The sequence below is a fragment of the Kribbella sp. NPDC049584 genome (assembly GCF_040675555.1).
Classification (GTDB): domain Bacteria; phylum Actinomycetota; class Actinomycetes; order Propionibacteriales; family Kribbellaceae; genus Kribbella.
Map to the genome: position 1 here is coordinate 56018 of NZ_JBFAPF010000001.1, position 110584 is coordinate 166601.

A 110584-nucleotide genomic window follows, 5' to 3' on the forward strand; every position below is an offset into this window, starting at 1 on the left:
CGGCATCGAACAGCTGCAACCACGCGTCCCCCGGCCGGAACCGCAGTCCGCTGATCTCCGACCAGGTCAGCATGTACGTCTTGAACACGTTCCGCACCCGGAGCCCGTCGGCGTACGCCGTCACGCGCAGCGTCGTCATCCGGTACAGGATCCAGAACACCGCGCCGAAGAACGCGATCAGCGTCAGCCGCTGGAACCAGCTGAACGAGTCCCTGGCGTCGGCCGGCAGCCGGATCCAGATCACCCCGAACACCGCCAGCAGCGACAGGCCCATCACCCCGGCCATCAGCGCGAGAATCCGCGGATGGAAGGTGAAGAGCCTGTCGGCGGACATGTCAGATCCGGCAGGCGTGGATGTCTGTGGTGAGGATGGCACGGGCGCCCACCTCCCACAGTTGGTCCATCAGGCGCTGTGCCTCGGCACGTTGCACCATCACGCGGACGGCGACCCAGCCCTGCCTGTGCAGCGGGGAGATCGTCGGCGACTCCAGGCCGGGCGCGACCGAGGTGGCCGCGTCGACGTCCTCGGCGCGGATGTCGTAGTCCATCATCACGTAGTTCCGGGCGATCAGGACGCCTTCGAGGCGGCGGATCAGCTGGTGCATCCCGTTCGGCGGGTTCTCGACGCCGTGCCGCTTGATCAGCACGGCCTCCGACTTCAGGATCGGCTCGCCGAACACCTCGAGTCCGGCCTGGCGCAGCGTCGTACCGGTCTCCACCACGTCGGCGATCACATCGGCGACACCGAGCTGGACGGCCGATTCGACCGCGCCGTCCAGGCGGACGACGGACGCGTCGACGCCGTTCTCGGCCAGGTGGTCCTGGAGCACCCCGGCGTACGACGTGGCGATGCGCTTCCCGGCCAGGTCCTTGATCGAGTCCGCGACCCCGGGCCGTCCGGCGAACCGGAACGTGGACGAGCCGAACCCGAGACCCATGATCACGTCGGCGTCGGCGTGTGAGTCGAGCACGAGGTCACGGCCGGAGATGCCGACGTCGAGGGTGCCCTCGCCGACATACACCGCGATGTCGCGCGGACGGAGGTAGTAGAACTCGACCTCGTTGGCCGAGTCGGTGAGCGTGAGGTCCTTGGTGCTCCGGCGCTGCTTGTAGCCGGCCTCGACGAGCATCTCGGTGGCGGCTTCGCTCAGCGAGCCCTTGTTCGGTACTGCGACGCGCAGCATGGCGACTGCCCTTTCTGGGGGTGTGAACCGGTGATCTGTGGGAGGCGACTCCTACAGATGTCGGTACACGTCCTCGAGGTCGAGGCCGAGGGCATGCATCATCACCTGAGCGTGGTAGAAGAGCTGTGACAGCTCCTCCGCGGCGCGCTCCTTGCCCTCGTACTCGGCTGCCATCCATGACTCGGCGGCCTCTTCGACCAGCTTCTTGCCGATCGCGTGCACGCCGGCATCCAGCGCCGCCACGGTCCCGGAACCCTCCGGCCGCGTCGCCGCCTTCTCACCCAGCTCGGCAAACAGCTCCTCAAAACTCTTCATCGCGCGCCCAGCCTACGGGGTCCGGCCGGCACCTACCGCCCCCAGGTCCGCCGATCGGACCGGCCCGGCCCTGGTGTGTGGGTTACTGGGCACATGGACGGAATGGACGGATTCGCACAGATCTCCGTGATGCTCGCCGTGGAAGACGCGCCGGCTGCCGCGTCCTGGTACGCCGAGGCGCTCGGCGCGGTCGAGCTCTGGAACCTCGGGAGCGTGATCGGGCTGAGCGTGAACGGCGCTCCGGTGTTCCTGGGTGAGCCGGGGAACAACATCTGGAAGACGCCTGCGGAGACCGGCGCTCCGACGGTGCGGGTCGAGATGTTCGTGGACGATCCGGACGGTTTCGTCCAGCGCGCCGTCGAGGCGGGGGCCGACGGGAGCTTCGACCCGGTCCGCAATCACGATGTTCCGTGGGGGACGCATCGGCAGGGCGCGTTCCTGGACCCGTTCGGCCACCTGTGGTTCGTCGGCGACAGGTCTCCGCTAGGACCCACCGACCGCGGCTGATCTGCTCCGCGGCGCCGGGTGCGCGTCCACTTACCAGTCGTACTGCTCGGACAGAACCCGCTCGCGTCGCCGAGAGATCCGGACCCGGCCGGCGAGGTGCTCGGGCCTGTGGCTGACGATAGCCGGGTGCAGAATCCCCGGAGAGTCCGCGAGCTCGGCGTCATCGTCGGCACCCTGCCCACCGGTCCGCTCAACGCGATCACTGACGTCCCCGGGGTCCGTGTCGGACAGACCACGCTCACCGGCGAGGGCCTGAACACCGGTGTCACCGCGATCGTCCCCGACGGGTACGCCGAGACTCTTCCGGCAGCTGTTGCTGTTGGCAACGGGTACGGCAAGCTCGTCGGCACGACCCAGGTCGACGAGCTCGGCGTCATCGAGACGCCTATCCTCCTCACCGGCACGCTGAGCACGTTCCGCGTCGCCGACGCCCTGATCACCTGGCTCCTCGACCGCAACCCTCGCGCCACGAGCTTGAACCCGATCGTCGGCGAAACCAACGACGGCTACCTCTCGGACATCCGCCGCCGCCCTATCAGTCCCGAGCATGTCCACGCCGCTCTGGACTCGGCCTCGTCATCCCTCCCCCTCGAAGGCTGCGTCGGCGCCGGCACGGGCACCACTGCCCTGGGTTTCAAAGCCGGCATAGGCACCGCGTCACGAACCCTCGCTCCGGCTGACGCCACTGCCGGGAACACGGTTGGAGTTCTGGTTCAGGCGAACTTCTCCGGCCTGCTGACTGTGCTCGGTCATCCGATCCCCGCAACGCCCATCGACGCGGACGGGAACAGCTGCATGATCGTGGTTGCGACCGATCTGCCGCTTGACGCCCGACAGTTGGGGCGGCTTGCACGGCGGGCGGTGTTCGCGATGGGGCGGGTCGGCTCGGACTTCGCGCCCGGGAGCGGCGACTACGCGATCGCCTTCACCACCAACCGCACGCCGGGTTACGCCGACGGCGACCTCCGCGGACCGTTCCAGGCCGTCACAGAATCAGTCGAGGAAGCGCTCCTCAACTCCCTCACGATGGCCCGAACCACCACAGGTCATCGCGACCGCACCGCCCACGCCGTACCCCACGAGCTCATCCGCGACCTGACATAGTCAGCTGCGAGATGCGTCGCGCGCGACCTTGCACAGTCGCGGTGACCTGACTTGCCACGATCAGCAGCCCGAAGGCGAGCACGGCGGCGACTGTGCGGATCGCGTGCGCGACCTGCCATCGATCGCGGACGCTCGCCCAGTCGGACGGCGGGCTCTGCACCGACCACGCGGACTGGTCGGAGTTGATCGGCAGGTTGATCGCGAACGTCGTCGCGAACACGATCACCAGCAACGCGACCGCCACCAGCACGACCCGCCGATCGTTGCCCCGAGCCCGGATCGCCAGCAGCACGGTGGTGATCATTGCCGGGATCAACGTTGCCGAGGCCAACTTGTCCAGCGAGTCCAGCTCCACCAACCGCGTCTGCGTGTAGACCGCCGCATCGAACCCGCGCAACGAATTCTCGAGCACCAGCACGCACACGAGAAATCCAGCGAACACGCCGCTGAACAGCAAGCTCGCTGACCGCACGAACCGCGTCATCAGTACGACACTCCGACCGGCTGGTCGATCGTCGCCGGGTCGTCGAGCACCGCAAGCATCAGATGCGCGACGTCGGCCCGCGAGACGGAGTACCCCCTGGTCACTGTGCCGCCGACGACCGTGCGGTAGTGACCGGTGAGCGGCTTGTTGGTGAGTTTCGGCGGGCGCACGATCGTCCAGTCCGTCGCACTGTTCATGATCGCCGCCTCCATCAGCCGCAGGTCGGCGTACACGTCGGCCGCGAACGCGTTGATCATCGGGTACACCACCCGGCGATTCAGAAAGCTCTCGTCATCGGGCACCGGTCCCAGCGGCGCAGCGCTGATCGCGACGAACCGCCGTACTCCGGAGGCCTCCATGGCCGTCAGGATCGACCGTGTGCTGTTCGACGCGACCGGCCCGTCCTTGCGTCCGCGGGCGCCCACTCCGGACACGACTGCCCCACTCCCGTCGAGCGCCTCGCGCAGCGGCTCGGCGGCGTCCAGGCCCGCCACCCGGACCACCTCGAGGGACGGATGCTCCACCTCGAACGCCGACGACTTCCGCACCACCGCGGTCACCTTGTGACCCGCATCGAGCGCCTGCCGTACGACGTGCCCGCCGATCGCACCCGTCGCACCGAACACCGTGATCCTCATCGCGCGTCTCCTTGCGCTATCGTGAATCTGATCTGTAACTCATATAGTACGGGAATCATAATATATGGAACAGACAGAACCGAGTGACGCACGCCACCACCGGCGTACCGGCAACGAGATCAAGGCCGCGCTCCGCGACCTGCGGATCCAGCTCGCCCTGCTCAACCACCAGGTCGGCGGCAAGCTGGCGCTGAAGGACGTCGACCTGGACTGCCTCGACGTGCTCGCCCGCAGCGGACCGCTGACGCCGAGTGCGCTGGCCCGGCAGGCAGGCCTGCATCCGGCCACGCTGACCGGCATCCTCGACCGGCTCGAGAAGGCCGGCTGGATCGCCCGGGACCGCGCGCGGGCGGACCGCCGCAGCGTCACGATCCGCGTGCTGCCGGATCGCGGGATGGAGGTGTTCCGGCTGTACCAGCCGATGATCGGCGCGATGGACGACGTACTGGCGGAGTACAACGAGCAGGAACTCGCACTGATCGCGGATTTCCTGCGTCGCAGCACCGAGGCCGGTCAGCGGGCCAACGGAGAGCTGGCTCAGGAGTAGAGGTCGTGGAGCGCACGTCCGAGGTCGGCGAGTTCGGCTCGCAGCTCCGCCGGCTCGAGCACCTCAACCGCGGCGCCGAACCGGCTCAGCGAGGCTGCCGCGTTTGCGACCGACTCGATCGGGATCGTCACCACGACGCTTCCGTCGGGCTCCGGTTCGGCGGCCGCCACCGCCTTGACCAGGCTCGGGAACGAGACGTCGTACATCCTTGCGGCCAGTCGCGCGGAGACGCGCACGACGGCCTCATCGGTGTACCGGACGCGGTCGAACCCTTGGAGGTGGTCCTGCCAGAACTGGGTCAGATTGAAGTCCGGGTCCCGCTCGAAGCTGTCCTCGGTCGACGTCAGCTCGAGGATGTTGGAGACCCGGTACGTCCGGAGGCCCCGAGACGTCGCGGCAACGACGTACCAACTGCCGTTCTTCAGGACGAGGCCGTGCGGCTCGAGGAGGCGCTCGACCTCGCGGGGTTCTTCCCAGCGGCGGTACAGGACCTTGACGCGGCGATCGTGGAGCACGGCGTCGGCGACGCCGGAGAGATGCGGTGAATCCTCGGCGTCCTGATACCAGGCGGGCAGGTCGAGGTAGAAGCGGTTCTTGAGCCGGCCGGCGCGGTCGCGTTGATCAGGTGCCAGGGCGGCGAGCAGTTTGAGCTCGGCCGCACTGGTCTCGGCGGTGAGCCCCAGCGCCGCGGCCGCGCCCGGCATACCCACCAGGAAGAGCGCGGCCGCTTCCTGCTCGGTCAGTCCGGTCAGCTTGGTGCGGTACCCGTCGACGAGTCGATAACCGCCGGCGCGCCCCTGATCGGCGTACACCGGAACCCCGGCCGCCGCGAGCGCCTCGACGTCGCGGTAGATCGTCCGCAGCGACACCTCGAGCTCATCGGCGAGCTCACGCGCCGTCAGCTGCCGGCGCGTCTGCAGCAACAGCAGGATCGACAACAGCCGGCTCGAACGCATGCTGTTCAGGTTAGCCGCGAACACTGCCATGGACTGTCAGGTATGCCCTGGAAGCTTGGGGCATGACGACATGGGACAAGGTCACCGGCGACTTCGACTTCCTCAACGGGTACTTCGACGTCCACCACCGCACGCTGAAACAGGCCTTCGCCGACTGCGACGAGTGGCTCGAGTACGACGGGACCACGACCGCCCGCACGTACTTCGACGGACAGATCAGCATCGACGAGATGCGCTTCCCGACGAAGGGGTCGTACGGGTTGTCGCTGCGCGTGTTCGACTCGGAGGCGCGTCAATGGAGCATCTGGTGGGTCGACAGCCGGACGATGAAGCTCTACCCGCCCGTGCACGGCGGCTGGTCGGAGGACGGTACGTCGTGCCGGCTCGTCGGTGAGGACTCGCTCGACGGGTTCCCGATCCTGTGCAGCTACGAATGGTCGGACATCACCGAGAAGACGGCGCACTGGGAGCAGGCATACTCCAGCGATGGCGGCAAGACCTGGGAAACCAACTGGATCATGGACTTCACCCGGCGCGCCGATCCCCCGCCCGCGCTCGACGTACCGAAGCTCACCGACGACTTCGACTTCCTGGTCGGCCGCTGGTCGTTCCACAACCTCCGCCGCCGCCCGGTGCTCGGCGAACCGTTCGAATGGCACGAGTTCGACGCCGAACTCGAAGCTACGACGTACTTCGACGGCGCAATCAGCGTCGACGAGGGCTGGTATCCCACCGAAGGCTTCCGAGGTGCGACGTTCCGTCTCTATGACCCCACGTCACGCACCTGGGCAATCCACTGGATCAACAGCCAACGCGGCCACCTCGAAACCCCCGTCATCGGCTCCTTCAAGGGCGACACCGGCACCTTCGAAGGCCCCGACGAGTGGAACGGCCAAGCGATAGACGTCCGCTTCCTGTGGACCCGAGGCGTCGACAAGGCGTCGTGGGAACAGTCGTTCTCCACCGACGGCGGTCAGACCTGGATCCCTAACTGGCATATGAACCACACGCGGATCGTGTGAGGAAAGCCCCGGCGTACTGCGGGTGAAGTGCACCCCCCGCGTGCTACGCGGGCGCTACCTTCGTCGCTCCGCTCCTCACCGCACCCGCTCCGCACGCACCCCGCCCAGCCCCCGGCTACCGCCGGTGCATCCTTTCCGGCTTAGCGCCGGGGGTGCCCGGCTACCGCCGGGTGCGCCCGGCTGCCGCCGGGGAGTGCCGGCTTAGCGCCGGGAGTTGCGGGCTGCCGCCCGCAGGTCGCTCGCTGGCGCTCGCGGGTGACTGCCACGTGGCGGCGAGTGCCTGCGGTCGAGGTGGATCGGCTGACGAGCTGGTCTGGGAGTCCAGGCTGGTCCGGGTGCACGTGGACGGATGAGGGACGTCGTAGCCACGGGCGAGTGACTTCCCGACGCTGCTGTCGATGGGACGGCGACGCGGCGCGTGGGTGATTGGCAGGTGGCGATCACGTGGCCCGCCTGCCGTATGCGCTGCTGTCACCGCCAGCGGCAGCTGGCAGATCTACCGGCGATAAGCCGGGGGGGCGGGTGGGAGCGGGCGTAGCCGTTGCGTCGGAGGAGCGCAGCGACGACAAAGCAACTGCGTAGCACGCGTGGGTCGAACCACCTCTCTCCGATCACCACCCCCCACTCACCCACGGGCGCCGACCAAGCAGTCACCCGCGGGCGCCGGCCCGCGCGTGGGGGCTTATCCCAGCTGCCTGACGGCGGCGAGAGTCGACAGGGCGGCTTGGGTTGCCTCGTAGCCCTTGTCTTCTCGGCTGTCGGGTAGCCCGGCTCGGTCGAGTGCCTGGGGGTCGTTGTCGCAGGTGAGGACGCCGAAGCCGACGGGGACGCCGGTGGTGACGCCGACCTGCATGAGGCCCTCGGTGGCTGCCTGGCAGACGTACTCGAAGTGGGGGGTGTCGCCGCGAATCACTACGCCGAGCGCGACCACTGCGTCGTACCCGGACTTTGCCGCATGCAACGAAGCCACAGGAAGTTCGAAGGAACCGGGCACGCGGATGACCGTGTAGTCACTCACCCCGGAGTCCTCCAATGCCCGCACTGCCCCGGCCAACAGACCGTCGGTGACCTTCGGGTGCCACTGGGCCGCGACGATGGCGACGCGGGCGCCGTCTACCCGCGGGGCTTCGATGGTTGGTGCTCCACTGCCCGACATCAGCCGGCTCCGTTCTCTTCCGTGAGTACGCCGCCCGGCAGGTGATGCCCCATCCGGTCGCGCTTGGTTCGCAGGTACCGCAGGTTGTGCTCGGTCGGGTCGATCGAGATGCCGCGACGCTCGACCACGTCGATGCCGTAGCCCTGGACCCCCGCGAGCTTGTCGGGATTGTTGGTGAGCAGCCGAACGGAGGTCACGCCCAGATCAGCCAGGATCTGCGCCCCGGTGCCGTAATCGCGAGCATCCGCGGGCAGCCCGAGGTCCAGGTTCGCGTCGACCGTGTCCCGGCCGGCGTCCTGCAGTTCGTACGCCTGCAGCTTGTGCAGGAGCCCGATCCCGCGCCCCTCATGACCGCGCAGGTACACCACCACACCGCCCTCGGCAGCGACCTGTCGCATCGCCTCGTCCAACTGCGGCCCGCAGTCACACCGCAGCGACCCGAAGACGTCCCCGGTCAGACACTCCGAGTGCAGCCGCACCAGAGTCGGACCATCACCGATCGGGCCGCGCACCAACGCCAGCTGCTCCGACCCGTCCACCGTGTTCCGGTAGCCGTGGGCAACGAAATCGCCGTACTGCGTGGGCAGCGTGGTCGTCGCCACCCGCTGGATCTGAGACTCCGTACGACGCCGGTACCGGATCAGGTCGTCGATCGAGACCAGCACCAGCCCGTGCTCGTCGGCGAACGCCCGCAGTTCCGCGCCGCGCTTCATCGTCCCGTCGTCGTTCACCATCTCCGAGATGACCGCAGCCGGCGTCAGCCCAGCCAGCCGCGCCAGGTCGATCGACGCCTCGGTGTGACCGGGCCGCACGAGTACGCCGCCCTCCCGGCCGCGCAACGGGAACACATGCCCCGGCTGGACCAGGTCGTACGACTCCGAGGCCGAATCCGTCAGTACCCGGATCGTCCGGGCCCGGTCAGCTGCCGAGATGCCGGTGCTGATCCCGTCCCGCGCGTCGACCGAGATCGTGTACGCCGTCCGCATCCGCTCGCGGTTGTGCGGCGTCATCAACGGGATCCCGAGCCGATCGAGCTCCGAGCCCTCCATCGGCACGCACACCACGCCGGAGCTGTAGCGGATCAGGAACGCCAGCAACTCCGGCGTCGCCTTGGACGCGGCGAAGATCAGGTCGCCCTCGTTCTCGCGATCCTCGTCGTCGACCACGATCACCGGTCGCCCGGCGCGGATCTCGTCGATCGCATGCTCGATCGTGTCGAGTTTCAAGACGTTACCCATCTCAGCCCACCACCACTGGTTCCGGCGGAGCTACCCGCTCCCGGTTCTGGATCTTCCACCACGACGCGAACCCGATCACGCAGAACAGTCCGTACACCACGTACATCGTTGCCGACGGGTAGAACTTCGCCTGCACCAGCAGCGGTACGCCGACCACGTCGACCGCGACCCAGATCAGCCAGAACTCGACGAACCCGCGGGCCATCCCGTACGTCGCCAGGATCGAACCGGTCAGGATCCACGCGTCCCACTGCGGGCCCCACGAGCCGAGCTCACGCAGTACGAAGTACGAGATCGCGTACAGCACGATCGCGAGCCCGAGCAGCTCGACCCGCTCGCGCGTGGTCGCCCAGCGCGGCTGCACGCCCTTCGCGGCACCCTGGTGACGGGTCTGGTACCAGCGGTACCACCCGTACAGACTGATCAGCGCGAAGAACACCTGCCGGCCTGCTTGCCCCCAGAGATCCTTGTCCTGCGGGGTGTCGAAGATCCCGCCGACGAAGACCGTGAACAGCAGCACATTGCCGACGATGCCGACCGGCCACGCCGCGACCAGCCGGCGCATGCCGAACAGCGCGCTGGCCAGACCGAACACGTTGCCGACGATCTCCCGGACGAGCACCGGCGAGCCGGCGATCGTCACCTGGGAGTGCAACAGCCAGTCGATCGGGTTCACTTGTTGCCTCCAGCAATTAGTCTCTCGACGTACTTCGCGATCACGTCGACCTCGAGGTTGACCGTGTCGCCGACCTTGTTCCGCCCGAGAACGGTCAGCTCGAGCGTGGTCGGGATCAGGCTGATCCCGAACGTCCCGGACGCGTCGTCGACATCGGTCACGGTCAGCGAGACCCCGTCGACCGCGATCGAACCCTTCTCGGCGATGTACTTGAGGATCTGCGGCGTCGTCGCGATCCGGACGTCCTCCCAGTGCTCCCCCGGCGTGCGGCTCGCGATGGTGCCGGTGCCGTCGACATGACCCTGGACGATGTGGCCGCCCAGCCGCGCGTGTGCGGTGACGGCACGCTCCAGGTTGACCGACGAGCCCTTCTCGAGGCCGCCGAGGCTGGTGCGCTGCAACGTCTCGCGCATCACGTCCGCGGTGAACACACCGTCGCCGTACTCGACCACCGTCAGGCAACAGCCGTTGACCGCGATCGAGTCGCCGTGGCCGGCGTCCTCGGTCACCTTCGGCCCGCGGATCGTCAGCCTGGCTGAGTTGAATTCCTTCCCCACCCCACCGCCCCGGTCGCCGCCGTCGAGCAGGTCCAGGGACTCGACCGTGCCGAGTTCTTCGATGATGCCGGTGAACATCTACTTTCCTCCCAGAGGAACCAGGGTCAGCCGGACGTCGTCACCCAGTCGGCTGACGTCCGCTAGCTTGAACCGCCGAAGGTGGTCGATCGATTCCGCGCCGAGATCGCCGACCGCGGCGAACCCGGAACCGAGCACGGCCGGAGCGACGTACGCGATGATCTGGTCGACCAGACCGGCGCGCACGAAGGCGGCGGCCAGCGTCGGGCCGCCCTCGAGCCACAGGTGCCGGATCTGCCGGTCGTCAAGCTGCCGGAGTACCTCGGCGGGATCATGCGTCGGCAGCAGCAACGTTTCCGCGCGGTCGTTGCGGACCCGCGCGGTCGGCGGGATCTCGCGGTCGCCGACAACGACACGCAGCGGTTGCCGCGCCGCCGGTACGTCGTTCTCGTCGCGGACCGTGAGTTCGGGGTCGTCGTCCAGCACGGTCTGGGTGCCGACGGCAATCGCGTCACACTCGGCCCGATGCCGGTGTACGTCGGCGCGCGCGATCGGGCCGGTGATCCACTTGCTCGTCCGGTCCGGGGCCGCGGAGCGTCCGTCGAGCGTGGTCGCGAACTTCCACGTAACGAACGGGCGACCCGTCCGGACGCTGTGCAGCCAGACGTAGTTGACCGCCTCGGCCTCGTCCCGCAGTACGCCTTCGACGACCTGGATGCTCTTGCTTGCCAGCTTGTCGGCGCCGCCGGCCGCAGTACGGTTCGGGTCCGGTACGGCGTACACGACGCGCGCGATCCCGGCCTCGATCAGGGCGTCCGCGCAGGGGCCGGTCCGGCCGGTGTGGTTGCAGGGCTCGAGCGTGACGTACGCCGTACCGCCACGGGCTCGCGCTCCAGCCATTCGGAGCGCCTCGACCTCGGCATGCGGGCCGCCGGCAACGGCGTGGAAGCCCTCGCCGACGGGATGTCCGTCGGGGCCGGTGACGACACAGCCGACCACCGGGTTCGGATGGGTGCTGCCGACACCTTTCGCGGCCAGTTCGACCGCACGCCGCATCCACGCGACATCCATCGGCGAAGCGTTGCTCACTGCTCTTCGGTCCCTCGTCGTCACGGACGCGCTACCGGGGTCTCGTGACGACCGGCGACCACGCTCCGCCACCCGGGCTTCGCCGTGCGCCGCCAAACTCGCGCACGTCCCGACCGGACGTCAGAGCACACCCGCCGACCGCGTGCGCCTCCCATCCGGACTTTCACCGTCGGTCCCGGAATTCCACCAGGTCAACCAACTGCCGAACTGCAGCAGCCGGGTCGCGGACTATCACCGCCGGCTCGGAATTACACCGACCCCGGAGCACGCGAGTGGGTTCACTCGTGGTTCAAGTATGCCCCTCCCCACAACCCACACCACGACCCAGGTCACATCGTGGTCCTGCTTGTACCGCCGGCCCGGCCCGATCCGCCGGCCAAGCACCAGGACGCTCACGGGAGCCGGCGCACCGGCAGTTGCGGGAGCGGGCGAGGAGGCAGGAGCTCCACCCACCACCGGCGCCGCGACCGACCGCCGCCCGTCAGTGACGCCGCTCGCTGGCTCCCCGCCTTGGAGTGGGTGGCGGCGACGGTCGGCGGGTTGCCGGGCTCGGGGACGTCCCGGCCGGGGCGCTGGGTGTCGGACGGTTGGTGGGCGAGCGAGCCGGCGGAGGCCCAGCTCGGAGTGCTGGGTGCGGGCGGCGAGTGGTGGGCGTCCCGGGCCGGCTGGGGTCCAGTTCGGGTGCTGGCGTAGGCGAGGGTTGGTGCAGTTCACTGCCGCAAACCCGATCCGTTTGCGATTGCAAATATCAAGGCGATTCGGGCTGGGCAATGCCGTTCGCGAGTGTGAAGATGTTTGCAATCGCGATGCGATATGGCCGGTGGAAGGGGCAGATCGATGGACCAGACGGCGCACAACATGCAGCAGCAGATCGAGCTGTATGGCGAGCCGCTCGGGGAGACTGTGCGGCGCGTGTTGGCTCCGCTCGGGCTGACTCAAGGCGGGCTCGCGCAGGTGATCGGGCTGTCAGCGCCGATGCTGTCCCAGTTGGTGAGCGCCCAGCGGGTCAAGATCGGCAACCCGGCGGTGATGTCACGGCTGCGCGCCGCCTCAGAGCTTGCCGACCTGGTGATCACGCATGAGATCCAGGAGTTTGACATTCCGGACGCGGTGGACCGGATCCGGGCGACGAACGGCGCGCTCACCACCTCCGGACCGACCACGCAGTTGCCGGCTCAAGGCGGCACACCGCCGTACGCGACACCGCCAGGGCTCGGAGCTCAGCCGCCAGGTGTCGCCGGCGCGAATGTTGCGTCCGGCACGCAATCCGCCTGGCCCACCGCGGCCGCGATGCCACCCAACGACGGCGCCGTCCCGGCCCGGACCATCGTGCGAGCGATCCAGGACCTACTGCGCGAGGTCGCGTCGACCGACGAGGTCCAGCGAGCAGCCGCCGCCATAGCTCCGGAGTCGCCGGCCCTGGCCGAGTTACTCCTGGCCTACGGCACCGGCAGGACCGCGGACGCCGTGGCCCACTACGAACAACACCACGGCTGAGCAGGTGGTGGTGGTCGAGTCCGGCGTACCGGAGCAGGTGTTCACAGACGCGGACTCGCCACGGCGCGACGTCACAGGTGCTGTAAAAGGCCGGCCCTGGCGCAAATGGTTGCCGAGGGCCACTATGGAGACGGGCCCGGCAGCCGGGTCGACCATGGCTGGGGGATGGTTATGGTGAGAGATCCTCGGTTGATGATCTCGACGGCGCTCACCGTCGGGCTGACAGCGATGCTGGGCCTGACGGTGAGCACCGAGCCACCACCCGCCGCGACCGCGGCCGCACAAGTCACAGCGACAAGGCAGCCGGCCACGCAGGTAGCGAAGCCGAAGTGGGTCTATCTGACCTTCGACGACGGACCGAGCGCGCGCTATATACCGCGCAGATCCTGAAGATCCTTCAGGCCTACCACGTGCGGGCGACGTTCTTCGAGCTCGGCCAGAACGTCAAGCGGTACCCGGCCGTCACCCGGCGGGCCGACCAGCTCGGCCACAGCGTGCAGAACCACTCCTGGTCGCACCCGAACCTCACCAAGGTCAACTGGGCCACGTTCAAATATCAGGTCCGCACGACCGACCGTTACCTCCGGGCACAGACCGGTTACACCCCGCGGTGCCTGCGACCGCCGTACGGCGCGACGAACCGGGTGGTCGCGCAACGAGCTGCGATGCTCGGCAAGAAACTCACGCTGTGGACCGTCGACCCGGCCGATTGGAGCCGACCCGGTACGTCGATGATCGTGCGTCGGGTCCTGACGAAAGTGCGGAGCGGATCCGTGGTCCTGATGCACGACGGCGGCGGCAATCGGAGTCAGACCGTCGCCGCGCTCCCGAAGATCCTGAAGGTGCTCAAAGCGCGGGGATACCTCTTCTACCCGTTGTGGTGTCACTGACAGGCGTCCGCTATTCGTTACTCGTTGACGCGGCAGCGGCGTGGGCGCTGGCTTTCGGCGGGATCCTGCCCAGGGTGGACGGGAGGAGTGAGCCACCCACCGCCCTGGGGGACGCATGGATGTCCGCTTGACGCGCGCCGGGAACCGAATGATCGGTCTGGCGATGATGATGCTGGTGAGCGCGGTGATCGGCACGGTCGTGGTCGCGGCCGCGAAGTCACCCGCCAAACCAGCCACGCCCGAACCGCCTGCCGCGGCGCCGGCCGCCGCCAGGGCCACGCCGACCACGACTCCGCTACCTACCAAGTACGTCGTCCTGACGTTCGACGACGGCCCCGACGTCGAGTACACCCCGAAGGTGCTCGAGATCCTCGCGAAGTACGACGCGAAGGCGACGTTCTTCGAGGTCGGGCAGAACGTCCAGAAGCATCCCGAGTTGACCAAGCTCGTCCACGCCGCCGGCCACAGCGTGGAGAACCACACCTGGACACACGCTGATCTGCGGAAACTGAGCGCGACCGCATTCCGGCAGCAGATCATGTCGACGGACCAGGCGATCCGCGCACAGATCGGAAGTACGCCGGGCTGCCTCCGACCGCCGTACGGCGCGGTGAACGCGGCCGTCCAGCAACGGGCAAAGGCGCTGGGCAAGGATCTCGTCGTGTGGACTGTCGACTCGCGCGACTGGACCAAGCCAGGCACGACGGCCATCGTCCAGCGGGTGATCAAGAACGTCCGCAGCGGCTCGGTGATCCTGATGCACGACGGCGGCGGTAACCGCAGTCAGACCATCGCCGCGCTGCCGATCATCCTCAAGACCCTCAAGGCGCAGGGGTACGGCTTCCGCACCCTGACCTGCTAGCCCGACTCAGGGCCCTAGGCCAGGGCGCTCACCAGCGGTACGACGTCGGCGATCGACTCGACGATGCGGGTCGGGCGGTACGGGAACCGCTCGACCTCGTGCTCGCCGGTCGAACCGGACAGCACGAGCACGCTGCGCAGGCCCGCCTCGAGACCGCTGATGATGTCGGTGTCCATTCTGTCGCCGATCATGACGCTGGTTTCGGAGTGCGCCTCGATCCGGTTCAGCGCGCTGCGCATCATCAGCGGGTTCGGCTTGCCGACGAAGTACGGCTCGACACCGGTCGCCCGGGTGATCAGCGCGGCCACGGAGCCGGTCGCGGGCAGCGGGCCCTCCTGCGACGGGCCGGTCGGGTCCGGGTTGGTCGCGAGGAATCGCGCGCCGCCGGTGATCAGCCGGATCGCCTTGGTGATGGCTTCGAACGAGTACGTCCGGGTCTCGCCGAGGACGACGTAGTCGGGGTCGCGGTCGGTCAGCACGTACCCGATCTCGTGCAGCGCGGTCGTCAGGCCCGCCTCGCCGATCACGTACGCCGTGCCGCCCGGACGCTGGTCGTCCAGGAACTGGGCGGTGGCGAGCGCGCTGGTCCAGATCGCCGTCTCCGGGATGTCGATGCCCGCGGCAAGCAGGCGGGCATGGAGGTCGCGCGGCGTGAAGATCGAGTTGTTGGTGAGGACGAGGAACTTCTTCCCGGACGTCTGCAGCGCGGCGATGAACTCACCGGCTCCGGGGATCGCGCGCTCCTCGTGCACCAGCACGCCGTCCATGTCCGTCAGCCAGCTCTCGACCGGTTTGTGCTCGCTCACCGGCTCATCGTAGTGGCCGGACGGAAACTGTCGGTGGAGGCGGCAAGAATGCGGGCATGGAGTTGTCCGGGTACCGAGAGTTGTGGCGAGCACACGGCGTGGTGTCGCTGCTGGTGGCTTCGCTGCTCGCGCGGCTGCCGATGCTCGCGACGATGGTGCCGATCGCCTTCCTCGCTAAGGACGCCAGTGGCTCGTTCCGCTGGGCCGGTGTGGTGGCTGGGGCGTACTCGATCGGCACGGCGGTCGCCGGGCCGGTCTGGTCGCGGGCCGCGGATCGGCGCGGGCCTCGGGGCGTGTTGTTGGTGACCGGGATCGCGTGGAGTGTCGCGCTGCTCGCGATCGCCTTGTTGCCGGCCGGGTTGCATCGATTGCTGCCTGCGTTGGCGGTGGTCGCGGGTGCGCTGGTGCCGCCGGTGATGCAGACGTTGCGGGCGGCCTGGCCTCGGGTCGTGCAAGGCCCGGCGCTGCGGACGGCGTACTCCGTGGATGCGACGGCGCAGGAGTTGCTGTTCATGGTCGGGCCGATGCTCGGCGCGACTGCTGTGAGCGTGGCCAGTCCACGACTCGGCGTGCTCCTCGCGGCGGCCATGTCAGCGGTCTTCATCTGGTGGTATGCGCTTCGACAACCCAAGCCGGTCCCGCACGATCACCACACCAAGGTGACTGCGCGGCAGTTGCTCTGGCATCGGCACAGGTTGCCGTTGATCCTCGCGTTCGGCCTCTGGGTGACCTCGTTCAACGGGATCTCGCTGGGGATCGTCGCGTTTGCGGACGAGCACGGTCAACGGCTGATCGCCGGGATCTTCGAGGCCGTCTGGGCGTTCGGCAGCCTGGTCGGCGGCGCTGTCGCGGGTGCATTGCCCGGTCGGCGTACGTCGTACCTGTGGCGGCGGGCTGCTCTGGTGGCGGCGGGGATGCTGCTGTGCGTGTTCGCGACCTGGTCGTCGGTGTCGTTGGGGATCGCGTTGTTTGTGTCGGGGCTGACGTTGGCGCCGGCGATCGGCGCGCTGTATGAGCGGCTTGGTGCGTTGACGCCGGATGTGGCGCGGACCGAGGTGTTCGGCTGGATGGGCAGCGCGGCGATGGGCGGCGCGGCGATCGGGGCCGCTGTGTCGGGTGCGGTGATCGACGGGTTCGGCGTGCTGTACGTGTGGCTGCTGGCCGCCGTACTTGCCGGCGCGTCGGTGGTGTTGCTGCTGCGAGTGCCGCCGGGGCAGGCGGAGGAGTTGGAGCCGGAATCGCCGGCGCGGCAACGCTCGGAGGCGGGGTCAGAGGCCGAGTCGACGGCGCTGGTAGGGCCGGAGCTACCGGCCGGTGGATTGCTCCGCGAGGGTGCGTAGGTTGTCGACCATCACGTTGGGGTCGTCCGCCGCGTAGACGGCCGAGCCGGCCACGAACACGTCGGCACCGGCTTCGGCGCACCGCTCGATGGTGTCGGCCGAGACACCGCCGTCGATCTCGATCCACAGGTCCAGGCCGTGCTTGTCCAGCAGCTGGCGGGTGCGGCGAATCTTGGGCAGGCAGATGTCCAGGAACTTCTGGCCACCGAAGCCGGGCTCGACGGTCATGATCAGGATCATGTCGAGCTCGGGCAGCAGGTCCTCGTAGGGCTCGATCGGTGTCGCCGGCCTGAGCGCCATCGCGGCCCGCGCTCCCTTGGACCGGATCTCCCGCGCCGTCCGGATCGGCGCCCGGCAGGCCTCGATGTGGAACGTGACGCTCGCAGCGCCCGCCTCGACGTACCCGGGCGCCCAGCGGTCCGGGTCCTCGATCATCAGGTGACAGTCGAGCGGCAGATCGGTCGCCTTCGCCAGCGACTCGACGATCGGCATCCCGAGCGTCAGATTCGGCACGAAGTGGTTGTCCATCACGTCGACATGCAGCCAGTCCGCGTTCGACACCGCAGCGGCCTCGTCGGCCAGGTGGGCAAAATCGGCGGTCAGGATGCTGGGCGCGATCTGAATCCCCATGGGCGTCAATCTACCGAGACTCGACCCGGCTGCCGCAAGGTGGGCCGCACGACCCCTTGAACGGCGGCTGCACGGCGCACCCAACCGCGCACCCAACGGCGCACCCAACGGCCCACTCAACGGCCCACTGAACGGCCCATTGAAACGGCCCACTGAACGGCCTGGTCGACGGACTCGACGGTCGTGAGGTCGGTGGGAAGCGGTGGGCGGCGGATCACGACGACCGGGAGATGGAGCTCACGGGCGGCGTCGAGTTTGGCCGAGGTAGCCGGGCCGCCGCTGTCCTTGGTGACCACGACGTCGATGCGGTGCTCGCGGAGGAGAGCCAGCTCGTCAGCGAGGGTGAACGGACCGCGCGCGAGGATCAGCGTGCACCAGGTCGGGCGGGGTTCGGGCGGGTCGACGCAGCGGGCGAGCGTCCACAGGCCGGTGGTCGCGAAGGCGTCGAGACCTTGCCGTCCGATCGTGAGAAAGACGCGCTTGATCCTGAGATCCGGAAGCAGCTCGGCCGCGGCGGCCGCGGAGTCGGCCCAGTGCCAGTTGTCGCCAGGAGCAGGAGTCCAGCCCGGACGGCGAAGAACGACCAGCGGTACGCCGGTCTCGCGGCTCGCGGCGTCTGCGTGCGCAGTCATCGTCGCGGCGAACGGATGCGTAGCGTCGATCATCGCGTCGACCCGATGCTCGCGAAGCCAGTCCGCAAGCCCGTCGGCCCCGCCGAACCCACCCGTCCGGACCTCACCGACAGGCAGCCGCGCTTCAGTCGTGCGTCCGGCCAGCGACGAGACGACATCGAGACCCTCGGCGGTTAGCAGCTCGGCAAGGGTCCGCGCTTCACCAGTCCCGCCGAGGAGCAGGACCTTCATCGCGCCCGGTCTGCCGAGTAGAGATGGCTGTCGCGGAAGGTCGTTGCTGAGAGCACCTTTCCGGCGATGATGACGGCAGTACGACGAATGTTCGCGGACTTCACCTGGCCGGCAATATCGGCGAGGGTTCCGCGGAGGACCAGTTCGTCATCGCGGGACGCGCGGGCGACGACGGCTACCGGGCATTCGGGGCCGTAGTTCGGGATGAGTTCGTCGACCACCCGGTCGATCTGTTGGACCGCGAGATGGACGACGAGGGTCGCCCGGCTGGCACCGAGGCTCGGAAGGTCTTCGCCGGCGGGCATGGCGCTCGCGCTGCCGCCGATACGCGTCAGGATGACGGTTTGGCCGACCTCGGGGACGGTCAGCTCACGGGCGAGGGTTGCTGCCGCGGCGGCGTAGGCCGGCACGCCGGGCGTGACGTCGTACGGGATGTCCAGGATGTCGAGGCGGCGCATCTGTTCGGCCATTGCGCTGAAGACCGAGGGGTCGCCGGAGTGGAGGCGGGCGACGTCCTGGCCGGCGGTGTGGGCGGTGGCGAGTTCGGCGATGATCTCGTCGAGGGTCAGGTTCGCGGTGTCGATCTTGCGGGCGCCGGGTGGGCAGTGGTCCAGGAGCTCGACGGGGACGAGCGCGCCGGCGTACAAGCAGACCGGCGACGCCGCGATCAGGTCGCGCCCGCGCACGGTGATGAGATCGGCAGCACCCGGACCGGCCCCGATGAAGTGAACGGTCACTTCACCACGCTCCAGATCGTAACCGGCATGGCCGGGCGCCAGCCGGTCATGGTTCCCACGGCGGAGGCGCGTTGCACGGTGAGGCGGACCAGGTCGCCGCCGTAGGTCTTGTACCAGTCGGCGATGAGGGACTCGGTTTCGAGCGTGACACCATTTGTCACCAGGCGGCCGCCGGGTTTGAGGGCACTCCAGCAGGCGTCGAACATGCCGGCCGCGGTCGCTCCCCCGCCGATGAAGATCGCATCCGGCGCCTCGAGCCCGTCGAGGGCCGCGGGTGCGGCGCCTTCGACGACGGTGACTGCCGCACCCAGTGCGGCGGCATTGCGTTCCAGTCGCTTGGCCCGATCGGGGTCGCGTTCGATGGCGATCGCCCGGCAGGACTGGTGATGACGGGACCATTCGATCGCGATGCTGCCGGCGCCGCCACCGATGTCCCAGAGAAGTTGCCCGGGTACGGGTGCGAGTCGTGACAGCGCGACCGCGCGTACTTCGCGCTTGGTGAGCTGACCGTCGTTCTCGTAGGCGTCGTCGGGCAGGCCGGGTGCGGTCGAGAGGACGGGGCCTTCGCAGTCGACGGCGATCACGTTGAGGGCGTCGACGTCCTCAGACCACTCGGAGGCGCGCGATCGGCGTACGCGCTCGGTCGGTCCGCCGAGCTGTTCGAGGACGGTGAACTCGCTGGAGCCGTAGCCGCGGGCAACCAAGAGTTGGGCGACCTCGGCCGGAGTCTGCGCGCCTCGGCTGAGGATGAGCAGCTGCCGTCCGGGCTGGAGGTGCGGGTGGACGCGCTCGACCGGCTGATTGACCAGGCTCACCACCTGCACCTGATCCTGCGGCCAGCCAAGTCGCGCGCAAGCCAGCGAGACGCTCGACGGATGCGGGATGACCCGTACGGCGTCCGCGCCGAGCAGCCGCACCAGCGTCGTGCCGATGCCGTGGAACGTCGGATCGCCGCTTGCCAGCACACAGATCCGTTGCCCGGCGTACTGCGAAAGCAACCCGGGAAGCGCCTCGGACAGGGGCGAAGGCCAGGCAACGTGCAAGCCCTCCGGGACGAGGGCCAGTTGGCGGGTGCTGCCCATGACGACGTCGGCTGACTCGACGGCGGCGCGGGCCGCGGGTGACAAGCCTTGCCAGCCATCGGCACCGATGCCTACGACCGTGATCGGGTCAGGCATTGCCGAGAACCTTGGTGATCGTGATCTCGATGACCACGCGTTGCGGGTTCACCCGCGGTTCCTTGTAGCGCTTGGCGTAGCGGCGCTCGGCATCACGTACACGCTCCGGGTCGTCGCTCACGACAGCCCGCCCCTCCAGCGTGCTCCAGCGCCGCCCGTCCACCTGCGTCACCGCAACCGCAGCCTCCCCCAGCCGCCGGATCGCGCGCGCCTTGTACGACGTACCCGAGCAGATAACCCGCACGAGCCCCGCCTCGACGTCCAGCGTCGCCCCCACAGGCGTCGCGTGCACGCTCCCGTCCGCGCGAACGGTACTCAGCACACACAGATGCCGCTCAGCCCAGAACTCAGCCAGTCGCTCACTCAACACCCAGCGATCGTAGACAAGACGGCCCGCCCGGTGAGGTGCCGGGCGGGCCGTGGTGCGCTGGACCCCTCAGACCAGCGCGCTCTGTGTCAGCTGACGTCAGGTGACGTCAGCCGATGTCGCGGCGGCGGAAGGTGGCGAAGCCGGCCAGGGTGAGGGCGGCGGCGATCGCGGTCAGCCAGATGATCGGGGTGACGGAGAAGTCGCCGCCGGGCAGGCGTGGGGTGTGGCCGTACGGGCTGAGGTTGATCAGCCATTGCGGCAGGTTGAAGATCTCGCCGAACTGGCCGATCAGCAGGAAGACGCCGTACAGCGCCCAGCCGCCGGTGACGAGCTTCGGGGCGAAGCCGAACAGTACGACGACCAGCGCGGTTACCAGCCAGATCGCCGGCAGTTGTACGGCGGCCGCGGCGAGCATTCGCGGCACCTGGCGACCCATGTTGCCGAGCGACGCACCACTCGAGATCCCCGAGCCGAGTCCGGCGACCAGGATCAGTACGCCGGTCCCGAGCAGTGCCATCAGCACGTGGCTGCCGAGCCAGCGCGATCGGGTGACGTCGGTGGCCAACAGCGGCTCGGCGCGCAGCGCAGTCTCCTCAGAGCGGAGCCGGAGCGCCGCCTGGATGCCGAACGCCGACGCGAGCAGACCCATGACGCCCATCTCCGTCGCCAGGAACGCGTCGGTGATGCCCTCCACACCGCCGAGCTTCTGCACCATCTCCTTCGCGCTGTCACTGGTGACGAACCCGTCGACGTTGCTGGCGATGTTGCCCACCAGCAGGCCCAACAACAGGAACGCGAATCCCCAGGCATACAAGGAGCCTCGGTGCAGCCGCCAGGCGAGTGCGAGCGGCGACCGAAGTGACGCGGCTGCCCGCGGCGGACCGGGACGTGGTCGAACCAGTCCGGCTCCGAGGTCGCGCCGCCGGATCAGTGCGGTCGCAGCAGCGATCAGCACGATCAGGAACACCAGCGGGATCAGCAGTACGACGAACCGGTCACCGGCGTACGCACGGACCTGCTGCGACCACCCGATCGGGGACAGCCACGACACCCACTGGGTACTACCGTCCGCCGACGAATCACCGATCGCCCGCAGCACGTACGCGACGCCGAGAACGACCGCAGTCAGACCGTTCGCGGCCCGGGCGCTCTCGGTGACCTGTGCGGTCACAGCGCCCACACCGGCGAACGCCAGCCCGGCACCGGCCCACATCAGCCCGAACGCGAACGAGCCCTTTGAGTCCAGCCCGCTCCCCATCAAAGCGAGTGCAGTGAGCAGACCGAGGACGATGACAGTGCCTGCGGAGACGATCAGCGCTGCGGTCAAAGCGGCGTACCGGCCGAGCACTCCGGCGCTGAGCAACTCCAGTCGGCCGCTCTCCTCCTCGGTGCGGGTGTGCCGTACGACGAGCATGCCGGCGAGCAGTCCGACCAGCAGCGCACCGAATGCGGTGAGCTTGAACAGCGAGACCTCCCCGAGAGAGGACTCGTCGAAGATCCGTCCGTACAGCGACACCAGCGCGGGCGACGCGTTCGACGTACGCGCGGCCTGGACCAGCGCGTTCTGGTCGGAGTACAGGTCGATCGACGCCTTGGCCGACCCGGCCGCCGAGATGACGAACACGACGATCCAGATCGGGATCAGCAGCCGGTCCCGGCGCAGCGCCAGCCGCACCAGCGTCCCGGTGCCGACGAAGTCGTTCATCGCACGGCCGCCTCAGGCTCGGCCGGCACGTCGTCCTCGTAGTGGCGCAGGAACAGCTCCTCCAGCGTCGGAGGTTGCGCGACGAGACTCTTGATCCCGCTCGCGGACAACTGCCTCATCACCGCGTCGAGCTGTGCGGTGTCGACCTCGCACCGCACACGGTTGCCCTCGACATCCAGGTCGTGGACGCCGGGCAACTGCGCGAGCCCGTTCGGCGATCCGGCCAGCTCGGCGTGGATCGACGTACGCGTGAGGTGGCGGAGGTCGGACAGCGTGCCGGTCTCGACCACCTTGCCGCGGCGGATGATGCTGACCCGGTCGCACAGGGCCTCGACCTCGGACAGGATGTGGCTCGACAGCAGCACGGTGCGGTCCTCGCGCTTGTCCTCCTCGATGACCTGCCGGAACACCTCCTCCATCAGCGGATCCAGGCCGGAGGTCGGCTCGTCCAGGATCAGCAGCTCGACATTCGACGCGAGCGCCGCGACCAGCGCGACCTTCTGCCGGTTGCCCTTGGAGTAGGTCCGGCCCTTCTTGGTCGGGTCGAGATCGAACCGGCGCAGCAGGTCGTCGCGCTTCTTCTCGTCCAGCCCGCCGCGGAGCCGGCCGAGCAGGTCGATCACCTCACCACCGGTCAGGTTCGGCCACAGGTTGACGTCGCCGGGGACATACGCGAGCCGCCGGTGCAGCGTGGCGGCGTCGTGCCAGGGGTCGCCACCGAGCAGCGAGACATCACCGGCGTCACCCCGCAACAGGCCGAGCAGGACGCGGATGGTGGTGGACTTCCCGGCGCCGTTCGGGCCGAGGAATCCGTGCACCTCACCGGTCGCGACCTCCAGGTCGAGACCATCGAGCGCGTGCGTACTTCCGTACGACTTGTGCAGTCCGGAGACCACGATGGCTGATGTCATGATTCATAACGTACACTGCGTTCAGAAGGTTGTGAATCTTCCTAACGGCTTCCTGACAGCTTCCTGACAGCTCAGAAGGGATGATGGGGCGGTGAGTGCAGATCGAGACGACGACGCCGTCAAGCGGTACACTGAGCAGTTCGGCAACCTGCTCGCCGAGACAGGCTGGCCGCGGATGGCGGCCCGGGTGTTCGCCGCCATCCTGTCCAGCGTGTCCGGCCGGATGACTGCCGCCGAGCTGTCGGACCAACTGCAGGCCAGTCCCGCCGCGGTCTCCGGCGCGGTCAACTACCTGCTGCAGCTGCGCCTGGCCACCCGCGAGCGTGAGCCCGGCACTCGCCGCGATGTGTACGTCGTCCAGGACGACGCCTGGTACCAGACGATGATGAGCGAGGACGCCTCCCTCGCACGCTGGTCGGAGTCGCTCCGCAAGGTCCTCGACGCCTCCGGCGAGGGCTCCGACGCCCACCGCCGCATCCGCATCTCACTCGGCTTCATCGACTTCATCGGCGAGGAAGTCAAGGGCCTCAGCGAACGCTGGATCAAACGCAAAGCCGAACTGGACGCGGAAATCGACGCCGAGCTCGCATAATCTCCGGCGCCCGCCGACTGAGACGCCGTGTCCTGAGCCCTGAAGGCGCAACCTGAGACCTGTTATTTCGGGTCTCAGGTTGCGCTCCGAGGTCCCAGGTTGCAGCGCGGGTTGTCCACAGGGCGCGAATAGGCGGTACGGCGGGTGGGACGGCGAGGGCATGTTGGTGATGTGAATCCGAGATTGGAAGTGGTGGTGGGGGCGCGGGGTGGGTGGTTCTCGCGGGCGGACGCGGCGGAGGCGGGGTACAGTGCGGGCGAATTGCGGCTGCGCGTGCGGCAGGGGCGTTGGCTGCGGCTCTCGCGAGACGTGTACGTCGACCCGAGCAGCTGGCCCGCGAGCGAAGCATCCTGGGATCGCGCACGGCGCATGCACGTCCTGGCGACGCGCGCCGTCGTCACGCGGATGGGTCCGGACGCCGTGGTCAGCCACCAGTCGGCCGCCGTGCTGCACGGTCTTCCGACCTGGGGGCTGGATCTGAGTCAGGTTCATGTCACTCGACCGGCCAAGCGGACGCGCTCCGACAGCAGGGTGCTGGTTCATCGCTCGCCGATCGACACGGACGAGATCACGGAGGTCGACGGCATCCGGATCACCACCCCCGCGAGGACGGTCGCCGAGACGACCTGTACTTCGTCGTACGACGTCGGCGTGGTGCTGGCCGATGCCGCTGTGCACCGGCGCCTGGTCACACCGGCCGAGCTGATCGCGGCCGCTGACCGGCACAAGCATTGGCCCGGTGTACCGCGGGCCCGGGCAGCTGCGCTGTTCGCGGACGGGCTCAGCGAGTCAGTCGGTGAGTCGCGGCTCCGGGTGCTGATGGCGGACGAGGGGCTCCCACACCCGAGGCTTCAGGTGGAGATTCGCGATCAGGACGGCCGGCTGATCGGCCGGGTGGACTTCCTGCTGTTCGACGAGCTCATCGTCGAGTTCGACGGAGTGGAGAAGTACGGCGACAACGGGCAGGCCGTGGTTGCCGAGAAGTGGCGGGAGGACCGACTCCGGGCGCGGGGATACCAGATGGTCCGGGTGAGCTGGCGCGACCTCGACCACCCGCGCACCACAGCCGACCGCATCCGCGAGCAACTCCCGCGCGCTGCATGATGCCAATGGTGACCTGAGGCCTGATCCGGCAACTGGAGACCTGTTATTTCAGGTCCCGGGTTGCCAGATCAGGTCTCAGGTCATCATCACTGCTGGTCGTAGATGGTGAAGATCGTGCAGTAGATGGGTGGGGATTCCAGGCCGGGGTAGTAGAGGCGGCCGGCCTCGTCCGTGATTTTGAAGTACGCCGTTGAGGCGCCGACCTGAGCCGGGGCCTGCAGGCGCATAGCGACGATCACAGTCTCGCCCGGTGCGGCGTCGGGGACTCGGGAGCGGGAGGGCGAGCGGAGCCAGCCGGGCGCGCCCGCGGCGCCCTGGCGGGTCAGCCAGCGGTCCTGCCATGGGCGTTCGCCGCTGTTGCGGATCTCCCAGGTCTTCTCGAAGGGCTGATCGCGGCAGACCCGCGTGCCGTCCGGAATCGTCTCCCCGACCAACTCGGCGCGGTCGTCGGGGTGGTGGTCGATCGGCACGGAGCCACCGAGCAGCACCGGCTGGACGTGGCGGCGCATGTCCCGCTGCGACATGTCGCGGCCCGCGCGTACGGCGGCGTCGAGCTCCATCAACTGGTTCACCAGGGACTGGCCGGCGCCGAACGAGGCGTCGTACCACTCGGTCAGCTCGCGGCTGGGCTTGGTGTGGCCGCGCTCGACGCGGGACAGATGCCCCTTGTCCCAGCCGGACTCCGCAGCGGTGCGACTCAAGGGCATACCGGCCGCTTCCCGGAGCTCGCGCATCCGGGAGCCGATCACAAAGCGAGCCTGTGCTGGCCTCACGGCGGACTCCCCGGTCCTGCAAGACGGTCGTTGCCCACTGCGACAACACGGTAACCCTCTGATTCTCTGTAAATCAGTGCCACTTCGCCAGTCGCCCAGCGAAAAGGACCAACATCATGCGTACCGCCCTCCTGCGCATCACCCTCACCACCGTGCTGGCCACTGCCGCCGCCCTCGGCACCGGCACCCTGACGGCCAGCGCCGCCACCGGAACCGTGGTCACCGACAGCGGCCAAGGCGTCGCCATCCGGTCCGGGAACGCGACCAGCTTCGGCTCGGTCGGCACCCAGCCCAACGGACCCGTCGAGATCGACTGCCAGATCTACGGCGAGCCCGTCACCGGCAAGTACGGCCGGAGCCTGGTCTGGGACCACATCCCCGGCAAGGGCTACATCACCGACTCCTACGTCAACACCGGCAGCAGCGGCCTGATCGCTCCGCTCTGCACCAGCAACCCGCGCGCCGACAACGCGATCGCCTGGTACGCCGCCCGCAGCGGCTCGACCGCCTACCAGGGGTACTGCGAGATGGCCGCCGAGAACTCGTACGGCAAAACCGCGATCTGGGCCTCCGCCAAGGCCGACTGGAACGACGCCGTGGCCCGCGGGGTCGCGCATCGCGGCGACCTGAACCCGCCGAAGGGCGCCCTGGTGTTCTGGGACCTCGCCGCGCCGTACGGCCACGTCGGAGTCGCGAAGGGAGACGGCACCTTCTGGGCGACCAGCGTCAGCGGCGCGATCGGCACGCGCGCACTGCCCTACTTCAACAGCTACCTCGGTTGGGCCTGGCCCAACTTCTGATCGCGAGCACCCGGACGCGCGTTCCGCCCCTCACGCGTCCGGGTGCTCGACCCTGTCCAGCCAGTCCGACACCAACGCGCGATACACCGCCAGACCAGGCCCAGGCAGCAGGTGATCCTCCTGGTCCAGTACGGCGAAGGTCGCGCGTGGATAGTCCTCGAGAATCGACCACGCGTCGGCGTACCCGGCCGTTGTGTCCTGGCGTCCGGTCACGATCAGAGTCGGACGCTCGAAGCGGGCCGCGGGATCTTCACGCAAGGCGTACGTCGTGACGTCGCCCTGGATGCGACCGAGGAACGCCAGGTCGGCGGCGGCCTCTGCTGCGTCGTAGTACTGGTGCTGACGTTGCCGATCAGGCGACGGGACGAGGTGTTCGTCGGTCGGAAGCGTCCGTCGGGCGCGATCGATGACAATGCCAGGTGCCCTCAGCAACAACCCGAGAACGCGGGTCGGGTCGCGGCGAACGATGCCGCGGGCATGCAGGCCGCCGGCCGACGTACCGGCCAACGCGAACGGCTCACCGCCCGACAGATCGTCGACCAGCGCGGCGATCGCGTCGAGCATCCCGTCCTGGTCGGTGATCGACGGAACCGCCGGCGACTTCCCGGTGCCGGGCGGATCGACATAGATCCGCCGCCAGCCCGCTCGGTCCGTGAAGACCGGCTCATGGACGTCGCGACCTTCACCGGCATCGCCGCCCCAGCTGGGCAGGAAGAAGATCGGACGGCCCGCACCGAAAGACTCGTAGTACACATGCCGACCCTAGCGAGCGCGTCCGCGGCTCATCGAGGCTTTCTCTTGGCAGCAGAATCCGGTGCGCGTTCGCCGGATCCGCGCTCGATCAGCCCGCACGGCAGCACGATCCGCTGCGGCGGACGGGTGTCGGCGCCGGACGCGCGATCGAGCAGCAACCGGGCCGCGCTGCGACCGAGCTCGGCGATGTCGGAGGCAACGACCGTGACCGGGGTCGGCAGCATGTCGGCCAGCCGGAAGTCGTCGAACCCGACCACGGCCGGCTCACTCCTGAGTTCGCTGCCGAGCTCGCCGAGCGCCCGCAGTACGCCCTCGGTGAGGAAGTTCGTCGAGGCGAAGATCGCGGTCGGCGGATCCGGCCGCAGCATCACCTCGTGGGTCGCCTTCTCCGCGGCCTCCGCGTTGCCCTCAGGTAGCTGGATGACCAGCGACTCGTCGACCTCGATCCCCGCCGCCCGGTGCGCCCGCCGGAACCCGCGCAGCCGGCGTCCGATCGTGTAGTACGACGGGGCGAGGATGATCGCGATCCGCTCGTGCCCCTGCGCCAGCAAGTGCTCGGTCGCGAGCCGCCCGCCGCCCTCGTTGTCGACCATCACGATGTCGGCGTCGATCCCGGTCGCCGGGCGGTCGACGAACACCACCGGCACGCCCGCGCCTTCCAGGAACGCGTGATCGCCCTGGTCGGGCACGATCATCAGGCCCGCGACCTGCCGGCTGACCAGCTCCTGGATGGCACGCTTCTCGCCCTCCGGGTCCTCGTCGACACTTCCCAGCACGACGGCGAACCCGGACTGTCCCGCGATCTCGAGCGACGCCTTCGCGATCGTCGCGTAGAACGGGTTCGTCAGGTCGCCCAGCACCAGGGCCAGACTCGTCGACTTCTTCCCCGGCCGGAGCGCCCGGGCGACCTCGTTGCGCTGGAACCCGAGCTCGTCGATCGCGGCCCGGACCCGCTGTGCGGTCTCGTCCCGGACGCCGTGCCCGCCGTTCACCACCCGCGACACCGTGCCGAGCCCGACACCGGCCCGCCGGGCGACGTCGATCATCGTCGGCCGGGGTACCTCCGGCTTGGTTGGAAACGTTTCGGGCACGGGGTTGACTTCCTTTTCGCGACACGGCATCGTCAGCCAACAGTAAAACTTGGAAACGTTACCGTCCAGGAGGCTGGGTGAATTCCTCCCGAGCAGTGCGAGGGGAGCATGAGTAGAGTTTCTGCGGCCAAGACTTCGGCCCGCCGGCGGTCCGCCCGCGGTGGCATGAGCCGGAACGCCGGGTCCGACGTGAAGGCGGCGTACCTGTTCATCGCACCGGCGATGATCGGGTTCTTCGTCTTCGTCGGATACCCGCTGGTCCGGTCGTTCTACCTCGCGCTGACGAAGTACAACGGGCTGACCGACCCGGTCTTCGTTGGCCTGGGCAACTTTCGGCGGCTGTTCACGACCGACCCGGCGTTCTGGCCGGCGCTGCGGGCAACCGGGTACCTGGTGGTCCTGTATGTCCCGCTGTCGCTGATCCTCGGCCTGGCGCTGGCGATGTTCTGCAACCAGCGGTTCGCCGGGGTGCGCGTGGTCCGGACGCTCGCCTACCTACCGGTCGTCCTGCCGGCGATCGCGACGATCACGTTGTGGAAGTTCATCCTCGACCCGCAGGTCGGCCTGCTGAACACCGTCCTCGACCGGCTCGGGCTGCCGACGAGCTTGTGGTTGCAGAGCCCGAACACGTCGATGCCTTCGGTCGTCCTGGTGATGTTGTGGGGCGTCGGCGCGACGATGATCATCTTCCTGGCCGCGCTGCAATCGGTGCCGACCGAGCTGTACGAGGCCGCGCGGGTGGACGGCGCCGGTCCGTGGTCGGTGTTCTTCCGGATCACGCTGCCGATGATCAGCCCGATCATGCTGCTGCAGGTGATCCTGCAGACGACGGCCGCGCTGCAGACGTTCAACCAGCCGAAGATCCTGACCAACGGCGGGCCGGGATTCAGCACCAACGTGCTGATGCTGTCGATCTACAACAACGGCTTCCCGACCCTGGGCCGGATCCCGCAGCTCGGGTACGCCTCGGCGCAGGTGTGGGTGCTGTTCGTGATCATCATCGCCGTGATCGCCCTGACCGCGAAGTTCTCATCGCTCTGGACGTACAGTGACACTTCCGACTGACGCCGCCGAGGCGACCGCGCTGACGGCCGGCACCGAGCCGGCGACGAGGGCGCCCGCTCGCAAGAAACCACGCCTGATCGGTACGACGTCGTGGTACGTCGTCGCGATCTTCATCTGCGCGGTGATGATCGTGCCGCTGTTGTGGATGATCACGATCGGCCTGAAGAGCCGGACCGCGGTGTTCGACATCCCGCCGAAGTTGCTGCCGCACGAGTGGACCTGGAGCAACTTCGTCAACGGTCCGAAGGCGATCCACTTCCCGCGGCTGTTCCTCAACTCGATGATCATCACCGCGCTCAGTGTGTTCGGTGGCGTGCTGACCGCGATGATGGCCGGCTACGCGCTGGCGCGGTTGCGGTTCCCGGGTCGCAAGCTCTGGTTCTACCTGTTCGTCGGGAGCATGTTGCTGCCGGGTGTGGTCGGGCTGATCCCGTTGTTCCAGCTGTACAAGAGCATCGGCTGGTACGACACCTGGCTGCCGCTGATCGTGCCGGCGTTCCTGGGCGGGAACCCGCTGTTCATCTTCCTGGCCCGCCAGTACTTTCTCGCGATCCCCTATTCCATCGATGAAGCGGCCAAGATCGACGGCGCCGGACACCTGCGGATCTTCGTCAGCGTAATGCTGCCGCTGACCCGGCCGGCCTGGCTGACGATGGCGATCCTCGCGTTCCAGGCGTCCTGGAACGACTACCTGAATCCGCTGGTCTACCTGTACTCGTCCGGCAAGTGGCCGCTGTCGGTCGGTATGGCGGCGTTCGTCTCACCGTTCGCGGGGAAGACGCCGGACTGGAGCTACTACATGGCCACCAACCTGCTGTACATGCTGCCGCCGCTGATCATCTTCTTCGCCGCGCAGCGCTACTTCATCCAGGGCCTCGGCGCTCTCGGCAGCACGAACCAGAAATAGAGGGGATTTCCTGTGAAACCGACATTGGGTGTGACCGCCCTGGTCTGTGCCGGGTTGCTGGCGGCAACCGCCTGCAGCGGCTCGGACTCCGGCGGCGGCTCCAGCAGCGGACCGGTCACCGTGACCGTGATGACGTGGGAGTCGGCCGAGACCAACGCCGCCATCAAGAAGGCGCTGGCCGATTTCAAGGACGACAACATCACCGTCCAGCTGCTCGACACACCGAGCGGCCAGTACGGCGACAAGCTCGCCTCGCTGACCCAGGCGAAGAAGCTGCCGGACCTGTTCTGGTGCGGTAACGACACCGAGCAGCAGTACACCTCGCAAGGCCTGCTGGTCGACTGGGCAGACAAGATCAAGGACGGCGACGGCGACTTCAAGTCGGACAACTTCGTGTCGTCCGCGATGGACAACTGGAAGACCGCCGACGGCCAGATGGGCGGGCTGCCGTCACTGATGAACACGTACGGCGTCTGGTACAACGCCGACGCGTTCACCGCGGCCGGCCTGCCGTTGCCGAAGGCCGGCTGGACGTGGGACGAGATGTACGCCGACGCCGCGAAGCTCGCGAACAAGAACGGGGCGAAGTACGGACTGGTCGCCGATCAGCTGACCTCCGCGGACGGACCGTTCACGATGAGCATGTATGCCGTGTCCGCCGGCGGTGCGCCGTTCACCGACAACGTGAACCACCCGACGAAGGCCGAGGCCGACGACAAGTACACGGAAGGCGTCGAGAAGCTGGTCGCCGCGATCAAGAACGGATCGGTCGCGCCGCCCGGATACGACGCCTCGAACGTGCAGTCGTTGTTCGCGGCCGGCAAGGTGCCGATGACGTTCGGCGGGCAGTGGCTGGCGGCCGGATTCCAGACCGACAAGCCGAAGGTCAAGTACGGGTTCGCGCCGTTCCCGCAGGTGCAGACGCCGACCACGCTGTACGACTCGGTCGGCATCTGCACGCCGCAGTACACGAAGGACCAGGACTCGACGTTCAAGGTGCTCTCATACATCAACACCAAGGTGTGGGACGCCGTCCTGCCGGCTTCCCCGGTGGCACCGCCGGCGTACAAGCCCGCCCAGGCGAGCTACTTCGACGCGCTCACCAAGGCCCAGCAGACCACCGTCGCCGACACCGTGAAGGCTGACCTGGGCGCCGAGAAGACGGTCGGCGTCCGCTTCACCACCCAGTGGGCCCAGCAGGTCGGCGACCTCACCACCGCCAACTACCAGCCGATCCTCAGCGGCAAGAAGCCGATCAGCGACCTCCCGGCGTACATCGACAAGATCAACGGATTGATCAAGCAGGGTGGCTAGACGCTCAAAGAAGAAGCACTCGGAGTGATGGCAAACCCCCGGTCACCGACCGGGGGTTTCCCACGCCAGAAGGCCATCGAAGAAGAAACAAAGGAAAGAACAGAAATTCAGAGAAGTGCCAGCCTCTTCTCTAATCTTTTCCTTGTTCTTTCCTTTGTTCTTCTATGCCTGCTTCGTCACACTGCTTGCCAGAGGGACAAGGCGAAGCGGGCTTCGCTGTCGGTCCACCATGCGGCCGGGGTGAAGCCCGCTTTGTCGAGTTCGGCCTCGACGCCGGAGCGGTGGAACTTGGCGGAGATCTCGGTGCTGAGCTCCTCGCCCTCCTCGAACGTGACCTCGAGATGGATCTCCGGGATCAGCACCTGCATCGCGCGGGTGGCGCGCAGGTGCATCTCGATCCACTCGTTGTCGGCGTCCCAGATCGCCACGTGCTCGAACGCGTCGACGTCGAAGTCCGCGCCGAGCTGCCGGTTGATGACCCGCAGTACGTTCTTGTTGAACTCCGCGGTGACGCCGGCCGAGTCGTCGTACGCCGCGACCAGGGTGGCCGGATCCTTGACGAGATCGGTGCCGAGGAGCAACCACTCGCCGGCCTCGAGGACGTCGCGGATCGAGGTGTAGAACGCCTCGCGCTCGGCCGGGATCAGGTTGCCGATCGTCCCGCCGAGGAAGGCGACGATCCGCGGCGGCTCGCCGGGCAGCTTGTCCAGGTGCGCGGTGAAGTCGCCGACGACACCGCGGACGTCGATCGTCGGGTAGTCGACGTTGATGGCGTCGGAGGCCTCCCGGAGCGCGGACTCGGACACGTCGAGCGGTACGAAGCTGGTCAGCGTGCCACGATCACGCAGCCCGTCCAGCAGCAGCCGGGTCTTCTCCGACGATCCGGATCCGAGCTCGACCAGCGTGTGCGCCTTGGTGATCGCCGCGATCTCGCCGGCCCGGGCGCGGAGGATCTCCCGCTCGGCCCGGGTCGGGTAGTACTCCGGCAGGCGGGTGATCTCCTCGAACAGCTCACTCCCCCGCGCGTCGTAGAACCACTTCGGCGGCAACCACTTCGGCGTCGCCGACAGCCCCGCCCGAACGTCCTCCCGCAGCGCACGCGCCACGTAGTCCGGGGTCAGATGTACGTCGATGAGAGTCACTCTTGTCCTTCCATCGGGGTGATGTGCAAGGTCGTGGCGGTAGCCACCAGCAATGAGCGATCGGGTACTTCGGTCCACTGGTGGGGACCGAACTGCTCGGAGCTGACGGTCACTGAATCGGCCGTCCGGTGGACGTGCAGGGAGTGGGTCCACGTCGTTGCGATGAGTTGCTCGCCGTCGGTCAGCAGGACATTCAGCCGGGCACCGGGGGCCGCCGCTTCGACTTCTTGTACGACGGTTGCCACCGCGTCCGCCGGCGGAACACCTTCGGTGAGGCGGTTGGTGATGAGGGCCCACAGCAACGCCGAGTCGACCGACGCGTCGAGCTGGAGCAGGTCGGCGACGGGGAGGCGCTCGGCCAGCTTCAGGGTCGAGTCCGGCCAGCCCGGGATCCGTCCGTTGTGGCTGAACAGCCAGTTGCCGTGCATGAACGGCGCAACCGCTGCCTGCCCGTACGGCATGTTGACGGTCCCGTTCCGGATGGCGGCGATGACGGCGCCGGAGCGGATCGATCCGGCCAGACCGGGGAGATTCTCGTCGGTCCAGATCGGCACGCTCCGCCGGTACCGGACCGGTCCGCCGGACACGGCGACGTCACCTTCGGGGTACCAGCCCAGGCCGAAGCCGTCGGCGTTGACCGAGCCCCCGCCGCGCATGTCGGCGGGAGCCCAGCTCTGTTCGTAGATCGAATGGTCGGGGTCGAGGACGAGCGACGCGAGGGTGACCGGTGGGCCGAGGTAGGCCAGATGGCGGCACATCAGTCCTGCAGCTCCCCGGTGTGCAATTCCTCGGTGTGCAATTCTTCGGGCCGCGGGTCGCGGGCGCAGCGGAAGCCGGCGAAGATCTGCCGGCGGATCGGGTAGTCCCAGTTCCGGAAGGTGCCACGGGCAACGATCTCGTCGGTTCCGAACGAGCCGCCGCGGAGCACCTTGTAGTCCGGTCCGAAGAACACCAGCGAGTACTCGTCGTACGGCCACGCGCGGAAGCCGGGGTAGGGGTGGAAGTCGCTCGACGTCCACTCCCAGGTGTCGCCGATCAACTGCTCGACACCCAACGGCGACGCGCCCGCCGGATAGGCACCGACCGGTGCCGGCCTGAGGTGGCGCTGGCCGAGATTCGCATGCTGCGGGCCCGGTGACTCGTCGCCCCAGGGGAACCGCCGCGTCCGGCCGCTGGCCGGGTCGAACCGCGCCGCGAACTCCCACTCCTCCTCGGTCGGCAGCCGCTTCCCGGCCCACTTCGCGTACGCCTCGGCCTCGTAGAAGCAGACATGCATGACCGGCTCGTCCAACGGCAACTGCTCCTGATGCCCGAACCTGACCCGCGACCACTCCCCGCTGTCGTGGGACCAGAACCGTGGCGCGACCAGCGACGCCTTCTGCACGTGCTTCCATCCGGCGTCGGACCACCACCGCGGGTCCTGATACCCACCGGCGAGCACGAAGCCCAGGTAGTCGCCGTTCGTCACCGGGACCGTGTCGATCACGTACGGCGCAACGTGCACGGCGTGGGCCGGTCGCTCGTTGTCCAGCGCCCACGGCTCGATCGACGTACCCATCTCGAACACACCGCCCGGAACGAACACCTCCTTGCGGGGCAACTCACGTCCCGGCGGCGGCGGTGGTGCGTCGAGCACCGGTGCCCCGGCACGGAGCTGATGCGTCGCCAGCATCGTCTCGTCGTGCTGCTGCTCGTGCTGCGTGATCATGCCGAACGCGAACGCGTTGTCGACGAGCTCACGTCCGCCGTCGAACTTCACGTGGTCCAGCACGTCCATGACCTTGTCGCGTACTTCGGTCACGTACGCGCGGGTCTCGGACGGGCCGAGCAGCGGCAACGCCGGCCGCTCCGCGCGCGGGTGCTGGAACGCGTCGTACAGCTCGTCGATGTCCTGGCGCAGCGGCTCGCGGCCGCCGACGTCGCGGACCAGCCAGAGCTCCTCCTGATTGCCGATGTGCGCGTAGTCCCAGACCAGTGGGGACATCAGCTTGGAGTGCTGCCGGACCAGGTCGTCGGTGTCGACCGCGTCGGTCAGCTGCACCGTCCGCGACCGGGACCGCTCCAGCTGCTCCCCGACGAAGGCACGTAGGCCTTCCGGTGACAGGTCTGATAGTTGGTGATTCACGAAGCTCGCCTTCCGTGGGTGTCGTCGACGATGCGCTGCAGCCGGGTTGCGACGGCAGCGATGAGTTCGGGATCCGCACCGGTCCGGTCCAGCACCTCGGTGCCCAGGTCGACCACGTCTCGCGCGGCCTGCAGGACCAGCTTGTCCGCCAGCCCTTCACGGGCCGCCGGGAACCAGCGACCCGCTGCGGGCTCGGCCGCGGCCAGCACCTGGTCCATCGGTGCGGACATGAGTGCGGTGAGCAGTAGGGTCGGGGCGATCCACCCGTCCCCCGGCTGCGCGTCGAGGTACCGCACCTCGAGGTACCCGCGCGGTCGCACGGGCGGGAACAGCGTGGACAGGTGATAGTCCAGGTCGTCGTACGTCGGTCGGCCGCCGGGCACCTGTCCATCCGCCAGTCCGTCCGCCCAGTCGCCGAAGGTCAGGCCGGTCGGTGCGTCCCAGGTGTCGCCGCGCCGTAGGCACAGCACCGGCGCCTCCATCGCCGTCCGCGCCCACGCCGCAGCCGGCTCGCCGTCCAGCGGCGGCGGCTCGGTGAACGGGGCACAGGTCCCGAAGGTCGCCTCGGTCCGGGCAGAGGCCCACCCGGTGTCCGAACCGGCGCGACGGCGGGAGTTGGCGAAGAGACCGACGAGCGCGGGACCGAGATCGTGCAGAGCGCGCCAGCGCACCGCGGTCTCGTGCTGTTCGCCGGCGTCGAGACAGATCTGCAGACCCGCCGTGCTGCACATCATCCGCGGGCCGTGCGGTCCGAGCCGCTGGAATGCGTGTTCCATCGCCGCGTAGCGCGGGACGGTGAGGATGCGGCGGGGTGCGCGGAACGGGTCCAGGCCGTAGGCGCCGGGAATCAGGTCCGCGTCGAGGAGGAGCGCCGTGAGCTCGGCGGCGTCGGCGGCGGTGTCGTCGATCAACCGGGGAATCGATTCCGCCGCGGGTACTGAGATCTCGACCTGGCCGCCGGGCTCGACGGTGACCAGGGCGCCCCGGCTCAGCGGCAGTTGCGGACTGCCTCTCACCAGGGTCGCGGGGGCATGCAGCCCCAGGGCTTTGCTCAACCGGCCGGCGTCGAGGGGCCGGTGCGGATCATCCGCATGATGCACTGTCCACTCGAGCTCGACGCCGTACAGCCGAGGTGGACCGTGCTTGAAACAGACCATCGCGACGTACCCCTCCGCTTCGGCCCGGGAGCCGATCGGAGTCGTCGCCGGAGAACCACCGGGCGAGGTCACGTCAGCGAACCTAGCTCCGGACCCAGAACTGGACAACCGACAAGGAATTACCCATCGGTGACGTCTGCACTGCCTGTCGATTCATGCACAGCATGCTTCCCGAGCCCACCGACACTTTCCGGCCGGATCAGGACACCCAATTTCGCCCTGAGCGAAATCCCGTCGGAAGTGCCGCCATCGGGCTTGGTTAGGGTCTGGGTGTGACAGTTCTGACTCGGTGGCATGTCGGCCCCTGGACCACTCGCGGGACTCGGCCTGGGGAGCCGTTCGAGGCTGGGCGTAAGCGGACGCCGGACGAGTTGAATTTTGATGTGGTTGGGTTGGCGCGGATCCTGGGTCGTCGGTTGTCCGGGCGGGACGAGCTGCAGGTCCGGCTCTGGCAGAACGAACTCCGTCCGACGCACACGCGGCTGGTCGGAGTGCACACGCTGGCTGATCCGTCCAACGCTCGGCTGCTCGAGGACACCGCCCAGGAAGCCCTTGCTTGGCTGGGTGAGCGGGCGCCGGACGGGTACGAGTTCGTCCTGACCGATGCGATGGAGCTGCGGCCGGTGCTCGACCTCGACGCCGAGGTGGTCGCGGTCGAGGCGGTTGTCGAGCTCGCCGGTGTGGACCTTCCGGCGTCACGGCTCGCGACAGCTCACGTACGACGTGCCGCGTCGGGCAGCTGGTACGCCGGCGACGCCGTGTGCAACTGGTCCGGTCCACATGATTCGTCCGACGTCGCGGTCGCCGTCGTACAAGCGGCCCGCAACGCGTTGATCGACCAACTGCAGGCGGCTGGTCGCGATGACCTGGCCGCGACCTCGGCCCGTTGGCCGGACGTTCCGGTCGAGCGCTAAGCAGCGGTTTGCGGTGACTTGTCGGCGCTGGGCGACTGGTTCTTTCCGGAAAGGTGCCGGGTGAGGAAAGCCAGCTCGGCCCCGACGACCTGCTCGTGGGCGTCGAGGAACGGGGCGTAGTGGCCGCCGGGGACCTGGAGGAGTTCTGCGGTCGGGGTGCGCTCGGCTGCAGCGACAGCGGGGGCTGCAAGCGCGGACTGGTCGGCTTCGCAGACGACGTACAGGAGCGGGCAGCGGACGTTCGGGGCGTACTTGGTGGGGCGGTAGAGGGTGGCTGCGAAGACTGAGCGGGCGGCGAGTGTCTGTTGCCAGTCGCGGTAGCGGTTGTCGGGGTCCAGCGCCTCATCGGTCTGCTGGGCGTCGGGGGTGTTGAGCAGGGCGACTGTGCCGGGTGGGCCGGCCAGCGCTACCAGTCGAGGCTTGCGGCCGACCAGTGCGCCCAGGTTGTCGAGGATGGCGCGGCCTACCAGGCGGAGGGCGGCGCCAGGGGTTTGGTAGCGGGAGGCGTTCCGGGTGACGGTCGGACCGTCCACGTTCGGCGACTGGGCGATGGCGGCGGAGATGCCGAGGTCCTCCGAGGCGAGCTGAAGGATGTAGCCGCCCGGGAGGGAGAACGCCCAGATCGCCACCCGCTCGACGCCCGGAAGCGCGGCGGCGTAGGCGATCGCGGCCCGCCAATCATCGAGCTGGTCGGGGATCCGGGCGACCTGGCGCGGTTCGCCCGCGCTCTCGCCGAAGTTCCGGTGGTCGAAGGCCAGCACGCTGAATCCGGCTGCGTTGAACCGCTCCGCGAAGCGGTCCGTCCCCGGCTCCTTCGTCACTGCGAAGCCGCCGGTCATCACCACGCACCCACCGTTGGTCCCCGGGTAGTGCCAGGCCGCACACGCGACCCCACCGCTGATGAAGCTCACTTTCTCGCGCATGAGAAAAGTGAACCACGTGGTTCGCAAACTGTCCAGGAGACTCAGGGGGCCTGTTCTTCACGCTCCAGCGCGCGGGTCAGGGCCGCCAGCCCGGCCTCGATCCCGGCCGCGTCGCCGCTGGTCCGCCACTCGATCAGGAATCCGCGGAGGGTGCCGAGGACCAACTCGGCGACCTCCTGCCGGCGCTGCTCGGACCACGACTCCGGACACAGCGACAGCAGCGTCGGCATGTACTGGCGCGAGGCGGTCCGCGCGAGGTCGGCGTACCGCGGGGCGTCGTACATCGCGAGTCCGATCGCCTGGTCGAGGACCCACGACTCCTCGCCGATGAGCGTCGGCCACATGGAGCGCACCCGGTCCGCGAGCGAGCGGTCGCCGGGGCCTTCGGTTGCTGCTGCGAGTGCCCGGGTGATGCGTCGTTCGCGGAGCTGCAGGACCGCTTGGGTGAGCAGGTCCTCGGCGCCGTCGAAGTGGTACAGGAGCACTTTGTGCGTCGTACCCGCCGCCCGCGCCGCGCGCCGGAGCGAGAAGTCGACCAGGCCGTTCGTCCCCAGTTCGTCCGCGACCTTGTCCAGCAGTTCCCGGCGGCGCGCTTCCCCGCGCGGCGACTTCACCGATCGCCGATACCCCGTCCGTTCCTCAGTCACCCGGTCAGTATCTAGGTGAACGCTGCGACGAGATAGCCGACGCCGTACGGCGCGGCGTTGTAGGTCAGGTCCGGCGTGAGCGTCGCGCCTTCAAGAGCGCCGGCGAGCACTTGCCAGGGGGCGCGGCCGGCGGCCTGCAGCTCCGTCGCCAGGTCGGGGTCGAGGGCGGCGAGTACGTCGAGATCGCTGTGCTGCAAGGCGTTCGCGACGGTGGTGTCGAAGATCTCGGCGCGAGGGTGAAGGTGAACCGGCGAGTGCTCACTGCGCCGCGCCGAGCCATCACCCATCACCAGCAGACCGACCCGATCGTTGCCTGCAGCAATTTCCCGGCCCAGACCCAGGCACTCGTCGGGCGTCGCGGAGGTCGGTACGGCGACGTACGTGCGCGGCAACCCGGTCGCTTTCGACTGCTCCAGCAGCCACCCGCCGATCGCGAGCGACAGCGGGAGAACGGGGTCGCCGCTGCCGATCCGCACTCCGGGCGCCCCGTATGCCGCGAACGAGCCGCCCGCGGCGGCCGGGAACCGTACCAAACCGTATGGTACGGCGGGCGCCGCCGAGCCGATGACCACGATCGTGGATGCGGTGGAGAGGGCGTCGACCGCAGCCAGGCAGGCGGTGCGCAGGTCGTCGAGCTCGGGGGCTGCGCCGGAAGCGACTTCGGGCACGAGCAGCGGCGGATGCGGGCACACAGCAGCGGCGACAACGGGCACGACCTAGGCCTCCCGGCGATCAGCGGGCATGGGTCAGGCCTCTCGGGTGTAGCGGAAGAACAGGTAATCGTCCTCGGCTTGCAGGGTGGTCCGGAGTTTCATCTGGCGGGTGAGGGTCGTCGGAAGACCCGCTGTGATCCGCCCGGCACCCGGGCCTGCCAGGAGTGGGGCCAGGGCCAGACACAGCTCATCGACCAGGTCGGCCTCGGTGAGTGCACCCAGGAGGTGCGGCCCGCCCTCGCAAAGGATCTGCGGCATCTCCCGCGCCGCGAACTCGTCGACAACCGCCTGCAGGTCGACCTCACCGGCCCCCAGGACGATCAGGTCCGCGACCTCCCCCAGCGCCTCCCGCCGATCCGCCGGCGACGCCTCGTGCGTCACCACGATCGGCCGTACGGCGGACTGGAACACCGGGTTCACAGGGCTCAGCTCGAGCCGCGACGACACGATCGCCAGCGTCGGGTTCTCCGCGAGTCCCGCCGCCGTCCGCCACTCCCGCGCCGCCTTCGACAACTTCAGCGGGTTGTACCCCTCCTCGCGGATCGTCCCCGCGCCGACCAGCACCACGTCCGCCAGCCGCCGCACCATGCTGAACACCCGGCTGTCCGAGTCGCTCGACAGTGCCTTCGACTTCCCGTCGATCTCGACCGCGCCGTCCAGGCTGCTGACGAAGTTCGCCCGCAGGTGCGGCGCCGACCGGTCCTCGACCTCGTAGAGGGCGATCAGTTCCTCGTCGGACAGTTCCTCGAGTCCACGCATCAGGCCAGGCTCCTTCGGGTTCCGGCGGGCCGCGCACTGCCCCGCAGTACGGCGATGAAATCGAGCGCCTGGCGAGCAGCCGGTACGTCGTGCACGCGGAAGACCCGCGCGCCGAGCCAGGCCGAGACACTCAGCGCAGCGAGCGTCCCGTTGCCACGCTGCCCCGGCGGCAACTCCAGCGTCTCGCCGATGAAGTCCTTGTTCGACACCGCGACCAGGACCGGCCAGCCCGTGGCGGCGAGCTCGTCGAGGCGGCGGGTCAGCTCGAGCGACTGCAGCGTGTTCTTGCCGAAGTCGTGCGTCGGGTCGATCAGGATCCCGTCCGGCCGTACGCCGGCTGCGACCGCGCGATCGGCCAGCGCGGTCGTCGTACGGATCACGTCGGCGACCACGTCGTCGTACGCCATCCGGTGCGGGTCCGTGCGCGGCGAGAGACCGCCGACGTGGCTGCAGACCAGCCCGGTCCCGGCCTCCGCGGCGGCGTACACGAGCTCAGGATCGGCCCCCGCCCAGGTGTCGTTGAGCAGGTCCGCTCCGGCCTCGGCGACCCGGCGCGCGACTCCGCTGCGGTATGTGTCCACGCTGATCACCAGCGACGGGTGGCGCGCCCGGATACCGGCCACGAACTCCACGGTCCGGCGCAGCTCCTCGTCCTCGCTGACGGGTTCGCCGTACCCGGCCTTCACGCCACCGATATCGACCAGGTCGGCACCGTCCGCGACCGCCTGGTCGATGGCCTCGTACGCCGCATCCGTCGCGTACGTCGCACCGCGGTCGAAGAACGAGTCCGGCGTCCGATTGATGATCGCCATCAGCGCGAACTCGCCCACCGCGAACGACCGGTTGCCCAGCCGCAGTACCCCGTCGCGCTCGCCAGTCACGCGACCGACTGTAACCGGGGCCGTCGTTCACACGCCCCAGCAGGTGCCGCGATGGCCACATATCCTATAGGATTCCCCTCGACAGTCCCGCCCACCGCTGCAGATCGGGTCCCCGATGCCACGATTCACCGAGTTCGAGACGTACGACGTCCGCTTCCCCACGTCGCTGGACCTGGACGGCTCCGACGCGATGAACACCGACCCCGACTACTCCGCGGCGTACGTGATCCTGCGGACCGACGCCGGGGACGGGCTGGAGGGTCACGGCTTCGCGTTCACGATCGGCCGGGGCAACGACGTCGAGACCGCGGCGATCGAGGCGCTCCGCGACCACGTCCTCGGGCTCGACCTGGACGCGACGCTGAGCGATCTCGGCGGGTTCTGGAAGTCGCTCGTGCACGACTCGCAGCTGCGCTGGCTCGGCCCCGAGAAGGGCGTCATGCACATGGCGATCGGCGCGGTCGTCAACGCGGTCTGGGACCTGGCCGCCAAGCGCGCCGGCGTACCGCTGTGGAAGCTGCTGTCCGACCTGACCCCGGAGCAGATCGTCGACCTGGTCGACTTCCGCTACCTGACCGACGCGCTGACGCCGGACGAGGCGCTGGAGATCCTCCGGCAGGCGAAGCCCGGGCGCGCGGAGCGGGAGGCGGTACTGCGGGAGCGCGGCTACCCGGCGTACACGACGACCCCCGGCTGGCTCGGGTACGACGACGCGAAGCTGGTCCGGCTGTGTCACGAGGCGGTCGCCGACGGGTTCACCCAGATCAAGCTCAAGGTCGGCGCGAACCTCGACGACGACATCCGCCGGATGCAGCTGGCCCGCGAGGCGGTCGGGCCGGAGATCCGGATCGCGGTCGACGCCAACCAGCGCTGGGACGTCGCGGAGGCGATCCGCTGGGTCGAGGCGCTGGCGCCGTACGACGTGTACTGGGTCGAGGAGCCGACCAGCCCGGACGACATCCTCGGGCACGCGACGATCGCGCGGGCGATCGCGCCGATCAAGGTCGCGACCGGTGAGCACGTGCAGAACCGGGTGATCTTCAAGCAGCTGCTGCAGGCCGGGTCACTCTCGGTGCTGCAGCTCGACTCGGCCCGCGTCGCCGGCGTGAACGAGAACATCGCGAACCTGCTGCTCGCGGCGAAGTTCGGGGTACCGGTGTGTCCGCACGCCGGTGGGGTAGGACTGTGTGAGCTGGTCCAGCACCTGTCGATGTTCGACTACGTCGCGGTGAGCGGATCGATGCAGGACCGGGTGATCGAGTACGTCGACCACCTGCACGAGCACTTCCTGGACCCGGTGGTGATCCGGGACGGGCACTACGTGGCACCGGTACGGCCCGGGTTCGGCGCCGAGATGGACGCTGAGACGCTGACCGACTTCCGGTTCCCGGGTGGCAAGATCTGGACAGACCTGACAGAGGAGAAGAAGTGACGGACTTCGCCGGCCTTCGGGCCGTGGTGACCGGCGGTGCTTCGGGCATCGGCCTGGCGGCGGCCAAGCTGCTCGCGGCCCGCGGCGCCCAGGTGGTCGTGTTCGATCTGAAGCCCGAGGTCGACGCGCCGCTGACCGGGATCGCCGCGGATGTCACCGACGACGGCTCGATCCGGGACGCGGTCGCCGCCGCGGCGCTGCAGCTCGGCGGGATCGACATCGTGGTGAACAACGCCGGGATCGGCGCGCAGGGCACAGTCGCCGCGAACGACGACGACGAGTGGCACCGGGTGTTCGACGTGAACGTCGTCGGGATCGCCCGGGTGACCCGGGCGGCGCTGCCGCACCTGCGCAAGTCGGAGGCGGCCGCGATCGTCAACACCTGCTCGGTCGCCGCCACCGCCGGCCTGCCGAACCGCGCGCTGTACTCCGCGAGCAAGGGCGCCGTCCTCGCGCTGACGATGGCGATGGCCGCGGACCACGTCCGCGAAGGCATCCGCGTGAACTGCGTGAACCCGGGTACGGCGGACACTCCGTGGGTCGGCCGGCTGCTCGACGTCGCTTCCGACCCGGAGGCCGAGCGGGCCGCACTCGAGGCCCGGCAGCCGATGGGCCGGTTGGTGTCGGCGGACGAGGTCGCGAACGCGATCGCCTACCTGGCCAGCCCGCTGTCGGGTTCGACCACGGGTACGGCGCTGGCCGTCGACGGCGGCATGCAGAACCTGCGGCTGCCGGCGGTGCGCTGATGAAGCTCTTCCCGGACGACCAGCGCGTCGGGCTCGGCGGTGCGCCGCTGGGCAACCTGCTCGGCGAGGTCAGCGACGTCGAAGCCATCGCCACCGTGAACGCGGCGTGGGACGAGGGCTGGCGGTACTTCGACACCGCGCCGCACTACGGCCTCGGACTGGCCGAGGAGCGGCTCGGGGCCGGGCTGCGGGACAAGCCGCGCGACGCGTACGTGCTGTCGAGCAAGGTCGGGCGGATCATCTACCACGCCGACGAGGCGGCAACCGACGACGAGGGGTTCGCGGTCGACACCACCCGGCGCCGGCGGTGGGACTTCAGCCGGGACGGCGTCCTGCGGAGCATCGAGGACTCGCTGCAGCGGATCGGCACCGACCGGCTCGACGTCGTGTTCGTGCACGACCCGGACGATCACTACGAGGAGGCGGTCGCGACCGCGTTCCCGACGCTGATCGAGCTCCGCGAGCAGGGCGTGATCGGCGCGATCGGCTCCGGGATGAACCAGTCGGCGATGCTGACCCGGTTCGTGCAGGAGATCGACATCGACGTGATCATGCTGGCCGGTCGGTATACGTTGATCGACCCGGACGGGCTGGACGACGTACTGCCCGCCTGCCTGGAGCACGACGTACAGGTAGTTGCCGTTGGCATCTTCAACTCAGGCCTGCTGTCACAACCGCGCCCGGTGGCCGGGGCAACCTTCAACTACGAGCCTGCCGCGCAGTCCCTCCTCGACAAGGCCAACAAGCTCGCCGACCTCTGCGAGTCCCACGGCACCACGCTGCCCGCCGCGGCCCTCGCCTTCCCGCTGGCACACCCCGCAGTCGCCGGCATCGCCGTCGGCTGCCGCACCCCCGAAGAAGTCCACACCAACGCAGCCCTCACCCGCGCTGAAGTCCCGACCGCCCTATGGTCAGACCTGAAGTCAGCCGGCCTCCTCCGCGAGGACGCACCTACTCCGTAGGGGTCGTGCGGGAGGCCAGGTGGAGGGCTAGGCGTTCGTCTGGGTTGGTGAGGTCTACGCCTAGTAGGTGCTGGATCTTGGTGATGCGGGCGGCTGCGGTGTTGCGGTGGATGCCTAGTACTGCTGCGGTTTCGGCGACGGATGACTCTGTGTCGAGGTAAACGGCCAGTGTGGTGACCAGATCGCCGGGCTGGTCCTTGATGGGGGCCAGGAGAGCTTGGGCAGCGGGCTGGAAGGTGTCGGTGCGGGTCCAGGCCAGCAGCAGCTGAGCGAGCCCCAGCCGGTCAACGTGCAGGAAGCGACCAGTCTCCGCACGTCCGCGCGCCAGCCCGGCCGCATCACCGGCTTCGGCCAGCGTGGTGGCGATCCCGCTCGGACCAGCCTGCACGCGGCCGACACCGACGTACGCGTCAACGGTCTTCACCAAACGACGCTGCACCCGCCGGATCGTCGCAGCCTGCTCCTGCACCTCGGTCGCGGTCGGCTCGCTCACCGCGGTGATCCACGCCGACCACCCATCACCCTGCTCCACGACGACCGCCTGCAGACCCTCGGCGTCGAACGCCTCCACCACATCGGTACGCCGACCTGCGACATCCAGATGTCCGTCCGCGCCGATCCGGATGCCGGTGTGCCACCCGTCGAGCTGCCAGCCCAGATCCACCGCACGTCGACGCGTTGCCTCCGACGGCTCGCCCTGGAGCAGTTCACCGAGAAGCGACGTACGTTGGCGCGCATCCCGCTCCAACTCCAACCGCCGCAACGCCAATCGCTCCCCCACCGCCGGTGCAACCACACCCAGGACCTCAGGTACGGCGGCAACCTCGGCCGGCACCACAGCAGGCAAACGCGCCACCAACCAGCACACTGGCCCAACACCCAGCACTGCAACAGCTATCAGCACCGCACCACTCGCCAGGTCTACCCGGTACGGCGCAGCCCACCCCACCGGCACCCGAGGCAACGCAGCGACCAAAGCAGTCCGCTCGGCGGGGTCCAGCGGTTCACCGGCGAGTGTGCCGCCGTCGACACCTGCCAACGTGACGGGTCGTTCCAGGACGTTCGACGTGGTTCGCAGTACTGACGTCAGGTCACCGTTAGCCCGGCGCAGCGCTGCGACTGCTCGGAGCACCAGGTCCGTCCGCACGACCTCCGGCTCGGCCGTGACCCGTCGCAGGTGCTCATGTGCCGCCAGCGGATCCGGGGATCCCAGCACCGGCAGCTGCAACCGCTCTGCTAGCAGCTGAGCCCCACGTCCCAGTGGCTCGACACCGGCCAGCAACACCGCCCCCGCTCCGGCCGCCGATGCCCGGCTGATCAGGGCATCGATCCGCCAGTCGGTGTGATCACCCGCCAGCAGCACGACGAGCACCTGCCCATCCATCGCCTCGGGATGCACAGACACCTCCAGCGCCACCACAGACCCCGTCAGCCGGGGCCCAGGATCCGCACCGCCACCCAGCACCACGACATCCGACCAGCCGGGCGAAGTGAGCATGGCCGCCAGCGATGGAGACAGTCCCGGCCGCCCTGCAGTCATGATGCCTCCAGCAGCTGGGGTGCGCACGCGAGGCCGAAGGCTTGAGGGCCGACGTGGGTGAGGCGGTCGGGCCGGCGCCACCAGGTCGGTCCGGGCAATGCGAGTACCAGTACCTCGTCGCCGGTGCGGATGGCATCTACAGCGATCGGTTGCAGGGTGCGGCGGTCCAGCAGACACAGCAGGTCTGGTGTGGTGACCGCCGGGGTGCCGTCGACCAGCGCGAGAAGGTACTCGTTCTCGGTCTCGATCCGGATCACTGCCCGGCTGCTGGAATCCACCACGCAGACGCTGCCGCGACCAAACGCAGCGCCGCCGTCAGCGATCAGGTGCCGGGCAACCTGCTCCACCCGCCCGCTGGCGAGCAGCCGGCCGCCCAGACCGTCAGCGATGTCAGCTGGCGTAGCCCAAGGCTTCAAAGCAGCATGGGCTCGGCCGAGCGCCAGAGCCCGCGTCAAACTCCCCTGTACGGCGTCCGCCGCCGCAGCTTCGACCGGAGTGGGCGCCAGCGCCAGCACCGCCCAGCCACCGGTGTGCGCGACAAAGCTCCGCACCGCACGCTCCAGTCCGGCCGCGTCGACGTTGTCGACGACAATCACCTGACCGCTCGGCTCACTGAGTGCACAGGGCGTCAGTGAACGGCCCGCCACCGCCCACGAGAACTGGTCCAGCCGCGGCAGCGCTCGGCCCATCAGGTCGGCGTCGACCACCGGAAGGCCCAGATCCAGCGCAGCGATCAGCGGGGTCAGCCCGTTGAGCCCGCCGGCCTCCAGCGGCATCAGCCCGGTGACGTCCGCGCCGGTCCACCGGCTGACCGCGCGTACCGCGGTGTCGAACTCACCACCGCTGGGCAGCTTCTCCATCAGCACACTGGTCGCCCCGACCACGCCGATGGGACTCACCAGCGCATCTGGCACGTCGGCGGCGTCGCGCAGTACCAGCTCGCCGTCACCCAGCCGCCGGCGCAGCATGCGCCCGAACGACCCCGTGTCGCCGCCGCCACCCGAGCCCAGCAGGGTGACGCCGACAACCAGCGCTTCCAGGTCCTGCGCCTTGACGACAGTCGTCATAGGCCGATCCTTGCACGGGTGGCTTGGAATCTCGGCCCGCCGCGGAGGGGTCAGCACGGCGGGCCGAGGGTCAGGGCGTAGTGACGAGGTCGCCGCGCAGCTCGACCGGGTCGAACTCCACGTCGAGCCCGAAACAGGCGGGTCCGAAGACAGCGAGTGCCTCCGGCGTCCGCATCAGGTCAGGCGTCGAGATGCCGACCACGGTGACCCGCTGGCCGTACCGCAGTCCCTCTGTAGTGATCGGCTCCGCGGTGTCCGCCTCCAGTACGCAAATCAGGTCCGGCACCGTGCACACCACCTCGCCGTCGACCTCCGCGACCAGGTTCTCGTTCTGGAAGCGCAGCTCGAGCTCCGACGTCCCGTCGTACCCCGTGAACCGCGCCCGCCCGCGCGCGAAGCCCTCGAGCGTACGGCGTTCCACGTCGACCACCTTGCCGCGGAACAGCACCCGCAGGTGGCTGTAGAGCGTCGGCGCGAGCGCGGCCCGGATCGCCTCGACCGGATCCCGGTGCGCCGCCCGCGCCTCCCGGACCGCCCGACCGAGCGACAGTCCGAGCGACAGCGTCCGCGGTACGGCGGTGCGCTTCACCTCCGCGCCCGTCATCGAGTACTCCGCGATGTGCGCGACCCCGCCGAGCCGGATCGTGATCCCGCGTGCAAGCCACTCCATCTGCTTGTTGTCCGTACCGGTGTCGATCACCAGGGTCTCGTCGTGCTCGCCGGCGATCGCCATCGGCGACCCCGGTACGCCGTACACCGAGAACGTCTCCATCTGCAGTTCGGGAAACGCCCGGCCCATGCCGTCGGCATCGACCACCGGCAGACCGGTGCGGGCGGCAACGAGCAGCGGGATCATCGAGTTGATGCCGCCGCACTCGATCGGCATGGTGGCGTCGGCGGTCCGGCCGAGGTGCCTCTCGAGCGCGCGCAGGGCGCCGACCGGCTCGCTGCCGCGCGGGATCTTCTCGACGATCACGGTCGGCGCGCCCATCTGCGCGGTCGGGATGACGAACGCGTCGTCGTCCAGCTCGTCCGGGTCCAGGACCGTCACCGGCCCGTGTTCCCGGATCGCCTGCTCGACCAGCAGCCGCCCGATCAGCGGATCCCCGCCACCACCGGTCCCGAGGATCGCCGCACCCCGCGCGAGATCCCTCAGGTGCTCGATATCAAGTTGCCAGCTCATGTCCGTCCTCGCTTCGCTCCGGGCGGACATGAGGCACGAATCACACTGTGCTTTTTGATTCCCTCGCTCCGCTCGGTCATACGGTCTCCAGCGCGCGGATCGGGTCGAGGTCGTAGCCGAAGTACCGCGGGCCGACCAGCTCGATGCCTTCCGGGGAGTGCCAGCGTTCGTCGGCAGGCGCGGCGAGCACGCTGACGCGGTGGCCGTACCGCAGCGCCTCGGTGGTGATCGGCTCGCCGGTCTCGGTGTCGAGCACGATGATCAGGTCCGGCGTGGTGGCGACCGCCGTACCTTCCAACTCCGCGACCAGATGCTCGTTCTGGAAGCGCAGCACCATCACGCGACCGTGCGACGCGTCCAGCCCGTCGACGGTCGCGTCACCGCGGGCGAAGCCGGTCGTCGTACGGCGTTGGACGTCGACGACCTTGCCGACGTGCAGGAGCCGTCCGCCGAGCTCGGCGACCACCGCCGCGACCGGGTCGGCGTGCTCGCGCTGGGCCTGCTCGATCGCCCGGCCGATCGTGACGCACTTGCTCAGCGTCCCGGCCACGAACGCGCCGCGGATCTCGGCGCCGGTCATCGCGTACAGCGAGACGATCGCCGAGCAGCCCATGTCGATGGTCGCCGAACGGGCCAGTCGTTCGGCCCACTCGTTGGTGACCGTGTCGAAGACGCCGCGGTTGCCCTTCTCGTCGACGATCGACATCGGGGTCGCCTCGATCCCCGCTAGCGTCGGCAGCACCATCTGCAGCTCGGGGAACGCGCGGCCCATACCGTCGCCGTCGACCAGCGGCAGCCCGAGCTGCGCGGCGGCGATCACCGGGACGGTCGAGTTGACCCCGCCGGCCTCGATACAGGCGAGGTGCGTCGGCGTCTTCCCGACGTACTTCGCCAGGGTCTGCACCGCGACCGAGATCTGGTCCGCGGACGGCAGCTTCTCCACCATCACCGTCGGCGCGCCCATCATTGCCACCGGCAACACACAGGCATCGTCCGGAAGGTCGCCGACGGCAACGATCTCCACCGGCCCGTGCTCACGCACCGCCTGCTGCGCGAGCAGCTTCCCGATGTGCGGATCGCCTCCGCCCCCGGTGCCCAGCACGGCGGCACCGCGGGCCAGGGACCCCAGGTCCTCAGCACGAAGCTTCATCGCGACCACTCCACCCCGTATCCCAGGCCACCGAAGCCATACCAAACCGTTTGGTATGGCGGCATGCCGGCGTGCGTCATGAGGCCTCCCCGAGGCGGAGGTCGCCGACTGCCTTGCAGCGGATGCGGGTCGCGTTACCGGGCAGGTACGGGATCGGCACCTCGTCGAAGTCCACGATCCGCACGGCCGCAGGGTCGGCGCCGGCCGCGATCGCACGGTCGACCGCCTCCTGGCGCGCCTCGTCCACCACCGCGTCCCGGCGGCCGGGATCGATCGCATACACCCGGTCGACCTCGCCGCCGACCTGCGCGATCGCCGCCCCGATCGCGTTCGCGACCGCGAAGTGATCCGGCCGATGGACCGCGAGGCTGCCAGGCAGATCGTCCGGCAGCAGGATCGATCCGCCGCCGACCGCCACCACCGGCAGCGGGTCGGGCGACGTACGCATCCGCTCCACCGCGTCCGCGATGTCCGCCGCCACCCGAGCCAGAGCCGCCTTCACCAGCGTCGGATCCAGCTCGGAGACCGCCGCAGCGTCGCCGACCTCAGCCCGGCCGGCGGCGACCGCAATGTCTGTTGCCGTGAGCGTCTTGCCCCCGAAGACCAGAGCCTCGTCGGTCAAGCGGTATCCCACCGACCGCGGCCCGACCGTCACCACATCGTTGCCCGAGGCTACCAAGCTGCCACCACCGATCCCGATGCTGAGCACGTCGGGCATCCGGAAGTTGGTCCGCACCCCGGCCACGTCGACCTCGGTGGTTGCCTCGCGCGGGAAACCGTGCGTGAGTACGCCGACATCGCTCGTCGTACCGCCGACGTCGACGACCGCGCAGGTGTCGAGGCCGGACAGCAGCGCCGCACCGCGCATCGAGTTCGTCGGACCCGACGCGAACGTGGCGACCGGGTACCGGCGGGCGAAGTCGACGTCCATCAAGGTGCCGTCGTTCTGGCTCAGATACAGCGGCGCGGAGATGCCGTGGCCGGCGACCGCACCGGAGAGTCCGTCGACGATGCTCGCGGCCAGCTCGCGGAGCGCGGCGTTGATGATCGTCGCGTTCTCCCGCTCCAGCAGGCCGATCCGGCCGATCTCGTGCGACAGCGAGATCGCCACGTCGTCACCGAGCTCGGAGCGCAGGATCTCCGCCGCGCGCAGTTCGAACTCGTTGCTCACCGGCGAGAACACCGACGAGATCGCGACCGACCGGACGCCGTGCTTCATCATGTCGCCCGCATGCCGGCGCAGCTCGTCCTCGTCCAGCTCGGCGATGTGCCGGCCGTCGAACTCGTGCCCGCCGTGCGCCAGGTAGCTGCGCCCGCTGATCGCCTCGACCAGCCGCTCGGGCCAGTCGACCAGCGGCGGCAGCGACGCGGTGGCGGGCAGCCCGAGGCGGAGCGCCGCGGTCGGGGCCAGCCGCCTTGCCTCGACCAGCGCGTTGATGAAGTGCGTGGTGCCGATCATCACGGCCTGGACCTGCGCCGGGTCGAAGGATCGCTCCGCCTGCAGCCGGTCGAGGGTGTCGATGATGCCTGCCGTGACGTCCGCGCTGGTCGCCGATTTGTTCGCGGCCAGCACGCTGACATCGCCACCGGTCCCGTCGAGCAGCACGGCGTCGGTGTTGGTGCCACCGACATCGATGCCGATACGCATTCAGATCCTCCCAGGTTCTACGACGGTGCTGATCTCGGTCGGCTCGCTGTCCATGGTCCGGCTGATCCCGACGCCGCGGATCAGGCCGAGCCTGCCCGCCACGACGTACGCCAGGAAGCCGACGACGAGTGAGTTGATGCTGGGCAGTCCCCAGCCGACGTACTTGCCGATCAGGGCGGCGCCGATCCAGATCACGATCGTGGCCGGTACCCAGGTCGGCGCGGTCGCGGGCAGCGTGCCCGCTGCTCGGGTCGCGTCCAGGTCGGGTCGCCAGCGCTTCACCACGAAGTACTCCGCGACCATGATCCCGGCGATCGGCGGGAACGCGACGCCGAGCACGGTCAGGAACTCGGTGAACTTGTCCAGGATCCCGCCGGCCGCGAGGACGCTGCCGAGGACGCCGACGACCAGCGTGACCACGGCCCGGTTGACGTGCCGGCCGAAGACGGTGCCGATGAAGTTCACGATGCCGAGGCCTGAGCTGTACAGGTTCCAGTCGTTGATCTTGATCGTGCCGAGGATGATCACGAGCGTTCCGACCCAGCCGACCGAGGAGGTGACGATCGTGATCACGTTCGCCGAACCGACCGCGTGGGCGAGCAGGACGCCGACCAGGCCGATCACGTACTCGCCGAGCGTGATGCCGAGGACGGTCTGCTTGACGACGTCGCCGACGCTGCGGTTGAAGCGGGTCATGTCCGGCGTGATCACCGCACCGACGATGAATCCGCCCGCGACGAGCGTCGTACCCTCCAGCAGGCTCAGATGCGGACCGGGCGGCGCGGCGTTCACCAGCGAGCCGAAGCTGTGGTCGGAGAGCTCGCTGATGATCGACCAGCCGACCAGGACCAGGAACGCCGGGACCGTCACGTACGCGACCCAGGCCATCGAGTGGAAGCCGCGCAGTACGACGAGCGTCACCGCGAGGCCGAAGACGAGCGACCAGCCCCAGGTCGGGAGTACGCCGATGAGCTGGCTGAGACCGGCCGCGGACACCGCGGACTGGATCCCGAACCACCCGATCAGGCTGATCCCGATCGCGAGCCCGATCAGCGACGAGCCGGCCTGGCCGAACCCGGTCCAGCGCGCGATCACCGACGTCTGCAGGCCCTCGCGGGCGCCGATGACGCCGATCAGGATCGCGACGAGTTCGAGGATCACCGCGCCGAGCGTGAGCGCCCAGAACGCGGTCCAGAAGCTCATCCCGAACCCGAGCGTCGCGCCGAGCAGGAACTGACTCAGCGCCGAGATCTGCCCGAACCGCTGCGTCGCCACCGACCACCAGGAGTACCGCGCGTCCTCCGGGACGCGGGCGAGCGCGTAATCGTCCGCACCTACAGATGTACCGGCCATCGAAACCTCCAGCCCTGGGATTTCACCGAACGTACGACTCCCGGCGGGCGGTCTCACCGTCCAGTGTGCACACTCGGCGGGTGCCGGCTGTGCAACCAGCCCAGCTCGCTACTCTTGTCGCGATGCCTGGTCGCACACACGAACGCGGAGCGCGACTGCTCCGTCTACTCGGCGTACTCACGGTAGTTGCCGGGGTCTTCGCGATGCACGGCCTCACCTCCCATCACGATGCGGCCATGGCTGCCGCTCAGCCGGCGATGGTCATGGAGCACACCCAGCCCGGCCTGCCGCACGTCGCGCCGACCGAGGAGATGCACGACATGGATGGTGCGTGTGTCGCAGTACTGACCGGGCTGGTGCTGCTGCTGGCGTTGTTGCTGGGATTGCGGAGCCTGCTCGTGTGGCGGGCGGTGTCTGTGCCGTCCGCGGCTGGGCGCCTGGTGCTGGGCGAACGCTCGCCGCCGCCGGTCAAGGCGTCGACGTTGGGTGTACTGCGGATATAGGCCGACGTGCGCCTGTTTCGCCGTACCCGTTTCGACACACACCCAAGGATTGTGATGACGCACGTCTACCGTACGACCGCGGCCTCGGCCGTGCTTCTCGTCGCCGTGTTCGGCGTGACCGGTTGCGGCTCGGACAACAGCCCGAGTACGCCGCCCTCCGCCTCCGCAGCCGCCTCGTTCAACGATGCCGACGCCACCTTCGCGCTGCAGATGATCCCGCATCACCAGCAGGCCGTGGAGATGTCCGACCTCGCGTTGCGCAAGGCAACGAACGCGGGGGTGAAGAACCTCGCGACCGCGATCAAGACTGCACAGGGCCCGGAGATCAAGCAGCTGTCCGGGTGGCTGACGACCTGGGGCAAGCCGGTCCCGACGCCAGGTACACACAGCGGGCATGCCATGGGCGGCATGATGAGCACCGAGGAGATGAGCGACCTCTCCGAAGCGTCCGGCGCTATGTTCGACCGGATGTGGACGCAGATGATGATCAAGCATCACCAGGGCGCGGTCGCCATGGCCGCGACCGAGCAGACCACCGGCAAGGACCCCGCCGCCATCGCCCTCGCCAAGAAGATCCAAACCGCCCAAACCACCGAGATCGCCACCATGACGCAGCTTCTCGGCCAACTGCCGGCGAGCTGACAGATCGCTGAGGACAGGAGGTAGTGGGCGACCGTGCACCCTCGAGATGAGCGGCCGAGCGCGCCTTGGCCTGACTACCTCCTGTCCTTACTGCCAGTGGATCTTCAGGTTGTCCCGGCGGCCGAGTTTCTCGATGCGTTCGGTGACCCGTGCGCTGAACTGGCGCAGCACGCCGGGGTCCTCCGCCTCGACCCGCAGCTCCAGCCGCGTCTGCACGGCGCGCAGCGTCCACGTCGCGCCGCCGAGGTCGACCACGAGCTCCCCCGGCGCTTTCGACAGCACCTTCATCCCACCCGGCTGATGCCCGAAATGCCCGCCCAGCCGCTCGACGTACCGCGCTGCCCGCTCGGTGTCGGCGTACCCCTCCATGACCGGCATACCCATGCCTCCTTTTTCAATACACTATGTCTCGAATACTAACAGCGTGTCCAGGTAGGATGAGGGCCGTGCCGAAGTTGTGGGACGACAGCATCGCGACGCATCGCCACGCCGTGCGGACGGCGACACTCGATGCGACCGCGGCGCTGGTGGCCGAGCGCGGGCTGACCGGCGTCACGATGTCCGAGGTCGCGAAGCGGGCCGGGGTCGGGCGGGCGACGCTCTACAAGTACTTCCCCGATGTCGAGTCGATCCTGACGGCATGGCATGACCGGCAGGTCGGCGATCATCTGCGACAGCTCACCGAGATCTGGACCGGCACCGGGCGACTCGAGGCGGTGCTGGAGGCGTATGCGTTCATTTGCCACGAGCATCCGCCGTCGGAGCCGGCCGCCTCACTGCACCGGTCGGAGCAGGTCGTGCGAGCGCAGGAGCACCTCGTCGAGTTTCTCGCCGGCCTGATGACCGACGTACGTGACGACGTTCCCCCGAAGGAGCTGGCGACGTACTGCGTGCATGCGCTGGGCGCGGCAGGCGCCGTACCGTCGAAGGCTGCGGTACGGCGCCTGGTGGCGGTCGTGCTGACCGGACTACGCGGCGAGGCGGGCCGGTGAGAGGTTGAGGCGGCGCAGCAGCTGGGCGTTCAGAGCCACGACGATCGTGGAGATCGACATCAGCAGCGCACCGACGGCCGGGGAGACGACGACGCCTGCGAAGGCGAGCACGCCGGCCGCGAGCGGGACCGTGATGACGTTGTAGCCGGTCGCCCAGATCAGGTTCTGCCACATCTTGCGGTAGCTGGCCTTGGACAGCTCGATCACCGAGAGCACGGCGCGCGGGTCGTCGGCGGCGAGGACGACGCCGGCGGATTCGATGGCGACGTCGGTGCCGGCGCCGATCGCGATGCCGACCTCGGCGCGAGCCAGGGCCGGAGCGTCGTTGACCCCGTCACCGACCATGGCGACCTTCAGCCCGCGGGCCTGCAATTCGGCGACCTTGGCGTCCTTGTCCTGCGGCAGGACCTCGGCGAACACCTCGTCGATCCCGAGCTCCTTCGCCACGGCATCGGCAACCTGATGCGCGTCCCCGGTGATCATCGCCACCTTCACTCCACGCCGATGCAACGCGTCCACCGCCTGCCGGGATTCGTCCCGCACCTCATCCTCAAGCGCGACAGCCCCGAGCACCTGCCCGTCTCTCACGACATGCAGCACCGCAGCGCCCCTGGCCTTCCAGTCCGCAACCTCCGAGTCCAACTCGCGAGGCTCCTCCAACCCGCTCTCCCGCAAGTACGCCGGTCCCCCGACGGCAACCTCCGAACCGTCAACAACCGCCTGTACACCTCGCCCGGTCAATGAGCGAAACTCCGACGCGACCATTCGTCCGCCGACTGGCACCCGATCGGCGTGTGCGCGGACGATTGCCTTTGCCAGCGGATGTTCGCTGTCCGCCTCGACTGCCGCAGCCAGGTTCAGCAGCTCATCGTGCGACACGGCTGCGACGGTAGCGACCCCGGTGACGGCCGGCTCGCCCTTGGTCAACGTGCCCGTCTTGTCGAACAGGACCGCGTCGATCGTCCGCATCCGTTCGAGTGCGAGGCGGTCCTTCACGAGTACGCCGGCCTTCGCCGCGCGCTCGGTGGAGATCGCGATCACCAGTGGGATCGCCAGGCCGAGTGCATGCGGGCAGGCGATCACCAGTACGGTCACCGTCCGCGTCACCGCCTCGTCGACCTTGCCGAGCAACGCCCACACCACGAACGTGATCAGCCCGGCGATCGACGCGAAGTAGAACAAGAACGCCGCCGCCCGATCAGCCAACGCCTGCGCACGCGACGACGACGCCTGCGCCTCGGCCACCAGCCGCTGGATCCCGGCCAGCGCAGTATCGTCACCGACCGCCGTGATCTCGATCCGCAGAGCGTTGTCGGTGGCAACGGTTCCCGCCACCACCGCGTCGCCGACGGCTCGCGACACCGGCCGCGACTCCCCGGTGATCATCGACTCGTCGACCTCGGCCTGCCCATCGACGACAGTCCCGTCGGCCGGCACCCGACCGCCGGACCGGACGAGTACGACGTCGCCCGCCTGCAACTCATGCAGCGAGACCTCGACGACCTCGCCGTCGATCACCTTCTCGGCCGTGTCCGGCAGCAAGGCCGCCAGCGCATCGAGCGCACCGGATGCGGCACCGAGCGCGCGCATCTCCAGCCAGTGGCCGAGCAACATGATCACGATCAGCAGCGCGAGCTCCCACCAGAAGTCAAGGTCGAACCCGCCGAGCTTCAGCGTCGTCACCCACGACGCCACGAACGCCACCGTGATCGCCATCGAGATCAGCAGCATCATCCCGGGCCGGCGGGACTTCAGCTCGCTCCAACCACCCGTCAGGAACGGCTGCCCGCCGTACACGAAGATCACCGTCCCGAGCACCGGCGCGATCACCCCCGAACCGGGGAAGTCCGGCCGCGTGTACCCCAGCAGATCCGCGAACATCGCGCTGAAGAAGACCACCGGCACCGCCAGCCCGAGACTGATCCAGAACCGGTCCTTGAACTGCGCCGCATGATCCCCATGCCCACCGTGCTGCCCGTGCCCCGCATGCTCCCCGTGTCCACTGTGCTCCGCGTGGCCCGCATACCCGCCGTGATCCATCTGCCCACCGTGCTCGTCCATGCCGCAGAACATACCCCTAGGGGGTATCAATCTTCAACCCTTTCCCGAAATCCGGCGGGCAGGTGGGCACAAAGGAACGCCCGGCCGGGTTAGCCGGCCGGGCGTTGGGTGGTGGCGGTCAGAGGGGCTCTATGTCCGTGAGGGTTTCCGGAGTCAGCTCCAGCCAGCGGGTGATGCCGATGTCGCGGAGGAACGGCACGTCGTGGCTGGCGATGACGAGGGCGCCGTTGTACGACGCCAACGCATCCTTGAGCTGGGCGACGCTGGACAGGTCGAGGTTGTTGGTGGGCTCGTCCAGCATCAGCAACTGGGGCGGGGGCTCGGCCAGCAACAGAGCCGCCAGCGTCGCCCGGAAGCGTTCGCCGCCGGACAGTGTGCTGACGAACTGGTCGGCCGCTCGACCACGGAACAGGAAGCGGGCCAGGCGGGAACGGCGTTCCTGGTTCTCCGTGCTCGGGGCCAACAGCGCCAGGTTGTCGACGACGGACAGGTCCTCGCGGAGCAGGTCGAGTCGCTGCGGCAGGTACCGGAACGGCACCGCCGGCAGCTCTCCCGACACGATCGACTGCAGCAGCGTCGTCTTGCCGGCGCCGTTGGGCCCGGTCAGCGCGATCCGCTCAGGCCCGCGGATCTCCAGGTCGACGTGCGCACCGGTTCGCAGTACGTGGTCCTCCAACCGCAGCACCACGCGACCAGCAGGTACGGCGGTCTTCGGCAGGTCCACCCGGATCGTGTCGTCGTCGTGGACCTTCTCCTCCGCGTCGGCCAACGCCTCCTGCGCGGAATCGAGCCGTTCGGACTGCATGCCGAGGTGCTTGCCGGCCGACACCTGCGCCGAACGTTTCAGCCCACCGGCGATGATCTTCGGGATCCCGCCCTGTTCGAAGGCCCGCTGCCCGCGGGCACGGCGCTGATCCATCTTCATCCGCGCCTCGACCAGGTCGCGCTTCTGCTTGCGTACGTCGGCCTCCGCCGCCCGCAGCATCCGCTCGGCCGCCTCTTGCTCGACCGCGACAGCCTCCTCGTACGCCGTCAGGTTGCCGCCGTACCAGGTGACCTCGCCCTTGCGGAGGTCACCGATCTGGTCGACCCGATCGAGCAGCTCCCGGTCGTGGCTGACGATCAGCAACGCCCCGCGGAACTGGTCGACGGCGTCGTACAGATGCCGGCGCGCCCGCAGGTCGAGGTTGTTCGTCGGCTCGTCGAGCAGCAGGACGTCGGGACGCCGGAGCAGCTCGGCCGCCAGGCCGAGCAGGATCGTCTCACCGCCGGACAGCTCGCCGACGCTGCGATCGAGGCCGATCGCACCGAGGCCGAGCTTGCCGAGCAGCGCCTCCGCGCGCTCGTCGACGTCCCAGTCGTCGCCGACGATCGTGAAGTTCTCCTCGGACGCGTCACCGGACTCGATCGCGACGATCGCCTTCCGGACGGCCTCGATGCCGAGCGCCTGGTCGACCCGCAGGGACGTGTCGAGGGTCAGGTCCTGCGGCAGGTACCCGAGCTCGCCGCTGACCCGGATCGCCCCGCGCTGCGGGGTGAGCCGGCCGGCGATCAGCCGGAGCAGCGTCGACTTGCCGGCGCCGTTACGGCCGACCAGACCGGAGCGGACCGGCCCGGCGACGAAGGTGAGGCCGTCGAACTGCACCTCGCCGTCAGGCCAGGCGAAGAAGAGGTCGGTGCAGGACAGGGAAAAACTCATAGGCGTTGCACTCCCAACGAGGTCTCGGACGAGACCGCGCACCAGACAGGTGGCGATCGATCGACTGAAGGAAAGACCTCGGAGTTACAACGCAGACCCCTGACGCCGGGAATGGGACGTCCGCCAGAATACGGGCCGGCGCACGGCCCATCAACTATTTTTCCGAACGCTTGCGCCAGGCAACGACCACCAGGTCCACCAGCGCGACCACGCCGAACGCCCCGAAGGTGATCACCCAGCCCGCCGGCAGATCGTAGGCGACCGACAGCACCACGGCCGCCGCGAACAACAGCACCCCGAACGCCGACAACACGATCCGCAGCGTCAAGGCGCTGCGCGGTGGCGGCGGTTCGAAGGCCATAGCTAGGGGGCCTTGCGCAGCCAGGTTTCGACGCCGGCGATGTGAGCGGTCATCCACGCGCGGGCTGCCTCGGCGTCGCCGATCTCGATCGCGTCGAGGATCGCGGCGTGCTCCGCCAGCGTGCGCTGGACAGCGCCGGCCTGGGTGACACCGCGCCAGATCCGGGCCCGCTGGGTGGCGCCGGAGATGCCGTCGAGCAGCGAGCAGACGACCTGGTTCCCGGTCGCCTCGGCGATCGCGCGATGGAACCGCAGGTCGTTCGCGACCAGTTCCTCGACGTCCGCGTCGGGTGTGAGGTCGCTGGTCAGCAGCCGTAGCTCGATCACCTGTTCCTGCTTGATCCGGGTGGCGGCCAGCGCGGCGACTCCCGGCTCGAGCAACCGCCGTACCTCGAAGAACTGCAGGACCGAGTCGTCGCGGTGCAGGTCGACCATGAAGTTGAGCGCGTCGAGCAGATGCGCCGAGTCGAGACTGCTGACATACGTGCCGTCGCCGTGCCGGACGTCCAGGACGTTGACCAGCGTGAGCGCCTTCACCGCCTCGCGCAGCGAGTTCCGCGACAGGCCGAGCCGCGCGGCCAGGTCCGCCTCTTTCGGCAGTCGATCCCCCGGACCCAGTTCCCCCGAGGTGATCATCTCTTTGATCTTGACGATCGCCTCATCCGTCAACGCCATCCAGTCAGTATGCCGCCCTACCATCCCCTCATGACCACCTCCGGTTACTCGGGAAAACCGCTGGCTGCCAAACTCGGCGTCAAGCCCGAGCACGTGGTCCTGCTCGACAACGCGCCGGACGGCTTCACGATCGAAGGACTGCCGGCCGGTACGACGGTCGCGCGCCGAGCAAGCGGTTCGTCGTACGACGTCGTGCTGATGTTCTGCCCGGACCGCTCGCGCCTCGCGAAGCGACTGCCGGTCCTGCTGGAGAAGACGGTGACGGCCGGCATGATCTGGGCCGCCTGGCCGAAGCGGTCGTCCGGGGTCGCGACCGACCTCGACGAGAACGGGATCCGCGAGCTGGCTCTCCCGCTCGGCGTCGTCGACGTCAAGGTCTGCGCGATCGACCCGACCTGGTCGGGTCTCAAGCTGGTCCGGAGGCTGACCAGCCGATGAAGGCCAATCATTCCCAGGTGGACTGATTCGGAGCGTGACGTTGGCCACACTTTTGCGCGCTTGTGATCATCACTGGCGGCGAGTGGACAACTGCATACAGTGGGCATCCACGCTCGACGGCCCCCTGACCCGGGCGTCGGGACGGGCGCCGGAAAGCCACATCTGCAAGGGGTCCCGGAGTCCCTGCCGTTGCTCTCCGCACCGACAGGTGGTGAGACGAGGGCGTGTGGCCTGAAACACCTTTGTGAGCAGTGTTTCAGGCGCCGGCCGATCGACTCGCCGGAGCCCGACCACTCGACACACTGGTCCGGTGGTCCCGGGCTGTGGAAGTGGTCCCGGTGCTATTAGCCTTTGCTTGGGACACCACCCATAACATCTGAATTAACCGTGCTACCGGACCCGAATCGGAAGAGGCGAACTGCCAAGTGGCCACCGAGCCATCAGACACCAACCCCCTAGCAGCCTTCGGTGCGAACGAATGGCTGGTCGACGAGCTGTACGAGAAGTACCAGCAGGACCCGAATTCGGTGGATCCGGCGTGGCTCGACTTCTTCAAGACGTACAACCCTGATGGCCCTGATGGCGATGCGAAGCCGGTGACGACTCCCCCGGCCGACGCTCCCAGTGCCGACGCTCCCAGGCCAGACGCGGTGTCCGACAACAAGACCCCCGAGGCGCCGAGCCGCGGTACGACGCCGACCGTGCCCGCCTCGAACGCTCCCGCCGCGGCCGCGGCGGCGCAGTCTCCCGCGACCCAGTCGCCTGCAACCCAGTCCCCCGCAACGCCGGCCCCTGCGCAGGCCGCCGCACCCCAGCAGGCAGCCCCTACCGGAGGCACGGTGAACCAGCCGACACCCGCACAGCCGGCGCAGCCCAAGGCAGGCCAGCCCACGGCCGAGCCCAAGGCGGCCGACGAGGCCGAGCGGAAGATCCTGCGCGGGGCCCCGGCCCGGACGGCGCAGAACATGGAGACCAGCCTCACGGTCCCCACCGCGACCAGCGTCCGCCAGGTCCCGGTCAAGCTGCTGATCGACAACCGCATCGTCATCAACAACCACCTGAAGCGCGCCCGCGGCGGCAAGGTGTCCTTCACGCACCTGATCGGCTGGGCGCTGGTCAAGGCGCTGAAGACGCTGCCGGAGATGAACGCGTCGTACGACGAGACCGACGGCAAGCCGACCCTGGTCAACCCGGCGCACATCAACCTCGGCCTGGCCATCGACATGCAGAAGCCGGACGGCACCCGGCAACTGCTGGTGCCGTCGATCAAGGCCGCCGAGACGATGACGTTCGCCGACTTCTGGATGGCCTACGAGGACATCGTCCGCCGGGCCCGCGACAACAAGCTCGCCCTGCCCGACTTCCAGGGCACGACGATCAGCCTGACCAACCCCGGCACGATCGGCACCCAGCACTCGGTGCCGCGGCTGATGACGGGCCAGGGCTGCATCATCGGCGTCGGCGCGATGGAGTACCCGCCGGAGTACCAGGGTGCGGCCGAGGAGACGATGGCCAAGCTCGCGGTCAGCAAGGTGATGACGCTGACCTCGACGTACGACCACCGGATCATCCAGGGCGCCCAGTCGGGTGAGTACCTGCGCCGGATCCACCAGCTGCTGCTCGGCCAGGAAGGTTTCTACGACGAGATCTTCCAGAGCCTGCGGATCCCCTACGAGCCGATCCGCTGGGCCGCCGACCTCCCGCACAGCCACGAGGAGGACATCAGCAAGCAGGCCCGCATCCTCGAGCTGATCCACGCGTTCCGGGTGCGCGGCCACATCATGGCCGACACCGACCCGCTGGAGTACAAGCAGCGCAGCCACCCCGACCTCGACGTCGCCACCCACGGCCTGACGCTGTGGGACCTGGACCGCGAGTTCGCCACCGGCTCGTTCGGCGGCGACCGGCGGTTCATGAAGCTGCGCGAGATCCTCGGCATCCTGCGCGACTCGTACTGCCGGACGACCGGTATCGAGTACATGCACATCCAGGACCCCGAGCAGCGCAAGTGGCTGCAGGAGCGGATCGAGCGGCCGCACACCAAGCCCCCGCGCGAGGAGCAGTTGCGGATCCTGGCCAAGCTGAACGAGGCCGAGGCGTTCGAGACCTTCCTGCAGACCAAGTACGTCGGTCAGCGGCGGTTCTCGCTCGAGGGCGGGGAGACCACGATCCCGCTGCTCGACGAGCTCTGTGAGGAGGCGGCCGGCGCCGGCCTGGAAGAGGTCGCGATCGGTATGGCCCACCGCGGCCGGCTGAACGTGCTGGCGAACATCGTCGGCAAGTCGTACGGCCAGATCTTCCGCGAGTTCGAGGGCAACATCGACCCGCGGACCGTGCAGGGCTCCGGTGACGTCAAGTACCACCTGGGCGCCGAAGGCGAGTTCGTCTCGGAGTTCGGCGACAAGATCAAGGTGTCGGTGGCGGCGAACCCGTCCCACCTGGAGACCGTCGACCCGGTGCTCGAGGGCATCGTCCGGGCCAAGCAGGACATCCTGGACCGCGGCGCGGCCTTCCCGGTGCTGCCGGTGCTCGTCCACGGTGACGCGGCCTTCGCCGGCCAGGGCGTCGTGGCCGAGACGCTGAACCTGTCCCAGCTGCGCGGTTACCGCACCGGCGGCACGATCCACGTGATCGTGAACAACCAGGTCGGCTTCACCACCTCGCCGGCCTCGTCCCGCTCGTCGATGTACTCCACCGACGTCGCCCGGATGGTGCAGGCGCCGATCTTCCACGTCAACGGCGACGACCCCGAGGCGTGCATCCGGGTCGCCGACCTGGCCTTCGAGTACCGGCAGGCGTTCAACAAGGACGTCGTCATCGACCTGGTCTGCTACCGCCGCCGCGGTCACAACGAGGGCGACGACCCGAGCTTCACCCAGCCGCTGATGTACGACCTGATCGAGCAGAAGCGCTCGGTCCGCAAGCTGTACACCGAGGCCCTGATCGGTCGTGGCGACATCACGATCGAAGAGGCCGAGCAGGCGATGATGGACTTCCAGCACCGGCTCGAGCGGGTGTTCGCGGAGGTCCGCGAGGCGAAGAGCCAGCCGGACACGCCGGCGCCGTACGTGACGGCTCCGGTCTACCCGGACAAGCCGGAGGGTCCGGACGCGACCGCGACCACGCCCGAGGTGCTGAAGAAGATCGCCGACGCGCACACCACGCTGCCGGCCGGCTTCACCGTGCACCCGAAGGTGATGCCGCAGCTGCAGCGCCGGGCGCACGCGATCACCGAGGGCCCGATCGACTGGGCCAGCGCAGAGATCACCGCCTTCGGCTCGCTGCTGCTCGAGGGCCGGCCGGTCCGGCTCGCCGGTCAGGACAGCCGCCGCGGGACGTTCGTGCAGCGGTTCGCCGCGATCATCGACCGGGTCAACGGCCAGGACTACGTCCCGCTGCAGAACCTGGACGAGGGTCAGGCGAACTTCTACGTCTACGACTCGCTGCTCAGCGAGTACGCCGCACTCGGCTTCGAGTACGGGTACTCCGTGGCGCGGCCGGAGGCGCTGACCCTGTGGGAGGCGCAGTTCGGCGACTTCGTCAACGGCGCGCAGTCGATCATCGACGAGTACATCTCGTCCGGTGAGGCGAAGTGGGGCCAGAAGTCCGGTGTCGTGCTGCTGCTGCCGCACGGCTACGAGGGCCAGGGCCCGGACCACACCTCGGCCCGGATCGAGCGGTTCCTCGCGCTGTGCGCGGAGAACGCGATGACCGTCGCCCAGCCGTCGACGCCCGCGTCGTACTTCCACCTGCTGCGCCGGCACACGCTCGGCGAGGAGCACAACCCGATGGTCGTGTTCACGCCGAAGCAGCTGCTGCGGCGCAAGGAGGCGGTGTCGCAGCCGGAGGAGCTGACCCACGGCACCTTCCGGCCGGTGATCAACGACGCGGAGGCCGAGGCGAACCCGGCGACCGTCGAGCGGGTCATCCTGGCCTCGGGCCGGATCGTGTACGACCTGCTGGCCGAGCGCAAGAAGGTCGAGCCGGACAAGATCAGCACGGCGGTAGTGCGGGTGGAGCAGCTGTACCCGCTGCCGGCCGAGGAGATCGTGGCCGAGCTGGCGAAGTACCCGAACGCGACCGAGATCCGCTGGGTGCAGGACGAGCCGGCGAACCAGGGTCCGTGGCCGTTCATGGCCCTGAACCTGACCGAGCACCTGGGCGGCAAGCCGTTCTACCGGGTGTCCCGGCCGGCGATGGCGGCCCCGGCGGTCGGCTCGCACGGTGTCCACGGCACCGAGCAGACGACGCTGCTGAAGCAGGCGTTCAGCTGACGTGTACTTCACCGACCGCGGGATCGAGGAGCTCGAGAAGCGGCGTGGCGAGGAGGATGTCACGCTGGCTTTCGTGGCCGAACGGCTGCGTGAGTTCGTCGATCTGAACCCCGAGTTCGAGACCCCGATCGAGCGCTTCGCCACCTGGCTGGCTCGGTTGGACGACGAAGACGAGTAGTTATTCTGAGCGAATGCCCTTCGCCTCGCATCCCGTATGCCGGGTTGCCGCGGCGGAGGGCATTCGTCCGTCCGGCCACTGGCCGCACACCATCCCCGCGGTCCACCAACTCCTGACCGACGGCCTCGACCTCGAGCCGGGCGTCACATTCCTGGTCGGTGAGAACGGCGCGGGCAAGTCCACGCTCGTCGAGGCGATCGCCGTCGCGTTCGGCCTGTCGCCCGAGGGCGGCTCGACCGGCGCCCGGCTGACCACCCGGGCGACCGAGTCACCGCTGGCCGACGACCTGCTGCTGACCCGCGGCGTCGGCGCGAAGCGGGCCGGCTTCTTCCTCCGCGCCGAGACGATGCACGGCTTCTACTCCTATCTGGAGCGCAACCCGAAGACGTCCGGCCCACCGGAACCGGTCTTCCACGAGATGAGCCACGGCGAGAGCTTCCTCAACCTCATCAGTGACAGGTTCAACCGGCCGGGGTTCTACTGCCTCGACGAGCCCGAGTCCGCGCTCTCCTTCTCCAGCAGCCTCGCCGTGATCGGCGTACTCAACCGTCTCGCCGAAGGCGGCTCACAGGTGCTGTGCGCGACCCACTCCCCGGTCATCGCCGCCCTGCCCGGCGCGACGATCCTCGAGGTCGGCGACTGGGGCATCCGCCGTACGACCTGGGAGGAGCTGAAACTCGTCCAGAACTGGAAGGCCTACCTGCAGGCACCGGAGAGGTACCTACGGCACATCATCCAGTCCACTTGACGTGTGCGAGGGCGTCAGCGACCAGTGCGGCGGTCTGTTGTGGTGCCTCGTCCGGAAGGAAGAACACTGCGCCGGGGATCGTCACCACGGTCACGTCGGCGGCCGCCTCGAGGGTGGCTCGCTCGGCGGTGCTGAGACTACCGTCCCCCTTCTCGGCGTGGACCACCCACACCGGGGAGCCTGACGCGGCCAGTTCGGCGGCATAATCACGGTCGGCGGCGAGGTAGTCGAAGTACGGGCCGAGGAGCCGAAGGGCGTCGCCGGCCCTGTTCTGCTTGAGGTCCTCGATCAGCTCCCGCTTGTGCGGCTCCGGTGTCTTGGCAGACCTCGCCATCAGCGGAAGCAGCTTGAACAGGACGGCCATCGGCCAGCTGCCCACCTTCTGCGACGCCGACACGACGGCGCGGAAGAATCCGGCTTCGTCCTCGGTCGTCAGGCTGATGCCCAGGAGCACGACCGGGCCATGGAAATGACCGCCGAGCAGCATCTCCACGGCAACCGTGGCGCCGTGCGAGAAGCCGACGACCACGTCGCACCGGTGCAGCTTGGCCAATTCGCCGGCCCTACGTGCCAGGCCCGGAACGGACACGTCACCTACGAGCGGGGCACCCGCCATGCCCGGCAGCGTGGTAGCCACCAGACGAACACCGGCCAGCGCCGGCTCAGCCATCACCAGGTCGAACGAGCGGGCCGCGTTGGCTCCGCCGGGTAACAGCAGCACCCCGCGCTCGGCATCGTCAGGACCCGCGGTCAACAACTCCCAGGCTTCCCTCATCGCTACCTCCCCCTGCCCTGAAGGTAGGACGCGGCGGAACCAGGCGAAACCCCCGGCACCTTACGGGCCCGTGACGCAGTCCCCGGGGATGCTCAGCCCGTGTGCGGCGGCCGGGTACGGCGGGGTGGGTCGGGGGCGAGGGAGCCGTCGGGGGCGATGTGCTCGAAGATCTGGTCGACCAGGTTGAGCACGTGCGGGTCGTCCACGGTGTAGATGTGCCGCCGGCCCTCGCGGCGGGCGGTGATGATCCCGGCCAGCCGGAGCTTGCCGAGGTGCTGGCTCGCGGTGGCGATACTCACGCCGACGCGCTCCGCCAGGGTGCCGACGTCGTACTCCCCCTGCGCGGCCAGCGACACCAGGTGCAGCCGGACGGGTGCGGAGAGCATGGCGAAGGTGCCCGCGGCGGAATCGAGCTGAGCCTTCGTCGGTTCAGGGTTGGTCATCGCGCAGTCATTGTGACCGGTAGACCGGTCCGCGGACAGCTCGCCGAGCCGTCGTGACGACGGTCTCATACTTTCGCAATTGCGAAAGTATCGAAACGGTGGCAGGCTGGAACCATGTTCCGAGCGCTCCGCCCCGTGCTGTTGCTGTTCCTGGTGGCGATCCCCGCGGTCGTCCTCCGGCTCACCGGCACCCATCCCCCGGCACTGGCCTCGATGCTGATCTTCGGCCTCGCCGTGGTCGCGGCGTCCTTCGTGCTGGCCTGGGCGGCCGAGGCGGCAGAGATGGACATCTCGGGCGGTCTGGCGATCGCACTCCTGGCGGTCATCGCAGTCCTGCCGGAGTACGCCGTCGATCTGTACTTCGCCCACACCGCCGGCTCCAATCCGGACTACGTGCAGTACGCCGCGGCCAACATGACCGGGTCGAACCGGCTGCTCCTCGGCCTCGGCTGGTCGAGCGTCGTGCTGATCAGCCTGTACGTCGCCTCGCGGCGCAGCGGGCAATCCGTCAAGGCGCTGGTGCTCGAGTCCGGGTACCGCCGGGAGCTCGGTTTCCTCGCGGTTGCCGGTCTGGTCGCGTTCGTGATCCCGGTGACCGGCCAGATCCACCTGGTGCTGGGGATCCTGCTGCTCGCCTTCTTCGCGTACTACCTGTACCGCGCGGCCACGTCGGAGCATGACGACGAGCCAGACCTGATCGGGCCGGCCGCGACGATGGGTGGGTTGCCTAAACTGCAGCGGCGGATCATCGTCGCCGCCATGTTCCTGGTCTCGGCCGGGATCATCCTGGCGGCCGCGGAGCCGTTCGCGGACTCACTCGTGCAGGGCGGCCGGGCGCTGGGGATCGACCAGTTCCTGCTGGTCCAGTGGCTGGCGCCGCTGGCGTCCGAGGCGCCGGAGTTCATCGTGGCGATCCTGTTCGCGTGGCGGGGCAAGGGCGCTGCGGCCCTGGGCCTGCTGATCTCCGCGAAGGTGAACCAGTGGACGCTGCTGATCGGCAGCCTCCCGATCGCGTACGGGATCGGTGGGGGCGGCGCGGCGCTGCACCTGGACGGGCGGCAGATCGAGGAGTTCCTCCTGACCGCCACGCAGACGTTGCTCGGGATCGCGATCCTGCTGAACCTGCGGTTCCCGCGCTGGGCGGCGTGGACGTTGCTGGGGCTGTTCGCGGTCCAGTTCGCCGTGCCGGGTCAGACGGGGCGGTACATGATCAGCGCGATCTACCTCGTGCTCGCGATCGGCGCGGCGATCCACAACCGCGACCAGGTCCTGCGGACCATCACCTCACCGTTCCGCCGGACGGAAAAGCCCGCCGACGCAGAGCGCGCCGACGAGCTCATCAACGTCTAGGGCGCCTCTCCCACTCCCACGCCGTAGCGTGGGAGTGGCGCGCCTAGCTGGCCTGCTGCTCTTCGATGATCGCGGGGCGGTTGCGGCGCTCCTGCGGGCCCGGGCGGCCGCGGCGGCGGCCGTAGAGGAACTTCTCGCCGGCAGCGGTGCCGGTGAACTTCGTCCGGCGGGCCCACTCCCGGCACTCCTCGATCACCGGGCAGGAGGTCAGACAGATCGCCTGCGCCTTCCGCTGCTCCCACTGGGTCGCGGTCTCGTCGTACGACGGCGCCTGTCCGACGCACGCGGCCTTCGTCATCCAGCGGTCTGCCGGGTCAACGATCACCGTCAAAGTAGGCCTCATGGGCTCATCGCTCCTCATCGATCGGGCGGATCGGTAGGAACAGACTGAACCTGTCGCGTTGCCCCGGTGCGACGGCCATGTTTCCGGCATGAAACGTCAGCTCCGGACGAGACGGATCTCGCGCAGATCGAAGTACGGATCGTGCTTGCCGACGCCGTCCGGCGCGAACCCGTGCCGCCGGTAGAAGCCGAGCGCCTGCACGTTTGCCTCGAAGACCCAGAGGAACGCGGGCTGTTTGCCGATGGCAACGTCCAGCAGGCGGGTCCCGAGACCGGTCTTCCAAAACGCCCGCCGGGTGTAGATCGCCTCCAGCTCGAACGGCACCGGCGCGTCCTCGTCGCGGCCCGGGCCGATCCCGACGAAACCGGCGACCCGGTCCTGGACCGGCGCGTCCGGATCCGGGTTCACGGCGATCCAGCGGCGCCGGCCCTCACCCAGGGGCGCGGTCCAGCGCTCGATCCGGCGTTCGAGGTTCGACGTACGCTCCAGGAGTACGTCGGCCGGCAGGAGCCCGGCGTACGCCTCCCGCCAGCAGAGCAGGTGACACCAGGCCGCGGCCTCGGCGTCGTCGAGCGTGACCGGCCGGATCTCGGGTTGCTGCACTCAGATAGTAAAGACGATCTTGCCGAAGACGTCGCCCGCGTTCATCTTCGCGAAGCCGTCGCGGGCGTCCGCGAGCGGAAAGATCGAGTCGATGTGCGGTGAGATCCCGGCGGTGGCCATGAACTGCAGCAGCTCGGCCAGCTCGGTGCGGGTGCCCATCGTGGAGCCCTGGACGCGCAGCTGGAGGAAGAAGATCCGGTTCAGCTCGGCGGACTTCGGCGCCTGGCCGCTGGTCGCGCCGGAGATCACCAGCGTGCCGCCCTGCTTCAGCGACTTGAGCGAGTGCGACCAGGTCGCCTGCCCGACCGTCTCCATCACCGCGTCGACCCGCTCGGGCATCCGCGCGCCGGACTCGAACGCCTCGTGGGCGCCGATGTCGATCGCCTTGGCCCGCTTCGCCTCGTCCCGGCTCGTTGCCCACACCCGCATCCCCGCGGCCCGCGCCAGCGTGATCAGCGAGGTCGCCACACCACCGCCCGCACCCTGCACGAGCACGGTGTCGCCCGGCTTCAGGCCCGACTGCGTGAACAACATCCGGTACGCCGTGAGCCACGCCGTCGGCAGGCAGGCCGCCTGCTCGAAGCTCAGCCCGGCCGGCTTCGGTACGACGTTCCGCGCGGGCACTGCGACCTTCTGGGCGAGCGTGCCCTGGTACCGCTCGCTCAGCAGCGACCGCTTCGGGTCGAGCGTCTCGTCGCCCTTCCACGCCGGGTCCGAGATCACCGCGTGCACGACGACCTCGTTCCCGTCCGGGTCCACGCCGGCCGCGTCACAGCCGAGGATCATCGGCAGGTTCTGCTCGGCCAGCCCGACACCCTTCAACGACCAGAGATCGTGATGGTTGAGCGCCGTCGCCTTCACATCGATGGTCACCCAACCCTCGGGGACCTCAGGCTCCGGCCGCTCGCCCACCTCCAACGCGGAGATCGGGTCGTCGGCGTCGAACTTGGCGGCATAGGCAGCAAGCATGCAGACCACCTTAGACGCCCGTCCTCCGCGCCACGGACCTGATCCTGGCGTGCCGGATCAGGCCTGACGGGCGACCCCGTCGGCCGTGGCAGCGGCGGCGACGGCGGCTGCGACCGCCGGGGCCACGCGCTCGTCGAACGGGGATGGGATGATGTAGTCGGGGCGCAGATCGTCGGCCGAGATCAGGCCGGCGAGGGCGTTGGCGGCGGCCAGTTTCATCCCCTCGGTGATCCGCGACGCGTTGGCGTCGAAGGCCCCGCGGAAGATGCCCGGGAAGGCCAGCACGTTGTTGATCTGGTTCGGGAAGTCCGAGCGCCCGGTTGCGACGACCGCGGCGTGCCGGTGGGCGATATCCGGGTGCACCTCGGGATTCGGGTTCGCCAGCGCGAAGATCATCGCATTCGGGGCCATCTTCGCGACGGCCTCCTCCGCCACGGTGCCGCCGGAGACGCCGAGGAAGAGGTCCGCCCCCTCGAGCGCGTCGACCAGCCGGCCGGACAGGCCGCCGGTGTTGGTGTCGCGGGCCAGCGACAGCTTCACCGGGTTGAGGTCGGCACGGTCCTCGTGCAGCACGCCCTTGCTGTCCACCACGGCGAGGTCGCCGACGCCGGCCTGCAGAAGGATCCGCGCACAGGCCACCCCGGCCGCACCGGCGCCGGAGATCACCACCCGGATGTCCTCGATCGACTTGCCAGTGACTCGTAGCGCGTTGCGAAGAGCGGCGAGTACGACGACCGCCGTACCGTGCTGGTCGTCGTGGAAGACCGGGATGTCGAGCCGCTCCTTGAGCCGGCGCTCGATCTCGAAGCAGCGCGGGGCGGAGATGTCCTCGAGGTTGATCCCGCCGAAGCTCGGCGCCATCCGCGCGACCGTCTCGACGAACTCGTCCACCTCGGTGCAGTCCAGCGCGATCGGCACCGAGTCGACGCCGCCGAACTCCTTGAACAGCAGCGCCTTGCCCTCCATCACCGGCAGCGACGCGGCCGGGCCGATGTCACCCAGCCCGAGGACGGCGGTGCCGTCGGTGACGACTGCCACCACGTTGGACTTCCACGTGTAGCGGCGTACCAGCGACGGGTCTTCGGCGATCGCGGTGCAGACCCGCGCGACGCCGGGCGTGTACGCCTTGGACAGATCATCGGCATCGCGGACGTGGATCGACGACGTCACCTCGATCTTGCCGCCGCGGTGCAGCTCGAAGACGGCATCACCGGCGAACGGATCGGAGATTTCGGGCGAAAAAGGCTGGGCGACCATGCGGGGACCCTTCAGGGAAGTGCGTGCGGAGTTGAGTGGGCGTTCGGTCGAACGGCGCTGTGCAAAGGGGGTCACCCGTGGGGCAACGAGTAAACCACAGAGGCCACTGGTCTGCTGTGAGGGGTCCCACATCCCCTCTCGTGTGCCAGGATTCGTGGATTCACAACCCCTGTCGAGGAGAACCTGCGATGAATTTCGTCCCCACTCTCCGCAAGACTCGAGCAGCTGTCGCGCTGGCGGCCGTCCTCGGACTGTCCCTGGCCGCCTGTGGCAGCGACTCCGGCGGCGGCAGTTCCGATGACAAGGCGAAGGCGGCCGGCATCACGCTGGTCAAGCCCGGCAAGCTCACCGTCTGCACGCACCTGCCGTACAAGCCCTTCCAGTACAAGGACGGCACCGACGTCGTCGGCTTCGACGTGGACCTGCTCAACCTGGTCGCCGACGACCTGGGCGTGAAGCAGGACGTGGTGAACATCGAGTGGGCCCAGGTGACGTCCGGCGCCGCGTTCCAGGCGAAGAAGTGCGACATGGGCATGGGCGCGATGACGATCACCAAGGAGCGTCAGGCCGCGATCAGCATCACCGACCCGTACATGGACGCCACCCAGGTGCTGATGGCCAAGAAGGACTCCGGCATCTCGGCGCTGGCCGACCTGCGCGGCAAGAAGCTCGGCGCGCAGGCCGACACCACCGGCAAGAAGTACGCCGACGAGAACGCCGCCGCGAACGGGTACACGGTGATCCCGTTCAACGACCTCGCGCTGCAGGAGAACAACGTCAAGTCCGGCCGGGTCGCCGCCGCGATCAACGACAACGGCGTGTTGTACGACTTCGTCAAGGACAACCCGGACATGGCCGTGGTCGCCGAGTTCAACACCGGTGAGCAGTACGGCTTCGGCGCGCTCAAGGACGGCAGCGGCCCGAAGCTGGTGTCGAAGTTCAACGAACTGCTGACCAAGGCGAAGTCCGACGGCAAGTACAACGAGATCTACAAGAAGTGGTTCGGGGTTGAGCCGAAGAAGTGAGTACCTCGCCAGAAATCGGGACCGAGACAACCGTTGAGCGGAAGGGGCTGAGCCCGCGCCGGCGGGCCCAGCGCTCCCGCTGGATCCAGTACGCCGTGCTCGTCGTGCTGGTCCTGGTCGCCGTGTTCGTCGCGAACTGGCACCAGATCGGCAGCGTGTTCTTCAAGCCGGAGTTCATCAAGTCCACGTTCACCGACGGCGTGCTCAAGGCCCTGGTGAAGACGCTCGAGTACACGGCCGGCGCCTTCGTGATCGGTCTGGCCGGCGGCACGCTGCTGGCGTTGATGAAACTCAGCCAGGTCGGCCCGTACCGGTGGATCGCGACGGCGTACATCGAGTTCTTCCGCGGACTGCCCGCGATCGTGGTGTTCATCGCGTTCAGCCTGCTGCCGCTGGCGTTCCCGGGCATGACGATCCCGTGGGATCCGTACGGCGTGGTGTGGCTGGCGCTCGGGATCGTGGCCTCGGCGTACATGGCCGAGGTGATCCGGGCCGGTATCCAGGCCGTTCCGAAGGGACAGGTCGAGGCGGCCCGGTCGCTCGGCATGCCGCCCGGGCTGGCGATGCGGAAGATCGTTCTGCCGCAGGCGTTCCGGATCGTGCTGCCGCCGTTGACGAACGACCTGATCCTGCTGGTGAAGGACTCGTCGCTGGTGTTCATGATCGGTGTCGCCGCGGACGGGTACGAGCTCACCGGTTTCGGCCGGGATCTGGCCAACACGTACTCGAACCTGACCCCGATCGTGGTCTGCGGGTTCTGCTACCTGGTGATCACGCTGCCACTGGGCATCCTGGCCCGCCGGCTGGAAGCACGAACTGCGAGGACGCGCTGATGGCACTGGTAGAGATCAAGAACCTGCACAAGTCGTTCGGCAGCAACCACGTCCTGCGCGGGATCGACTTCACCGTCGAGCAGGGCGAGGTGGTGTGTGTCATCGGGCCGTCCGGATCGGGCAAGTCGACGCTGCTCCGCTGCGTGAACCTGCTCGAGAAACCCCAGCAGGGACAGGTGATCGTCCGCGGTGAGGACATCACCGACCCGGACTGCCACCTGGACGCGGCCCGGCAGCAGATCGGGATGGTGTTCCAGCAGTTCAACCTGTTCCCGCACCTGTCCGTGCTGGCCAACTGCACCGTTGCCCAGCGCACCGTTCTGAAGCGCGGGCCGCAGGACGCGGACCGGATCGCCCGCGCCAACCTGGAGCGGGTCGGGCTGAGCGACAAGATCGACGCCTACCCGGCACAGCTGTCCGGCGGTCAGCAGCAACGTGTCGCGATCGCGCGGGCGCTGTCGATGGACCCGGCGCTGATGCTGTTCGACGAGCCGACGTCCGCACTGGACCCGGAGCTCGTCGGCGACGTCCTCACGGTCATGCGCAAACTCGCCCTGGACGGTATGACGATGCTCGTCGTCACGCACGAGATGGCCTTCGCCCGCGAGGTGGCCGACCGGGTCGTGTTCATGGACGCCGGCGTCATCGTCGAGCAGGGCCGGCCCGCGGACGTGATCGGAAGCCCCAAGGAGGAACGCACCCGGACCTTCCTCCGCCGCGTCCTCGACCCAACACACGTCGAGCCGACCTGATCGTCACGCTGCGTGCCCGGGTGATCGACGGGCCGCAGCGTCACGAGCGGTGACGACTACGAATAGGTCTCCTTTCCCGGTTGGTCCGTGCGCTGTCCACAGGTCGTTGTGTCAAGATGCGGACACATGGCACCGGGGCCGACCGGTGCCCGGGTTTGGAGGACCTAGATGTCTGTCCTGCGTAGGACGCTGGCCTTGTCCGGTGTCCTGGTTCTCGCCGCTGCCGGTTGCGGTTCGAACTCTCTCGAAGGTGGTTCGTCCACCTCACCGTCGAGCGCCCCCTCCAGCGCTCCCTCGAGCGGTCCGTCCAGCAGCGGCCCGGATCTGAGTGGTTCGCTGCCGCCGAAGATCAAGTCGGCCGGGAAGATCGTCGTCGGTGTGGACGCCAGCTACCCGCCGAACGAGTTCCTGCAGGGCGGCAAGACCGTCGTCGGCATGGACGTCGACCTGTTCAACGCGGTGGCGCAGAAGTTCGGCGTCACGGTCGACTGGCAGCCGGCCGGCTTCGACACGATCATCACCGGTGTCCAGAGCGGCAAGTACGACGTCGGCGTCTCGTCGTTCACGATCAACGACAAGCGCAAGGCGCAGGTCAACATGGTCAGCTACTTCAACGCCGGCACGCTGTGGGCGACCGCGAAGGGCAACCCGAAGGGCATCAAGGCCGACGACGCCTGCGGCAAGACCGTCGCGGTGCAGAAGGGCACGACGCAGCTCGAGGACGACATGCCGAAGCGGCAGGCCGCCTGCAAGGCCGCCGGCAAGCCGGAGATCAAGCTGGTCGTCCGGGAGAAGCAGGACCAGGCGACCGCTGACCTGGTCGGCGGCAAGGCCGATGCGATGCTGGCCGACTCCCCCGTCGTGCTGTACGCGATCAAGCAGACCAACGGTCAGCTCGAGCAGCTCGGCGACATCTACGACGCCGCGCCGTACGGGTACGTGATCCCGAAGGCGGAGACGGCGTTCGCGCAGTCGATCACCGAGGCGCTGAAGGCCCTGAACACCGAGGGCACCTACAAGAGCACACTGCAGAAGTGGAACAACGACTCGGGTGCGCTCACCGACTTCGCCGTGAACCCATGAGGATCCGATGAGCACCGACACGACTGAGACCCGGCCGACGGACGCGAGTCCTGATCGGCCGGGGGCGATCGACGCCGTACCGGTCCGGCATCCCGGCCGCTGGGTCGCGATCGCCGTGATCGCGATCCTGACCGCGATGCTGGTGCACCTGCTGGTGACCAACAAGGCCTTCGACTGGAGCTTCGTCTTCCAGGCGATGAACCAGCAGCCGGTGATCAACGGCTTCCTCAAGGGGACGTTGCTGGTCACCGTGCTGTCGATGATCGTCGGCGTCGGGGGCGGCGTGCTGCTGGCCGTGATGCGGCTGTCGGACAACCCGATCCTGGCCGGGGTGTCGTGGGTGTTCACCTGGTTCTTCCGGAGCATCCCGCGGTACATCCTGCTGTTCACGATGGGCACGCTGGGGATCCTGTTCCCGCAGGGCATCGCGTTCGGGATCCCGTTCGACTGGAAGATCATCGACTGGCTCGGGATGTCCGGTGACTGGCGGTTCTTCAACCTCGACGCCAACCAGGTGTTCACCGGGATCGTCGCCGGTGTGATCGGGCTCGGGCTGTCCGAGGCGGCGTACATGGCCGAGATCGCCCGCGCCGGCATCATGAGCGTCGACAAGGGCCAGGCCGAGGCGGCCGAGGCGCTGGGGATGAGCAGCGGCAAGGTGATGCGCCGGGTCGTGCTGCCGCAGGCGATGCGGGTGATCGTGCCGCCGACCGGCAACGAGACGATCGCGATGCTGAAGGACACCTCGCTGCTGCTCGCCGTACCGGTGATCGGCGAGCTGTTCTACCAGCTGCAGTCGATCGGCAGCACCTACTACAAGACGTTCCCGATCGCGGTCGCCGCGACGCTGTACTACCTGGCGGCGACCAGCGTGCTGATGGTCGGCCAGTACTTCCTGGAGCGGCACTTCGGTCGTGGCTTCGGGACCAAGGCACCGCGGGCAGCGCGGCCGGCCGGGGCGGGAGGCGCCTGATGCCACTGGTTCATGCCGTCAATGTGACCAAGTCCTTCCACCACAACGAAGTGCTGAAGGGCATCGACCTCGATGTCGATCGCGGCCAGGTCGTGTGTCTGCTCGGGCCGTCGGGTTCGGGCAAGACGACGTTCCTGCGCTGCATCAACCAGCTCGAGACGATCGACGGCGGCCGGATCTGGGTCGACGACGAACTGATGGGGTACGCCGACCGCGACGGGAAGCTGTACCGCCTGAAGAACAAGGAGATCGCGGCGCAGCGGCGCGAGATCGGGATGGTGTTCCAGCGGTTCAACCTGTTCCCGCACATGACCGCGCTGGAGAACATCGTCGAGGCGCCCACCCAGGTCAAGCGTGAGTCGAAGAAGACCGCACGGGAGCGGGCGATGAAGCTGCTCGACCGGGTCGGCCTCGCGGACCGCTGCAACGCCTACCCGGCGCAGCTGTCCGGCGGTCAGCAGCAGCGGGTGGCGATCGCGCGGGCACTGGCGATGCAGCCGAAGCTGATGCTGTTCGACGAGCCGACGTCGGCGCTCGACCCCGAGCTGGTCGGCGAGGTGCTCACGGTGATGCGGGAGCTCGCGCTCGACGGCATGACGATGATCGTGGTCACCCACGAGATGTCGTTCGCCCGCGACGTCGCCGACACGGTCGTGTTCATGGACGGCGGCGTGGTCGTCGAGGCCGGTCCGCCGAAGGACGTCATCGGCAACCCGCAGCACTCCCGCACGCAGACGTTCCTGTCCAGGCTCCGTTCGGAGCACGAACACCCCTGAGTTCCGGTACGGTCGGAGTACGACTCGCACAAGGTGCCGCGCACGGTCATGGGGCCCTCCCGGCCTGGACTGAGGAGCGCAGGGAGCGTAGCGACCGGAGCGACGAGGGAAGGCCGGGAGCCAAGGGCCCCATGACACGCCGGCGCCGAAGGCCCGGCCGAAAGCACAGGAGACGATGTGAGCAGCACGGGACGAGCCGCCGAGGTCCGCCTGAGTATCCCGGCGGACGGCGCCTACATCGCCGTACCGCGATCCGTCGTCGGTAACCTGGCTGCCCGCAACGACTTCACCCTGGACGCGATCGACGACCTGCGGATCGCCGTCGACGAGGCCTGCGCGCTGCTGCTGCCGGAGGCGGCCGACGGCGTGCTGGAATGCGTGTTCGAGATCGACCCGCCGCAGTTGACGGTGCGCGCGAGCGCCGTCGTGCCGGGCGGCTGGATGCCCGACACCGACTCGTTCGGCTGGACCGTCCTGACCGCGCTGGTCGAGTCCGCCGCGGCGGAGACGATCGACGGGCGGCTGACCATCACCGTGACGGCTACCGCCACCGCGACGGAGAGCCTGTGAGCAAGTGCAGCGAGCCGACGATGAGCACAGCACAGTGGCCTGTCTCCCCGCAGCCGAGCGCCGGCGAGGCGCGGGCGTGACAGACGAACAGATCCCGAGCGAGCCTCGGGAGTCCACGGATCTGCGTACCCGGACGGCGGCCTTCTTCCAGCGGATGGCCGCCACCGGGCCGGGCGACCCCGCGCACACCGCGGCGCGGGACGGCCTGGTCGCGCTGCACATGCCGCTGGTGGAGCATCTGGCCCGCCGGTTCCGCAACCGCGGCGAGCCGTACGACGACCTGGTCCAGGTGGCCACGATCGGCCTGATCAAAGCGATCGACCGTTTCGATTCGGATCGCGGGGTCGAGTTCTCGACGTACGCGACGCCGACGATCCTCGGTGAGATCAAGCGGTACTTCCGGGACAAGGGCTGGGCCATCCGGGTGCCGCGACGGTTGCAGGAGCTGCGGTTGTCACTGACCGCGGCCACGGCCGAGCTGACCCAGGAGCTCGGCCGGGCGCCGACCGTGGCGGAGCTGTCCGACCGGCTCGGGCTGTCGCCGGATCTGGTGATCGAGGGCCTCGAGTCCGCGAACGCCTACAACACCTTGTCCCTGGACGCTCCTGACCAGAACGAGACCGACGCGACCACGGTCCTGGACGGCCTGGGCGGCGAGGACGAGGCGCTGGAGAGCGTCGAGTACCGCGAGTCGCTCAAACCCTTGCTGGCACAGCTGGACACACGCGAGAAGCGGATCCTGACACTGCGGTTCTTTCGCGGTATGACGCAGTCCCAGATCGCCGAGGAGATCGGGATCTCGCAGATGCACGTCTCCCGGCTACTGGCCCGGACACTGACCGAACTCCGCGCCGGCCTGCTGAAGGAATAGCTGCCTAGAGCACCGGGTGATCGTTGGCCTCGCCACCAGCCAGGGCTTCGGTGGATGCCTTCTGGAACACGCAGATCAGTACGGCGAGGGCCGCGACGGCGAGCGCGACGGCGACGGCCTTGGTCGACCCACCCCAGAAGCTGTACGCCACCAGGAGCTGGATCAACTGGGTGAACACCGTCGGGCCACGACTCCAGCGCACGGCCTTCCACAGCCCGCGGGCGACGAAGCCCAGAGCCACGCCGTACACGAGGAAGAAGCCGGCCGTGGTCAGTCCGAGCACCAAGCGATCGCCATGAATCGTCAAGCCTTCGCCAATTCCGAGAACGATCAGTGCGAGGCCTTCCAAAGCGACCACTGCCGCGGCTAGCTTGAGCGGTCTCGGGACGGCGGCAGCTGGGGAGTCGGTCGGCACTTCGTCAGCTTAGTGCGGCCATGCTCTCGGGGGCTTCGCGGACCCAAGGCCCTACAGGGATTTGAGGGTTGTGCGTAACCAAAAGAAGGTTGGAACGGTTACCTGCAGTGAACGGGTGATTGCGGAAGAGCGGCTCCGTCCGATAACCGGATGGAGAGTACGCCGCTGCGCCAGTTCGGAGTGTTAAGGAAGCGTTGTGATCGGATCGACAACTCCATAACCCTTGTTTCGATCCGCCAAGATTGGGAACATGGTCTCGTTCGTGAATGCGTTCACAACGCATCGCACTAATAACCCCCCGTGCGAGACGAACCGACGAGTACAGCACCGCTGATTGGGCACAGACCTACCCGTCAGCTTACGTCAACTACTGAGAGAGATGGGATCCGCCATGGATTGGCGCCACCGGGCCGTATGCCTCGACGAGGACCCGGAACTGTTCTTCCCCATCGGCAACACCGGCCCCGCGATCATGCAGATCGAGGAAGCCAAGCAGGTGTGCCGACGTTGCGACGTGCGTGAGCAGTGCCTGGCATGGGCGCTGGAAGCCGGCCAGGACCACGGTGTCTGGGGCGGTCTGAGCGAGGACGAGCGCCGCGCTCTCAAGCGCCGCAACGCCCGCCAGCGCATCCGCACCGCCTGAGTAAGTCCTCTCGGGGCCCCGCGGAAATCCCGCGGGGCCTTTGTGTTTCACCAGCCCCTAGTCCTTGACCGGGATGTCCAAGGTGACCTGCGTGCCGGGTTTTCCGTCGTGGCGGTTGCCGAATTCGAGCGTCCCGTCCAGCTCCCCGATCACCAAGGTGCGGACGATGGACAGGCCCAGGTTGCCGGACAGCTCGGAGTCGAAGTTCGTCGGCAACCCTTTGCCGTCGTCGATGACGTTGATGTGCAGACGTCCGACCGATCGCTCGGCGGTGAGCTCGATCCTGCCGTTCGCCTCTCCCCCGTCCCGGGCGCCGAAGGCGTGCTCGACCGAGTTCTGCATCAGTTCGGTCAGCACCATCGCTAGCGGAGTGGCCACTTCGGAGTCCAGTACGCCGAACGTCCCGCTCCGTCGCGTCTCCACCGCGGTCGAGACCGTCGACACATCCGCGACCATCGCACCGACCCGGTCCGCGACGTCGTCGAAGTCCACGTGCTCGTCGAACGATTCCGACAGGGTCTCGTGGACGATCGCGATCGACCCGACCCGGCGGACCGCTTCGGCCAGCGCGGCCTGCCCTTCCGGGACGGTGATCCTTCGGGCCTGCATCCGCAGTAACGCGGCGACCGTCTGCAAGTTGTTCTTGACGCGATGATGAATCTCCCGGATGGTCGCCTCCTTGGTGACCAGCTCCCGCTCCCGGCTCCGCAGCTCCGTGACATCGCGGAGCAGGATCAGCGCCCCGACGTGGGCGCCGTCGGCCCGCAGCGGGATCGCCCGGAGGAACAGCGTGGCGTCGGAGTTCTCGATCTCGATCTCCTTGGCCGCGCGCCCGGTGACCACCGACGCGAGCACGTCGTCGACCTTGTGTCCGGAATGCAGCAACTCGGCGGTGACATCCTTCAGCCGGCTGCCGACCAGGTCGGTGACGAGCCCCATCCGCCGGTACGCCGACAACGCGTTCGGGCTCGCGAACGTCACCATGCCGTGCCGATCGACCCGGATGCAGCCGTCACCGACGCGTGGCGTGGTGGACAGCAGCCGCTCACCGCCGTACGGGAAGACGCCGTCGGTGATCATCCTGGCCAGGTCGGTCGCGCTCTGCAGGTAGGCGATCTCCAGCCGCGACGGCGTGCGGACGCCGAGCAGGTTGGTGTTGCGCGCGATCACCGCGATCACCCGGGTGCCCCGCCGTACCGGGATCGTCTCGACCCGCACGGGGACGTCGTCGCGCCACTCGGGATCGCCCTCACGGCAGATCCGGCCGCCGTCGTACGCCTGGTCGAGCAGGTGCCGGCGGCCGCGCGGGATGAAGCTGCCGACGATGTCGTCGAGGTACGCCGTCGGCCCTGTCGTCGGGCGCATCTGGGCGCCGGCCCAGAACCCGAGTCCCTCGGTGTCGGGCAGCCAGAGCACGAGGTCGGCGAACGACAGGTCGGCCAGCATCTGCCAGTCGGAGATCAGCAGCTGCAGGCGGTCCAGGTCGGCCTGGTCCAGGGTGGTGTGGTTTCGGGCCACATCGGTCAGAGACGGCACGAGTTCGATGCTACCGACGGTCGTGAGGGCGTGTGGACCAGCACTCGGAGTGGTCCGCTCGACAACGTGGTGTAGACAGGTGTTAGTTGATTCAGCACGGATGAAAGGATGCTCGGGTGGAGTCGACGTACTGGCAGGACGTGATGGCCGCGGACTACGCGGTCCCGCACGACCGTACGCTGACCGAGCTCACCGAGGAGCTTGTCCGCGGGCTGGCCAGCACCAACCCGCAGGTCCGTGACGCCCTGGCCTACCCGACGCTCGCCACCTGGCTGGAGCGCGGGGTGTACGACGACCTCCTGCCCGGGTTCGGCGACGGTCTCTGTGCCGGGCTGAACTACGGGCTCGGCGAGGACGGCACCGACACCGTGTTCCGCCGCTCCTTCACCGCGCTGACGCTGGCGGAGGTCATCCACCGCGACAACGCCGAGTTCCTCGTCCACGACGAGGTCGTGATGCGCTGGGGCGACCGGCTGGCGACGTGGCTGCTGCGCGAGCGCGACCTGCGCGGGTTCGTGAAGGACTGCGGCTGGGCGCACGCCGTTGCCCACGGCGCCGACGCGATCGGCGCGCTGGCCCGGTCCCGGCACTGCGACGCCGGCGTACTGCGGGCGTTGCTCGACGTGCTCGCGGACCGGATCGTCAAGGACACGCCGTACCGCTGGGTGCACGAGGAGCACGACCGAGTCGCGCATGCGGTGATGACGGTCCTGCACCGGAACATGCTGAGCAGCGACGAGCTCGAGCGCTGGCTGAAGCCGATCGCGGCGACCGCGGGCCAGCAGCCGTTGATGCACGAGACGCTGCCGGAGTGGCCGACGCCGGCGGTCTTCAATGCCCGCGGGGTCCTGCACGTCCTGCTGAGCCAGCTCGCGATCGGCGTGAAGGGGTTCCCGATCCCGGGCGACGACGAGCTCTTCGGCCGCCCGATCGAGGCCCGCGCCGATCTGCTGCTGATGCTGACCGAGGCCGTCCAGGCCTCGCAGCCTTACATCTACCGCCCGGCCACTAATCCGTCCTGAGCGCGACCGTCGCGACCACGGCCCGGTGGTCCGTCCCCTCGATCGGGTACGTCGTGAACCGCCCGGGCTCGAACTGCCGCGTCACCACCACATGATCGATCTGCGTTCGCAGTAACGCCGGCTGGTCGGCCGGCCACGTACCTTGCAGACCACCTCCGACGGTCGGTCCGACGCTGCGGCAGTAGCCGCCCAGAGCGTTGCGGAAGTCGGCGTGGTCGATGGTCGCGTTGAAGTCCCCTGCAACTATCGTCGGCGCGTCCTCGGCGCACCACCGGCGTACATGCAGGAGGTCGCTCTTCCAGGTGGTGACGGAGTCGGTCAGCGGCGGGAAGCCGTGGTACGCGATCAGCCGGACTGCACCGAGGTTGCCACCGGTCACGATGATGTTGCCGAATGTCGTCCCGGCCTCGGACGCGAACGTCACGTTCCCGAGCGAGGACGAGACCAGCACGCTCGTCGCGCTCGGGGCATCCTTGGTCGTCTGCACCGTATAGCCCTTGTACTGCTGGTCCTGCAGCTGCGCCCGGATCTCCTCGCGGACGTCGACCTGTGCCTCCGGCAACGAAACCAGGTCCGGCTTCCGGTCCCGGATCACCTGAGCCACATCCGCGGCGCGAGCACCGCCGCCGAGCACGTTCGCGACCATGATCGTGAGGACCCTGGCGCCGGCCGGAGCGGGCCGGGCGTCGGAGAACTGGCGCGGGGCGACCAGCGCGCCGCCGACCAGGGCGAGCGAGGCGACGAGTACTGCGGCGATGCGCCACCCCCGGCGTACCAGCATCAGGAGGGCCAGCAGCAGGACGACGACCAGTCCTTGCGGACGGAAGGCGGCCAGCTGCGCGAACGGGGTCACCTCGTCCAGACCGAACAGTTCGGGATACAGCGGCACGGCAACGATGACGAGGAACAGCACGGACAGCACGACTCGCCGGACGAACCATGCCTTTTCGTTATCCATGCACCAACCTGAAGGTCTAGTCGCTCGTGCTGACGAACGGTAGCGTGCTCCGTTGCGCCTGCTGTGTCCCGAGGAGGTTTGCAGTGTCTCGATTGTCCGCGGTCAGACCCGCGTACTGGATCTCCGGTGTGCTGCTGGTTGTGGCGGTCGTCGTACCGCTGCTCGTGCCGACGTACGCCAAAGCCGATCCCCACCTGTGGGGTTTCCCGTTCTTCTACTGGTACCAGCTGATGTGGGTCTTCCTGTCCGCGATCCTCGTCAGCATCAGCTACCGGCTGCTCCGCACCGAGGAGCGCAGGCGGCGGGCGGCACAGGGCCTTGGTGACCCTGAGGCCGCTGATGCCGCTGATGCTCCAGTGAAGGAGGGTGACCAGTGAACACAAGTGTCGACTGGGTGCAGCTGATCATCGTCATCGTCATCTTCGGCGGTGTGACCGTGATGGGCTTCATGGCGTCCCGCTGGCGCAGCGCCGGCCATCTGGACAACCTCGACGAGTGGGGTCTGGGCGGCCGGAGCTTCGGCACGTTCGTCACCTGGTTCCTGCTCGGCGGCGACCTGTACACGGCGTACACGTTCATCGCGGTGCCCGCGGCGATGTACGCGACCGGTGCGATCAGCGGCTTCTTCGCCGTTCCGTACACGATCGTCGCGTACCCGATCGTGTTCGTCTTCATGGCCCGGTTGTGGTCGGTCTCGCATCGCAACGGGTACGTGACCCCGGCCGACTTCGTCAGCGGCAGGTACGGCAGTAAGGCGCTCTCGCTGGCGGTGGCAGTCACCGGCATCCTCGCGCTGATGCCGTACATCGCGCTGCAGCTGGTCGGTATGCAGGCCGTGTTCGAGACGATGGGGCTCGGCGGCAACAACACGCTCGCCAAGGATCTCCCGCTGCTGATCGCGTTCGCCGTGCTGGCGGCGTACACGTACTCCTCCGGGCTGCGGGCGCCGGCGATGATCGCGTTCGTCAAGGACTTCCTGATCTACGTGGTGATCCTGGTCGCGATCTTCTACCTGCCGCACGTGCTCGGCGGCTGGGACTCGATCTTCGGTGCGGCCCAGGAGAAGATGGCCAAGCCCAACCCGGTGACGGGCAAGCCGACCGGATCGTTCATCCCCGGCAACGCGGGCTACGTGTCCTACTGGACGCTGGGTCTGGGTTCCGCGATGGCGCTGTTCATGTACCCGCACTCGGTGACGGCGGTGCTGTCGACGAAGACCCGCAACGTCGTACGGCGGAACGCGGCGATCCTCCCGGCGTACTCGCTGCTGCTGGGGCTGCTCGCTCTGCTCGGCTTCATGGCGATCAAGGCGAACGTGAACGTGAAGGGGCTGGACGGGCTGGCCAACCCGCAGCTGGCGATCCCGCGGCTGTTCGACCAGGAGTTCCCGTCGTGGTTCGCCGGGATCGCGTTCGCGGCGATCGCGGTCGGCGCGCTGGTGCCGGCGGCGATCATGTCGATCGCGGCGGCGAACCTGTTCACGCGCAACATCTATCGCGCGTTCATCAAGCCGTCGGCGTCGCCGTCGGAGGAGGCCAAGGTCTCCAAGCTGGCGTCGCTGCTGGTGAAGGTCGGCGCACTGGTGTTCGTGCTCGCGATGGACAAGACGATCGCGCTGAACCTGCAGCTCCTGGGCGGTATCTGGATCCTGCAGACGTTCCCGGCGATCGTGGTCGGTCTGTACACGCGCTGGTTCCACCGGTATGCGTTGCTGACCGGCTGGGCCGTGGCGATGGTGTTCGGCACGGTGTCGGCGTACAACGTGGTGAACCCGGCGACCAAGAAGCACTTCGGCGGATCGCTGGCGAACATCCCGTTCACCAACACACCGGCGTACATCGCGCTGACCGCGTTCGTGCTGAACGTGATCATCGTGATCGTGCTGACGTTCCTGTTCCGGGCACTGAAGGTGCCGGACGGTCAGGACACCACGCACCCGACGGACTACCTCGCCGACCGCGGCGACCCGGGTGTGAAGGACCTGCCGGAGATCCTCGACGACGGCGGAGCCGCAACCGCCAAGTCCTGAAGCAGTCCGGAGATGACGGCGGCCCTTCGGGGCCGCCGTCACCTTTTGCACCTTGGTCGACACGCTGCGCGGTCAGCTTGCCCGGTTTCGGGCCGCGCGTTCGGCAGAATCGCACACGTGCTGCTGGTCCTCCTCGTCATGGTGCTCGCTGCCGGGGCGGCGCTCGTGACCGGCGGCGGCTTCGGACGGCTCGCGAACAACACGCTGACCGGCGTGCACTGGCTGGCCGCGGCCGCGATCGGGCAACTGCTCGGATCGGCCTTCGGCGGCACGGTCTACCCGGTCGGGCTGATCGGCTCCGCTGTCTGCATCGCGGTCTTCCTCCGGCTCAATCTGCGCCATCCCGGCGTCGGCCTGCTGGCGTTGGGGTTCTTCAGCAATGCGCTCGTGGTCGCGCTGAACGGCGCCATGCCGGTGTCTCTCGCGGCGCTTTCACGTGCGGGCGTGGGCTCTGCGGTCGTCAACGATCCGCGGCACGAGTTGTCCGACGCCGCTACGCGTTTGCCTTGGCTCGGGGACGTCGTACCGGTGGCCCTTCCCGGGCTCGGTCAGGCCGTCAGTCCAGGCGACGTACTGATCGCCGCCGGCGCCGGTCTCCTGCTGTACGCCGGGATGGGCGCCTCCGGGCGGGTGCGCGCAACATCCGCCCCGGTCTGGGACGAGCTGGAACCCTGCGCCGGAACGCCCGCGCTGCTCAGGCTGTCGCCCGAGGCCTGCTCAGAAGCGGAAGCCGCGACCGATCACGCGCCTGAGTGACTCGACCACGACCGGGTCGTACTCCGCGCCGATGCCCAACCCGACCGACTCCATCGCCTTGTCCGGCGACTGCCCCGACCCTTCCCCCACCAGCTGTTCGTAGGCCAGGGCAACATTCACGATCCCGCTCTCGACCGGAATGTCGGCGTTGTTGGCCCGCCCCTGCCGGTACGGATCGTTGGAGTGCCTGACGATCTCCGCAACATGATCCAGCACCCCCGACCGCTCGATCACCGAAGCCCCGATCTCCGCAGCCCGCTGCCGCTCCTCCCGCGTCCGCAACAACGAAGCCCCACCCGGACTAGGATCCGCCAACGCCAACTGCCCCACCCCCGACAGCAACGCCGCATACTCCAACGCCTCCATCCTGGCCGGCGTCAACCCAAGATCATGCCCAATAGCCACCGCAAGCTGAGCCGTCCGCGCATTCTGCCCCGGACTACTGAACCCAGCAATCTCCGTACTCCGAGCCATCGACCGCACCGTCGTCCGATAAGTCCGCTGCGCCGAAGCAAACCGCCGAAACGCAACCTGCGTCAGGAACAACGGCACCACAACCAACGGCGGCCCCCACAGCCCCAGCAACGACGTACCGATCGCGAGCAGAATGCCGCTGATGCCCATCGCCATCCCGATACGCGCAGCGACCAACGCCTCGTCCCGCAACGCGGCCGGAAACGGCTGGTTGTATCGCTCGGTTGACTGCCCCGCGCCGACCAACGCGTCCATCACGACAGCCGAGAGGACCGCGAGCAGCATGGCACCGGTCAACGCCATCGCCGACACCCACGAACCGTCCCAGTACAGGTCAGCGGGTACGACCGCGGAGAAGACCGCAGCAGCCACCGCCACTGACAGCACCCGCCGTGAGGACACGACCATGTCCCACCGCAGGCCGGAAACGAGCCGGGGCAGAACGCCGGCCAGAGTGGCCAGGCCGGTGACGGCGATGATCTGCGCGACGTCCGGGGGAATCGCAACCTCTGGCGGACGAAGCAATGCGTATCCCAACGCAGCGCTGGTCGCGATTGGCGCTCGGTTGCGGCTTCGATCGACCCGGAACTGCACCATCTCGCCAATGGCGATCAACAGGCCGAACGTCAGCGCGTACGGCCACTCGGAGACGCCACGACGCACCGTTATGGCCAGGGCGATGACCCCCACGACGGCACCTGCGGCAAGCACGACCACGCCGCTGCCCAGACGCCGCCCGTCTGAGCCGTCTTGTGCGTTCAGGATCATCTAGGCGTCCGGCCCTGCCGCCGAGCCCGAGGCGCCACCGCCGCTCCCGAGACTGAGATCGTCATGGTCGATCGCGACCACCGCGCTGCCGTCCGGCGCCGGCTGCTCGGCCGCGGCAGCCTTCCAGCCGTCCTTCCGGATCACCTCGACGAAGGCGTCTACCAGATGCGGGTCGAAGTGCGTGTACCGGTCCTGCAGGAGGATCTGCAAGGTTTCGTCCACTTCCCGGGCCGGACGGTACGAGCGCGTCGACGTGAGGCAGTCGAAGGCGTCAACGATGCCGATGATGCGGGCGAAGTACGGAATGTTCGCGCCGGCAAGGCCGGCCGGGTATCCCGTCCCGTCGTACTTCTCGTGATGGTGCAGAACCGCGGACTTCACTTCCTCGAGGAACGGGATATTGCCGATCAATTCGACACCCCGCGCGGGGTGCAGCCTGATCGCGTCCATCTCGAAGTCCTCGAGCCGGCCCGGCTTCTGGATGATGCTCGTCGGCACGCCGACCTTGCCGACGTCGTGGAGCAGGCCCGCGTGTTCGAGCGCCTGCTGACGGTCGTCGCTCAGCCGTAAATGCCGGCCGAGCATACCGACGCCTTCACTGACGCGCTCGGAATGTCCTCGGGTGTAGAGATCCTTGGTCTCGATGACCTGGATGAAGGCCCGCATCGTCGCGGCCTGCGCGTTGCGTTCGGCTTCGTACAGGCTCAACGTCCAGCGCGCGACCAGCAGGGGCACGACGACCAGGAGCACAGCGACGATGCCGAGACCGCCGAGCCAGACCACCGCAAGCAGAACGCCGAGCAGGCCGTAGCCCATCATCGGCAGGACTGTGGGTGCGGCAACGTGGCGGAGGAAGTCGAGCGGTGAGGTAGCACCGCGATCCAGCCACAGCACCAAGCACATCAGCACTGCGCTGACCGCGAGCCAGGTGACAATTGCCGCCGTGGCCGCAACCAGGGCACGTCCGGGTGCGTCCAAAACGGCATTCCCGCGTACGCCACCGACGCGGAGGAAAACAAGGCCGGCTGCGCTGGCACACAGGACTGCCATCGCGCCGTTGAACACCCGCCGCATGAGGGGAAGGCGACGGTCTTGCGTAAGAGGCAACAGCACCGAGACGACGACGGCAGCGGCCGGGCCGGACAACAAGAAGAGTGCGATGCCTACCACATAGTCGAGGGAAGCGCGCACCGGTCCGACCTTGGATCGAAGCAGGGCTCCCAGCAGCAACAACAGGCCCAGAGCAATAGTGGCGGCGTCAGGCCTGGTATGAAACAGCGCGACAACGAGAGCCACGATGGCGATACCGGCGCTGAACGCCACCGTCATGCGCAGCGGCCAGCGGCTGTTCACCCGTGAACTCTAACCTTCACCACTCCCAGGCGTCACTACCAAACACGACACGTCACCTCCGATCAGCGGTCGCAGTCTTACGTCCCGGTGATCGGAAGGACGTAGGGGGGCAGACAGCACATCGCTGACTCTTCATCATTTTGCCTAAGCATGCGGGCCGCGAAACACTGTAGGCCAGACCGTGACTCGCCGCATGACAGGAGCGGATGAGCACCATATGAGAGACTGTGACTCTTTGCAGTTGTTTCAAGGAGGCTTAGAAATGGGTAAGACCGGCCGCAAGCGTCGCGCACGCAAGAAGAAGGGCGCGAACCACGGCAAGCGCCCGAACGCCTGATCCCAGGCGGCTACAGACAGCGAGGACCTCGGAGAAATCCGGGGTCTTTGCGATTTGGTCACAGCTTTACAGCAGACCACTTTTATCAGAGGTCCTGTATTCGGAGAGTCTCTGCCCGCATACTGAAGGCGATCTTTCAAACGATCGTTGGGTATTTGGCTCCCTCGTCCGGCACCGCTGTGGATAACGGCGACCGCTCGTCGGCGGATCGGCTTAGAGTTGGCTCCGGAGGTTTCCGGTACTGACCGTATCCCCCGCGGATCCGAGGTGTGAGGGAGGTGACCGCGCTGTCCGAGCCGTCGGTGCTCACGCTGAGCGAACTACTGCGCACCTTCCGCACCCGAGCCGGCCTGACGCAGGCGGCTCTCGCCGAGAAGGCAGGCCTCAGCGAACAGGCGATCAGCGTCCTCGAACGCGGCACCCGCAGCCGTCCCCGCATGGACACCATCAGCGGACTCAGCAAAGCGCTTGACCTCACACCGGCCGAGGCAGACCAGTTCCTGGCTGTTGCCCGCGGCAAAGGCACCCACCCCCGGCCACCCGCTACCACGTCCGATCCGGCGGCAGAGGCCGTTCCGACGCCGTGGCAACTACCGCCGGCGGCCCCGGACTTCACCGGCCGAGCTGCCCAGATCGACGCCATCCTCTCGGTGCTCCGCAGCCCGGAGGGCGCCGGACGCCCAGCGGTGGCGATCGTCACGGTCACCGGGATGGGCGGAATCGGCAAGACCACGCTGGCAGTCCAAGCCGCGCACAAGTTGGCCGACAGCTACCCGGACGGAAATCTCTATCTCAATCTGCGCGGCTACGGTCCCGGTCCGTCGATGACAACCTCCGATGCGCAGCGGCAACTGTTGCGCTCGCTCGGTTTGGCCAGTGATTCGATTCCCGACGATGTCGACGAAGCCGCCGCCCTGTTGCGATCCCAGCTCGCCGGCCGACGGGTTCTGCTGCTGCTCGACAATGCCACAGATGTCGCGCAGATCCTCCCGCTGCTTCCCGGTAGCGCGGGCGCGGCAGCGATCATTACCAGCCGTGGCTCACTGGTGAACCTGCCGGGCGCACGGCAGATCCGACTCGACGCGTTGTCGGAGTCGGAGGCCGTGGAGCTCATCACCGGCGTCATCGGACAGGACCGCGTTGCCGCCGAGCCGGAAGCGACCGAGACGCTCGCCAAGTACTCCGGCCGGCTGCCGCTCGCGATCCGGCTGATCGGTGGCCGGCTGGCGACCCGGCCGACCTGGCCGATCCGGCATTTCGTCGACCTGCTCGAGGACGAGGGCCGCCGGCTCGACAGCCTCGGCTCCGACGAGACCGGCGTGCGGGCCAGCATCGCGAGCTCTGTGCATTCCCTCGAAACCAGCGATCGCGACCTGGATCGCGAGGCCGCACAAGCCCTTCCGTTGTTGAGCATTCCGGACGGGGCCGACCTGCTGACCGCGGTCGTTGCCCGGCTGCTCGACCTCCCGGCACGCCGTACCGGCACGATCCTCGAGCGCCTCGTCGACCTCAGTCTGCTCGAGTCGGTCGCGCCCGAGCGCTACCGTTTCCACGACCTCATCCGTGCGTACGCCCGCGAGCTCGCCGAGCAGACGCTGACCGCGGCTGAACGCGACGAAGCTTTGGCCAGGGTGCTTCGTTTCTACATCGCCGTCGCCTGGGCCTGCCAGGCGATCACCCATCCGGGCAGCCCTCGGTTGCCCTTGGCCACGATTCACGACGACCACCTTCCGGTGTTCCGCGACGGCGAGGAGTCGTTGCGCTGGCTCGACGACGAGCAGCGCAACCTGATGGACCGGTTCCGGCAAGCGAACGAGACATCATTGTCCGGGTCGGCGCTTATTCCGGAGCTTGCGCTGGCGATGTTCGGTTATCACGAGGCCCGGCGCCGCTGGAACGAGATGAGCGAGCTCGGTGAGGGCGCGCTCGTCGCCACGCAGCACCGCCGGCTCGATGCGACGACGGCGTGGCTCCAACACGACAGCGCCATACCCGAGGCGGAGAACGGTGACGTCGCCACCGCGGTCGACAGGATCACCACGGCGCTGGCGATGTTTCGCAAGATCGGCGATCTCATCGGCGAGGCCCGATGCTGCTCGTCGCTCGCTTATCTGGTCGGTTTGCTCGGCCGGCTCGACGAAGCCTTGGAATACGCCGAGGAAGCCCTCCGGCTCAGCCGATTGATCAAGGACACCACGCTCGAGGGTGTCTCTCTCACGGCCGTCGGTGGACTGTACGACCGCAGCGGTGACTACGTCAGCGCGGATCAGGCGTTCGCCGATGCCGTGGCGCTGGCCGAGCAGACCGGCGATAGACGCTCGGCTTCCAAGCGCTACATCAACGCAGCGCTCTCCCATCTGCGGGTCGGCCGGTTCGAGGACGCCGCACTGACCGTTACCGAGAGCCTCCGGATCTCCGGCTTGCTCGGGGACCTGACCGCCCAGTCCGAGGCGCACCATCTGCTCGCCCTCGCCATTGCATCCCTGGGCGACTACGGGCAGGCGCGTGGTCATGTCGGAGCCGGACTGCAATTGGCACGTCGCCGCCGCGACGCAATTCGCGAAGGACGTCTGTACCTGGAACTCGCCAGAATTGATGCCGCCGACGGCAAGCGACGAGAGGCTATCGACAACCTGCGCCGAGCCATTGCCATCCTGAACGCGACTTCAGCGGTTCAGGCCGCCGATGCCCGGGCGCTCCTGGCGGAGCTGGAATCCGGCAGGCCGTTCACCTATACCTTCACGGCCCATTCCCTCTGACGAGTTCAGTCCGTGGTGGTGATGGTGGTTTCTATCTGGATTTGGGTTAGGCGGAGGAGGATTTTCTGGCGGAGGGCGTCGGGGGCGTGGTCGGAGCCGCAGGAGCGGTGGACCAGTTTCTTGACGCAGCGTTCCAGGTCGTATTCGTCCAGGCAGGGGGCGCACTCTTCGAGGTGCTGCCGGATCTCGTCGGAACTGGCGTCCTCGAGTTCGTTGTCGATGAAGACGTAGACCCGCTGCAGGATCTCTCCGCAGTCGACGTCGTGGTGCTCGCCGCAGCTCACGACTCCTCCTTCTCCGCATCCGCGTCGGTGCTCGCCGCGGTCGCGTCCGTACTCTCGTCCACACTGTCTGCCGCGGGCGGGATCAGGCCGCGATCCCGTGCGTAATCACCCAGCAGGTCACGCAGCTGGCGCCGGCCGCGGTGCAACCGCGACATGACGGTGCCGACCGGTGTGCCCATGATCTCGGCGATTTCCTTGTAGGCAAAGCCCTCGACATCGGCCAGGTACACAGCCAGCCGGAAGTCCTCCGGGATCGACTGCAGGGCCGACTTGATGTCGGAATCGGGCAGGTGCTCGAGAGCGACCGCCTCGGCCGACTTCAGCCCACCGGGAGTGTGCGACTCGGCAGCGGTGAGCTGCCAGTCCTCGATCTCCTCGGTCGGCGACTGCGTCGGCTGACGCTGGCGCTTCCGGTAACCGTTGATGAAGGTATTGGTCAGGATCCGGTACAGCCAGGCCTTCAGGTTGGTACCCGGCGTGAACTGGTGGAACGAGCTGTACGCCTTCGCGAAGGTGTCCTGCACCAGGTCCTCGGCGTCGGACGGATTACGGGTCATCCGCATCGCCGCGGCGTACATCTGGTCGAGGAACGGCAGGGCTTCGCGTTCGAACCGCGCGGTGCGCTGCTCGGGTGTCTCGGTCGTGGTGGGAGTCGGCATCGTGATCGAGAATACCGGTGACTTCCCAGTACTCCGCTCCGGAGCCACTCTCGTCGCCATCATGTTCGTCACAACGCACCCGGTCGCGGGGTCATTCCCGAGCGCCGACCGTTATCCGGACACCTCGCGGGTGACCCACTCGAACACGGCTTCGACCAGCAGGTCGTACGTCTCCTGCTGATCCAGCTCCGCCCGCTTCGGCACCTTGAACGCATGGTCCGCGTCCGGCACGACAGCCATTTCGGTCAGCGGCGGGAACTCCTCCGGCGTACCGAACGGATCCCGCTCCCCCTGGACCACGAGCGTCGGCAGCCCGGCCCGGTGGAGCTCGTCGACCCGCGACTTCTCCGGCTTCCCCGGGGCATGCAGCGGGAAAGACATCGCGAGTACGCCGGAAGCCCCCAGGCTGCTCGCCGTACGGCAGGCCACCCGGGCGCCGGCGCTCCGGCCGCCGATCACCAGCGGCGTACGCACCCGCAACTGCCCGATGATCGCGATCCAGGCTTCGTCGAGCACCTTCGGCGCCGGCGCGAGCTTGCGGCCGGCGCGACGCCAGGGCTGCTCGATCAGGAACACGTTCATGTCCTGCTTCGGCAGCCGGCCGGCCAGCGCGGCCAGGTCGCCCGACTCGATCCCGGCCCCGGCACCATGACCGAGAGCCAACGTCGCCACCGGCCGACGGGCCCGGTACGCGACGATCCGGGCCTCCCCGTGCGGCGTCCCCACAATGCGTTCGTCGGTCACCCGCCCCATCCTGTCATCAGCGACCGGATTCGGTGGACAGGAAACCCAGAACAGCCCAGAACAGCCGAGAACAGCCGGAAGAGCTCAGAACAGCGTGGTCTCCTCGGGCGCCTGTGGTTTGTCCAGTGGATCCACACCGTCCGGCGGCAGCGGATCGAGCAGATGGCGGCCGTTGTTCTTCACCGAGCTGACCGCCTTCGACACGGCGTACGCCTCGAGCCGGCCGGGTGCCGCGGGGACCAGGAGGTCGAGCAGCTCGTCGGGGTCGGACGACAGCGGATCGAGCCACGCGTCGTACCGCTCGCGCTCGACGAGGAGCGGCATCCGGTCGTGGATCCGGCCGAGGTCATCGGTCGCCGACGTGGTCAGGACCGTGCAGGTCCACAGCCAGGCGTCGTCGGAATCCGGGTCCTCGACGGACTTGTCCCGCCAGATCTCGTACAGCCCCGCCATCGACAGGATGCTGCCGTCCGGCGGATGGATGAAGTACGGCTGCTTCACCGGTTTGCCGTTGACCTTCTCCTCGGCGGTGTACCACTCGTAGTACCCGTCGGCGGGCAGGATGCAGCGCCGGGTCTGGAACGCCTTCTTGAACGCCGGCTTCTCCGCGACCGTCTCCATCCGGGCGTTGATCAGCCGGTTCCCGATCGAGGTGTCCTTGGCCCAGGACGGCACCAACCCCCACTTGACCGTGGTCAGCTTCCGGACCGTCTGGTCGGGGACCTCGCGGTTCTTCCGCTCGACCACCGCGACCACCTGGTTGGTCGGCGCGACGTTGTAGTTCTCGCCGAGCTCCTCGACGGACTCGCGCACGTTACCCGCCTCGATCTCGAACTCCTCGACGAGATCGGACGGGGCCCGGCCGGACGCGTATCTACCGCACATACCAGCAGCCTAGTGATCGACGGGGACAAAAACCCGTGTTCCATCACCAGATCTATATAGACGTGCCTATACTTATCGCATGACCACAGGCAACGACGCCGTGGGCGAGGCCCTGTTCGGGCTCGCCGCCGTGGCGATCAGGCGCCGGGACCGCACCCTGAGCCTGACCGCCATCTCCGTGCTGTCGACCCTGGAGCGCACCGGCCCGCGGCGCCTGACCGACCTGGCCGTCAGCGAGGAGATCACGCAGCCGTCGATGACGGCGCTCGTGAAGCAGCTGACGGACCTCGGCCTCGCCGAACGCCGGCGCTACCCCGGCGATGCCCGCGTGGTCCTGGTCGCCGTCACCGAGGCCGGGAGCCGGCAGCTCCGGGCGATCCGCGCAGCCGGGGCGTCGGCGCTGACCGAGCTGATCGGCAAGCTCGACGACCAGGACACCGAGACGCTCACCGCCGCCCTGCCCGCACTCCTGCGCCTGATGGAGCTCGCCGGCGAAAGTCAGGACAGCCGTACCCCGTTGCCGAAGAGGTGACCAGATGAACTACGACGCCGAAGAGCGGCGCATCCAGCTCCGCCAGGAAAAAGCTCCCGGGACACCGGCCATCGTGGTCGGGATCGACGGGTCGGCCACGAGTTGGGACGCGTTCGCCTGGGCCGCCGGAGAAGCCGTCCGCACCCACGGCCACCTCGTCGCGGTCTACGTCATGCCGTACGCCGAACCGACCGCGATCCTCGCCGCGCCGTACGCGTACGGCGCTGCCGCGAGCAGCAGGCAGGAGCTCGCCGACGAGATCAAGGCCGACGCGGTACGCCGGGCCGGCGAGGCCGGCGTACCGATCAGCTTCGTCAGCGAGTACGGCGACGCGATCGGCAGCCTGACCGAGATCGCGCGCACGGTCGACGCCCACCTCATCGTGGTCGGCCGGTCGGCAAAGCGATGGCACCGGCTGACTGGCTCGCTCGGCCACCGGCTCACCTGCCGCAAGGACGCACCGGTCGTCGTGGTGGTGCCCTGACGGGGGCCGGAGGGCCACCTCCGGTAGCGAGATACAGTTAGTTTTGCTAACGAAATCTAACCCGTGGGGAAGTGCCTTGTGAGTGCAGGCAACAGGTCGGCGTCCCGGTTCGCGGTCGAGAAGGATCACCCTCACTACAAGTGGGTGGCGCTGTCCAACACGACGCTCGGGGTGCTGATGGCAACCATCAACTCGTCGATCGTGATCATCTCGCTGCCGGACATCTTCCGGGGCATCAAGCTCGATCCGCTCCGTCCCGGCAACGTCAGTTATCTGCTCTGGATGCTGATGGGCTTCCTGGTCGTCACGGCGGTGCTCGTCGTGACGCTGGGCAGGCTCGGCGACATCTACGGCCGGGTGAAGATCTACAACCTCGGCTTCGCGGTGTTCACGGTCGGCTCGATCGCGTTGGTGTTCGACCCGCTGACCCAGAGCAGCGGCGCGCTCTGGCTGATTCTGTGGCGCATCGTCCAGGGCGTCGGCGCCGCCATGCTGTTCGCGAACTCGACGGCGATCCTGACCGACGCGTTCCCGGTCGACCGCCGGGGCTTCGCGCTCGGCATCAACCAGGTCGCCGCGATCGGCGGTTCGTTCATCGGGCTGATCGTCGGCGGCGTGTTGGCGCCGGTCGACTGGCGCTTGGTGTTCTTCGTCTCGGTTCCGTTCGGTCTGCTCGGCACGGTCTGGTCGTACCGCAGCCTGCGCGAGACCAGCACCCGATCGGCGGCGAAGATCGACTGGTGGGGCAATGCGCTGTTCGCAGTCAGCGTGACGGCGATCCTGGTGGCGATCACCTACGGCATCCAGCCGTACGGCGGGCACAACATGGGCTGGACCAGTCCGTGGGTGCTGAGCGGGCTGATCGGCGGCGTTGCCCTGCTGATCGCGTTCTGCCTGGTCGAGGCGCACACGGACGATCCGATGTTCGACATGTCGCTGTTCCGGATCAAGGCGTTCTCGACGGGCAACCTGGCCGGCCTGTTGGCGTCGATCAGCCGCGGCGGCCTGCAATTCATCCTGATCATCTGGTTGCAAGGCATCTGGCTCCCGCTGCACGGCTACAGCTTCTCGAGTACGCCGTTGTGGGCCGGCATCTATCTCCTTCCGCTGACGGTGGCGTTCCTGCTCGCGGGTCCGCTGTCGGGCTACTTCTCCGACCGGCTCGGCGCCCGCGCTCTGTCGACCGGCGGATTGTTGCTTGTGGCACTCAGCTTCCTCGGCTTCATGCTGCTGCCCACCGACTTCAGCTACTGGGCTTTCGCCGGTCTGCTGGTGCTGAACGGCGTCGGCTCCGGCCTGTTCTCCGCGCCGAACACCAGCGCGATCATGAGCAGCGTCCCGGCCAATCGCCGGGGTTCCGCATCGGGCATGATCGGCACGTTCCTCAACTCGGGTACGTCGCTGTCGATCGGCGTCTTCTTCACGCTGATGATCATCGGCCTCGCGCAGACCCTCCCTCGCACGCTGACCGAAGGCCTGCGATCCCATGGCGTCTCGCAAGCCGCAGCAGTGGCCATCGGCAACCAACCTCCGGTCGGCAGCCTCTTCGCCGCCTTCCTCGGCTACAACCCGATCGGCACGGCGCTCAGCGCACTCCCCACCTCAGCCGTCAAGGGCGCCGACGTAGGCACGCTCACCAGCAAGGCCTACTTCCCCCAGCTGATCTCCCAACCCTTCCACCACGGCCTGGTCATCGTCTTCTCCATCGCCATCGCCATGTCCCTGATCGCAGCCTGCGCCTCGTTGTTCCGCGGCCCGCGCTACATCCACGTCGAGCCAGAGGCGGTTGCCCAGCCGGCGACGGCCGCAGTACCCGAATGACAGCTGTACCGGAGTGAAACAGGCAAGCGACGGTGGATCGCCCACCCCGTGTTAGGCGATCCACCGTCGGACTGATGCGCCCGGCCGCCCCCCTGTTGGCGCCCGGACGCAGGTCTCAGGGTCTGGCGAGCTCGTCGAGCAACCTCCCGGCCATCTCGTCGGTGCCGGGCAGGCCTTCGATCCAGATCCGGGCGAGCTGGGGTACGTCGGTGTCCAGCCGCCACTGGGTGATCAGGGCTCGTACCGTCGCGACCTGCTCCGGCAGGTTCGGGTCGCGGCCGACGAGCGCCGCCGCGCGGCGTGAGCCGACGCGACCCAGTACGTCACCGCCGCAGAAGACGATCCGCAGGCATTCCGCGACGTCGACGAGCCGGAGCTCGCGGTCGAACGGCGACGTACCCGCGGGATTGAGCGGCTCGACAACCACCAGTGCATGGGTTTGCGGTACGGCAGTTCCACGGAACTCCGCCTCTCGGTAGAGCTCTCCCAGCCGGGACCGCAGGTGCGCCAGGCTGGACAGCCCGGTCAGCGGGTCCTCGCAGGACAGCGCGTGCAGGTAGACCAGCGAGGCCTCGGCCCAGCTGGAACTGAGTGCGCGTACCGCATCGAAAGCCGGCTCGCCCCCGGCGATCGAGCGGTACAACGCACTCAGCCCATCAAGTGCCTCCACCAGCGAGACTCCGTCGGTCGCCAACTGACGTCCGACCTCGTCCGATGCAGGCACGACATCGGCTCCGTCCGTCAGCGCCTCCGCGATTGCGAGGTAGGCGCTGTGGTCGGTGCCGTCTGTGCCGTGCGGCTCCCTCCTTCCGCACGGTTCCACCCCCGTGAAGTCCCCCGTGTCTTTTGACGACGCCTCCGGCCGGGTCCGGGCGGGCGACCCCGCCAGGTTCAGGGACTTGGCCGGACGCAGGTCGAACCGTCTGCGGAGATCCGCGAACAGCGACATGGCCCTCCTCGAAACAGCCCCGTCAGTCTCCCGACCGGTCGGCCGGAAGCGTCGTACGCCGAAGAGACAGACTCGTGAGCGGTTCATGACGCGGATTCGCAGAAGTTTTTTCGCGTAACTTCCGGCGGGGCATCTCGTCAGAGAAGGAGCACGGTTCCGTGTCAGGAAGGGTGCACCAAATAGTGCGCACAGCCCGTCTCTCGTGGGAGCCTTGTCTCCGGCAACTAAGTGACGGACCGTCACGTTGCCGAACAGACAGTCAGAACCCACGGGGAGATCGATGGACACGCCGCCAGGCCAGCCGGACGTAGCCGGCGACGCCGAACTGATCGCGCGCGTCCGCAACGGCGACCTGGAGGCGTACGGCGAGCTCTACGCGCGGCATCACCACGCGGCCGAGCGGATGGCCCGGCAGCTCGTCCCGGCCAACGACGCCGACGACCTGGCCAGCGACGCGTTCGCCAAGGTCCTGGACGCGCTGCGGGCCGGCGGTGGACCGGACATCTCCTTCCGCGCCTACCTCCTGACGACGGTACGGCGGGTGCACGTCGACCGGATCCGCTCCGGCAAGAAGGTGCAGTCCACCGACGACATCGCGTCGTACGAGCGGGAGCCGGAGACGTTCGACGACCCGACCGTCACCGGCTTCGAGAGCGGCGCCGCGGCTAAGGCGTTCGCCAGCCTGCCCGAGCGCTGGCAGGCCGTGCTCTGGCACACCGAGGTCGAGGGCGAGAAGCCGGCCGCGATCGCTCCCCTGCTCGGCCTGACCGCGAACGGCGTGTCCGCGCTGGCCTATCGGGCCCGTGAGGGTCTACGCCAGGCGTACCTGCAGCAGCACCTCGCCGACGTCGCCGGCGACCGTTGCCGTTGGACGACCGAGCGCCTCGGCGCCTACGTCCGCGGCGGCCTGACCAAGCGCGAGAACCGGAACGTCCGCGAGCACCTGGACGAGTGCGCGAAGTGCACCGCGGTGTACCTCGAGCTCGTCGAGGTCAACAGCGCTCTGCCGGCGCTGCTCGCCCCGGCCCTGCTGGGCACTGCGGGCCTCGGCTACCTGGCCGCTGCGTCCGGCGCGAAGGTCGGACTGGTCGGCTTCATCGTCACCGGTTGGAAGAAGGCCACCGAGAACAGCACCCGCACCGCGGTCGGCGCCGGTGCTGTGGTGGTCGTCGCGATCGCCGCCGTACTCGCGGCAATGGCGCTGACCGCCAACGACAAGCCTCAGGCGGCGATCGAGAAGCCGCCGACACAGCAGCCGACGCAGCCGCCCGGGCAGAAGCCGACGGTCCCGCCGGTCGTGCCGCCGTCGGTGAAACCCACCCAGCCGCCGGCGTCCAACCCGACGACGGCTCCGACCACTGCCCCGACGACAGCACCCACGACGGCCCCGACGCAACCCAGCCAGACCCCCACGCCGACCACACCGGTCCCGACGACGCCGAGTCCGACGCCTACAGTGCCGACGCCGACCACTCCGGTGCTCGACGAGGCGCTGGTGACGATCAGCATGCCGGGCGGCGGCGGTAGCCCGGCCAACCGGGAGACCGCGGGCGCGGCCAACGGGATCCGGTTCGTGATCACGATCAAGACCCCGGCCGCGAACGCGAACCCGGTGGTGATCGGCCTCAAGTACGGCGCCGAGCTCGAATGGCCCCTCACCGGCAACCCGCCGGGCTGGAGCTGCAACGCGACGGCCGGCACGTGTACGGCGAGCAACCCGGCGGCGCCGGCGCCGCTGCCCGTGACCTTCGACGCACCGACCGGCGGCACGGCCCCGGACCGTACGTTCACCGTCTCGGCCAAGACCGGCCGGCTGTACGACGACGACTCGGCGACCGTGCAGGCCCAGCCGAGCACCGACGAGAACCTGCTGAAGATCCTTGACGGCAAGGCCGACCCTGACGTCCACCACCGGATCATCACCGTTGCCCCGCGCACCGACCGCACGAAGGTGACGCTGAAGCTCAGCTACGGCTCCGAGCTCGAGTGGCCGATCGCCGCGAACCCGTCCGGCTGGAAGTGCTCCTCGTCGACCAAGACGTGTACGGCGCTGAACCCCGACCGTCCCGCGGCGCTGCCGGCGAACTTCGACGTACCCGATGACTCGTCGACCGCGGCGCGGACGTTCACAGTCGCCGCGACGGCGGACCTGGTCAGCGACACCGACTCCGAGGTACTGCCGGAGGTCCAGCAGGACGAGTCGCTGCTGCAGATCCTCACCCCGACGCCGCAGACCGACCCGAACCCGTTCGTCTACAACAGGTTCCTGCAGGTCAACGGCGCCACCGGGCGAAAGGTGACCCTGGACATCTCCTGGGGCAAGAACCTCACGCTGCTGCCGGTCTGGAGTCCGGGATGGACGTGTGACCGGACCACCGACATCCGGCGCGCGACCTGCTGGACGAACAACTACAAGAAGCCGCTCAACTCGGAGTGGAACGCCTGGTTCCCCGGCACCGGGTCGAACAACGCGATCACCGTGCACGCCCGGCTCGGCGGCCGCGAGGACACCGACAGCGTCCAGATCCCGCCGACGTCCTCACGTCGGTGAAACAGCTGCCGGTGAAACAGCTGCCGGTGAACAGTGCCGTCGGTGAACACTGCTGTCGGTGAAATGGGGTTGCTCGATCCCTTATTCTGGGTTTGTTCGCGCTGACGGAACCGAGTAGCGCCGTACACCACGTCCGAGAGAGTCGCCGGTAGCTGTGAAGGCGGCACGTGGAGCGGTGGCGAAGACACTCCCGAGCGGATGTTGTGCAAGAGGCCGGATCGCTGCGACATCCAGGGATCCGGTGAAGGTGTGGTGGCACCGCGAGATTCCCCTTCGCCCACACCTCCGGGGTTCGACACAGACCTGGAGGTGAAACAGCAATGCGCATTCTCAGCCATGAGATCCCCTCAGCAGTAGGCCAGTCCGTCACGGTGGCCGGCTGGGTGCACCGAAGACGACGGCTCGCAGCCGTCAGTTTCCTGATCCTGCGCGACCGGTCCGGCCTGGCCCAGATCGTCGTGAAGGCTCCTGAAGTACAGGCGCAGCTGGACGAGCTGGGTGAAGAGACGGTCATTCAGGTGACCGGGACGATCGCCGCCAACCCGCAGGCTCCCGGCGGCGCGGAGATCGTCGACCCGGTGATCGAGCCGTTGACCGAACCGGCCGCGACGCCGCCGATCGAGCTCTGGCGGCCGACGGTTGGCGCGGGGCTTCCCGTCGTACTGGACAACGCACCGGTCGCGCTCCGGCACCCGGTCGTCCGGGCCGGGTGGGAGATCGCCGCGGCGGCCATGCACGGGTTCCGCGAGGCGTTGAGCGGGCAGGACTTCACGGAGATCCAGACGCCGAAGATCGTCGGTACGGCGACCGAGTCCGGCGCGAACGTGTTCGCCTTGGACTACTTCGGCGGACCGGCGTACCTCGCGCAGTCGCCGCAGTTCTACAAGCAGCAGATGGTCGGGGTGTTCGAGCGGGTCTTCGAGGTCGGTCCGGTGTTCCGGGCCGAGCCGCACGACACGGTCCGGCACCTCGCGGAGTACGTGTCGCTCGACGCGGAGTTCGGGTTCATCAGCGACCACCGGGACGTGCTGGTCATGCTGCGCTCGGCGGTTGCCGGAATGCTTGCAGCAGTCGGTGAGCGGGCCACTGGTGCGTTGGAGCGGCTGGGCGTTGCGTTGCCGGAGATCCCGGTCGACGTACCGGTGGTGCACTTCACCGAGGCGCTGAAGATCGCCGGCGCGGACCCGGACGAGCCGGACCTGGCACCGGCCGACGAGCGTGCGATCGGCGAGTGGGCGCGGCGCGAACACGGCAGCGAGTTCGTCGCGGTCGAGGGCTATCCGATGGTGAAGCGGCCGTTCTACACGCATCCGCAGCCGTCGGACCCGCGGTGGTCGAACTCGTTCGACCTGCTGTTCCGCGGGGTCGAGCTGGTCACCGGTGGCCAGCGTCTGCACCGGCACTCCGACTACGTCGCGGCTCTCGAGGCACGTGGCGAGTCGGCGGACGCCCCGGCGTACAGCTCGTATCTGCAGGCGTTCAAGCACGGGATGCCTCCGCACGGCGGGTTCGCGATCGGGCTGGAGCGGTTCGTCGCGCGGTTGACCGGTGCGGAGAACGTCCGTGAGGTCACGCTGTTCCCCCGCGACCTGCACCGCCTCACGCCGTGATGCCCTGATGGACACCACCGAGTCGGTTGTCGCCGAGCTGAACGTTGCCCTAGGCACCGATTATCGGCTGGTCCGGCAACTGACCGGTGGGTTCCAGTCGGGCGCGTTCGAGCTGACCGGCGGCGTCGTCCTCAAGTGGACCGACGACCCCGGCTGGGCAGCACGGGTACGGCGGGCGGCCGAGCTCGTCCGTCGCGCCCGCGCGGTCGGCTATCCCACGCCCGCCTGGTTGGCCGTGGGCACGACGGCCGCGGGGTCGCCGTACCAGCTGCAGGAGTTCGTGTCCGGTACGCCGGTCCGCGACTACTCGGTGGTCGACCAGGCACTCGCCCGCGAGCTGATCGCCGTGTGCGAGCTGCAACGCGATCTGGTGCCGGAACCGGGTATCAGCTGGTCGGCGTGGTCCCGCGGCGTGGTCCTGGAGGGCTGGGACGGCATCTGGGAACGCGTCAGCAAGTACGGCGGTGAGACCGACGAGCTGCTCCGCCGCTATGAGTTGCTGTGCCGGCCGTACCGCGACGAGGTGCTGCCGGACAACGATTTCGTCCACGGCGATCTGAACCTCGGGAACCTGATCGTCGAGGACGGGCGGATCACCGGCATCGTCGACATCGAGGCGGCCGGCGCAGGCTCCCGCGCGTACGACCTGATCTCGCTCGCAACGTCGGCGGCGCGGGACGGCGCCGCACCCGGTGTGGACGAGCTGTTCGTGGAAGCGGCGCTGCGAGCCGCCGGACGGCCAACGGTCGCGCTGTGCGCGGGGGCGGCGTACGTCACCATCGCCGAGTTCGTCCGTGCCCGAGTGGGATCGGCCGAACTGATCGAGTACGGCGCTCGGAGGGTCCTCGACCTGCTCGGTGCCTGACCTTGGGCATGATGTGCGCATGACGAGTGAGGCCGAGCGGGCTGTGCTGGCGGCGATCGACGACGAGCGGATCGTCGCGGAGCTGCGGGAGTTGGTGCGGATTCCCAGCGTTGACGGGACCGCGGCCGAGAGCGTCGTACAGGCGTGGTGTGCTGAGCGGCTCGGGGCGCTCGGGGCATCGGTTGATCACTGGCGGCTGGATCTGGAGTGTTTGACGTCCGACCCGGACTTCCCGGGGATGGAGGTCGAGCGTGGCGAGGCGTGGGGTTGTGTCGGCGTGCTGGGTGGGGACGGGACGCCGGGGCTGATCTTCAACGGGCATGTGGATGTGGTGCCGGGTGATGCCTTCGACGCGCGGATCGAGGACGGCGTGATGTGGGGGCGCGGGACCTGCGACATGAAGGGCGGTGTCGCGGCGGTCCTCGGTGCGGTGGCGGCAATTGTTGCCTCCGGCATCCAGTTGCGCAAGCCGCTGGCCGTGCACACGGTGATCGGCGAGGAGGACGGCGGGCTCGGTGCGTTCGCGACGTTGCGTCGCGGTCATCGTGGCGAGGCGTGCCTGATCGCCGAGCCGACGGCCGGAGCGGTGATCCCCGCCAACGCAGGCTCGCTGACGTTCCGGCTGGAGGTACCAGGGCTGGCGACGCACGGCTCGACGCGCAGTCGCGGGGTGAGCGCGATCGAGAAGTTCACCGTGATCCAGACCGCGTTGCAGAAGCTGGAGGCCGCGCGCAATTCCGATCCGCATCCGCTGCTCGCGCACCTCGACCTCGCGAACCCGCTGTCGGTCGGCACGATCTCGGCCGGCGATTGGGCGAGCACCGTGCCCGACCGCCTGATCGCCGAGGGCAGGTACGGCGTACGCCTCGGTGAGCCGGTCGATGAGGCGCGCAAGGCTTTCGAGGACGCGGTCGCCGGTATCGAGGACGATTGGCTGCGCGATCACCCGGTGAAAGTGAGCTGGCCGGGCGGTGCGTTCGCGTCGGGGGTCCTGCCGGACGGTGAGCCGCTGCTCACCGATACCGTGCAGGCTGTGATCGACACGGGTAAGTCTGCCCCCGACGTCTGCGGCGCGCCGTACGGCTCGGATCTGCGGCTGTACGCCGGGGCGGGCATCCCGACGCTGCAGTACGGACCGGGTGATGTCCGGTATGCCCACGCCGCGGACGAGCACGTGGTGCTGGCCGACGTACTGCAGGCCGCCCGGACCTACGCCCTCCTCGCTGTTCGTCGCTGCGGCTGATCCACGGTGGCGCTGCTACGAGGACGGTCCCAGGAGCTCGGACGGCTCCTGGACGCGCTGCGCTCGGCCGGCAACGGTCGCGCTTCGCTTGCCGTTGTCAGCGGTGAACCTGGGATCGGCAAGTCTGCACTGCTGGCGGCCGCCATCGAGCAGGCCGAGCGGCAGGGCTTCCTGGTGGCCAGCGCGGCCGCACACCAGAACGACAACATCAGCCCGCTCGCGTCCCTCGCGCCTGCGCTGCGCGCCGGACCGGAGCCGCTGATCGGCACCGACGACTTCCTCGAACTGGCCTCACTCAACACCCAGCCACTCTGGCTGGCCGAGCGCCTCGCAGACCTCATCGGCCGCCGCCTGGCCGGCAGCCGCACGCTGATCGTGCTGGACGACGCACAGTGGTCAGATCCGCTCACTGCCTTCGTACTGCGGGTTGCAATCGCCCGCCTCTCGGCCGCGAAGCTGCTTTGGTTGCTCGGCAGCCGTCCAGGCACATTCACCGACCAACTGATCGAAGCGGTCGGCGACCAGGTCCCGGTCCACCACCTCCCGCTTCAGCCCCTGTCTGCGGACGCGATCCAGGACCTAGCCGCGGACCGGCTGAATCACTCGGTCGACCCAGCTCTCGCCGTCCAACTCGCGGGTGTGCAGGGCATTCCGTTCCTCGCCGAGCAACTCGTCGCCGGCCTGTACCTGAGCGATGCCGACGCCTCTGGTCCGCTTCCCACCGGTCTGGTCGAGGGCGTTCGCCGCCGGACCAGCGGCCTGTCCGAGCTGAGCCGCGACCTCGTGCGGACCGCCGCCGTCTTCGGCAGCGAGTTCCGCCTCGAGGACGTCGCCGTACTGATGGCTGCCCCGGTCGCACGGCTCGCAGCGCCGTTGGAGGAGGCGATCCAGGCCGGTCTGCTGACGGACTCCGGTTCCGTACTGCGGTTCCGCCACGAGCTACTGCGGTCCGCGGCACTGGCCGACGTACCGCCGTCGGCCCAGCGAGCGCTGCATGGCGCGATTGCGACCCAGCTCATGTCCGCGGGACGAGGTGCGGCTGCCGCGGCGCCGCATGTGCTCGCGGTCGCCCAGTCCGGTGATGTGGCTGCCATCTCGACACTGCGCGAGGCGGCGCGCGACCTGCTGACCACGATGTCGATCACAGCTGCCGAGATCATCCAGAACGCGTTCGAGCTGACGCGCCTGGACGATCCGCTGCGTGCCGAGGTCGGTGTGGAGGTGGTGAGCGTCCTGCTCGCCGCACGGCAGTACGACCGTGCGAAGGCGTTCGCCGACGACCTGCTCAGCGGTTCGGCGCTCTACCTCGGACCGATCACCCCTGAGCTGCAGACGACGGTCCGGCTACACCTCGCGCCGTACCAGTGGTCCAGCGGGCGTCTCGACGTACAGGAGCTCAGCGTCGCCGACCCGCGGCTGGAGGCCTACCGTGCGCTGGCCGGAGCAGAGGTTCCAGGGACCTCAGACGACCCGGTGGCGCAGGCGATCTTGCAGGTGGCTGCGGCCGAGCAGGCGCGCGCTGAAGGCAGGTACGCCGACGCCCGCGACCTGTACGCCGCGGCGCGGCAAGCGGAGGCCGGTCTGGGGAGCTTGCCCGACACGCTGGTTGAGATCGGTGAGCTGTACTGCCGGGCCGAGGCTGACGAGCTGCCAGCTGCTCTGGAGCGAGTGCGCGAGCTGATGACCGCAGGTGATTCTTCGTGGGCGCCGCAGCTCGCGGTGCTGCGCGCGCGACTCGAGTACGCCGCCGGCAACCTGCAGGAGGCGGAGAGCGCTGCCAATTCCGGTCTGCGCTGGATGGATCAGTTGCACGACAGGACCCTGGCTCCGGCAGCGGACCAGGTGCTCGCACTCGTCGCACTGGCTCGTGGTCACCTGACCCAGGCCAGGAAGCTGGCCGGGAGCGATCCGACCATCACCACGCTGCTGGCGATCGCAGACGGCGATGCGAAGGCGGTCCGCCGCCTGGCCGTCACCCCGCCGGACTTCCCCGACCGGATCACTCTGTTGCTGCAGGCCGATGCCACAGCTGAGTTGGCACGGCTCAGTCCGTCCGCAGCGAGCCGCGGGGCACTCGCGGTCGTGGCTGCGGGCAACGATGTCACTGAATTGCTGGAGGCTGTTGACGTGGTACGTACTGCGAACCGACCCCTGCTGCTCGCCCTGGCCGAAGAACGGTTGGGCCGAGCCGCTCTGGCGGCCGGTGATCGCCAGACTGGTGTCCCGGCGCTGGAGCGAGCGCTGGACAGTCTGACTGCTCTGGGCGCGACCGCACCGGCGGGGCGGATCCAGGCGGTGCTGCAGGCAGCCGGCGTACGGCGACGACGATGGGCCGCAGTACCGCCACGAGCGCAGGAGGGGTGGGAGTCGCTCACTCCGATGGAGCGCCGGGTCGCATTGCTGGTGGCGGAGGGGCACACGAACCGGTCTGCTGCCGAGGAGCTGGTGCTGTCGGCCAGCACGGTCGGGACGCACCTACGGGCTGTGTTCGCCAAGCTGGGGGTCAATTCGCGGGTCCAGCTGACCCGACTGGTGCTGGAGCGGTTCGGTCCTCCCCCAAACGCATGAGATTCGGGTGCACCGGGGGCCCTGAGCACGTGATCCGGCGCTGACAGATTCACCTGTTCACTCGATCCGGCAGGTAGGCGTTCAGCGGTTTCCTTCAACCAAGCAACCACGAAGGGAACCCCGAAATGAAACTCCGTCACCTGATCACAGTCGCCGCCGCAGCGGTTGTCACGCTGGCCGGCGTCACGACCGCGAGCGCCCAGACCGATCACAAGTCCAAGCCGACCATCGTCCTGCTGCACGGTGCGTTCGCTGATGCGGCGAGCTGGTCCGAGGTGGCCGGCCGGCTCCAGCGCGACGGGTACACCGTCGTCGCCCCTGCCGTACCGCTGCGTGGGGTCGCCTCGGACACGGCGTACCTGCAGGGCGTCCTGAACACGATCCCGGGTCCGAAGGTGCTCGTCGGGCACTCGTACGGCGGTGCGCTGGTCAGCGAGCTGGCCGGGACGAGTGGGGTGAAGTCGCTGGTGTACGTCGCCGCGTTCATCCCGGAGGCCGGTGAGACGATCGGGGCGCTGAACGCGAAGTATCCGGGGAGTGAGCTCGGACCGGATACGACCAGCACGATCGCCTACCCGGGCGGTGTGGACCTGCTGGTGAAGCCCGAAGCGTTCCACCAGGTGTTCTCTGCCGATCTGCCGGCGCGACAGGCCGCAGTCCTCGGTGCGTCCCAGCGGCCGATCAACGCCGCGGCGTTCGACGAAAAGGTCGCTTCGACGGCACCCGCCGCGCTTCCGAAGTACGCCGTGATCCCGACCGGCGACCACGCGATCGCACCGGCCGCTGAGCGCTTTATGGCCGAGCGCGCGCACGCCACGATCGTGGAGGTGCCGGGTGCCTCGCACCTGGTCGCTCTGTCCCACTCGAGCACGGTCACGCGCGTCATCGAGCAGGCAGCCAGCTGAGACAGCCGTTGGCCGGACCGCTTACCTCAGCGGTCCGGCCGCCTGGTCAGATGGCCTGGTAGAGCGTGGTCCAGAAGTCGCCTGCCAGCTGCACTGCGGACGGCACCGTCGTACCGACCTGCGTGAGCAGGATGCCGACGATCTGGTTGACCGGGTCGGCGTACGTCGAGGTACCGGCGCCACCGTCCCAGCCGAACTGACCGATCGGCGCGTAGTCGCCCCGGTACGTACGGACAGCCATCCCAAAGCCCCAGCCGCCCTGCTGTCCCTGGCCGAACGAGATGTGCACGTTGTCCCGGGCCAGCGTCTCGCGTGCGGCCAGCACCCCCGGTGTGAGGCTGTTGCTGGTCATCAGCTCCACTGCAGGCTTGGACAGGATCTGCTGGCCGTTGTGCACGCCGTGATTCAGCAGCATCCGGAAGTACGCGTGATAGTCGTCCGCGGTGGAGTTCAGCCCGCCGCCACCACCCTGGAAGGCCGGCGGAGCGCTGTGCCGGCCTCCCTCCGCCTCGTCCCACACCTGGAACTCGCCGGTCGCCGGGTCGGGCGCGTACAGCGGAGGCAGGCGGTCGATCTGGTCGGCCGGCACCCAGAACCCGGTGTCCTTCATCCCGAGCGGCTCGAAGATCCGCTCGCGCAGGAAGTCGTCGTACGACTGACCGGTGACCCTGGAGACGAGTACGCCGACCAGGTCGCTGCTGATCTGGTACTGCCACCGCTCGCCGGGCTGGTACATCAGCGGAAGTGTGCTGAGCCGGCGCATCCACTCGTCCTGCTCCGGCATCGGTACCGGTCCGTTCGGTGTGATGCCCTGCTCGAACAAGGCGGCCATGATCGGCGTACCGATCATCGTCATGTCCATGCCCAGCCCGAAGGTCGAGGTCAGCACGTCCCGGACCGTGATCGGCCGCTTCGCCGGCACGGTGTCGTCGACCGGGCTGTCGATCCGCTTCAGCACCTGACGGTTCGCGAGCTCGGGCAGCCACGGCTCGACGGGGTCGTCGAGCCGCAGCCGGCACTCGTCGAGCAGCACCATCGCGGCCGAGATCGAGACCGGCTTGGACGTCGACGCCATCCGGAAGATCGTGTCGCGCTGCATCGGGGCGCCGCCGTCGTGGCGCATGGTCCCGAGCGTCTCGACGTGCGGCTCGCCGTCGCCCCGGCTGACCAGGGCGACGACGCCGGGGATCTTCCCGGAGTCGACGTGCCGGGCGAGTACGTCGTGCAGCCGGAGCAGGCCCGCTTCGGTGAAGCCGTTGGGGGTGGACATCGTGGCGTACTCCTTCGATCGGGACGGGAGGTTCAGAGGCTGCGGGCGACGATGTCGCCGACGGTGGTGGTCGCGTGGATGGTCAGCTCGGCGCCGGCGCCTTCGGCGTTCTTGAGCGCGTTGTCGATCCGGCCGGTGGTGGTGCCGGCGTTCAGCGAGCCCGAGACACCGGCGGCGGCGCCGACCTCGATCTCGCCGACGTCGGTGCGCAGTTCGAGCGCGCCGGCGGCGGCCTCGGCGATCCGGATGTCGCCCTTGCTGGTCCGGATCTCCGCGGATCCGTTGAGGCGGCCGATCGAGACATCACCGGCGGTCAGGGTGAGGCGGGCGCTCGCAACGTCCTCGAGGTCGATCGAGCCGTGCGCGCTGTTGATCGCCACGTCGCCGAGACGCCCGGTGGACCGGAGCTCGGAGCTGGCGACCTTCACCTCGACCTGGGAACCGGCCGGCAGCTGGACGGTCACCCCGACCGATCCGGACGGACCGAAGTACTGGTTCTTGGCCGGGATCTCGATCCGCAGGACGCCGGCGTCGTACCCGACCTGGGCCGCCTCCGCCGCCTTCACGTCACGGCTCTTCGACGGGTCGGCGGGGACGACCTCGACCGCGGTCTCGGCCTGGTCGCCGGCGACGAACCGGATCCGGCCCGCGGGGATGTCGAGGACTGCGGAGATCGGCTCGGGGGTGTTGAAAGTAGGCATCGTCGTACCTTTCGATTCGGGAGAGCTTGTTCGATCGAGACAAGCTTCGAAGACCGCCCTGACACCGGGCAGCCGCCGGGCTGACACGGCGGAACAGCCGCTGTCAGCACCCGAACCGGCCGGCGACGGAAATCCCCCGAACTACAGCAAGCGTTCGAGCGCCGCGTGCCCAGCCGGTTTCCAGTGGGCCTTGCCGCCGGGGATGCCCTTCTCGCCGTTGATGCCCATCGCGATCAGGAACAGCGCACGGATCACACCCCACGCGCGAGCTCGCCGTACCGTCGCGTCGTCCGCGCCGTAGCGCTCGAAGAAGCGGTCGGCGGCGCCGTCCGGGAGCAGGATCCAGGCGGCGGCGAGGTCGTTGGCCGGGTCCCCTGCGCACAGCTCCTCGAAGTCGACGACGCCGGTCAGCGTGCCATCGCCAACGACCACGTTGGCAGGGTGCAGGTCACCGTGGATCCACAGCGGCGGCCCGCCCCACGCAGGCGCCGCCACCGCGTCCTCCCAGACCGTACGGAGTTCGTCGCGACGGCCGACGTACTCCTGGACCTCCGGGAAGCCCAGGCCGGGCGGCAGACCAGTCCGCGCACTGATCGGCGCCTCCGCAGGCGCCTCGGTGTGCAAAGCCAGCAGGAAATCGGCCAGTACATCGGCTGCGGCCGGGTCCGTGATCGGTGCGTGCTCCGCGGGTACTCCGTGAACCCAGGTGGTGATCAGCCACGGGTTGGGGAAGCGGTCCGACGGTTCACAGAGGCGGACCGGCGTGGGGACCGACAGCGGAAGGCGAGTGGCAAGCTCGGGCATCCAGCGGTGCTCCTTGCGGAGCAGCTCGGGCGATCCGTGGCCGCGGGGCATCCGGACGGCCAGGTCCTCGCCGAGGCGCCACATCTGGTTGCCCCAGCCGCCGACGACCTCCTGCAGCTCCAAGTCCGCCAGGTCCGGGTGCTGCTCTTTCAGGAGGGTCCGCACGAGTTCGTCGTCCATGGAGCGTCAGACGCGTCACACCGGCACCTGGTTGGGAATAGGTGCGGAAAGTGCCCAGTTGCGACAGTTATGCGCATTGATGTGTGGTCCGACGTCGTCTGCCCGTGGTGCTACATCGGCAAGCGTCGGCTCGAAGAGGCCCTGGCTGCCAGTGGCGACACCGCGACGGTCGTCTGGCACAGCTTCCAGCTCGACCCCTCGTCGACGAACGACGACCCGCGGGACCTGGCCACCCGGCTGAGTGAGAAGTACGGCCGCGGCCGCGACTGGGCCCTGCAGGCCAACGCACAGGTCACCGACATCGCCGCCGAGGTCGGTCTGGAGTACCACCTCGACCAGGCGAAGCCGGCCAACACCGTGGACGCGCACCGGTTGCTCCACCTCGCTCGCGAGCTCGAGGAGGCCGGCGAGGTGCCCGCGGAGACGCAGGGTCGCCTCAAGGAGCGCCTGCTCAAGGCGTACTTCACCGACGGCCTCCCGGTCGGTGACCACGCCACGCTGACCGAGCTGGCCACCGAGGCCGGTCTGCCCACGGAGCAGGTGCGTGAGGTCCTCGCGGGTACGGCGTACACCGACGACGTCGCGGCGGACCAGGCACAGGCCCTGGCGTACGGCGCGAACGGCGTGCCGTTCTTCGTCATCGACGAGAAGTACGGCGTGAGCGGGGCGCAGCCTGTGGAGGTCTTCCAGGAAGCGCTGCGCCGGGCGAACGCGGACCGGAAGCCGGTAACTCTCATCACCGCACCGGGCGCGACGACCGACGGTGACGCCGCGTGCGGCCCGGACGGCTGCCCGATCTGAGCATCCGCATCAGCGGTGGGTACCGGAAGTCGTACAAACCGTGGTGTATGAAGGAGGCATGACTGTCGTGCGCGCATTGGCCAGGCCGTTGCTGTCCGTAATTTTCGTCGCGCAGGGCGCGAACGCGATCCGCAACCCCGAGCCGCTGGTGCCGAAGGCGCAGCCGGTCACCGACCGGCTGGTGCCGATGGTGAAGCGGGTCGCGCCGGCGCAGGTCAGCGACCGGCTCCCTGACACGACCGCCAATCTGGTCCGGCTGAACGGCGCGGTCCACGTGCTCGGCGGCCTCGCCCTGGCGACCGGTAAGGGCCGTCGCCTCGGAGCGTCCCTGCTGGCGGCCTCGCTGGTGCCGACGACGCTCGCCGGACACCCGTTCTGGCTGGAGAAGGACAAGACCGTCCGCTACCAGCAGCGCATCCAGTTCATGAAGAACCTGGGCATCATGGGCGGTCTGCTGCTCGCCG

The 110584-nt window shown here is 68.4% G+C and carries 113 protein-coding genes and 1 riboswitch (2 of these 114 cut by a window edge); of the genes, 52 read left to right on the forward strand and 61 right to left on the reverse strand.

The features are described from left to right. The 3 genes in view from AB0J62_RS00265 to AB0J62_RS00275 are tightly spaced (at most 51 nt apart) and all read right to left on the reverse strand, a layout consistent with a single transcriptional unit that may run on beyond the window. A protein-coding gene (locus AB0J62_RS00265; RefSeq protein ID WP_134109140.1) for a PH domain-containing protein crosses the window boundary here: on the reverse strand, nt 1–334 show its 5' portion. The gene continues 128 nt to the left of window position 1, outside the view; only the first 334 of its 462 coding nucleotides appear in the window; it begins with the start codon at nt 332–334; its stop codon lies off the left edge, out of view. 1 nt (nt 335) lies between these two features. After that, nucleotides 336–1184 (reverse strand): ATP phosphoribosyltransferase, encoded by an 849-nt coding sequence (gene hisG, locus AB0J62_RS00270; RefSeq protein WP_363862210.1) that lies wholly within the window; start codon nt 1182–1184, stop codon nt 336–338. Nucleotides 1185–1235: 51 nt separating this feature from the next. Beyond that, nucleotides 1236–1499 carry a phosphoribosyl-ATP diphosphatase gene (locus tag AB0J62_RS00275; RefSeq protein WP_134109136.1) on the reverse strand — a complete coding sequence of 88 codons (264 nt, stop codon included), beginning with the start codon at nt 1497–1499 and terminating at the stop codon, nt 1236–1238. Between the two features lie 93 nt (nt 1500–1592). Between AB0J62_RS00275 and AB0J62_RS00280 the strand changes: the two genes are divergently transcribed. Then, the gene (locus AB0J62_RS00280) at nt 1593–2006 is read left to right on the forward strand and encodes a VOC family protein (RefSeq protein WP_363862214.1); all 414 of its coding nucleotides are present in this window, start codon (nt 1593–1595) and stop codon (nt 2004–2006) included. Nucleotides 2007–2114: 108 nt separating this feature from the next. Beyond that, a complete protein-coding gene (locus AB0J62_RS00285) occupies nt 2115–3110 on the forward strand; it encodes a P1 family peptidase (RefSeq protein ID WP_363862217.1) in 996 nt (331 codons plus the stop codon). On the opposite strand, the gene AB0J62_RS00290 is transcribed toward AB0J62_RS00285, so the two are convergent. Both AB0J62_RS00290 and AB0J62_RS00295 read right to left on the reverse strand, forming a co-directional pair. Next, nucleotides 3091–3594, reverse strand: a complete 504-nt coding sequence (locus tag AB0J62_RS00290) for a DUF1772 domain-containing protein (RefSeq protein ID WP_363862220.1) — start codon at nt 3592–3594, stop codon at nt 3091–3093. The two genes, AB0J62_RS00285 and AB0J62_RS00290, sit on opposite strands and share 20 nt — an antisense overlap. Continuing rightward, nucleotides 3594–4232, reverse strand: coding sequence for an NAD(P)-binding oxidoreductase (locus tag AB0J62_RS00295; protein ID WP_363862223.1), 639 nt, complete (start codon nt 4230–4232; stop codon nt 3594–3596). The genes AB0J62_RS00290 and AB0J62_RS00295 overlap by 1 nt, the downstream gene beginning before the upstream one ends. Nucleotides 4233–4296: 64 nt before the next feature. Here AB0J62_RS00295 and AB0J62_RS00300 point away from each other — a divergent pair, with 64 nt between their 5' ends. After that, entirely contained in the window at nt 4297–4779 is a 483-nt protein-coding gene (locus AB0J62_RS00300; RefSeq protein ID WP_363862226.1) for a MarR family transcriptional regulator, read from the forward strand. Here the strand turns inward: AB0J62_RS00300 and AB0J62_RS00305 are convergent. Then, on the reverse strand, nt 4770–5735 hold the full coding sequence (locus AB0J62_RS00305; protein WP_363862229.1) for a transcriptional regulator: 966 nt from the start codon (nt 5733–5735) through the stop codon (nt 4770–4772). The genes AB0J62_RS00300 and AB0J62_RS00305 overlap by 10 nt on opposite strands. A 62-nt stretch (nt 5736–5797) precedes the next feature. Here AB0J62_RS00305 and AB0J62_RS00310 point away from each other — a divergent pair, with 62 nt between their 5' ends. Then, entirely contained in the window at nt 5798–6757 is a 960-nt protein-coding gene (locus tag AB0J62_RS00310; protein ID WP_363862232.1) for a hypothetical protein, read from the forward strand. A gap of 682 nt (nt 6758–7439) precedes the next feature. Here the strand turns inward: AB0J62_RS00310 and ribH are convergent. From ribH to ribD, 5 genes are read right to left on the reverse strand one after another with little or no spacing between them, the layout of a single operon-like run. Further along, complete coding sequence (gene ribH, locus AB0J62_RS00315) at nt 7440–7913, reverse strand: 6,7-dimethyl-8-ribityllumazine synthase (RefSeq protein WP_363862235.1); 474 nt, start codon at nt 7911–7913, stop codon at nt 7440–7442. Next, on the reverse strand, nt 7913–9151 hold the full coding sequence (locus tag AB0J62_RS00320; protein WP_363862239.1) for a bifunctional 3,4-dihydroxy-2-butanone-4-phosphate synthase/GTP cyclohydrolase II: 1239 nt from the start codon (nt 9149–9151) through the stop codon (nt 7913–7915). Before AB0J62_RS00320 ends, ribH begins: the two co-directional genes overlap by 1 nt. 1 nt (nt 9152) lies before the next feature. Beyond that, on the reverse strand, nt 9153–9827 hold the full coding sequence (gene pnuC / locus AB0J62_RS00325; RefSeq protein WP_363862242.1) for a nicotinamide riboside transporter PnuC: 675 nt from the start codon (nt 9825–9827) through the stop codon (nt 9153–9155). Next, entirely contained in the window at nt 9824–10462 is a 639-nt protein-coding gene (locus AB0J62_RS00330; protein ID WP_363862245.1) for a riboflavin synthase, read from the reverse strand. Before AB0J62_RS00330 ends, pnuC begins: the two co-directional genes overlap by 4 nt. Beyond that, nucleotides 10463–11473 carry a bifunctional diaminohydroxyphosphoribosylaminopyrimidine deaminase/5-amino-6-(5-phosphoribosylamino)uracil reductase RibD gene (gene ribD / locus AB0J62_RS00335; protein ID WP_363862248.1) on the reverse strand — a complete coding sequence of 337 codons (1011 nt, stop codon included), beginning with the start codon at nt 11471–11473 and terminating at the stop codon, nt 10463–10465. A 156-nt stretch (nt 11474–11629) separates the two neighbouring features. Beyond that, a riboswitch (FMN riboswitch) is annotated at nt 11630–11763 on the reverse strand. Between the two features lie 238 nt (nt 11764–12001). On the opposite strand from ribD, the gene AB0J62_RS00340 reads away from it, so the two are divergent. From AB0J62_RS00340 to AB0J62_RS00355, 4 genes are all read left to right on the forward strand, one after another. Further along, complete coding sequence (locus AB0J62_RS00340; RefSeq protein ID WP_363862251.1) at nt 12002–12184, forward strand: hypothetical protein; 183 nt, start codon at nt 12002–12004, stop codon at nt 12182–12184. 144 nt (nt 12185–12328) lie between these two features. Next, nucleotides 12329–12988 (forward strand): DNA-binding protein, encoded by a 660-nt coding sequence (locus AB0J62_RS00345; protein WP_363862254.1) that lies wholly within the window; start codon nt 12329–12331, stop codon nt 12986–12988. A gap of 329 nt (nt 12989–13317) precedes the next feature. Continuing rightward, a complete protein-coding gene (locus AB0J62_RS00350) occupies nt 13318–13878 on the forward strand; it encodes a polysaccharide deacetylase family protein (protein WP_363862257.1) in 561 nt (186 codons plus the stop codon). A 115-nt stretch (nt 13879–13993) separates the two neighbouring features. Beyond that, the gene (locus AB0J62_RS00355) at nt 13994–14740 is read left to right on the forward strand and encodes a polysaccharide deacetylase family protein (protein ID WP_363862260.1); all 747 of its coding nucleotides are present in this window, start codon (nt 13994–13996) and stop codon (nt 14738–14740) included. A gap of 14 nt (nt 14741–14754) precedes the next feature. Here the strand turns inward: AB0J62_RS00355 and AB0J62_RS00360 are convergent, their stop codons facing one another. After that, on the reverse strand, nt 14755–15507 hold the full coding sequence (locus tag AB0J62_RS00360; protein ID WP_363865123.1) for an HAD-IIA family hydrolase: 753 nt from the start codon (nt 15505–15507) through the stop codon (nt 14755–14757). Nucleotides 15508–15602: 95 nt separating this feature from the next. On the opposite strand from AB0J62_RS00360, the gene AB0J62_RS00365 reads away from it, so the two are divergent. Then, nucleotides 15603–16886, forward strand: coding sequence for an MFS transporter (locus tag AB0J62_RS00365; protein ID WP_363862263.1), 1284 nt, complete (start codon nt 15603–15605; stop codon nt 16884–16886). Here AB0J62_RS00365 and rpe read toward each other — a convergent pair. The 7 genes from rpe to AB0J62_RS00400 form a co-directional block, all read right to left on the reverse strand. Further along, complete coding sequence (rpe, locus tag AB0J62_RS00370) at nt 16851–17516, reverse strand: ribulose-phosphate 3-epimerase (protein ID WP_363862266.1); 666 nt, start codon at nt 17514–17516, stop codon at nt 16851–16853. The two genes, AB0J62_RS00365 and rpe, sit on opposite strands and share 36 nt — an antisense overlap. A 116-nt stretch (nt 17517–17632) precedes the next feature. Continuing rightward, entirely contained in the window at nt 17633–18379 is a 747-nt protein-coding gene (locus AB0J62_RS00375; protein WP_363862269.1) for a cobalt-precorrin-6A reductase, read from the reverse strand. Beyond that, nucleotides 18376–19116, reverse strand: a complete 741-nt coding sequence (cobM, locus tag AB0J62_RS00380) for a precorrin-4 C(11)-methyltransferase (protein ID WP_363862272.1) — start codon at nt 19114–19116, stop codon at nt 18376–18378. The genes AB0J62_RS00375 and cobM overlap by 4 nt, the downstream gene beginning before the upstream one ends. After that, entirely contained in the window at nt 19113–20294 is a 1182-nt protein-coding gene (gene cbiE / locus AB0J62_RS00385; RefSeq protein WP_363862275.1) for a precorrin-6y C5,15-methyltransferase (decarboxylating) subunit CbiE, read from the reverse strand. Before cbiE ends, cobM begins: the two co-directional genes overlap by 4 nt. Beyond that, a complete protein-coding gene (locus tag AB0J62_RS00390) occupies nt 20287–20664 on the reverse strand; it encodes a PPOX class F420-dependent oxidoreductase (protein WP_363862278.1) in 378 nt (125 codons plus the stop codon). The genes cbiE and AB0J62_RS00390 overlap by 8 nt, the downstream gene beginning before the upstream one ends. Nucleotides 20665–20770: 106 nt before the next feature. Next, entirely contained in the window at nt 20771–22369 is a 1599-nt protein-coding gene (locus AB0J62_RS00395) for an ABC transporter permease (RefSeq protein ID WP_363862281.1), read from the reverse strand. Next, nucleotides 22366–23280: an ABC transporter ATP-binding protein gene (locus AB0J62_RS00400; protein ID WP_363862284.1), complete on the reverse strand. Its 915-nt coding sequence runs from the start codon at nt 23278–23280 to the stop codon at nt 22366–22368. The genes AB0J62_RS00395 and AB0J62_RS00400 overlap by 4 nt, the downstream gene beginning before the upstream one ends. Before the next feature lie 91 nt (nt 23281–23371). Between AB0J62_RS00400 and AB0J62_RS00405 the strand changes: the two genes are divergently transcribed. Beyond that, on the forward strand, nt 23372–23872 hold the full coding sequence (locus AB0J62_RS00405) for a MarR family transcriptional regulator (protein ID WP_363862286.1): 501 nt from the start codon (nt 23372–23374) through the stop codon (nt 23870–23872). A gap of 171 nt (nt 23873–24043) precedes the next feature. Beyond that, entirely contained in the window at nt 24044–24976 is a 933-nt protein-coding gene (locus tag AB0J62_RS00410; protein ID WP_363862288.1) for a type IV toxin-antitoxin system AbiEi family antitoxin domain-containing protein, read from the forward strand. An 86-nt stretch (nt 24977–25062) separates the two neighbouring features. Here AB0J62_RS00410 and AB0J62_RS00415 read toward each other — a convergent pair whose 3' ends face one another. After that, the gene (locus AB0J62_RS00415; RefSeq protein ID WP_363862291.1) at nt 25063–25749 is read right to left on the reverse strand and encodes an NBR1-Ig-like domain-containing protein; all 687 of its coding nucleotides are present in this window, start codon (nt 25747–25749) and stop codon (nt 25063–25065) included. Nucleotides 25750–25865: 116 nt separating this feature from the next. Between AB0J62_RS00415 and AB0J62_RS00420 the strand changes: the two genes are divergently transcribed. After that, complete coding sequence (locus tag AB0J62_RS00420; RefSeq protein WP_363862294.1) at nt 25866–26549, forward strand: CHAP domain-containing protein; 684 nt, start codon at nt 25866–25868, stop codon at nt 26547–26549. Nucleotides 26550–26579: 30 nt separating this feature from the next. Here AB0J62_RS00420 and AB0J62_RS00425 read toward each other — a convergent pair whose 3' ends face one another. Further along, nucleotides 26580–27302, reverse strand: a complete 723-nt coding sequence (locus AB0J62_RS00425; protein WP_363862297.1) for an alpha/beta hydrolase — start codon at nt 27300–27302, stop codon at nt 26580–26582. Nucleotides 27303–27331: 29 nt separating this feature from the next. Then, nucleotides 27332–28393 carry a LacI family DNA-binding transcriptional regulator gene (locus AB0J62_RS00430; protein ID WP_363862300.1) on the reverse strand — a complete coding sequence of 354 codons (1062 nt, stop codon included), beginning with the start codon at nt 28391–28393 and terminating at the stop codon, nt 27332–27334. 108 nt (nt 28394–28501) lie between these two features. On the opposite strand from AB0J62_RS00430, the gene AB0J62_RS00435 reads away from it, so the two are divergent. From AB0J62_RS00435 to AB0J62_RS00445, 3 genes are read left to right on the forward strand one after another with little or no spacing between them, the layout of a single operon-like run. Next, the gene (locus AB0J62_RS00435) at nt 28502–29458 is read left to right on the forward strand and encodes a sugar ABC transporter permease (RefSeq protein ID WP_363862303.1); all 957 of its coding nucleotides are present in this window, start codon (nt 28502–28504) and stop codon (nt 29456–29458) included. Further along, on the forward strand, nt 29442–30365 hold the full coding sequence (locus AB0J62_RS00440; protein ID WP_363862306.1) for a carbohydrate ABC transporter permease: 924 nt from the start codon (nt 29442–29444) through the stop codon (nt 30363–30365). Before AB0J62_RS00435 ends, AB0J62_RS00440 begins: the two co-directional genes overlap by 17 nt. Before the next feature lie 12 nt (nt 30366–30377). Further along, nucleotides 30378–31679, forward strand: coding sequence for an extracellular solute-binding protein (locus AB0J62_RS00445; RefSeq protein ID WP_363862309.1), 1302 nt, complete (start codon nt 30378–30380; stop codon nt 31677–31679). A 176-nt stretch (nt 31680–31855) separates the two neighbouring features. Here AB0J62_RS00445 and egtD read toward each other — a convergent pair whose 3' ends face one another. Genes egtD through AB0J62_RS00465 form a run of 4 tightly spaced genes read right to left on the reverse strand, consistent with a single transcriptional unit; the run spans nt 31856 to nt 36175 of the window. After that, a complete protein-coding gene (gene egtD / locus AB0J62_RS00450; protein WP_363862312.1) occupies nt 31856–32821 on the reverse strand; it encodes an L-histidine N(alpha)-methyltransferase in 966 nt (321 codons plus the stop codon). Beyond that, a complete protein-coding gene (gene egtC, locus AB0J62_RS00455; protein ID WP_363862315.1) occupies nt 32818–33579 on the reverse strand; it encodes an ergothioneine biosynthesis protein EgtC in 762 nt (253 codons plus the stop codon). The genes egtD and egtC overlap by 4 nt, the downstream gene beginning before the upstream one ends. Beyond that, nucleotides 33579–34946: an ergothioneine biosynthesis protein EgtB gene (egtB, locus tag AB0J62_RS00460; protein WP_363862318.1), complete on the reverse strand. Its 1368-nt coding sequence runs from the start codon at nt 34944–34946 to the stop codon at nt 33579–33581. The genes egtC and egtB overlap by 1 nt, the downstream gene beginning before the upstream one ends. Continuing rightward, on the reverse strand, nt 34943–36175 hold the full coding sequence (locus AB0J62_RS00465; protein ID WP_363862321.1) for a glutamate-cysteine ligase family protein: 1233 nt from the start codon (nt 36173–36175) through the stop codon (nt 34943–34945). The genes egtB and AB0J62_RS00465 overlap by 4 nt, the downstream gene beginning before the upstream one ends. 200 nt (nt 36176–36375) lie before the next feature. Between AB0J62_RS00465 and AB0J62_RS00470 the strand changes: the two genes are divergently transcribed. After that, nucleotides 36376–37017 (forward strand): hypothetical protein, encoded by a 642-nt coding sequence (locus AB0J62_RS00470; protein WP_363862324.1) that lies wholly within the window; start codon nt 36376–36378, stop codon nt 37015–37017. On the opposite strand, the gene AB0J62_RS00475 is transcribed toward AB0J62_RS00470, so the two are convergent. Genes AB0J62_RS00475 through folP form a run of 5 tightly spaced genes read right to left on the reverse strand, consistent with a single transcriptional unit; the run spans nt 37014 to nt 40871 of the window. Next, nucleotides 37014–37940 carry an alpha/beta hydrolase gene (locus tag AB0J62_RS00475; RefSeq protein WP_363862327.1) on the reverse strand — a complete coding sequence of 309 codons (927 nt, stop codon included), beginning with the start codon at nt 37938–37940 and terminating at the stop codon, nt 37014–37016. The genes AB0J62_RS00470 and AB0J62_RS00475 overlap by 4 nt on opposite strands. 41 nt (nt 37941–37981) lie before the next feature. Beyond that, entirely contained in the window at nt 37982–38587 is a 606-nt protein-coding gene (locus tag AB0J62_RS00480) for a hypothetical protein (RefSeq protein ID WP_363862330.1), read from the reverse strand. Nucleotides 38588–38598: 11 nt separating this feature from the next. Then, a complete protein-coding gene (locus tag AB0J62_RS00485; RefSeq protein ID WP_363862333.1) occupies nt 38599–39300 on the reverse strand; it encodes a class III extradiol dioxygenase subunit B-like domain-containing protein in 702 nt (233 codons plus the stop codon). A gap of 33 nt (nt 39301–39333) precedes the next feature. Continuing rightward, entirely contained in the window at nt 39334–40059 is a 726-nt protein-coding gene (locus AB0J62_RS00490) for a pyrimidine reductase family protein (RefSeq protein WP_363862336.1), read from the reverse strand. Then, a complete protein-coding gene (gene folP, locus AB0J62_RS00495) occupies nt 40059–40871 on the reverse strand; it encodes a dihydropteroate synthase (protein ID WP_363865125.1) in 813 nt (270 codons plus the stop codon). The genes AB0J62_RS00490 and folP overlap by 1 nt, the downstream gene beginning before the upstream one ends. Before the next feature lie 184 nt (nt 40872–41055). On the opposite strand from folP, the gene AB0J62_RS00500 reads away from it, so the two are divergent. The 3 genes from AB0J62_RS00500 to AB0J62_RS00510 are packed head-to-tail and all read left to right on the forward strand — an operon-like array spanning nt 41056 to nt 44080. Continuing rightward, nucleotides 41056–42372: an L-fuconate dehydratase gene (locus tag AB0J62_RS00500; protein WP_363862339.1), complete on the forward strand. Its 1317-nt coding sequence runs from the start codon at nt 41056–41058 to the stop codon at nt 42370–42372. Continuing rightward, the gene (locus AB0J62_RS00505) at nt 42369–43118 is read left to right on the forward strand and encodes an SDR family oxidoreductase (protein WP_363862342.1); all 750 of its coding nucleotides are present in this window, start codon (nt 42369–42371) and stop codon (nt 43116–43118) included. The genes AB0J62_RS00500 and AB0J62_RS00505 overlap by 4 nt, the downstream gene beginning before the upstream one ends. After that, nucleotides 43118–44080 carry an aldo/keto reductase gene (locus AB0J62_RS00510; RefSeq protein WP_363862345.1) on the forward strand — a complete coding sequence of 321 codons (963 nt, stop codon included), beginning with the start codon at nt 43118–43120 and terminating at the stop codon, nt 44078–44080. Before AB0J62_RS00505 ends, AB0J62_RS00510 begins: the two co-directional genes overlap by 1 nt. Here the strand turns inward: AB0J62_RS00510 and AB0J62_RS00515 are convergent. The 6 genes from AB0J62_RS00515 to AB0J62_RS00540 all read right to left on the reverse strand — a co-directional run bounded on the left by AB0J62_RS00515 (nt 44070) and on the right by AB0J62_RS00540 (nt 52021). Continuing rightward, nucleotides 44070–45620 (reverse strand): helix-turn-helix domain-containing protein, encoded by a 1551-nt coding sequence (locus AB0J62_RS00515; protein ID WP_363862348.1) that lies wholly within the window; start codon nt 45618–45620, stop codon nt 44070–44072. The genes AB0J62_RS00510 and AB0J62_RS00515 overlap by 11 nt on opposite strands. Further along, the gene (locus AB0J62_RS00520; protein ID WP_363862351.1) at nt 45617–46687 is read right to left on the reverse strand and encodes a DUF917 domain-containing protein; all 1071 of its coding nucleotides are present in this window, start codon (nt 46685–46687) and stop codon (nt 45617–45619) included. Before AB0J62_RS00520 ends, AB0J62_RS00515 begins: the two co-directional genes overlap by 4 nt. Before the next feature lie 70 nt (nt 46688–46757). Continuing rightward, entirely contained in the window at nt 46758–47870 is a 1113-nt protein-coding gene (locus AB0J62_RS00525) for a DUF917 domain-containing protein (RefSeq protein ID WP_363862354.1), read from the reverse strand. Between the two features lie 76 nt (nt 47871–47946). Beyond that, nucleotides 47947–49020, reverse strand: a complete 1074-nt coding sequence (locus AB0J62_RS00530; protein WP_363862357.1) for a DUF917 domain-containing protein — start codon at nt 49018–49020, stop codon at nt 47947–47949. Between the two features lie 76 nt (nt 49021–49096). Next, nucleotides 49097–50668 carry a hydantoinase/oxoprolinase family protein gene (locus tag AB0J62_RS00535; protein WP_363862360.1) on the reverse strand — a complete coding sequence of 524 codons (1572 nt, stop codon included), beginning with the start codon at nt 50666–50668 and terminating at the stop codon, nt 49097–49099. Continuing rightward, nucleotides 50669–52021, reverse strand: a complete 1353-nt coding sequence (locus AB0J62_RS00540) for a cytosine permease (RefSeq protein WP_363862363.1) — start codon at nt 52019–52021, stop codon at nt 50669–50671. A 122-nt stretch (nt 52022–52143) separates the two neighbouring features. Between AB0J62_RS00540 and AB0J62_RS00545 the strand changes: the two genes are divergently transcribed. Next, entirely contained in the window at nt 52144–52524 is a 381-nt protein-coding gene (locus tag AB0J62_RS00545) for a DUF6153 family protein (RefSeq protein ID WP_363862366.1), read from the forward strand. Between the two features lie 54 nt (nt 52525–52578). Continuing rightward, complete coding sequence (locus AB0J62_RS00550; protein WP_363862369.1) at nt 52579–53166, forward strand: DUF305 domain-containing protein; 588 nt, start codon at nt 52579–52581, stop codon at nt 53164–53166. A gap of 87 nt (nt 53167–53253) precedes the next feature. On the opposite strand, the gene AB0J62_RS00555 is transcribed toward AB0J62_RS00550, so the two are convergent. Continuing rightward, the gene (locus tag AB0J62_RS00555) at nt 53254–53544 is read right to left on the reverse strand and encodes a DUF2218 domain-containing protein (RefSeq protein ID WP_363862372.1); all 291 of its coding nucleotides are present in this window, start codon (nt 53542–53544) and stop codon (nt 53254–53256) included. A gap of 68 nt (nt 53545–53612) precedes the next feature. Between AB0J62_RS00555 and AB0J62_RS00560 the strand changes: the two genes are divergently transcribed. After that, the gene (locus AB0J62_RS00560; protein WP_363862375.1) at nt 53613–54158 is read left to right on the forward strand and encodes a TetR/AcrR family transcriptional regulator; all 546 of its coding nucleotides are present in this window, start codon (nt 53613–53615) and stop codon (nt 54156–54158) included. Here the strand turns inward: AB0J62_RS00560 and AB0J62_RS00565 are convergent. The 4 genes from AB0J62_RS00565 to AB0J62_RS00580 all read right to left on the reverse strand — a co-directional run bounded on the left by AB0J62_RS00565 (nt 54135) and on the right by AB0J62_RS00580 (nt 58953). Further along, the gene (locus tag AB0J62_RS00565; RefSeq protein ID WP_363862378.1) at nt 54135–56219 is read right to left on the reverse strand and encodes a heavy metal translocating P-type ATPase; all 2085 of its coding nucleotides are present in this window, start codon (nt 56217–56219) and stop codon (nt 54135–54137) included. The genes AB0J62_RS00560 and AB0J62_RS00565 overlap by 24 nt on opposite strands. 118 nt (nt 56220–56337) lie before the next feature. After that, the gene (locus AB0J62_RS00570) at nt 56338–57918 is read right to left on the reverse strand and encodes an ATP-binding cassette domain-containing protein (protein WP_363862381.1); all 1581 of its coding nucleotides are present in this window, start codon (nt 57916–57918) and stop codon (nt 56338–56340) included. A 154-nt stretch (nt 57919–58072) separates the two neighbouring features. Next, nucleotides 58073–58279, reverse strand: a complete 207-nt coding sequence (locus AB0J62_RS00575; RefSeq protein WP_363862384.1) for a DUF6343 family protein — start codon at nt 58277–58279, stop codon at nt 58073–58075. Between the two features lie 2 nt (nt 58280–58281). Further along, nucleotides 58282–58953: a FadR/GntR family transcriptional regulator gene (locus AB0J62_RS00580; protein ID WP_363862387.1), complete on the reverse strand. Its 672-nt coding sequence runs from the start codon at nt 58951–58953 to the stop codon at nt 58282–58284. A gap of 30 nt (nt 58954–58983) precedes the next feature. Between AB0J62_RS00580 and AB0J62_RS00585 the strand changes: the two genes are divergently transcribed. From AB0J62_RS00585 to AB0J62_RS00600, 4 genes are all read left to right on the forward strand, one after another. Further along, the gene (locus AB0J62_RS00585; protein WP_363862390.1) at nt 58984–59391 is read left to right on the forward strand and encodes a DUF3052 domain-containing protein; all 408 of its coding nucleotides are present in this window, start codon (nt 58984–58986) and stop codon (nt 59389–59391) included. A gap of 425 nt (nt 59392–59816) precedes the next feature. After that, complete coding sequence (locus AB0J62_RS00590; RefSeq protein WP_363862393.1) at nt 59817–63665, forward strand: multifunctional oxoglutarate decarboxylase/oxoglutarate dehydrogenase thiamine pyrophosphate-binding subunit/dihydrolipoyllysine-residue succinyltransferase subunit; 3849 nt, start codon at nt 59817–59819, stop codon at nt 63663–63665. A 1-nt stretch (nt 63666) separates the two neighbouring features. Further along, nucleotides 63667–63843 (forward strand): DUF6104 family protein, encoded by a 177-nt coding sequence (locus AB0J62_RS00595; RefSeq protein ID WP_166679653.1) that lies wholly within the window; start codon nt 63667–63669, stop codon nt 63841–63843. 13 nt (nt 63844–63856) lie between these two features. Further along, nucleotides 63857–64591 (forward strand): AAA family ATPase, encoded by a 735-nt coding sequence (locus tag AB0J62_RS00600; RefSeq protein WP_363862396.1) that lies wholly within the window; start codon nt 63857–63859, stop codon nt 64589–64591. On the opposite strand, the gene AB0J62_RS00605 is transcribed toward AB0J62_RS00600, so the two are convergent. Next, nucleotides 64575–65366, reverse strand: a complete 792-nt coding sequence (locus AB0J62_RS00605; protein ID WP_363862399.1) for an alpha/beta hydrolase — start codon at nt 65364–65366, stop codon at nt 64575–64577. The two genes, AB0J62_RS00600 and AB0J62_RS00605, sit on opposite strands and share 17 nt — an antisense overlap. A 92-nt stretch (nt 65367–65458) precedes the next feature. Further along, nucleotides 65459–65809 (reverse strand): metalloregulator ArsR/SmtB family transcription factor, encoded by a 351-nt coding sequence (locus tag AB0J62_RS00610; protein WP_363862402.1) that lies wholly within the window; start codon nt 65807–65809, stop codon nt 65459–65461. 114 nt (nt 65810–65923) lie between these two features. On the opposite strand from AB0J62_RS00610, the gene AB0J62_RS00615 reads away from it, so the two are divergent. Beyond that, nucleotides 65924–67159, forward strand: a complete 1236-nt coding sequence (locus AB0J62_RS00615) for a sodium:proton exchanger (protein WP_363862405.1) — start codon at nt 65924–65926, stop codon at nt 67157–67159. A 43-nt stretch (nt 67160–67202) separates the two neighbouring features. Here AB0J62_RS00615 and AB0J62_RS00620 read toward each other — a convergent pair whose 3' ends face one another. The 4 genes from AB0J62_RS00620 to AB0J62_RS00635 form a co-directional block, all read right to left on the reverse strand. Beyond that, complete coding sequence (locus AB0J62_RS00620) at nt 67203–67502, reverse strand: WhiB family transcriptional regulator (RefSeq protein ID WP_363862409.1); 300 nt, start codon at nt 67500–67502, stop codon at nt 67203–67205. A 96-nt stretch (nt 67503–67598) separates the two neighbouring features. Continuing rightward, nucleotides 67599–68105, reverse strand: coding sequence for a GNAT family N-acetyltransferase (locus tag AB0J62_RS00625; RefSeq protein ID WP_363862413.1), 507 nt, complete (start codon nt 68103–68105; stop codon nt 67599–67601). Then, nucleotides 68106–69074 (reverse strand): zinc-binding dehydrogenase, encoded by a 969-nt coding sequence (locus tag AB0J62_RS00630; RefSeq protein WP_363862416.1) that lies wholly within the window; start codon nt 69072–69074, stop codon nt 68106–68108. A 57-nt stretch (nt 69075–69131) separates the two neighbouring features. After that, nucleotides 69132–70331: an NADP-dependent malic enzyme gene (locus AB0J62_RS00635; protein ID WP_363862419.1), complete on the reverse strand. Its 1200-nt coding sequence runs from the start codon at nt 70329–70331 to the stop codon at nt 69132–69134. Between the two features lie 188 nt (nt 70332–70519). On the opposite strand from AB0J62_RS00635, the gene AB0J62_RS00640 reads away from it, so the two are divergent. The 8 genes from AB0J62_RS00640 (at nt 70520) to AB0J62_RS00675 (ending at nt 77214) form a co-directional block, all read left to right on the forward strand. Next, nucleotides 70520–71356 carry an ABC transporter substrate-binding protein gene (locus tag AB0J62_RS00640; RefSeq protein WP_363862422.1) on the forward strand — a complete coding sequence of 279 codons (837 nt, stop codon included), beginning with the start codon at nt 70520–70522 and terminating at the stop codon, nt 71354–71356. Next, nucleotides 71353–72189, forward strand: coding sequence for an amino acid ABC transporter permease (locus AB0J62_RS00645; RefSeq protein ID WP_363862425.1), 837 nt, complete (start codon nt 71353–71355; stop codon nt 72187–72189). Before AB0J62_RS00640 ends, AB0J62_RS00645 begins: the two co-directional genes overlap by 4 nt. Then, on the forward strand, nt 72189–72941 hold the full coding sequence (locus tag AB0J62_RS00650; protein WP_363862428.1) for an amino acid ABC transporter ATP-binding protein: 753 nt from the start codon (nt 72189–72191) through the stop codon (nt 72939–72941). Before AB0J62_RS00645 ends, AB0J62_RS00650 begins: the two co-directional genes overlap by 1 nt. A 168-nt stretch (nt 72942–73109) precedes the next feature. Then, complete coding sequence (locus tag AB0J62_RS00655; protein ID WP_363862431.1) at nt 73110–74024, forward strand: ABC transporter substrate-binding protein; 915 nt, start codon at nt 73110–73112, stop codon at nt 74022–74024. A 7-nt stretch (nt 74025–74031) separates the two neighbouring features. Further along, on the forward strand, nt 74032–74997 hold the full coding sequence (locus AB0J62_RS00660) for an amino acid ABC transporter permease (RefSeq protein WP_363862434.1): 966 nt from the start codon (nt 74032–74034) through the stop codon (nt 74995–74997). Further along, nucleotides 74997–75773, forward strand: coding sequence for an amino acid ABC transporter ATP-binding protein (locus AB0J62_RS00665; RefSeq protein ID WP_363862437.1), 777 nt, complete (start codon nt 74997–74999; stop codon nt 75771–75773). The genes AB0J62_RS00660 and AB0J62_RS00665 overlap by 1 nt, the downstream gene beginning before the upstream one ends. Before the next feature lie 177 nt (nt 75774–75950). Next, nucleotides 75951–76343: an anti-sigma regulatory factor gene (locus AB0J62_RS00670; protein WP_134108988.1), complete on the forward strand. Its 393-nt coding sequence runs from the start codon at nt 75951–75953 to the stop codon at nt 76341–76343. 76 nt (nt 76344–76419) lie between these two features. Further along, nucleotides 76420–77214, forward strand: a complete 795-nt coding sequence (locus tag AB0J62_RS00675; RefSeq protein WP_363862441.1) for an RNA polymerase sigma factor SigF — start codon at nt 76420–76422, stop codon at nt 77212–77214. Between the two features lie 4 nt (nt 77215–77218). Here AB0J62_RS00675 and AB0J62_RS00680 read toward each other — a convergent pair whose 3' ends face one another. After that, entirely contained in the window at nt 77219–77629 is a 411-nt protein-coding gene (locus tag AB0J62_RS00680) for a hypothetical protein (RefSeq protein WP_363862444.1), read from the reverse strand. A 391-nt stretch (nt 77630–78020) separates the two neighbouring features. Here AB0J62_RS00680 and AB0J62_RS00685 point away from each other — a divergent pair, with 391 nt between their 5' ends. After that, complete coding sequence (locus AB0J62_RS00685) at nt 78021–78272, forward strand: WhiB family transcriptional regulator (protein ID WP_130383822.1); 252 nt, start codon at nt 78021–78023, stop codon at nt 78270–78272. A 57-nt stretch (nt 78273–78329) separates the two neighbouring features. Here the strand turns inward: AB0J62_RS00685 and AB0J62_RS00690 are convergent, their stop codons facing one another. Next, entirely contained in the window at nt 78330–79808 is a 1479-nt protein-coding gene (locus AB0J62_RS00690) for a histidine kinase N-terminal domain-containing protein (RefSeq protein ID WP_363862447.1), read from the reverse strand. Nucleotides 79809–79924: 116 nt separating this feature from the next. Between AB0J62_RS00690 and AB0J62_RS00695 the strand changes: the two genes are divergently transcribed. Further along, nucleotides 79925–80830 (forward strand): DUF2785 domain-containing protein, encoded by a 906-nt coding sequence (locus tag AB0J62_RS00695; protein ID WP_363862450.1) that lies wholly within the window; start codon nt 79925–79927, stop codon nt 80828–80830. Here the strand turns inward: AB0J62_RS00695 and AB0J62_RS00700 are convergent. Further along, nucleotides 80817–81788, reverse strand: a complete 972-nt coding sequence (locus AB0J62_RS00700; protein WP_363862453.1) for an endonuclease/exonuclease/phosphatase family protein — start codon at nt 81786–81788, stop codon at nt 80817–80819. The two genes, AB0J62_RS00695 and AB0J62_RS00700, sit on opposite strands and share 14 nt — an antisense overlap. 83 nt (nt 81789–81871) lie before the next feature. Between AB0J62_RS00700 and AB0J62_RS00705 the strand changes: the two genes are divergently transcribed. The 3 genes from AB0J62_RS00705 to AB0J62_RS00715 all read left to right on the forward strand — a co-directional run bounded on the left by AB0J62_RS00705 (nt 81872) and on the right by AB0J62_RS00715 (nt 84573). Further along, complete coding sequence (locus AB0J62_RS00705; RefSeq protein WP_363862456.1) at nt 81872–82165, forward strand: DUF3311 domain-containing protein; 294 nt, start codon at nt 81872–81874, stop codon at nt 82163–82165. Continuing rightward, complete coding sequence (gene mctP, locus AB0J62_RS00710; RefSeq protein ID WP_363862459.1) at nt 82162–83817, forward strand: monocarboxylate uptake permease MctP; 1656 nt, start codon at nt 82162–82164, stop codon at nt 83815–83817. The genes AB0J62_RS00705 and mctP overlap by 4 nt, the downstream gene beginning before the upstream one ends. A 117-nt stretch (nt 83818–83934) precedes the next feature. After that, a complete protein-coding gene (locus AB0J62_RS00715) occupies nt 83935–84573 on the forward strand; it encodes a DUF5317 domain-containing protein (RefSeq protein WP_363862462.1) in 639 nt (212 codons plus the stop codon). Here AB0J62_RS00715 and AB0J62_RS00720 read toward each other — a convergent pair. After that, on the reverse strand, nt 84535–85815 hold the full coding sequence (locus tag AB0J62_RS00720; RefSeq protein WP_363862465.1) for an HD domain-containing phosphohydrolase: 1281 nt from the start codon (nt 85813–85815) through the stop codon (nt 84535–84537). The genes AB0J62_RS00715 and AB0J62_RS00720 overlap by 39 nt on opposite strands. Then, nucleotides 85816–87168 (reverse strand): HD-GYP domain-containing protein, encoded by a 1353-nt coding sequence (locus tag AB0J62_RS00725; RefSeq protein WP_363862468.1) that lies wholly within the window; start codon nt 87166–87168, stop codon nt 85816–85818. It lies immediately after the preceding gene. A 606-nt stretch (nt 87169–87774) separates the two neighbouring features. Here AB0J62_RS00725 and AB0J62_RS00730 point away from each other — a divergent pair. After that, nucleotides 87775–90264 (forward strand): NB-ARC domain-containing protein, encoded by a 2490-nt coding sequence (locus tag AB0J62_RS00730; RefSeq protein ID WP_363862471.1) that lies wholly within the window; start codon nt 87775–87777, stop codon nt 90262–90264. 5 nt (nt 90265–90269) lie between these two features. Here the strand turns inward: AB0J62_RS00730 and rsrA are convergent, their stop codons facing one another. From rsrA to AB0J62_RS00750, 4 genes are all read right to left on the reverse strand, one after another. Next, entirely contained in the window at nt 90270–90548 is a 279-nt protein-coding gene (gene rsrA / locus AB0J62_RS00735) for a mycothiol system anti-sigma-R factor (protein ID WP_131467618.1), read from the reverse strand. Then, nucleotides 90545–91207, reverse strand: coding sequence for a sigma-70 family RNA polymerase sigma factor (locus AB0J62_RS00740; protein ID WP_363862475.1), 663 nt, complete (start codon nt 91205–91207; stop codon nt 90545–90547). The genes rsrA and AB0J62_RS00740 overlap by 4 nt, the downstream gene beginning before the upstream one ends. 111 nt (nt 91208–91318) lie before the next feature. Continuing rightward, nucleotides 91319–91960, reverse strand: coding sequence for an alpha/beta family hydrolase (locus AB0J62_RS00745; protein WP_363862478.1), 642 nt, complete (start codon nt 91958–91960; stop codon nt 91319–91321). Between the two features lie 75 nt (nt 91961–92035). Then, the gene (locus AB0J62_RS00750) at nt 92036–92836 is read right to left on the reverse strand and encodes an SOS response-associated peptidase (RefSeq protein WP_363862481.1); all 801 of its coding nucleotides are present in this window, start codon (nt 92834–92836) and stop codon (nt 92036–92038) included. A gap of 79 nt (nt 92837–92915) precedes the next feature. Between AB0J62_RS00750 and AB0J62_RS00755 the strand changes: the two genes are divergently transcribed. The 3 genes from AB0J62_RS00755 to AB0J62_RS00765 all read left to right on the forward strand — a co-directional run bounded on the left by AB0J62_RS00755 (nt 92916) and on the right by AB0J62_RS00765 (nt 95673). Beyond that, on the forward strand, nt 92916–93368 hold the full coding sequence (locus AB0J62_RS00755) for a MarR family transcriptional regulator (protein ID WP_363862484.1): 453 nt from the start codon (nt 92916–92918) through the stop codon (nt 93366–93368). Between the two features lie 4 nt (nt 93369–93372). Beyond that, complete coding sequence (locus tag AB0J62_RS00760) at nt 93373–93852, forward strand: universal stress protein (RefSeq protein ID WP_363862487.1); 480 nt, start codon at nt 93373–93375, stop codon at nt 93850–93852. 78 nt (nt 93853–93930) lie between these two features. Continuing rightward, the gene (locus tag AB0J62_RS00765; protein ID WP_363862490.1) at nt 93931–95673 is read left to right on the forward strand and encodes an MFS transporter; all 1743 of its coding nucleotides are present in this window, start codon (nt 93931–93933) and stop codon (nt 95671–95673) included. Nucleotides 95674–95788: 115 nt separating this feature from the next. Here AB0J62_RS00765 and AB0J62_RS00770 read toward each other — a convergent pair whose 3' ends face one another. Then, the gene (locus tag AB0J62_RS00770; protein WP_363862493.1) at nt 95789–96622 is read right to left on the reverse strand and encodes a hypothetical protein; all 834 of its coding nucleotides are present in this window, start codon (nt 96620–96622) and stop codon (nt 95789–95791) included. A gap of 280 nt (nt 96623–96902) precedes the next feature. Between AB0J62_RS00770 and AB0J62_RS00775 the strand changes: the two genes are divergently transcribed. From AB0J62_RS00775 to AB0J62_RS00800, 6 genes are all read left to right on the forward strand, one after another. Next, entirely contained in the window at nt 96903–99173 is a 2271-nt protein-coding gene (locus AB0J62_RS00775; protein WP_363862496.1) for a sigma-70 family RNA polymerase sigma factor, read from the forward strand. 320 nt (nt 99174–99493) lie between these two features. After that, nucleotides 99494–100783 carry an aspartate--tRNA(Asn) ligase gene (gene aspS, locus AB0J62_RS00780; protein ID WP_363862499.1) on the forward strand — a complete coding sequence of 430 codons (1290 nt, stop codon included), beginning with the start codon at nt 99494–99496 and terminating at the stop codon, nt 100781–100783. A 7-nt stretch (nt 100784–100790) separates the two neighbouring features. Next, the gene (locus tag AB0J62_RS00785) at nt 100791–101648 is read left to right on the forward strand and encodes a phosphotransferase (protein WP_363862502.1); all 858 of its coding nucleotides are present in this window, start codon (nt 100791–100793) and stop codon (nt 101646–101648) included. Nucleotides 101649–101667: 19 nt separating this feature from the next. Continuing rightward, nucleotides 101668–102891: a M20/M25/M40 family metallo-hydrolase gene (locus tag AB0J62_RS00790; RefSeq protein WP_363862505.1), complete on the forward strand. Its 1224-nt coding sequence runs from the start codon at nt 101668–101670 to the stop codon at nt 102889–102891. 6 nt (nt 102892–102897) lie between these two features. Beyond that, a complete protein-coding gene (locus AB0J62_RS00795; RefSeq protein WP_363862508.1) occupies nt 102898–105459 on the forward strand; it encodes an AAA family ATPase in 2562 nt (853 codons plus the stop codon). A 125-nt stretch (nt 105460–105584) separates the two neighbouring features. Next, nucleotides 105585–106364 carry an alpha/beta hydrolase gene (locus AB0J62_RS00800; protein WP_363862511.1) on the forward strand — a complete coding sequence of 260 codons (780 nt, stop codon included), beginning with the start codon at nt 105585–105587 and terminating at the stop codon, nt 106362–106364. A 46-nt stretch (nt 106365–106410) separates the two neighbouring features. Here AB0J62_RS00800 and AB0J62_RS00805 read toward each other — a convergent pair whose 3' ends face one another. The 3 genes from AB0J62_RS00805 to AB0J62_RS00815 all read right to left on the reverse strand — a co-directional run bounded on the left by AB0J62_RS00805 (nt 106411) and on the right by AB0J62_RS00815 (nt 109319). Beyond that, nucleotides 106411–107634, reverse strand: a complete 1224-nt coding sequence (locus AB0J62_RS00805; protein WP_363862514.1) for a serine hydrolase domain-containing protein — start codon at nt 107632–107634, stop codon at nt 106411–106413. A gap of 32 nt (nt 107635–107666) precedes the next feature. Next, on the reverse strand, nt 107667–108335 hold the full coding sequence (locus AB0J62_RS00810) for a DUF4097 family beta strand repeat-containing protein (protein ID WP_363862517.1): 669 nt from the start codon (nt 108333–108335) through the stop codon (nt 107667–107669). A gap of 141 nt (nt 108336–108476) precedes the next feature. Beyond that, the gene (locus tag AB0J62_RS00815; protein WP_363862520.1) at nt 108477–109319 is read right to left on the reverse strand and encodes an aminoglycoside phosphotransferase family protein; all 843 of its coding nucleotides are present in this window, start codon (nt 109317–109319) and stop codon (nt 108477–108479) included. 69 nt (nt 109320–109388) lie between these two features. Between AB0J62_RS00815 and AB0J62_RS00820 the strand changes: the two genes are divergently transcribed. After that, a complete protein-coding gene (locus tag AB0J62_RS00820) occupies nt 109389–110120 on the forward strand; it encodes a DsbA family oxidoreductase (RefSeq protein ID WP_363862523.1) in 732 nt (243 codons plus the stop codon). Nucleotides 110121–110178: 58 nt separating this feature from the next. Beyond that, nucleotides 110179–110584, forward strand: partial view of a DoxX family protein gene (locus AB0J62_RS00825; protein WP_363862526.1) — the 5' portion only. 206 nt of this gene lie beyond the right edge of the window; only the first 406 of its 612 coding nucleotides appear in the window; it begins with the start codon at nt 110179–110181; its stop codon lies beyond the right edge, outside the window.

What these genes read in the sequence shown, in the direction of transcription:
- AB0J62_RS00755 (WP_363862484.1), top strand. Translation starts at nt 92,916, where the DNA reads ATGACCACAGGCAACGACGCCGTGGGCGAGGCCCTGTTCGGGCTCGCC.
- AB0J62_RS00490 (WP_363862336.1), bottom strand. Translation starts at nt 40,059, where the DNA reads ATGCGTGGACTCGAGGAACTGTCCGACGAGGAACTGATCGCCCTCTAC.
- AB0J62_RS00290 (WP_363862220.1), bottom strand. Translation starts at nt 3,594, where the DNA reads ATGACGCGGTTCGTGCGGTCAGCGAGCTTGCTGTTCAGCGGCGTGTTC.
- AB0J62_RS00565 (WP_363862378.1), bottom strand. Translation starts at nt 56,219, where the DNA reads ATGGACGAGCACGGTGGGCAGATGGATCACGGCGGGTATGCGGGCCAC.
- cbiE (WP_363862275.1), bottom strand. Translation starts at nt 20,294, where the DNA reads ATGCCTGACCCGATCACGGTCGTAGGCATCGGTGCCGATGGCTGGCAA.
- AB0J62_RS00775 (WP_363862496.1), top strand. Translation starts at nt 96,903, where the DNA reads ATGGACACGCCGCCAGGCCAGCCGGACGTAGCCGGCGACGCCGAACTG.
- AB0J62_RS00310 (WP_363862232.1), top strand. Translation starts at nt 5,798, where the DNA reads ATGACGACATGGGACAAGGTCACCGGCGACTTCGACTTCCTCAACGGG.
- AB0J62_RS00610 (WP_363862402.1), bottom strand. Translation starts at nt 65,809, where the DNA reads ATGACCAACCCTGAACCGACGAAGGCTCAGCTCGATTCCGCCGCGGGC.
- ribD (WP_363862248.1), bottom strand. Translation starts at nt 11,473, where the DNA reads ATGGATGTCGCGTGGATGCGGCGTGCGGTCGAACTGGCCGCGAAAGGT.
- AB0J62_RS00790 (WP_363862505.1), top strand. Translation starts at nt 101,668, where the DNA reads ATGACGAGTGAGGCCGAGCGGGCTGTGCTGGCGGCGATCGACGACGAG.
- AB0J62_RS00700 (WP_363862453.1), bottom strand. Translation starts at nt 81,788, where the DNA reads ATGGATAACGAAAAGGCATGGTTCGTCCGGCGAGTCGTGCTGTCCGTG.
- AB0J62_RS00320 (WP_363862239.1), bottom strand. Translation starts at nt 9,151, where the DNA reads ATGGGTAACGTCTTGAAACTCGACACGATCGAGCATGCGATCGACGAG.
- AB0J62_RS00475 (WP_363862327.1), bottom strand. Translation starts at nt 37,940, where the DNA reads ATGCGCGAGAAAGTGAGCTTCATCAGCGGTGGGGTCGCGTGTGCGGCC.
- rpe (WP_363862266.1), bottom strand. Translation starts at nt 17,516, where the DNA reads ATGGGGATTCAGATCGCGCCCAGCATCCTGACCGCCGATTTTGCCCAC.
- AB0J62_RS00635 (WP_363862419.1), bottom strand. Translation starts at nt 70,331, where the DNA reads ATGGTCGCCCAGCCTTTTTCGCCCGAAATCTCCGATCCGTTCGCCGGT.
- hisG (WP_363862210.1), bottom strand. Translation starts at nt 1,184, where the DNA reads ATGCTGCGCGTCGCAGTACCGAACAAGGGCTCGCTGAGCGAAGCCGCC.
- AB0J62_RS00600 (WP_363862396.1), top strand. Translation starts at nt 63,857, where the DNA reads ATGCCCTTCGCCTCGCATCCCGTATGCCGGGTTGCCGCGGCGGAGGGC.
- AB0J62_RS00585 (WP_363862390.1), top strand. Translation starts at nt 58,984, where the DNA reads ATGACCACCTCCGGTTACTCGGGAAAACCGCTGGCTGCCAAACTCGGC.
- AB0J62_RS00360 (WP_363865123.1), bottom strand. Translation starts at nt 15,507, where the DNA reads ATGGACGGCGTGCTGGTGCACGAGGAGCGCGCGATCCCCGGAGCCGGT.
- AB0J62_RS00820 (WP_363862523.1), top strand. Translation starts at nt 109,389, where the DNA reads ATGCGCATTGATGTGTGGTCCGACGTCGTCTGCCCGTGGTGCTACATC.
- AB0J62_RS00530 (WP_363862357.1), bottom strand. Translation starts at nt 49,020, where the DNA reads ATGAAGCTTCGTGCTGAGGACCTGGGGTCCCTGGCCCGCGGTGCCGCC.
- AB0J62_RS00750 (WP_363862481.1), bottom strand. Translation starts at nt 92,836, where the DNA reads ATGTGCGGTAGATACGCGTCCGGCCGGGCCCCGTCCGATCTCGTCGAG.
- AB0J62_RS00770 (WP_363862493.1), bottom strand. Translation starts at nt 96,622, where the DNA reads ATGTCGCTGTTCGCGGATCTCCGCAGACGGTTCGACCTGCGTCCGGCC.
- AB0J62_RS00355 (WP_363862260.1), top strand. Translation starts at nt 13,994, where the DNA reads ATGGATGTCCGCTTGACGCGCGCCGGGAACCGAATGATCGGTCTGGCG.
- AB0J62_RS00815 (WP_363862520.1), bottom strand. Translation starts at nt 109,319, where the DNA reads ATGGACGACGAACTCGTGCGGACCCTCCTGAAAGAGCAGCACCCGGAC.
- AB0J62_RS00745 (WP_363862478.1), bottom strand. Translation starts at nt 91,960, where the DNA reads ATGGGGCGGGTGACCGACGAACGCATTGTGGGGACGCCGCACGGGGAG.
- AB0J62_RS00550 (WP_363862369.1), top strand. Translation starts at nt 52,579, where the DNA reads ATGACGCACGTCTACCGTACGACCGCGGCCTCGGCCGTGCTTCTCGTC.
- AB0J62_RS00435 (WP_363862303.1), top strand. Translation starts at nt 28,502, where the DNA reads ATGAGTAGAGTTTCTGCGGCCAAGACTTCGGCCCGCCGGCGGTCCGCC.
- AB0J62_RS00805 (WP_363862514.1), bottom strand. Translation starts at nt 107,634, where the DNA reads ATGTCCACCCCCAACGGCTTCACCGAAGCGGGCCTGCTCCGGCTGCAC.
- AB0J62_RS00605 (WP_363862399.1), bottom strand. Translation starts at nt 65,366, where the DNA reads ATGAGGGAAGCCTGGGAGTTGTTGACCGCGGGTCCTGACGATGCCGAG.
- egtC (WP_363862315.1), bottom strand. Translation starts at nt 33,579, where the DNA reads ATGTGCCGCCATCTGGCCTACCTCGGCCCACCGGTCACCCTCGCGTCG.
- AB0J62_RS00520 (WP_363862351.1), bottom strand. Translation starts at nt 46,687, where the DNA reads ATGACGACTGTCGTCAAGGCGCAGGACCTGGAAGCGCTGGTTGTCGGC.
- AB0J62_RS00620 (WP_363862409.1), bottom strand. Translation starts at nt 67,502, where the DNA reads ATGAGGCCTACTTTGACGGTGATCGTTGACCCGGCAGACCGCTGGATG.
- folP (WP_363865125.1), bottom strand. Translation starts at nt 40,871, where the DNA reads ATGGCGATCATCAATCGGACGCCGGACTCGTTCTTCGACCGCGGTGCG.
- aspS (WP_363862499.1), top strand. Translation starts at nt 99,494, where the DNA reads ATGCGCATTCTCAGCCATGAGATCCCCTCAGCAGTAGGCCAGTCCGTC.
- AB0J62_RS00810 (WP_363862517.1), bottom strand. Translation starts at nt 108,335, where the DNA reads ATGCCTACTTTCAACACCCCCGAGCCGATCTCCGCAGTCCTCGACATC.
- AB0J62_RS00685 (WP_130383822.1), top strand. Translation starts at nt 78,021, where the DNA reads ATGGATTGGCGCCACCGGGCCGTATGCCTCGACGAGGACCCGGAACTG.
- AB0J62_RS00650 (WP_363862428.1), top strand. Translation starts at nt 72,189, where the DNA reads ATGGCACTGGTAGAGATCAAGAACCTGCACAAGTCGTTCGGCAGCAAC.
- AB0J62_RS00275 (WP_134109136.1), bottom strand. Translation starts at nt 1,499, where the DNA reads ATGAAGAGTTTTGAGGAGCTGTTTGCCGAGCTGGGTGAGAAGGCGGCG.
- AB0J62_RS00395 (WP_363862281.1), bottom strand. Translation starts at nt 22,369, where the DNA reads ATGAACGACTTCGTCGGCACCGGGACGCTGGTGCGGCTGGCGCTGCGC.
- AB0J62_RS00660 (WP_363862434.1), top strand. Translation starts at nt 74,032, where the DNA reads ATGAGCACCGACACGACTGAGACCCGGCCGACGGACGCGAGTCCTGAT.
- AB0J62_RS00630 (WP_363862416.1), bottom strand. Translation starts at nt 69,074, where the DNA reads ATGCTTGCTGCCTATGCCGCCAAGTTCGACGCCGACGACCCGATCTCC.
- AB0J62_RS00760 (WP_363862487.1), top strand. Translation starts at nt 93,373, where the DNA reads ATGAACTACGACGCCGAAGAGCGGCGCATCCAGCTCCGCCAGGAAAAA.
- AB0J62_RS00800 (WP_363862511.1), top strand. Translation starts at nt 105,585, where the DNA reads ATGAAACTCCGTCACCTGATCACAGTCGCCGCCGCAGCGGTTGTCACG.
- AB0J62_RS00420 (WP_363862294.1), top strand. Translation starts at nt 25,866, where the DNA reads ATGCGTACCGCCCTCCTGCGCATCACCCTCACCACCGTGCTGGCCACT.
- AB0J62_RS00720 (WP_363862465.1), bottom strand. Translation starts at nt 85,815, where the DNA reads ATGATCCTGAACGCACAAGACGGCTCAGACGGGCGGCGTCTGGGCAGC.
- AB0J62_RS00615 (WP_363862405.1), top strand. Translation starts at nt 65,924, where the DNA reads ATGTTCCGAGCGCTCCGCCCCGTGCTGTTGCTGTTCCTGGTGGCGATC.
- AB0J62_RS00295 (WP_363862223.1), bottom strand. Translation starts at nt 4,232, where the DNA reads ATGAGGATCACGGTGTTCGGTGCGACGGGTGCGATCGGCGGGCACGTC.
- AB0J62_RS00280 (WP_363862214.1), top strand. Translation starts at nt 1,593, where the DNA reads ATGGACGGAATGGACGGATTCGCACAGATCTCCGTGATGCTCGCCGTG.
- ribH (WP_363862235.1), bottom strand. Translation starts at nt 7,913, where the DNA reads ATGTCGGGCAGTGGAGCACCAACCATCGAAGCCCCGCGGGTAGACGGC.
- AB0J62_RS00540 (WP_363862363.1), bottom strand. Translation starts at nt 52,021, where the DNA reads ATGGCCGGTACATCTGTAGGTGCGGACGATTACGCGCTCGCCCGCGTC.
- AB0J62_RS00545 (WP_363862366.1), top strand. Translation starts at nt 52,144, where the DNA reads ATGCCTGGTCGCACACACGAACGCGGAGCGCGACTGCTCCGTCTACTC.
- AB0J62_RS00535 (WP_363862360.1), bottom strand. Translation starts at nt 50,668, where the DNA reads ATGCGTATCGGCATCGATGTCGGTGGCACCAACACCGACGCCGTGCTG.
- AB0J62_RS00515 (WP_363862348.1), bottom strand. Translation starts at nt 45,620, where the DNA reads ATGACTGCAGGGCGGCCGGGACTGTCTCCATCGCTGGCGGCCATGCTC.
- AB0J62_RS00640 (WP_363862422.1), top strand. Translation starts at nt 70,520, where the DNA reads ATGAATTTCGTCCCCACTCTCCGCAAGACTCGAGCAGCTGTCGCGCTG.
- AB0J62_RS00555 (WP_363862372.1), bottom strand. Translation starts at nt 53,544, where the DNA reads ATGCCGGTCATGGAGGGGTACGCCGACACCGAGCGGGCAGCGCGGTAC.
- AB0J62_RS00365 (WP_363862263.1), top strand. Translation starts at nt 15,603, where the DNA reads ATGGAGTTGTCCGGGTACCGAGAGTTGTGGCGAGCACACGGCGTGGTG.
- AB0J62_RS00510 (WP_363862345.1), top strand. Translation starts at nt 43,118, where the DNA reads ATGAAGCTCTTCCCGGACGACCAGCGCGTCGGGCTCGGCGGTGCGCCG.
- AB0J62_RS00785 (WP_363862502.1), top strand. Translation starts at nt 100,791, where the DNA reads ATGGACACCACCGAGTCGGTTGTCGCCGAGCTGAACGTTGCCCTAGGC.
- AB0J62_RS00580 (WP_363862387.1), bottom strand. Translation starts at nt 58,953, where the DNA reads ATGGCGTTGACGGATGAGGCGATCGTCAAGATCAAAGAGATGATCACC.
- AB0J62_RS00300 (WP_363862226.1), top strand. Translation starts at nt 4,297, where the DNA reads ATGGAACAGACAGAACCGAGTGACGCACGCCACCACCGGCGTACCGGC.
- AB0J62_RS00665 (WP_363862437.1), top strand. Translation starts at nt 74,997, where the DNA reads ATGCCACTGGTTCATGCCGTCAATGTGACCAAGTCCTTCCACCACAAC.
- AB0J62_RS00400 (WP_363862284.1), bottom strand. Translation starts at nt 23,280, where the DNA reads ATGACATCAGCCATCGTGGTCTCCGGACTGCACAAGTCGTACGGAAGT.
- AB0J62_RS00345 (WP_363862254.1), top strand. Translation starts at nt 12,329, where the DNA reads ATGGACCAGACGGCGCACAACATGCAGCAGCAGATCGAGCTGTATGGC.
- AB0J62_RS00740 (WP_363862475.1), bottom strand. Translation starts at nt 91,207, where the DNA reads ATGCCGACTCCCACCACGACCGAGACACCCGAGCAGCGCACCGCGCGG.
- AB0J62_RS00525 (WP_363862354.1), bottom strand. Translation starts at nt 47,870, where the DNA reads ATGAGCTGGCAACTTGATATCGAGCACCTGAGGGATCTCGCGCGGGGT.
- AB0J62_RS00375 (WP_363862269.1), bottom strand. Translation starts at nt 18,379, where the DNA reads ATGAAGGTCCTGCTCCTCGGCGGGACTGGTGAAGCGCGGACCCTTGCC.
- AB0J62_RS00500 (WP_363862339.1), top strand. Translation starts at nt 41,056, where the DNA reads ATGCCACGATTCACCGAGTTCGAGACGTACGACGTCCGCTTCCCCACG.
- AB0J62_RS00655 (WP_363862431.1), top strand. Translation starts at nt 73,110, where the DNA reads ATGTCTGTCCTGCGTAGGACGCTGGCCTTGTCCGGTGTCCTGGTTCTC.
- AB0J62_RS00575 (WP_363862384.1), bottom strand. Translation starts at nt 58,279, where the DNA reads ATGGCCTTCGAACCGCCGCCACCGCGCAGCGCCTTGACGCTGCGGATC.
- AB0J62_RS00305 (WP_363862229.1), bottom strand. Translation starts at nt 5,735, where the DNA reads ATGCGTTCGAGCCGGCTGTTGTCGATCCTGCTGTTGCTGCAGACGCGC.
- AB0J62_RS00570 (WP_363862381.1), bottom strand. Translation starts at nt 57,918, where the DNA reads ATGAGTTTTTCCCTGTCCTGCACCGACCTCTTCTTCGCCTGGCCTGAC.
- AB0J62_RS00330 (WP_363862245.1), bottom strand. Translation starts at nt 10,462, where the DNA reads ATGTTCACCGGCATCATCGAAGAACTCGGCACGGTCGAGTCCCTGGAC.